Genomic DNA, 83,357 nt, shown 5'->3' on the forward strand with positions numbered 1-83,357 from the left:
CGATATTGGTGGCCAGTCCAGGGGTGCCCGGCGTCGCCTGGGTCAGCGACAGATTGCCAGCAGCGGTGGCGCGGGTGACGCTATCGAGATCATAGCCGGCCTGCAGCCCCAGCCGCAGTGCGCCGATATCGACCTTGCCGCCTTCGCTGGGCCGCACGATCTCGGCACTGGCATCGAAATTGATCGCCGAACGGCTGCCGATATGTTCGAGCCCGATGCTTGGGACCAGCCTGATATCGAAGCGTTCGCCCGACGTGGCCTTGCTGTAGCTGCCGCGCAGGGCCACCGACCAGTCGATATCGAAGAGCGGATCATAGGGTTCGCGCAGCCACTCGCCGCTGTCGAGCACCGGCCCGGCTGGATAGACATCGGGCAGCAGGCGCTCATTGTCGGTGCCTGAACCATCGCCGGCATACCCCGATTGCGCCAGTGCCGGCGCGGCAAGGCAAAGCATGCAGAGCGCCGTAGCGCCTGCCTGTCTTGCCATCTGCTGCGACCACAAGGGCAAGATGCTCTCCGCCAGCCGAAATCGACCCGCAGCGTGATGCCCGGGCGCGTGGCGATCCTTCCACCTTATGGTTAACGAAACCTTGTCAGGCCGCCTCGACCTTGAGCACCGCGCCCGCATTGCCGACGATGCGCACGCGCTGGCCGGCCGGCATGTCGGCGCCGGAAACCCGCCACACCGTATCTCCCAGCACGATGCGGCCGAAGCCCTCTTGGATCGCCTGTTCGAGCACCGCCTCCTGGCCGATGAACTGGTCGGCCCGCCGGTTGAGATAGGGCCGGTCGGTGGCCGCCGGCCGGCCGCGCGTCCAGCGCACCCAGAGCGCGATGCTGATCAGCGACAGCACGCCGAAGATCAGCCATTGCAGCGGCCAGCCGATGGGCTGGACCAGCACGATGAGCCCCGTGACGATGCCTGAAATGCCCATCCACAGCAGGAATCCGCCCGGCACGATCAGTTCGAGCGCGAGCAGCACCAGTCCGGCAACGATCCAGGCCCAGGGCCCGTTGCCTGCAATGAAATCGACGACCTGCATAGCGCTTCTCCTGTCAGCCCGCCGATGGCGGCCGGCTTGGCCGGACCGGCGTCGATGGGGCCCCGCCGCCAAAGGTTTCGCGGGCGATTTCGGCAATGCCGCCGATCGAGCCGATGACGCTGGCCGCCTCGACCGGCAGCATCAGCACCTTCTGGTTGGGCGACGTGGCAATGCCCTCCAGCGCCTTGATATAGTTGTTGGCGACGAAATAGTTGATGGCCTGCACATTGCCCGAGGCAATGGCGTCGCTGACCATCTGCGTCGCCTTGGCTTCAGCCTCGGCAGAGCGCTCGCGCGCCTCGGCGTCCCGGAAGGCAGCTTCCTTGCGGCCCTCGGCCTCCAGCACCTGCGCCTGCTTGGCGCCTTCTGCCTGCAGGATTGCCGACTGTCGCCTGCCCTCTGCTTCCAGAATGGCTGCTCTTTTCTCGCGTTCTGCCTTCATCTGGCGGCCCATCGAATCCACCAGGTCCTTGGGCGGGTCGATATCCTTGATCTCGATGCGGGTAATCTTGACGCCCCAGGGCGACACGGCCGTATCGACCACCTTGAGCAGCCGATGGTTGATCTCGTCGCGATTGGACAGCAGCTCATCAAGGTCCATCGAACCCATCACGGTACGGATATTGGTCATGGTGAGGTTGAGGATGGCGTTTTCGAGGTTGGACACCTCATAGGCCGCCGCGGCCGCATCGAGGATTTGATAAAAGGTCACGCCATTGGCGGTGATGGAGGCGTTGTCGCGCGTGATCACCTCCTGGTGGGGCACGTCGAGCACCTGCTCCATGACGTTGATTTTCTTGCCGATGCCGTCGATGAACGGCACGATCAGGTTGAGACCGGGCTTGAGCGTGCGGGTATATTTGCCGAAGCGCTCCACCGTATAATTATAACCCTGCGGCACCGTCTTGGCGCCGGCGAACAGCACCAGGAGCGCGAGGATACCGAGGCCGATCAGCGTGATGCTGAGCCCGTCGAGCGCGAAGCCGTCAAAGATTTCCATCGCTGATTCTCCCTTGGTCTTCATGGCCGCGACTTTAGGGTTGCGCGCCGGCCGGTGCAACGCATGGAACGCCGGGCACGCATCGACGTTGAGCTGTTCGACAAGCGGCAGGAGAGATTGCGCTGGACCAGCCCACCCCACTCGATCCACAGGCCGGCATTGCCGCAGCCGAGGCGGCAGGTATCAGGCTGACCAGCGCTGACCGGGTCATATACCCGGACCAGGGCGTGACCAAGGCCGACCTCGTCGCCTATTACGCCGCCGTGGCCGAAGCCATGCTGCCCTATGTGGCGAACCGTCCGCTGAGCCTGGTGCGCTGTCCGCAGGGCCGCTCGAAATTCTGCTTCTTCCAGAAGCACGACAGCGGCGGCTTTCCCGGTGCCATGGCCTCGTCGCCGATTACCGAGAAAGACGGCAGCACCGACAACTATTTCCACATCGAGAACCTGGCCGGGCTGATCGCCGGGACGCAGATGAACGTGCTGGAGTGGCACCTGTGGGGCGCCCGTTTCGACGATATCGAAAGGCCCGAGCGCATTGTCTTCGACATCGACCCCGACGAGGGCATGGGTTTTGAACATGTGCGCGATGCCGCCCTCGATATCCGCACCGAACTCGGCGCCTGGGCGCTGGACAGCTACGCGCTTCTGACCGGCGGCAAGGGCATACATGTCATTGCCCCGCTGCGCCCGGTTACGGAATGGCCCGAGGTCAAGGGCTTCTGCAAGACCTTTGCCCAGCGCCTCGCCGACAAATTCCCCGATCGCTTCACGGCCAATTCGCGCAAGGCCAGCCGCAAGGGCAAGCTGTTCATCGACTATCTGCGCAACGAGCGCGGCGCGACCGCCATTGCTCCCTGGTCCACCCGCTCGCGGCAAGGCGCTCCGGTCGCCGTGCCAATCAGTTGGGACGAGCTGAAGACGATCAAGGCCGCCAGCCAGTTTTCGCTGGCTGACGCCGCCCAGCGGGCCAGGCAGCCCGATCCGTGGCAATATTACTTCACCACCACCCAATCGATCACCAAGGCCATGTGGAGCGCCGTGGACGGGCCGAAGCGCTAAGGCATAGGCAGATTCACCCGCCGGTCGATGCCCAGCGTCACCGCGATGACCACGAAGGCGAAGATGACCATGCCCAGCGCGATGACATGGGCCTCGCCCCATTGCAGCCGCTCGACATAGTCGTAGAGCGCGATGGCGATGACCTTGGTCTGGCCTGGAATATTGCCGCCGATCATCAGCACTACGCCGAATTCGCCCACCGTATGCGCGAAGGTCATTACCGCGCCGGTGATATAGCCGGGCCGCGCCAGCGGCAGCGCGACACGCCAGAAGCGCTGCCAGTCGCTGGCACCCAGGCTCGAAGCCACTTCCAGCGGGTCATTGCCGATAGCGGCAAAGCCGTTGCGCAGCGGCTGCACCATGAAGGGCAGCGAATAAAAGAATGAGCCGATGACCAGGCCGGTGAAGGAAAAGGCCAGCGTCCGCCCGCCCCAGAAGGAAGCGACCCAGCCGCCCGGCCCATTGGGGCCGAGCGCGATCAACAGGTAGAAACCCAGCACCGTCGGCGGCAGCACCAGCGGCATGGACACCACGGCCCCGACCAGTTCGCGATAGCGGCTCCCGCTGCGCGCCAGCCACCAGCCGATGGGCGTGCCGAAGACCAGCAGGATCAGCGTGTTGATCGCGGCCAGGGTCAGCGTCAGGCTGACCGGGGTCCAGATATCGGCAAAGCTCACGATCACCCTCCCAGGCGTGACCCGCACCCGGCCACGCGGTTCGTCATTTACGCCAACTCACGGCGTCATTCCCGCGGAAGCGGGAATCTCCCTGTCGACACAAGAAGGGGGATTCCCGCTTCCGCGGGAATGACGTTGCGGGTTGGACGGGACTGCAGGCTACTCAACCAGATAGCCCGCCGCCTCGATCACCACCACCGCAGCGTCGCTCCTGAGGAAATCGACATAGGCCGTGGCTGCCGGATTGCCCTCGCCGGTCTTGAGCAGCACCGCATCCTGGCGGATCGGCTCGAACAGGTTGGCCGGCACGATCCACACGCCGGATTTGCCGGCTACCTGGCTGGCGGCGACGAAGCCGAGTTCTGCATTGCCGCTTTCCACGAATTGCAGTGTCTGGGTGATGTTCTCGCCGGTCACCAGCTTGGGCGTGACGGCATCGGTGAGGCCAAGCGCGGCAATGGTTTCGGTAGCGGCCTGTCCATAGGGGGCGGTCGCGGGGTCAGCGATGGCGATCTTGTCGAAGGCGCCAGCCTCTAGCACGGCCTTGCCATCGGCCATATCGATCGAGGTGCTGTAGAGCGCCAGCGCCCCGATGGCATAGGTGAACACGCTGCCCCCGACGCCGAAACCTTCCGTCACCGCCTGCGTGGGTCGCACATCGTCTGCGGCAAGAAACACCTCGAACGGCGCGCCCTGCGTGATCTGGGTATAGAGCTGGCCGGTGGCGCCGAAACTATAGGTCACGTCATGGCCCGTCTCCGCCTTGAACAGTGGCGCCAGCTCCTCGGCAACCTTGGTGAAATTGGCCGCCACGGCCACGCTGACGCTTTCCGCATGTGCGGCGGTGGAGAGCAGCAGGCCGGCCAATACGCCCAGGACCATGCAGTTCATCATCGGCTCCAATATGGTTTGAAATCCATAGCGGATTTCACCCAGCCCGGAGGACCAAGGCAAGCGTTATTTCCGTTTAGACATATCGAAATATGATCTCAGGGCCGCTACGTCTCCGGCAATGGCCTGCCGCGTCTTGTCCTGCATGGCTCGATAATGCTCGAGCACCACCCGCCCGGCTTCGGTGAGGTGCGCTCCGCCCTGGCTGGCGCCGCCACGACTGGATTCGACCAGCACCTGCCCGAACCCCTCGTTCAGCGCCTGCACCAGCCCCCAGGCTCTTTTGTAGCTCATGCCCATAGCCTTGCCGGCCGCCGAAATGGAGCCGGTGCTGGCGATGAGTTCGAGCAGGTCGGCCCGGCCCGGCCCGATATAGGCGACCTCGCTCAAGGTAACCCTGAGATGGGAGAGGCCATCCTCGGGGATATCGGCCATGTCGGACTACCCCCGCAGCGCGGAGGCCTCACGCGCCAACGCCTCGATACGGCTCCAGTCATTGGCGGCCAGGGCATCGGCCGGCATGATCCAGGAGCCGCCGACGCAGATGACATTGGGCAGGCCGAGATAGACCTTGGCCTTGGCAGGATCGATGCCGCCCGTCGGGCAGAAGGTGATGTCAGCCAGCGGCGAGGCGAAGGCCTTGAGCACCGGGGCGCCACCATTGGCTTCGGCCGGGAAGAATTTGAGGAAGCTGTAGCCGCGCTCGGCCGCCGTCATGGCCTCGCTCGGCGTGGCGATGCCCGGCAGCAGCGGAATGCCGATATCGTCGGCCGCATCGAGAATGCGTGGGGAGATGCCCGGCGACACCATGAAGCGGCAGCCGGCATCGACCGACTGTTTCATATGCAAGCCGGTGCGTACCGTGCCCGAGCCGACAATGGCGCCGGTCACCTTGGCCATTTCTTCCATCACTTTGAGCGCATTGGGCGTACGCAGGGTGACCTCGAGGATCGGCAACCCGCCGGCCACCAGCGCCTCGGCCAATGGCCGCGCCTGGCTGACATCATCAAGGATGATCACCGGCACGACCGGGGCAAGCGAGAGGATGGAACGGATGGCGGCGGCGTCTTGTGGCATGGTCTGTCCTCGTCGGGCTGTTGGGGAACGGTTAGGAGCTTGGCGAAATTCCTGCAACCCCGTTCATTGAAAAGCCGGGGAAATATCCCTAGGTTCCGCCTCGACTTCGGGAGGACACGTCCATGGTGCAGACGATCAACGCGGTGACGCCCCTCGATGAGGCGCGCGCCATCCTCGCCGATCACTTCGATCTCAAATTCTCCAAGGCTGTCGAACGCGCCACAGCAAAGGTGTTCGAGCGCGTTCGCGACAAGATTCCCGAGATTGAATGGCCCTTCTATGCGCCGCTGATCTTCGAGATCAACCGGCTGAAAAAGAGGAAGGATGCGGTCATCCTGGCGCACAATTACCAGACACCGCAGATCTATCACGGCGTCGCCGATATCGTCGGCGACAGCCTGCAACTCGCCATCGAGGCGACCAAGGTCAAACAGCAGGTCATCGTGCAATGCGGCGTGCATTTCATGGCCGAGACCAGCAAGCTGCTGAATCCGGAAAAGACCGTGCTCATCCCCGACAGCCGCGCCGGCTGCTCGCTCGCCTCCTCGATCACCGCTGACGACGTGCTGATGATGAAGGCGAAATATCCGGGCGTGCCTGTCGTGACCTATGTCAACACCTCGGCGGCCGTTAAGGCCGTGACGGATGTGTGCTGCACCTCGTCCAATGCGCTCGATATCGTCAACCGGGTAGAGGGCGACACGGTCATCATGATCCCCGACCAGTACCTGGCGCAGAACACTGCCAAGAAAACGCAAAAGAAGGTCATCACCTGGGCCGGCGCCTGCGAAGTGCACGAGACCTTCACGGCCGAGGATATTTCCGAACTGCGCCACGCCTATCCGACGGCCAAGATCATCGCCCACCCCGAATGCCCGCCCGAAGTGATCGACGCGGTGGATTTTGCCGGCTCGACCGCGGCGATGATCGACTGGGTCAAGACCACCAAGCCGCCGCGCGTGGTGATGGTCACCGAATGCTCGATGTCGGACAATGTGGCGAGCGAAACCACGGGCGTCGACTTCCTGCGCGGCTGTAACATCTGCCCGCACATGAAGCGCATCAACCTCGAAAACGTGCTGTGGAGCCTCTACACCATGACCGAAGAAGTGGTGGTGGACCCGGCAATCATCCCACCGGCACGGCTGGCAGTGGAGCGGATGATCGAGATGAGCCGGAAGGGCGATTAGCGGCCCAGGGCATAGCGGCGATGATAGGCCAGGAACGCGGCATCGGGGCGGAACGGGCTTTCCGGCAGCACCAGCCGTGCCCGCAGGGCCGACAGCATTTCGCGGCCGAGCAGTTCGGGACGAGGCACCAGGATGCGATAGTCATCCTCGATGGCGATAAGGCCATCGCGGAATGCCGGGGTCAGCGATGCGATCATCGGCAGGTAATTGGTGATGGTCAACGGGCCGCCCTGCTCGCGCGGCTGGATGGCGACCACGTCGAGATCGGGGTGCAGCGCCGATGCCGGAGCAGCAAATTGCGCGCCGGTCAGCGCGCAACGATAGCCATAGCTGACGAATACGAGCCTCTGCAGGCTGGTATAGGCATCAAGGCTTTCATCGGCCGCAAAGCCGCGCTGCCTCTCCTCGCCCAGACCATCTTCCTCGCTGCCGACCAATGGTTCTCTCCGGCTTCCCTGCCGGAAAGACCTTACGTAGAACCACAGAGCTTGCAAGCGGAGCCGCTCCAGCCATGACCATCTTCGAAAACACCCTCAATGCCGATGGCGCCCTGATCGTGGGCGCTGGGCTCGCCGGGCTCTTTACTGCGCTCAAGCTGTCGCCGCGCCCGGTGACCGTGCTTTCCCCCAAGCCGCTGGGCTTCGGCGCCTCCTCGGCCTGGGCGCAGGGCGGCGTGGCGGCGGCAGTCGGCGAAGGCGACAGCAGCCATGCCCATGCGGTGGATACTGAAATGGCCGGTGCCGGCATTGTCGATCACGGCACGGCCGAAAGCGTCACATCCGAGGCTGCCGCCCGCATCGAGGATCTGGCCCGCTGGGGCACGCCGTTCGATCGCGACGATTTCGGCCATTACGAACTGGGCCGCGAAGCCGCCCATTCCGCCAACCGCATCGTCAAGGTCGAGGGCGACCGGGCCGGCTGGGCCATCATGCAGGCCATCATCGCCGAAGTGCGCCGCACTCCCTCGATCCGTATCGTGGAAGGCATCACCGCGCTGAGCCTGGCCCGCGACAATGGCCGCATTGTCGGCGTGTTCTGCCGAAGGCTGGGCGACCGCTATTCCGAGCCGGTCTTCATCCGCGCCCGCGCCACGGTGCTGGCCGCCGGCGGGCTGGGCGGGCTCTATGCCGTCACCACCAATCCGCCGGGCGTACGCGGACATGCCATGGGCATGGCGGCGCGGGCCGGCGCGCTGATTGCCGATGCCGAATTCGTGCAATTCCACCCTACCGCGATTGCGACAGGCGCCGATCCTGCTCCACTGGCAACCGAGGCTCTGCGCGGCGAGGGCGCCATCCTGGTCAATGACCTGGGCGAGCGCTTCATGCCGGCTATCCATCCCGATGCCGAACTGGCCCCGCGCGATGTTGTTGCCCGCGCCAATTTCCGGCAAATCCAGGCAGGCCGGAAGGTGTTCCTCGATACAAGGCAGGCGCTGGGCGAGGCCATTCTCACCCGCTTTCCCACCGTGTCCAGATATTGCCTCGACGCCGGCATCGACCCGGTGACCGGCCTCATCCCCGTCACGCCAGCCGCCCACTTCCACATGGGGGGCGTCAAGGTGGACGAACGCGGGCGGTCGTCCCTGCCGGGCCTCTGGGTCTGCGGCGAAGCCAGTTGCACGGGCCTGCACGGCGCCAACCGGCTGGCCTCCAATTCGCTGCTCGAAGCCACGGTCTATGGTGCGCGTATCGCCGAAGACATAGGCGGACTCGAACCGGCCAGCGAGCTGACCCCGTTCAGGGGCATCGAGTGGAACGAAGCCGAGGGCGAAAAGGCCGAGGATGTGCTGCGCGGCACCGTGGCGGTGCAGGACTTGCGCCGCATCATGACCGACCTGGTCGGTGTCGAGCGCAATGCCGACGGCCTGCGGCAGGCTTTACGCGGCATTGCCCACCTCGAAGCCACTGCCGAGCAGGTCACCAGCGCCTATCTCAACATGACGACATCGGCCACGCTCGTCGCGGCGGCAGCGCTCAAGCGAACTGAAAGCCGCGGCGGACACTTCCGCACCGACTATCCGCAGACCGATGAAAACTGGGAACACCACACAGCTATGGCGCTGGAGGAGGCCCTGGCTATCCGCGCCGGGGCTTGATCACTCCGCCATCAGGAATTCGGCAATCGCCGCGCGATCGGCATCGGTCCATTGAGAGGTGGAATCGGCGATTACCTCGCCCATCGGGCCGCCCAATACGTCGAAGCCGGGGGTAAAGCCGTCGAGCAGGGTCTGCGCCAGGATAGCCTCGTCATAGCCCTGGCCGAACAACGCATCGCGGGTGATGGCCGGGGCCCGCCCGCCGGTACCGCCGGGCGAGCCGGTAAGAGCCTTGCTCCAGTCCAGCGCGCCCAGCGCATTGCGTGGCGTGTGGCAGGACACGCAATGGGCCGGGCCGTAGGCTAGATACTTGCCGCGATTATAGGCATCGGAGCGTCCCTCCTCCGGCACGAAACGGGCGGGGGAGAAAAAGAGGTTCTGCCAGCCCGCCATGGCGAGGCGGATATTGAACGGGAAGGGTACCGTGCTGTCGGAAGCCGGCTCGTTCACTGGCTCGGTCGCCATCAGCGCCGCATAGAGGTCGGCAATCTCCTGGTCGCTCATCAGCGTATAATTCTCATAGGGGAAAGCCGGATAGAGATGACCCTGCGGCCCCATGCCATTGCTCATCGCCTCGGCAAATTGCGCCAGCGTCCAATTGCCGATCCCGGCATTGGGGTCGGAGGTGATATTGGGCGGCACGAAGGTTCCGAACGGCGTTTCCAGCCCTGCCCCACCCGAAAGGAACGCCCTGCCATTGGCCGCATCGGTGTGGCAGGCGACGCAACCGCCCAGCCGGATCAGGTAATTGCCGCGCTCGACATCCCCGACCAGCGTCAGGTCACGCGCCGGGCCGGTGACGGGCTTGAGGAAATAGACGGCCGCGCCAACGCCGATGACGGCCAGCATGCCCAGAACCACTAGCCATCGCCGCATCGCATCAATCCCCTGTCGCCATGACGCGCATAGAGAGCAGAGCCCGCGGATGCTGGCAACTAACGGAAATTTTAGGTTCCGGGCCGGGATTATTTTCTGAGTACGGCATCAACCTCGGCGCGGGTGGGTGGCTTGCAGCCCTTGCGGCCGCAATTGATCCCGGCCACCACAGCGCCAAAGTGGAGCATGTCGCCGAGGGCACCATCCCCCAGCCCGTCGAGCCGGCCCGGTTTGAGCAGCCCGCGCTCATGCAGCCAGGACAGAATGCCGGCCATGAGGCTGTCGCCCGCGCCCACCGTGTCGCCGAAAACCGGCGGCGCATGGATCGCCGCCTGCGCCTTGCCGGCTTTGGTGAAGGCGCGCGAGCCCTTGTCGCCCAGCGTCACCACCACGAGCTGGCAATTGGGTCGGGCCAGCAGGTCCGCCGCGTGCTGCTCGATGCTCATGGCGCTGTCGAGCGCTTCAAGGTCTTCCTCGGACATTTTCACCACATGGGCCAGGTCGAGGAAGGTGGCGAGCCGGCTCTTGTAGCCGGCGAAATCGTCGACCAGGCTCGGTCGCACATTGGGGTCGATGGAAATAGTCGCGCCCTTGGCGATCGCCGCCTCGACAATTTGGAGCCAGAGGGCTGCCTCGTCCGGCTTGATCGGGCAGAAGCCGCCGATCTGGTAGAGGTCGAGTTTTTCCGGCAGGGCCGCGATGCCCTTGGCGGCATCGATGGCGCCATCGGCCGAGCGGTAGAAGCCATAGCGTGCATTGTGATTGGCGTCGAAATTGACCACGGCCAGCGTGGTATAGTCCTTGACCCGCTCGGGCAGCAGTGGCTTGACGCCGGCTTCATCGAGCGGCCCCAGCAGGTAATCGCCGAACGCATCGGCCGAGATCGGGCAGAGAAAGCCGGTGGGATTGCCCAGCTTGGCCAGCGCGATGGCGCAGTTATAGGGCGACCCCCCCGGATGGGCCGTCATCACGATCTGGTTTTCGCCGTCGCGCCCGATCAGCGCGCCGCCGGGCAGCGCCACCTCGGCCTTGAGATCGATCAGGCTTTCCCCACCAACGACAAACATGCAATGCCCTCCCGGCGCAGTCGGCAGCGACATAGCATTTTTGGCGGCTCTGTCACCAGCGGCGTGAGCAGATGCCCAGCCTGCGGGCGCAGCCTGCTGGTCTACCCACTATTACGGGCCCGGCACCACTTCTGCTCCACCCGCCGTTGTGATGCCCGCGCCTTTCCCCTATCGCTTCGGCTGTATTGCCGGGAGCATCTTGCGAAGGATCGACCAGTCGTGTTGACCTGATTGCAAGGTGCCGTTCAATCGGCTCAAGGCCGGGAACATCCCGGCGGGGAGAGGGGAGGATAATATGCAAGCCCTTGCTATGCTCGTCCGCACGATCGGTGGTCTGAACCGCATCGTTGGTGAAGTGCTGTCATGGCTGGCGCTCGGATGCGTGCTGGTCTGCTTCGCCGTTGTGGTGGAGCGCTATGTATTCAACTCATCCACATTGTGGATGCAGGATCTCTACGTGTGGCTGGGCGGGGCCATGTTCACCGGCGTCGCCGGCTTCGCGCTGATGCGCGACGACCATGTGCGCGTCGACATCTTCTACCGTCCCGCGCCGTTGCGGAAGAAGGCCATTGCCGATCTGTTCGGCGTGGTATTCTTCCTTTTGCCCTATATCTACGTGGTCTTTCATTATGCCTGGCCCGCCGTGACGCGCTCGTGGGGCTACCAGGAGGGATCGGCCAATATCGGGGGCATGCCGGGGCTGTTCTTGCTCAAGGGCTTCATCATCCTGTTCTGCGTGCTGGTGGGCCTGCAGGGCCTTGCCATGGCGGCCCGCGCCATCCTGGTGCTGGCCAACCGCGAAGACCTGCTGCCCGATGATCTGCGCTACAACGACGCCAAGGAAGTGCATTGATGGATCCCGTTCTCATTGGCGAAATCCTCGCCGCCCTTATGTTCGTTGGCGTCATCGGCGTACTCTTGATTGGCTTCCCGGTCGCGTTCTCGCTGGCCGGCACGGCCCTGATTTTCGGCCTCGTCGGGTGGGTGCTGGGCGTCTACGACCCATCCAACTATGGCTCGCTGGTCGGCCGCTACATAGGCATGATGACCAATGAAGTGCTGGTGGCGGTACCACTTTTCATCTTCATGGGCGTCATGCTGGAGCGATCCGGCATAGCCGAGCAGTTGCTGCTCACGATGGGCAAGCTGTTCGGCAACCTGCGTGGGGGCCTCGGCCTCTCGGTCATCCTGGTGGGCGCTCTGCTCGCCGCCTCGACCGGCGTGGTCGGCGCTACGGTGGTCACCATGGGCCTCATCTCGCTGCCCGCCATGCTGCGCGCCGGCTACGATCCCAAACTGGCGACCGGCGTGATATGCGCCTCGGGCACGCTGGGGCAGATCATCCCGCCCTCGACCGTCCTCATCTTCATGGGCGACATGCTCTCGGGCATCAACGCCCAGGTACAGATGGAGCAGGGCAATTTTGCTCCCGAGCCCGTTTCGGTGGGCGCCCTGTTTGCCGGGGCCATCATTCCCGGCCTGGTACTGGTCGGTCTCTATGCCAGCTGGGTGATCTTCAAGGCCATCACCGACCCCAAATCCTGCCCGGCAACGCCGGTGCCGGAGGCCGAGAAGGACGGACTGCTGCGTGAAGTGGTGGTCGCACTCATTCCGCCGCTGCTGCTGATCCTGGCCGTTCTCGGCTCCATCCTGGCCGGTATCGCCACCCCCACTGAAGCCGCCTCGGTGGGTTCGGTCGGCGCCATGATCCTGGCCGCCCTGCGCGGCAAGCTGGGGCTCTCCATCCTGCGCCAGGCGGTGATCTCGACGGCCACCATCACCTCGATGGTGTTCATCATCCTGTTCGGTGCCGCGGTTTTCTCCATTGTCTTCCGCACGATGGGCGGCGACAACCTGGTGCATGAATTCCTCTCGTCCATGCCAGGCGGAGCGATCGGCGCCACGATCATCGTGATGTTCATCATGTTCCTGCTCGGGTTCATCCTGGACACGTTCGAAATCATCTTCATCGTGATTCCGATCACCGCGCCGGTGCTGCTGACGCTGGGCGTCGACCCGATCTGGCTGGGCGTCATGGTTGGCGTGAACCTGCAGACCAGCTTCCTCACGCCGCCCTTCGGCTTCTCGCTGTTCTACCTGCGCGGCGTGGCGCCGGCGCGGGTCACCACCGGCATGATATACCGGGGCGTGGTGCCCTTCGTGATCCTGCAACTGACGGGGCTGATCATCCTGTTCATCTTCCCCCAGCTCATCACCTGGCTGCCCGATCTAATCTATCACTGAAGGCAACCATACCGCCGCACTGCAAGGGCCCCGGATTATCCATCCGGGGCCCTTCTTCTTGCGGCCTCCACGCGGGAATAGAAAAGGCCCCATCGCCGAAGCGATGGGGCCTTTCAGTTTCGGCGCTGGCCTTAGCTCAGCTTGAAGTACTTCTCGCGGGCCGCCAGGAAAAGCGAGTCGGTGCCGTCGGTCTTCTGGCGCACCACATTGAGGGCAGCGACAAAGCTTTCGGCGGTCTTCTTGGTGAGGGCGTCGCCACCTTCACGGATCTCGCTGAGCACTTCGACGGCGGCTTTGGCACCGGCCTCGAGGATTTCCTCGGGGAACTGCCTGATCTGCACACCGTGCTCGCTGACCAGCGACTGCAGGGCACGCGGGTCGTTGGCGGCGAAGTCGGCCGCCACATTGTCGTATTCGGCCTGGCAGACATCCTTGACGAGAGCCTGCAGGTCGGCCGGCAGCTCCTGATACTTGGCCTTGTCCACCACCAGTTCGGTAGCCAGGCCCGGCTCGATGAAGCTGGGGAAGTAGTAATTCTTGGCGATCTGGTAGAAGCCGAGCGCCAGATCGTTATAGGGACCGACGAATTCGGCCGCATCGAGGGTGCCCGACTGCAGAGCGGCGAAGATTTCGCCGGCAGCCAGGTTGGTCACAGAGGCGCCCAGCTTGGCCCAGACCTGACCGCCCATGCCCGGGGTGCGGAAGCGCAGGCCCTGCACATCGGCGACGCCGGTCAGCTCGTTCTTGAACCAGCCGCCCGCCTGGGTGCCGGTATCGCCGGACAGGAAGCCCTGCACGCCGAACTGGTCGTAGATCTCATCCCAGATTTCCTGGCCGCCCATGTGCCGGACCCAGCCGGTCAGTTCGCGGCTGGTCATGCCGTAGGGCACGCCGGTAAAGAACGACAGGCCCTGGCTCTTGTTCTGCCAGTAATAGGCAGCACCGTGGCTCATTTCGGCCGAACCGTCGATGACGGCATCGAGCGCCTGCAGGCCAGGCACCATTTCACCGGCCGCAAAGACCTGGATGGTGAGGCGCCCGCCCGAAGCGGCGGTGATGCGATCGGCCAAGCGCTGGGCGCCAACACCGAGCCCCGGGAAATTCTTGGGCCAGGTGGTGACCATTCGCCAGTTGATATTGCCCTGCGCAATGGCAGGGGCGGCCAGCGTGGCAGCGGCGGCAGCGCCGATAGTGGCGACTGAGGCCGACTTGAAAAATTCGCGTCTTTTCATAATTCCTCCCAACAGAATGCGGCATTGATGCCGCCGGTTTTGAGTTGCCGCCTGCTCCATAGCTGTCACGAGGGCGGACTCGTGCGGAGACAGAGTTGCGCCCCAAGCGCCCGCTGTCCAGTGCGGGCATGCCGGGCGCCGCCGATCCCGATGCCGGCCTACCCATTAATACGCAGAACGGCCGCCGCGCGGCGTGCTAGACTGCCGCGCAACGGGTGGAGGAGCCTCGCGGCGCCCATGAATCTCAGACAGAAAATCCTGGCCTTGTCCGTGCTGCCGCTGGTGCTGGCGATCCTCGCCATCACGGCGCTGGTGACATTTCAATCCACCCAGCTGGCGCGGGCGAGCATCGCCACCTTCGAGCGCAACCTGCTCCGGGCCAAGGAAAACGAACTCCTCAATCTCACCAACATGGCCGTTTCGGCAATTGCCGATATCTACCAGGCGGCCGATGCCGACGACGAGGAGGCCAAGCGGCAGGTGCAGGCGATCCTCTCCGAACTCGACTATGGACCGGACGGCTACTTCTTTGCCTACGATTATGACGGCGTGAACATCGTCCACCCACGCCAGGCGTTCCGCCACGGCCAGAACTGGATCAACATGACCGATCCGGACGGCAACCGCGTCATCTACAACCTGATCGAACGCGCCAAGGAAGGCGGGGGCCTGCATCAATACAAGTGGGAGAAACCCTCCACCGGCGAGATCGCCGACAAGCTCTCCTGGGCGGTCGGGCTCGACAAATGGCGCTGGATGCTGGGCACAGGCGTCTATCTCGACGACGTCTTCGCCCAGACCGCGGCCGCCGAGAACGACTTGCGCAGCCATATCAACACGACTTTCCTCATCGTGGCCGCCATTACCGTGCCCATCGTCTTCGCAGTCTTCCTCGCCAGCTTCCTCATCACCCTGCATGAGCGACGCCTGGCCGACGGCAAACTCAAGGAACTCACCCAGCGCGTCGTCGATACGCAGGAAGAGGAGCGCGCCCGCATTGCCCGCGAGCTGCATGATGGCATTTCCCAGACCATGGTCGGCGCCCGCTACATGCTCGACCTGGCGGCGACCAAGGTGCGTTCGGGCGCCACCGATGCCGCCGATGTCATCGAGCGCGGCGCAAGGGGGATCAACGACGCGATCAAGGAGGTGCGCCGCATCTCTCACGACCTGCGGCCCGGCATGCTGGACGATCTGGGCCTGACCGCAGCGCTGGAAGCATTGACCGGCAGCTTTGCCGAACGCACCGGCATCACGGTCGAACTCAAATCGGTCGCGTTCAAGAACCTGATCCTCCCCGAGGCGCGCACAGCGCTTTACCGCGTGGCGCAGGAGGCGCTGACCAATATCGAGCGTCACGCCAATGCCACGCGGGTCAGCGTCATCATCACCAGCGCCGGCAATGGCCCGCAAATGCTGATCGAGGACAACGGCCAGGGCTTTGCCCACCTGCCGGCCACCCGCAGCAAAAGCGGCCTTGGCCTGCGCAACATGCAGGAGCGCATGGAACATTTCGGCGGCTCGCTGGAAGTCCGCACCACTGCAAAGGGCACCGTGCTCCGGGCGCATCTTCCCAAGTCCACCTATCTCACCAAGAAACCCGACCCCGTGCCCGCATGAGCGCTCCCGCCCCCATCAAGGTCCTGATCTGCGACGACCATCCCCTGGTGCTCGAAGGCATCCGCGCCGTGGTGGAAACCTTCGACCATATCCAGGTGGTCGGCGCAGTCCGCTCGGCCCACGCGGCGCTGGACCTGGCGGCGCAGGCAAATCCCGACGTCGTGCTGATGGATATCAACCTGCCAGAGCTCAGCGGCCTCGACGCGATCGAGCTGTTCCGCGAGCGATTGCCGCGAACGCGCCTGCTCATGCTCTCCATGCATGACAGCAGAGAATATATCTCTACAGCCGTGCTGTTCGGCGCCTCCGGCTACATCCTCAAGGACGTGCCACCCGCCGAGATCATCTCGGCCATCGAGGCGGTGGCCGCCCATGGCACCTATTTTTCCTCCGGGGTTACCGAGGCCATATTGCAGAAAGGCCAGAAGCCGAGCGCCGTGGTGCCGCTCACCACGCGCGAACAGGCGGTGCTGCTGCTGCTCGCGCAGGGGCAATCCAACAAGGACGTGGCGGCCGAGCTCGACATTTCTGTGCGCACCGTCGAGACCCACCGCAAGAATATCAAGAAAAAGCTCGGTATCGGCACCACGGCGGGCCTCACCCGCTACGTCATCGACCATGGGCTGATGGCCGGCGACTGAAAATCTTGCCCCGGCGGGATTATTTCCGCCGCCCCGGTGTTGCCCTTGATGTGGACCGCAGCGACGGTCCCGCAACATGGAGGGAAACATCCCATGACGTTCCGTTCGATCCTTCTCGGCGCCGCCGCTCTCGCGTTTCTGGCCGTGCCCGCTTTCGCCGCCGACCACCTGGGCGGCGCTGTCAAATCCACAGATATCGCCGGCAAGATGGTGCTGACCGACGCCAATGGCATGTCGCTCTATACGTTCGACAAGGACACCAATGGCGACGGCAAGAGCGTCTGCAACGGCGATTGCGCCGTGAAATGGCCCCCGCTGATGGCCGATGCTGCCACCGCCGCCGAGGGCGACTTCACCGTGGTCACCCGCGACGATGGCTCGACCATGTGGGCCTATAAGGGCTGGCCGCTCTATTATTGGTACGAAGACGTGGCGCCCGGCGACATTTCCGGCGACGGCGTCGGTGGTGTCTGGCATCTTGCCATCGAATAGTCCCAGGAACGGTCCTTGAACGATTTCCTCGACCAGCTCGAAGCCTGCGTGCCGGCCCTGAGGCGCTATGCAAGGGCGCTGACGCGCAATGCCGACCTGGCCGACGATCTGGTGCAGGACTGCCTGGAACGCGCCATTTCCAGGCGCGGCCTGTTCCGGCCCACTGGGCCGGTCCGCGCCTGGTTGTTCACGATCCTGCTGAACCTGCACCGCAACGGGCTGCGCGCGTCGCACCGGCGCGGCGAGACCGTTGACCTCGACGCAGTGCCCGAACCCTCGACCCCGGCTCCCCAGCCGGGGCACATCGCGCTGGCCGAACTGGCGCGAGCGATAGAAACACTCCCTCCCGAGCAAAAGGAAGCACTCCTGCTGGTTACATTGGAAGGTATACCCTATGCCGAGGCGGCGGGGATAATCGGCATTCCGCTGGGTACGCTGATGAGCCGGCTTGGCCGTGCCCGCGCTGCCCTGCGCACGCTCACCGGCTCCCCAGCCGAACCGCATCTCAGGACCGTCAAATGAGCGAGATCACCCGCGACCAACTGATGGCCTATGCCGACGGGCAGTTGCCCGAGGATGAACGCGCCTCGATGGAAGCCTTCCTGGCCGCCAATCCCGATGCGGCTGCCGATGTGGCGCTGCTGCAGCGCCAGAGTGGTGCGATCAGGACACTGTTCGAGCCCATTGGCGCCGAAGCCGTGCCTGCCCGGCTCAAGCCGGCGCGGCTGGCCGCCGAAATGGCACGCCGCCGCGCCCGTAACTGGGGCTGGGCCGCTGCGGCCGTCGTGCTGGTCGGTCTCGGGCTTGGCACCGGCTGGTTCGCCCGCCCGCTCTTCGATGCGCGGCCGGCCAGCCAGGTTTTGATCGCCAATGCGGTCAATGCCCATGCGGTCTATGTCGCCGAGAACCGCCACGCGGTCGAGGTCGGCAGCGATGACAGCGAGCATCTGAGCACCTGGCTGTCCAACCGGCTCAACACCACCTTGGGCATGCCGGACCTCGCGGCCCAGGGCTTCACCCTGGTCGGCGGGCGGCTGCTGCCGGGCGAGCCCGATGCGGGGGGCCGTGCCGCGCAACTGATGTATGAGAACGCCGCCAGCGATCGCGTGACCATCTATGTCACCGCAGCCCTGCCCGACCGCGCGCCGGCCTATGAATTTGCCAGCCAGGATGGTGCCGAGGCCTTCTACTGGGCCAATGCCCGCATCACCTGCACCGTGGTCGGCACGCTGCCTGAAGAGCAGATGAAGGCCGTTGCCGGTTCGGTCTATCGGCAACTGACCGAAGGCGATGTGGGCGCAAGCAGGCCCTATCGGGGATAGGATCAGCCCTTCGTCACCGGCGCATTCCGCGGCGGCATGTCGTTGGAATAGATGTTGTGCAGGCCGACATTGAGAATGTCGCGTTCGCCACATAGGGCCATGGTGGTGTCGAGTTCCTTGGCGATGATGTCGAGCACGCGGGTCACGCCCGCCTCGCCGCCGGCGCCGAGCCCGTAGAGCATCGGGCGGCCGATGAAGGTGCCCTTGGCGCCGTAGGCCATGGCCTTGAGCACGTCCTGCCCCGAGCGGATACCGCTATCGAGATAGACCTCGGTCTTGTGGCCGACGCGATCGACGATTTCGGGCAGGACGCGGATGGTCGAGGGCGCGCCGTCGAGCTGGCGGCCGCCGTGATTGGAGACGATGATGGCATCGGCCCCGTTGTCGATGGCCGCCTGCGCATCATCGGGATCGAGCACACCCTTGACGATGACCGGGCCGCCGAAACGGTCCTTGATCCATTTCACATCGGCCCAGTTGAGCGTGGGATCGAACTGGCTGGAGGTCCATGCCGAGAGCGAGGCCAGGTCATGGTCGCCCCCGACATGGCCGACAATGTTGCGGAAGGTATGGCGCCTGGTGCCCAGCATGCGCGCGCACCAGATGGGGTGCTGCATCATCTGCCAGACGGAGTAGGCGTTGAACTTGGGCGGGGTGGAAAGGCCGTTGTGAATGTCCTTGTGGCGCTGGCCCAGGATCTGCAGATCCATGGTCAGCACCAAAGCCGAGCATTTCGCCGCCTTGGCCCGATCGATCAGCCGCTCGATGAAGCCGCGATCGCGCATGACATAGAGCTGGAACCAGAAGGGAGCTGTCGTGTTCTCGGCAATGTCCTCGATGGAGCAGACAGCCATGGTCGAGAGCGTGAAGGGGATGCCGTATTTCTCGGCCGCCCTGGCCGCCTTGATCTCGCCATCGGCAATCTGCATGCCGCCGGTCGCCGCCGGGGCGATGGCCACCGGCATGGTGACCGGCTTGCCCAGCATCTCGGTCTTGAGATTGCGGCCTTCCAGATTGACCGCGATCTTCTGGCGGAGCTTGATCCTGTTGAAGTCGCTCTCGTTGTCGCGATAGGTGCCTTCGGTGTAGCTGCCGCTATCGGCATATTCGAAGAACATCTTGGGCACGCTGCGGCGCGCCCTGATCTTCATCTCGTCCACGGTGAGGATTTTATCGAGTGCGGCCATGTCGGGCTCCAATGTTGCCCTGCCCTAGCAACTAACATGTTAGTCGTCAATGCGACGTGCGAAGGCTCCGCCGGGCGTGCGAAAGCGCCGCCCGGCCGGATGGCTTGCGGTTTCACACGGCGATGGGCGGCCATTGGGCCAAGGAATTGTCGACATAGAACGGACCAAAGGCCGCCCATCACGATCCGCTTTTGCATGAGGTATGGTTCAGGCGGTACCAGTATTGCAGGTCCGGCTGCCGTATTTCCCCTCACTGAACAGGCCCCGCCCGGCCCTGCGTCGGGGCCGCGTGATTGGCGGGAATGGGGAAAGTATGCGTGAGGTTTTGAGGGCGGGGATAAGTTTTGTTTTTGGGTGTTGGCGACTGAAACTTTGTGCCGGACTTCCACCCCCTTGCCTCTCTGGCGCGCTTCCCCTCAAATGCCGGCAACGGGAGAGATTTTCATGGCCATTGGCGGCGACGCACTCGAATTCATCGACAGGAAATTCTACGACCTCACCATCGGCATCGCCGCGCTGGAAGTGCTGTATGACGGCTGCCGCTGGGCCGAAGGACCGGTATGGTTCGGCGACGGCAATTTCCTGGTCTGGAGCGACATCCCCAACAACCGCATGCTCAAATGGGTGCCGGATCTCGGCGTCACCGCCTTCCGCACGCCGTCCAACTACGTCAACGGCAATACCCGCGACCGGCAGGGGCGGCTGGTCTCCTGCTCGCATGGCGCCCGCGCCGTATTGCGCACCGAGTGGGACGGCACGGTGACGACCCTGGTCGATCGCCACCAGGGCAAGAGGCTCAACTCGCCCAATGACGTCGTGGTGAAGTCGGACGGAACGATCTGGTTCACCGACCCCAGCTACGGCATTCTTTCCGACTATGAGGGCTACAAGTCCGATCCTGAACAGGACGGGTGCTTCGTCTATCGCTTCGACCCGGCGGATGGCTCGTTGACCGTCGTGGCCGACGATTTCGCCAAGCCCAATGGGCTGGCCTTCTCGCCCGATGAATCCACGCTCTACGTCTCCGATACCGGCCAGAGCCACGACCCCGACTGGCCGGCGCATATCCGGCAGTTCAATGTCGATGGCGCGCGGCTGACCAACCCGAGGGTTTTCGCCGACATCGATTCCGGCCTGCCCGATGGCTTCCGGCTCGATACCGAGGGCAATGTCTGGACCAGCGCCGGGCTGGGCGTGAATGTCTACAACCCGGCGGGGGCCCTGCTGGGCCGCATCAAAACCGGAGCCAAAACCAGTAACGTCGTATTCGGCGGGCCGCGGCGGAACCGGCTGTTCATTACGGCCAGCCAGTATGTGATGGCAACCTATGTGAGCGCCACGGGATTGCAGACGCCGTGAACCCGGCCGACTTCATTCGCGCCAACCTGCGGCTGGAGCCGGTGCCGTCACTGCCCGAAATCGTGCTCTATACGGCCCATCCCGGCAGCCGGTTGTCACGGCTGGCCGACCCCGATGACGACGACCCGCCGGCGCCCTACTGGGCCTATCAATGGGCCGGCGGGCTGGCGCTGGCGCGGCATTTCGCGGCGCATCCTGAGGTGGTGGCAGGCAGGCGCGTGCTCGACCTGGGGGCCGGATCGGGGCTGGTGGGCATTGCCGCCGCGCAGGCGGGCGCCATGGCCAGCGCGGCGGAAATCGATCCGAACGGGCGGGCGGCGATTGCGCTCAACGCAGCGGCGAACGGGGTAGCGGTGGCTTTGGTCGAGATCGACATTGCCGGCGATGCGCCTGTGGGGTTCGAACTGATCGCGGCGGGCGACGTATTCTACAATCCGGACGTGGGCCGGCTGATGCTGCCGTTTCTGGAGCGCTGCGTCGCGGCGGGGATGGATGTGCTGGTGGGTGATCCGGAGCGGCGGGATTTGCCGGGGGAACGGCTGGAGCGACTAGCGTCATACGCGGTAGGCGATGTGGGGGATGCGCGGGACAGGGCCGAGCGGGTGGGGTGGGTTTATCGGCTGTTATAGCCATTGTGGCGCCGGTGGCCGTGCCACCATCGCGACCCCTCACCCGATTTTTTCGGCTGAACGCCGCAAAAATCCCCCTCTCCCACAAGGGGCGAGGGGGTGCTCCACTCTTGCGACCAACACCGGGCCCCCTTCTCCCCTCGTGGGAGAAGGGGGCCCGAAGGACGGATGAGGGGGGGCTTCACCCACCCGCTCGTCCCTAATTCTTCGCCTTCTTCGGTTTCGGCGCGGGCAGCGCATCCGCCGTGGCCTTCACCAGTCCGGCCAGCCAGTCGGCATCGTCCCAGCGGTCGCCGTCTATGAGAAAATACATCTTGGAGCCCGGATAGGCCGGAGCTTCCGTCACCTCGCCGAGATAGGCGCGGCCGGCTTCGGTGGGCTTGATGAAGAGCTGGTCGTCGCAGACGAAAGCCATGACCTTGCCATCGCAATAGAGGCCATATTCGCCGAACATTTTCCTGGCCGTCATCGTGCCGGCATCAGCGCTCTGCTCGAGAATATAATCGACCGTCTTCTGCTGGCTGCTCACATCACCGCCCCGACCTGCCACGGCACGAATTCGTTGTCGCCATAGCCCAGATTTTCGGATTTGGTACGCTCGCCCGAGGCCACGCGCAGCAGCAGATCGAAGATTTCCTGGCCCTTGGCCTCGATGGAAACACCCTCGACGATATCGCCGCAATTGATGTCCATGTCCTCGGTCATGCGGGCATACATGTCCGAATTGGTGGCGAGCTTGATCGAGGGCACCGGCTTGCAGCCATAGGCCGAGCCGCGGCCGGTGGTGAAGGCCAGGATATTGGCGCCGCCGGCGACCTGCCCCGTCGCCGAAACCGGGTCGAAGCCGGGCGTGTCCATGAAGACGAAGCCCTTCTCGGTCACCGGCTCGGCATATTCATAGACCGCGGTGAGCGGCGTCGTGCCGCCTTTCGCCGCGGCGCCCAGGGACTTTTCGAGGATGGTGGTGAGACCGCCCAGCTTGTTGCCGGGGCTGGGATTGTTGTTCATCTCGCCATGGTTGCGGGACGTATAATCCTCCCACCACTTGATGCGGCTGATGAGCTTTTCACCCACTTCGCGCGACACGGCGCGGCGGGTGAGCAAGTGTTCGGCGCCGTAGATTTCCGGAGTTTCCGAGAGGATGGCCGTGCCACCCTGCCGTACGAGGATATCGGCGGCGACGCCCAGGGCCGGATTGGCGGTGATGCCGGAATAGCCGTCCGAGCCGCCGCATTGCAGAGCCAGTGTCAGTTCGGACGCATCGACCGTTTCGCGCCGGGCGCGGGCGGCGACGGGCAGCATGTCCTTGATGCGTTCGACGCCCCAGTCGATCATCTTTCTTGTGCCGCCGATCTCCTGGATGGTCATGGTCTGGAACGTGTCGGTCTCGGTGAGGTTGTAGCGCTCCTTCATCTTGTCGATCTGGAAGGCCTCGCAGCCCAGCCCCACCAGCAGCGCCCCGCCGAGATTGGGATTGGCGGTATAGCCCCATTGGGTGCGGCGGAAGATCTGGTAGCCTTCGCCGCTGAGGTCCATGGCGCAGCCGGTGCCATGCACGAAGGGGATGACGCCGTCGATATCGGGATAATCGGCGAGGATGCCCGAGCGGTTGATTTCCTCGGCCATGAATTTGGCCACGGTGGCCGAGCAGTTCACCGAAGTCAGGATGCCGATATAGTTGCGGGTGCCCACCTTGCCATTGGCGCGGCGATAGCCCTCGAATGTGGCGCGCTGGGCGACCGGCACCATGTCGGGTGCGATGGCGCCTTCGGCAAAGGCATAATCATGGCTCAGCGAGCCATCGGCGCCGCCCATGCCGCAATTGTGCTCATGCACCCAGTCGCCGGCGGGAATGGCTTCCTTGGCGAAACCGATGATCTGGCCGAACTTGATGATGGCTTCGCCAGCGCGGATCGGCTTGACCGCGAATTTGTGGCCGCGCGGCACGCGGCGGACGATGGCGACGCCCTGCGGCGTTTCGGTGCCGATATCGAGATTGGCCAGCGCCACCCCGATATTGTCGGCGGCATTCAGCAGCAGGGTGCGGCCCTGGGGGCGGATCATGGTTTCGGACATAGATCGGGGGACTTTCGCGACTCGGATCTCAACTGCGCTTTACGCCGGAGCCGTTTGCCGCCAGATTGCGCCCGCAATGGCAGCGACGGGCGTTGTAAAGCACCTCTTCACTAACTAACATGTTAGCATGAACAACCATACAAGTCGCTACTCATTTCTGACACGACCCGCCGGGCTGGCACGCGGCAACGTGACAGCCGAGGTAACGAACGCCATCCGCAATGCCATTGTCACCCTGGCCCTGCCGCCGGGCAGCGTCATCGACAAGTCGCTGATCTGCGCCGAGCTGGGCGTTTCCCGCTTTCCGGTGAGCGAAGCGCTGGCGCGGCTGCAGATCGAGGGGCTGGTGGATATCGCGCCGCAGCGTGGCTCGACCGTGTCGCTGGTGAAGCTCGCCGATGTCCGCGAATACATGCTGATCCGCAAGGGTCTCGAATCGGAGGCCCTGCGCGTGCTGATCGGCAGCCACGATGCAAGCCTGGTCGAGGCTTTGCATGCCAATATCGCCGCCCAGCGCGAAGCCGCCGAGCGCGACGACGCCGAGACATTCCACCAGATCGACGTGGAATTCCACGATATCATCTATCGCTCGATGCGGCTGACCAAGGTCAAGACCATCATCGATTCGGCCCGCGCCAATCTCGATCGCGCCCGCCGGCTCATCATCACCCCGCGCCGGCTGGCCCTGACCATTGCCGAGCACCAGGCCATATTCGACGGCATCCTGGCGCGGGACCAGGCGCAGGCGACCCGCGCCATCCGCGCCCACATCGATGCTGTCATGGTGGAACTCTTCGCTTTCGCCCGCGAACATCCGGACCTGTTCGCCGATGGCGCCACGCTGGGGACGGACGGCGACAGTTTCTCGTTTGGCTAGGAGCCGCAACGTATGCTCAAGAATATTCCGCCGATCCTCGGCCCCGACCTGCTCGGCATATTGCGCGCCATGGGCCATGGCGACGAAATCGCCATCGTCGATGCCAACTATCCGGCCGATGCGGCCGGGCCGGCTCTGGTGCGGCTCGACGGGGTCAGCGCCACCGACGCGCTCGACGCCATCCTGACGCTGATGCCACTGGACGATTTCGTCGACGAGGCCGCGATCTGCATGCAGGTGGTGGGCGATGCGAGCAAGCGTGAGCCGGTGATGGACGCCTTCGAAGCCATCGTGAAGCAGCACGAGCCCGGCATGGGCCTCGCCTCGCTGGAGCGCTTCGCCTTCTACGAGCGGGTCAAGACCGGCTACGCCATCGTGCAGACCGGTGAGCGCCGGCTCTATGGCAATATCCTGCTCAAGAAGGGCATCGTCCGCCCGGGGGCATAAAACGGGCGGGCGAACGCATTCCGCCAAACTCGCCCTCGACAGACTAACATGTTAGCTCTATGGCCTTTGTCCAAAGCCAACAGGAAGACCTGACCCATGAAACTGCTCCGCATTGGCGCCAAGGGCGCAGAAAAGCCCGCCATTCTGGCCGAGGACGGCACCATTCGCGACCTCTCCGGCATTGTCGGCGATATCGGTGGCCAGGCGCTGACCCCGGAAGGGCTGGTGAAAATCCGCGCCGCCGATATCGGCGTGCTGCCCAGGCTCGATGCAGGCCAGCGCATCGGGCCCTGCGTGGCCGATGTGGGAAAATTCATCTGCATCGGGCTCAACTATGCCGATCATGCCGCCGAAACCGGCGCCGCCATCCCGGCCGAGCCGATCATCTTCATGAAGGCCACCAGCGCCATCATCGGACCGAATGACGATGTGATCATCCCCAAGAACGCGATCAAGCCGGATTGGGAAGTCGAGCTGGGTGTCGTCATCGGCAAGGAGGCCCGCTATGTCGACGAGGCCGACGCCATGGAGCATGTCGCCGGCTATTGCGTGGTCAACGACGTTTCCGAGCGCCATTTCCAGACCGAGCGCGGCGGCACCTGGGACAAGGGCAAGGGCAGCGACACTTTCGGCCCCATCGGCCCCTGGCTGGTGACCAAGGACGAAGTGGCCGACCCGCAGAACCTCAAGATGTGGCTCGACGTCGATGGGCATCGCTACCAGAACGGCTCAACCAGGACGATGATCTTCGGCGTCGCCCATGTGGTGAGCTATGTCAGCCAGTTCATGAGCCTGCAGCCGGGCGACATCATTTCCACCGGCACCCCGCCCGGCGTCGGCATGGGCATCAAGCCGGACCCGGTCTGGCTCAAGCCCGGCAACGTGATGCGGCTGGGCATCGAAGGCCTGGGCGAGCAGACGCAGAATGTGAAGGCGTATGGCGCCTGATCACCGACGCCACTTCCGCCTCTCCCCTTGAGGGAGAGGGACGACCTGACGCGTTACGCTCAGCGCGAGGCCAGCGAAAAACCCTTAGAGCTGAACGAGAAGAACCGGTTCAGCAGACCCGATAGCGGTGGCCAGGTCATGATGTTGACTGATGTGTCGCGGATGGCGGCGTGGAATGGCGTGGCGGGCACGAACCACTTGGCCATGCGCCGCCCGGCACGCTGCTTTTCCCGCACCAGCGGCCGCAGACCCTGCTCGAACCGCGCTAGCGCCGCCTCGATGTCGGCGGTACCATCGAGCACCTGGCCGAGCGCCCGCCCGCCGGCCAAAGCCAGCGACGCGCCCTGTCCCGCCATCAGCGACACTGCGTAGGCGGCATCGCCCACGAGGATGGTGCGCTGGCTTTGCCAATGGGCCATCTCCACCTGCGCCACCACATCATAGTAGATATCCTCGGGGCCCGGGGCGGCCGCCAGCGTTTCGGGCAGCACCCAGCCGAGGTCGCCAAAGGCGGCTTTGAGCCCCGGCAGCGGGTCGCGCGGGCGTTCACGGCTCGCGTCCCGAATGACGAAAAAGGCCATGATCCGACCGGAGTCGACCTCGTAGAGGCCGGCCATGCGGTCCTTGATTGCCATCATCTTGAAGTCGCCCGCCAGCATGTCAGCCACAGCGGGGCTGTTGAAGAAGTAGGCGGCGGTGTGAAAACCCAGATAGCGCAAGAAGCGCTCTTCCGGGCCAAAGACCAGATGGCGCACCGCCGAATGAATGCCGTCGGCGCCGACCAACAGGTCGGCTTCGAGACTCTGGCCATCGGCCAGCGTGACCGCAACGCCCTTTTCACCAGTGTCGAGCGACGCGATCTCGCTCGCATATCGAACCGTGGCCTCGTCCGGCAGGGCATCATGCAGCACCTGCTCGATATCGCCGCGCAGGATGGGAAACAGCTTGCCGCCGGCCGCAGCGCCTATCTGTTCATAGTCCATCTGCGAACCGATACGGCCGGCGCCGTTGACGAAATCGACCTTGTCCACGCCCCGCGCATGCGCCTTGAGGGGGGCGATGACACCGAGTTCCTCGGCGGCAGCGTAGCCGGGACCGAAGAAATCGAGCATATAGCCGCCAGCCCGCAGGCTGGGCGCCTTTTCGAGCAATGTGACACCCCACCCGGCCCGACCGAGGGCAATGGCGGTTGCAAGGCCGGCAATACCGGCACCGGAAATGATGGCTTTCATGGCTTTCAGCTTTCTTCTGGTGCGATTGTGTCGACAAAAGTGCCCCACGCCACCAACTGGCTCTCGCGCCGCTCCGGAAACAGTTGCCGATGTATGGCAAGCCCGTCGCCGGCGATCAGGATCAGTGCCGCAAGCCGTCCCCGCTCGGCCGGGGAAAAGCGGGTAGGCGCCAGCAATTCGAGCGCGGCGACGAAATTCTCCTCCGCCATGCGCACAAGGTGCGCCAGCCGGCGCCGCAGGTCGGGATCGGCCTGGGCACGGGCGACAAAGGCGAGATAGGCGCCCGCGAGGCCCGGATCGTCATCCATCTGCGCCGCCGTCTCGGCGCCCAGCGCCAACAGCCAGTCGCGCAGTGGCGTGCCCGGTTGCGGCCGCATACCGTCCATGCCGAGCAGGAAGGTCTCGAACGCCGCCAGCACGACGGCATTGAGCGTCTCGAAATGATGGAACACGTTGGCCTTGCTGACCCCCGCTTCGCGCGCCAGGCTGGCCGCCGTCAAACCGGCAGCCCCCTCACGCGCCAGCAGGCGCATCGCCGCCGCAACGATCTCGTCCCGCTTTCCGGCTCTGGGCATCAGCATCTCCAAAATGGCACTATACTGACCAACCGATCGGTCAGCAACCCGACGAGGAGATTTTGTTGCCTGTGGGTAGGGTGGGTGAGGCAGGCGTATGGGGCCAAGGCCGGCAGTGTCTAGTCATGAGCATTGGGTTACGCGATGCTATCCCGGCATAGGCGAGATCCATCCTGAGAGGACACTGCGCTATCTCAAGACGGATTCCGGCTGGAGCCTGTCCTCGGGCGCGAGGCGAACCGGGGCCGGAATGACACCGTGTTTTTGAGCCAGGCACCTGTTGTAGGCCGCCCTGGGGCTGGGCGCGATTGCCGATTATCTCTGCTCATCCCCCGCCAAAGTGGGAATGACCGTTTCACTTGCGCCATTGCAAGGGTCAGTCCCGCTTTCGCGGGAATGACCCGGCAAAGGTGAATAACCGGGTGACAATAAATGGCGCCACAGGACCTGAATGTCGATTGGCACAAAGTCCCGCCGGGTCAGGGCCGCCTGGCCACCAGGTCGATCTCCACCAGCGCCCCGACCGCCAAAGCGGTGACGCCGACCGTGGTCCGGGCGGGGAGTTTGCCTGGCTCGAAAAAGCTCGGCCACAGCGCATTGAGCGCAGCATAGTCGCGCTCGAAGTGGGTGAGATAGATGCGGGCCATGGTGACGTGTTCGAGCCCAAGCCCGATACCGCCGAGCACGATCCTGAGATTGTCGATCACGCGCATGGTCTGCGCCTCGATGCCATCCGGCAGGGGGGCATCGGGCGCTGCCGGATCGGTCGGCATCTGGCCGGTGACGAACACGAAGCCGTCGGTCTCGACGGCATGGGAAAAGGGGGCGACCGGCTGCGGGCCGGCCGCAACCAGGTGGTGGATCATTTCACTCATATGACACTCCGGCGTGATAGAGCTTGAGCGTCGTCCCCGTCGCGGCGATAAGTCAATCTCCGGTGGGCGTTGCGCACCGTTCCTTGGCGCACCGGGACCATCAGCTTCATGTTCGATATCTTCCACACCGTTTCGGCCTATCTCGAGAGCTTTCTCGACGCTATCTCGGGCAATTTCTGGCTGACTTTCTGGTTCATCTTCGCCGTGGCCATCGGCGAGGCGGTGTTCATCCTGGGACTCTTTGTGCCATCGACCCCTGTATTGCTGATGGCCGGCGGCATCATCGCCGAAGGCCGCCTGCCCTTCTGGGAAGTGTATTTTGCCGCTGTCATCGGCGCCATTATCGGCGACGCCATCTCCTATATGATCGGCCATTTCCTCAAGGACTCGATCAAGGAGATGTGGCCGTTCAGGAACCACAAGCCGCTGATTGCCCGCGGCGAAGTGTTTTTCGCCCGTCATGGCGGCAAGGCGGTGTTCATCGGCCGGTTCATTCCGGGCGTGAAGGCCGTCATCCCCGGCGTCGCCGGGATCATGGGCATGAAATACGGTCACTTCACCATCATCAACGTCACCTCGGCCTTTGTCTGGGCTGCGGCCCATATCCTGCCCGGCATGCTGCTGACTGCCTGGCTCAAGTCCATCGGGCTGTCGCTGGAACTGGTGATCGTCGTCGGCACCATCATCCTGGCGGCCTTATTCATGCTGGTGCACTACCACCGCCGCATCCTGCTGTTCTTCGCACCGTGGCTGGGTGGTTTCGGGCGATCCATCAAGGCCCGCTGGGGCGCCCAGGAACCGACGCACTGAAACCGCCCGTGACGATCACGAAGTGCTGCCTTGCAGGGTGAGGCAAAGAGGTCCACTCTAGCCGGCATGCGCCGCTGGATTGCCCGTTTCCGGTTCGTCATCGCCCTTGCCGGGCCGCTCACCGCGTTTGCCCTGGTGCTGCCCGCAACGGCCCAGACCGGAGAGGACGCCGCGCTCGATGCGCTGTTTGCCGAGCTACGCACGGCCCCCGATGCCGCCACGGCGCAGCGCATAGCCAACCAGATATGGGACGAGTGGACGCATCCGGATGACTTCATCCTCTATACGAGCATGATCGACGTGCTGGAGATGCGCCAGCGCCGTAGCCCCGCCGACGTTATCGCCCTGCTGGACCATATCCTGGACGGCCATCCCACCTATGCCGAAGCCTGGAACCAGCGGGCGACGATGTATTTCATGCAGGGCGACTATGAGCGCTCACTCGCCGATATCGAAAGGACGCTGGAACTGGAACCGCGCCATTTCGGAGCCCTGGCCGGCAAGGCCATCATCTATCTCGAACTCGACCAGCGGGACCTGGCGCTGGAGGCGATCACCGCGGCGCTGGCCATTCACCCGTTTCTCGCCGAAAAGGCCCTCTTTCCGGAACTGAACGCCCTGCCTATCTAGCCTTGGAACCACAATGACCGATACCGAACTCACCGTCACCCGCGAGGATGGCCCGACGCGCGGCCGCTATCTCATCCGCCTTGCGCCGGGCTTCGAGGCGGAAATGACCTTCAGCAAGAGCGCCGACGGCACCATCACCATCGACCATACCGGCGTGCCACCGGAATATGAGGGGCGCGGTATCGCGGCAAAGCTGGTGAACAGAGCCATATCAGATGCGCGCGAGCAGGGATTCAAGATCGTCCCGGTCTGCTCCTATGTGGTCGCCCAGTTCCGCCGCCACCCCGAATGGGCCGACCTGCGCGCCTGATCACCAGCCGAAGCGCACCTGATCCTGCGTCTCGGCCTTGATGGCATCGAGCTTTTCCCAGGGAATGGTGATGGTCGGCGCCCCATAGGCATAGGCCGAGACCTCATAGGGCTGGAATTGAATGACCAGGCCATAGTCGTTGGAAAGGTCCCAGCGGCTCGGCTCCACCACGATCTCGGCAATGTCGCCGGCCGCTTCCACCTGCAGCCATTCGGCCGGATGCTCGGCCTGCAACTGCGCCCAGGCAGCCTCGACCAGGGTGTTGGCCCAATCGTCACCGGCAAAGATATCGCCGGCGACCAGCCCGCGATCCTCGGCCGTGAGGTAATGCAGGTAGCTGATGCTCCAATTGCCATGCGCCGCGCCGTGGCCATACCAATAGGTGTTGACCGCAAGCGTGATGCGGCCGCTGCCGCCCAGTTCCTTGACCGCGAGCTTGACGCTGGTATCGGACGATGGATCGAGATCGCCGATCTCCCCGCCACCGGCCGGCGACAGGATGTCGGACTGGTTGGAAGCCATGTCCATCACGTAGCGATTGAAGGCCTCGGCCAGGGGATCGTCGGCATCGAGCAGCGGCATGACCAGCTCGTGGCTCGCCACCTTCCAGTATGAATCGGGATTGTCCGCCTCATTGGGATCCGGCAATGCGCCATAGATGGCCTTGATGAAGAATCGGTGCCCCTCGATCATGCGGCTCTGTTCCAGTGCGCCGCTGCGGGTGTTGAACTTCTCGACGAGGCACGAACCGTTATTTTCGCTGTAACGGCCGCTGGTCATCGGCTGGGCGTCATCGGTGCAGGCGCGCTGGGCGTAGTCGAGCCAGTTGCGCTGGTCGGCGCGCATCAGCACCACCGAGTCCTTGGTCAACCCGCCGGTGGCGGTGGCGAAGGACTTGGCCAGCCGGTCATCGGCCGTCGACAGCTCGGGAATGTCGCAGATGGCATGCTCGAAAGGCGTGCCGGCCTTGCTGCAATCGAAGCTGGCGGCGGCGGCCGGCATGGCGAACAGCGCCAGCAGGGTTGCGGGAATGAGGATGCGGGACAGGTACATGGCGAAACCTCGGCTGGAGCTGGCTTGACGCTGGCAGGTGGCCGCCGCCACGTCAACCGTCAGCTCTGCCTGGCAGCCCGCGGTGGTTCGGCAGCGTCAGGGTCGAAGATGACGACGCGGTTGCGGCCCTCGCCCTTGGCCATGTAGAGCGCCGCATCGGCCATTTCGGTGGCCGTCTCGATCGTGTCGCCGGGTTCCACCAGGCACGCGCCGACGCTGGCGGTCACCGGCGCCGATTTCCCGCCCGCCAGCTCAACCGGCCGGTCATTGATTGCCGCCATGACCCCGAAAGCGCCGGCCCGCAACAGATGCGGCGCGCTGTCACGCAGCAGAATGATGAATTCGTCGCCACCCCAGCGGGCGCAGACATTGCCCTCGCCGACGCATTCGACGATGCGACGGGAAACCTCGACGATCACCGCGTCACCGGCCGAGTGGCCGTAATTGTCGTTGATCGACTTGAAGTGGTCGATATCGACCAGCACCAGGCCATGCCGCTGCCCGGTGGCCGCCCCGGCAAAGGCGGCGACGAAGCCGCGCCGATTGGCGATGCCGGTCTGCGCGTCGCGGGACGCCAGCGTTTCGAGCTCCTCGGTACGGGCACGCACCCGCGCTTCGAGCAGCCGCGTATTGTCGGTGACCGCCACCGCCATTTCGGTGAAGGCCGCCGAGAGCCGGCCCACCTCGTCCTGCCGGGCATCTGCCATCGACAGGGCCGGGCCATATTCGCCCTGCCGCGCGCTATGGACCACCAGTTCGAGCCGCTTGAGCCGATCCAGCACGGCCCGCTTGAACACCAGCACCATGATGGCGGTCACCAGCCCCATCATTGAGGCCAGCAACAGGCCGATGGGCAGGAAAAGCCGCTTGTCGATGATGGCGTCGATATCCATCAGCGTGACATTGAACCAGCCGAGCTTGTCGAGATAACCGACGCCGACCAGCATTTCCTTGCCGCCCATGGTCATGAAGCGCGATTGCGCCACCGCGTTGCCCGCCGCCACCTCATCCATCAGCGCCTGCAGGGCCGCGCGATCTTCCGGCTTGTCGACCAGCGAGAATACCGTGCGCTTGGCGCTCATCTCCGCGGTGAGGCTGCGCAGATCGACCATGTCCTGGTCGCGATGCGCCTGCACCGCGCCCTGCCGGTCGACGAACATCGAGGTGACGCCGACCTGGGGGACGTTGACCACTTCCTGGATGAAGCTGGTGAGATCGATGCCGGTGCCCAGAACGCCCAGCACCCGCCGCCCCTCGCGGATGACGCAGTTCATCCAGACCTTGGTGACCCGCAGATTGGCGTCATTGTCGACATTGAGGTGGCATCCCTCGCCGAGGGCCACGGTGGAGTAGTACCAGGCGTCGCGCGGATTGTCGGGGCTGACCGTGTAGCGGTACTGATCGCCGGCATAGGAATTGGCGGCGTCGTTGAAGTAGTAATTGCCCGATTCCCCGATGGCGAAGAAATAGCTGCGATCGGCGAAGGACTGGCGGAAATGCTCGAGCTCGGCGATGCCGCGCCGCTTCAGCTCCGGATTCGCCTCGTCATTGGCCCAATCGCGGATCGACTGGCTGCCGGCCAGCGTCTCGGCCAGCGACACCTCGCGCATCAGCGCTTCGAGGCCACGATAGCGGTCGTAGAGAATCTGTTTTTCGGCAAACAGGGTGCCGAGCTGGACCACGGTGGACGCAACGATCCAGTTGAAGGCCAGATAGGCCGGCGCCGCCACCGCGGCAAAGCCGAGCAGCACCAGGATCAGCACGCGAATGCGCAGGCTGCTGGCAATGGTATCTCGAAGCCTGCTGATTTGCCGCCTCGTCTGCATCAGGATCAGTCCTTGGGGAGACCGCTCCGACACTGTTAGCCCGTACCCCTCTAGAGTTCGTTAATAAAGTGCTGATGCGCGCGAGACGTGAACCCGCCGGCGGGTCAGCACGTTCTGCCCCCGAGAGGAGACCGCAATGACCAAGCTCGAAACCAAAGTCCGCGCCTTGTTCGACGCCTATGCAAAGCGCAGCGACGACGCTCTGCAGGACCCGCCCAAGGAAGATATCGATGGCGTCGTCGGCGCCTTTGCGCCCTTCTTCGTCGAATCGAGCCCACGCGGCGTCATCGGCGGCGCCAATGACGACCGGTTCCGCGCGATGATTCCCCAGGGCTTTGCGCGCTACCGCCAGGTCGGCGGCAAGCATATGACGGTCAAAGGGCTCAAGGTCATCGAGCTCGACCACTGCCATGCCGTGGCCGATGTCGACTGGGACTTCGCCTATACCAACAAGGCCGGCCAGAGCGGCCATGTGACCTTCACCAATTTCTACTTCGTCACCGTGGCCGGCGGCACGGCCAAAGTGTTCGGCTATGTGACGCCCGACGAGGAGCAGGCGATGAAGGACCACGGCCTGGTCTAGGCGCGGATCGTGGCCAGCCCGCTGAGGAAAGCCTGCGTCTCGCGCAATTCCTCGGGCCGCAATTCGTGGCCGCCCTGATGCCAGAATAGCGACGTCTCGGCACCATGGCCGGCGAAATAGTCGCTGAGCCCCTGGGTCACGGCAGCCGGTGCCATCGGATCGCGCGTCCCCGCGGTGATCAGCACGCGCTTGCCGGTGAAATCGGCCTGGGGCGGGAAGAAGGGGATCAGCGGGTGCATCAGCACCGTGGCATCGAACAGCCCGGGTGACGCGAACTGCATGGCGGCCAGGATATTGGCGCCATTGGAATAGCCCAGCCCCACCACCTGTCGCGGCGCGCCCTCGGCTTTGCGCGCCACCACAAATGCCGTCATCGCCGCAGTGCGCAGGCGCAGGTCATCCATGTCGTAGACGCCCTCGCCGCTGCGCCGGAAATAGCGCAACGCCCCGCCCTCGCTGACATCGCCGCGCGGCGCGACGACGCGCGCGCCAGCCAGCAATTCGCCCGCCACGTCGAAGAACTGGTTTTCATCGCCGCCCGTGCCGTGAAACACCAGGAACAGCGGCGCGTGCTCAGCGGCGCCTTTGCTTTCGCGATAGTGATAATTGGCCATGCCCGATCTCCTGCAATTCGTGTTGGCCAGGATATCGGCCACCTGTCCGCCCGGCACAACCGGCTCCGGCGCCACGCACTGTTGCCGTTTGCGGAACAATGGGGGTTCATGCACAATGGCTCATATGTTTCTTTCGATTTTCGACGTGTTCAAGATCGGCATCGGGCCATCCAGCTCCCATACGATGGGACCGATGACCGCTGCGCGGCGTTTCCTCGACGAATTGAAGGACAATCGCTGGCCCCATGCCGCCAACGCCCGCCCCGCCGCGCTGACGGCAAGCCTGCATGGCTCGCTGGCCTTTACCGGCATCGGCCATGGCAGCGGCCGCGCCGTCGTCCTGGGCCTGTGCGGCGAAGACCCCAGGACCGTCGATCCGAACGGCATGGACGCCATCGTGGCCGGCGTCGAAGCCAGCGGCAAGGTGCATCCGCAGGGCCACCCGGCCTATCGCTTCCGCCCGGCGGTCGATCTGGTGTTCGACAAGCGTAACGCCCTGCCCGGTCATCCCAACGGCCTGCAATTTGCCGCCTATGACGGCGATGGCCAATTGCTGCTGCGCCGGGCCTATTATTCCATCGGCGGCGGCTTCGTGGTCAGCGCCGAGGAGCTGGATGCCATCAAGGATGCCTCGCCTCGCCAGGCCGACGTACCCTATCCCTTCGCCCATGCCGGAGACATGCTTGATATGGCCGCAGCATCAGGGCTTTCCATTGCCGGCATGAAACGCGCCAATGAGGAAGCCAGCCGCAGCCGCGCCGCGCTCGACCGCGGCATCGACGAAATCTGGACCGTGATGAGCGCCTGCATCGACCGTGGCGTCAGCCAGGACGGCATCATGCCCGGCGGGCTCAACGTCAAGCGCCGGGCGCGGGGCATCTTCAACCAGCTCGACGCGCAGTGGCAGCGGAACGAGCTGACCCCGCTGATGGCCAATGACTGGCTGAGCCTTTATGCCATGGCCGTCAACGAAGAAAATGCCGCCGGCGGCCGCGTGGTCACCGCCCCAACCAATGGCGCCGCCGGCGTCATCCCCGCGGTGATGAAATATTTCCTCAAGTTCAACGCCGCCGCTGGCCCGCAAGCGGTGCGCGACTATCTGCTGACCGCGGCCGCCGTGGGCGGCATCATCAAGCACAATGCCTCGATCTCGGGCGCCGAGGTGGGGTGCCAGGGCGAAGTCGGCTCCGCCTCGGCCATGGCCGCCGCCGGCCTCTGCGCCATCATGGGCGGCACCCCCGCCCAAGTGGAAAACGCCGCCGAAATCGCGCTGGAACACCATCTCGGCATGACCTGCGACCCGGTCGCGGGGCTGGTGCAGATCCCCTGCATCGAACGCAACGCCTTCGGCGCCGTCAAAGCCGTCACCGCCGCCTCCCTCGCCCTCAAGGGCGACGGCACCCACGCCGTCCCGCTCGACGCCTGTATCGAGACGATGCGCCAGACGGGGCTGGACATGAGCGAGCGGTACAAGGAAACGAGCCTTGCGGGACTGGCGGTGAATGTGGTGGCGTGCTGACTTTCCGCAATTGCCGATTGCGCCTCACAATCGACTTAAGTACATGGACAAGGTGACTTGCCGTAAGAACTCATTCATAGTCTCATGAGATTCAAGCGGTCGATTTGCCGTGTTCCCACATCAGCATCAGCAACCAGGTTCTCCGTGACGATACCGTTCTTCAACTACCCGGCGCTTTTCAGCGATCAGGAAGCGAAATTTGTTGAGATTTTCAAGACGGTAGGCAGGCGCGGCGCCTTCATCATGCAGGATGACCTGCGCAAGTTTGAAGAACGGGTCGCCGCCTATTCTGGCGCCGCTCACGCCATTGGCGTTGCCAACGCGACGGACGGGCTTGAATTGCTGCTTTCAGCGGGCGGCATCGGGCCCGGCGACGAAGTGATCTTCTGCTCGCACACCATGGTCGCCACTGCCGGCGCGATCCACTCCGTCGGTGCGACGCCGGTACCGGCCGAAGTTGGCGCCGATCACCTGATCGACGTCGACAAGATCGAGTCGCTGATTACCGAGCGGACGCGCGCCATTATGCCCACCCAGCTCAATGGCCGGGTAGCCGATATGGACAAGATCCTGGCGATCACCAGCAAGCATAAGCTGGATCTCTACGAGGACGCGGCCCAGGGACTTGGCGCCAGCTACAAGGGACGGTTTGCAGGCACGTTCGGCAAGGGTGGCTGCATCAGTTTCTACCCTGCGAAAAATCTCGGCTGTTTCGGCGACGGTGGCCTGGTGCTGACCAACGACACCAAGCTCTACCACGCCATGATGGCCATGCGCGATCACGGCCGCGACCCGCAGACCGGCGACATCGTCGGCTGGGGGCGCAACAGCCGGCTCGACAATCTGCAGGCCGCGATTCTGGCGCATCTGTTCGAGGACTATGACGGCATCGTCGCCCGCCGCCGCGCCATTGCCGCGCGCTACGATCAGCGCCTCAAGCGCATCAACAGCCTGGTGCTCCCGCCGCCACCCGATGCGGACCCCGAGCGCTTCGATGTCTTCCAGAATTACGAGATCGAGGCCGACCGCCGCGACGACCTAAAGGCGCATCTGAGCGCCAATGGCATCGGGACACTGATACAATGGGGCGGCAAGGCCGTTCATCAGTACCCTGCCCTCAAGCTGTCGGCGCGGTTGCCTCATACCGAGACGCTGATGGCACGCATGATCATGCTGCCGCTCAACCTGTCGATCACCGATGACGAGGTTGATGCAGTCTGCGATGCCATCGAAAGCTTCTACGCCCATGGATGAGCCACATGGTTCCAACCGCCTGGGTTGGAACACCCTGGACGAACTTGCCCTGAATATCCGCCGCGACGCGGTGCAGATGACGCATCTGGGCAAGAGTTCCCACATCGGCTCGGTGCTGTCGATCGCCGATATCCTGGCAGTGCTGTATGGGTCGTTCCTGAACGTGGACCCGGCCTTTCCGCGCAAACCGGACAGGGACCGTTTCATCCTGAGCAAGGGGCATGCGGGCGCCGGTGTCTATGCAGCACTGGCCGAATGCGGTTTTTTCCCCATCGACGACCTCAAGCGCCACTACCAGGATGGCTCGAACCTGTCGGGTCACGTATCGCACAAGGGTATAGCGGGCGTGGAGTTTTCCACCGGCTCGCTCGGCCATGGACTGCCGGTGGCGACCGGCATGGCGCTGGCAGCCAAGCTCAGCGGCTTGGACCATCGCGTCGTCGCGCTGTTGAGTGACGGCGAATGCGACGAAGGCTCCAATTGGGAAGCCTTCCTGTTCGCCGGCCACAACAAGCTGGACAACCTGGTCGTGGTCATCGACTACAACAAGCTGCAAAGCCTCAAGCCGGTATCCGAGACCCTGGCGCTGGAGCCGTTCGCCGACAAATTGCGTGCGTTCAACTGGGCAGTCGAGGAAGTCGACGGGCACGATATCGAGGCTCTTCAGGCCGTGTTCGGCAGGATTCCGTTCAAGACCGGCATGCCGAGCGTGGTGCTGGCTCACACCACCAAGGGCAAGGGCATCAGTTTCATGGAAAATTCTGTGCTCTGGCACTACCGGACTGCCCAGGGCGACGAATACACCGCCGCAATGGCCGAACTCGCTGACAGGCAGGACTGAACAATGCGCGACGCCTTTGTTGCTGCGCTGGTTTCTGCAGCCCAATCGGACGAGAAGATCCTGCTGGTTACCGGCGATCTCGGCTTCGGTACGTTTGACCCTTTCGTGAAAGCCATCCCCGAACGCTTCATCAATGTCGGCGTGGCCGAGCAGAACATGATCGGCGTATCGACCGGCCTTGGTCTCGAGGGCTACAAGGTCTTTGCCTATTCCATTGGCAACTTTTCGACCCTTCGGTGCCTCGAGCAAATCCGCAACGACGCGGCCTATCACGAGGCCAACCTCACCATTATCGGCTCCGGCGGCGGCTTTACCTATGGTGCACTCGGCATGTCCCACCATGCCACCGAGGATCTGTCGATCCTGCGCGCGCTGCCCGGCATCACCGTGGTTGCGCCTTGCGATGCCTGGGAGACAACGCAGGCCGTCACCCTGCTGGCAGCCGCCAAAGGCGTTTCATATCTGCGCATCGAAAAGCAGACGCCCTTGCGAACCGGCGACCTCGGAATTCCCTTCGTGCTCGGCAAGGCCCGCCGGCTGCGGGAAGGACGCGACATCACCATCATCGGTTCGGGCGGGGTTCTCGCCCATGCCGATAGCGTTGCGCAACGGCTTGCCGAGCGCGGGCTGTCGGCGCGCGTGGTATCGATGCACACGCTCAAGCCGCTCGATGATGCTGAAATCCTGGACGCCCTGCGCGATACCCGCGCTATCCTGACCATCGAGGAAAACACGATACTGGGTGGCCTGGGCGGCGCCGTGGCGGAGGTCATCGCCGAATCCGGCCGCAGCGTTCCATTCCGCAGGCTTGGCATGCAGGATGTGTATTCCTCCGTCGTCGGCAGCCAGGACTACCTCAGGCAGTATTATGGCATGGGTATCGATGCGATACTGGATGCCAGCCTCAAGCTCATCGCTCGGGCCGCCTAGGCTACAGGCCGGGTTTCCGAATCCATAGGACGGAGCTGTAATGGGCGTTGCGGTCCGCACGATTCAGGAGCTTGAAGGGCTGGAATCCGGCTGGCGGGAGCTCTTCGCCAAATCCGGTTCGAACAACCCCTTCGAGAGCTGGGACTGGACCATCCGGTGGGTCACCAGCTTCGCCAGGGATGGCGACCTGCTGGTGCTGGCGGACTATGACGGCGCAACGATCACCGCGATTGCGCCGCTGCGGCTCACCGGGGGCACCCTTTCCTTTCTCGGCGACCCCATGTTTGCCGACTATGCCGGCATTCTTTGCCTGCCGGGGATGGAACAGGCTGCTACGGCAATGCTGGCGCGGACCCTGCAGAACCAGAGCTGGCGGCGGATCGATCTGGCGCCGGTACGCGCGATTGAACCTTTCAGCCAGGCACTGGCGTCGTTTTTTTCCGCCGGGAAGCATCACGGGGTGCAGGAAATTATTTGCGGCAACCCGCGTATCGATACCGGCGGCAGCTTCCAGCAATACTATTCCGCACCGTCCAAAAAAAAGCTGCGCCAGGAAATCCGTACAACCCAGAACAACCTGGACCGACTGGGCACCTGGCGCTATGTCACCGCGTCATCGGGCCCGGAGGCGCATCGGATTTTCGGGGCGCTGACGCAATTTCACACGCGAAGGCAGGCCGGCAAGGTCGGAACCTCGATCTTTGACGACAGCGAAAGCACAGAGTTCTTTCGGCGCCTGCTGGATTCACCCAGTACGGAATTCAAGATACACCTGTCGGGAATCGAACTGAACGGCACGCTGGTTTCCGCCGCCTACTCCATCTCCTGTGGAGACAGTTTCTATTATTGGATACCATCGTTCGATCAGACGATACCGAGGGTGTCGCTCGGAAAACTACACCTGAAATGCCTGGTCGAGGAGTGTTTCTCGGAACCCTACCAATGGTTCGATTTCATGGGCGGTGACGAGAGCTATAAATACCAATGGTCCGATAGCAACTATGACCTGCTGCGATTCGTGGCCCACAGGAGCGCGATTGCAGCCACCGTATACCGGCAGCGCAGCCTCTGGCGGCAGCGCCTGAAGGATGCGAAGGACCGTTCGCGGTCGCTGCAGTGGCTTTGGCACAAGATATCGAAGGCTTAGGACGTCGGTGAAACAGGCGATAAAATTAGCCATTGCCAGGCTCTGGCAGAGGGCCAGGCCCGGTACCGGCGCCCGGCTCCGCGTACCGGTTCTGTGCTATCACAGTGTCAATGACACCGGAAATGCGGAATGCGATCCACTACCCTCGGCGCTTTTCGAATCTCATCTGCAACATCTTCGCGCCCACTACACGCCCATTTCGCTGGCCGAACTCGCGGACGCCCTGAATAGCGGGGCGTCAATCCCTCCCGATGCCGTCGTCGTCACCTTCGATGACGGCTATCGCGACAATTTCGAAGTCGCCTACCCCCTGCTCAGCCAATACCGCATTCCCGCAACTTTTTTCATCGTTCCGGGGTTTCTCGATGGCGAGGTCGATCTGATCGGAGACCCGGGCTGGGAGGCGATGAGCTGGGAGAATGTTCTGAGCATGGATGCCGATCCGCTGGTCGAGTTCGGCGCCCACACCCAGTCACATCCGATCCTGTCGACGCTCAGCGAAACCCAGGCCCGCCACGAGATCAGCAAATCCAAAGCCGAGCTTCAACGCCGCCTCGGCCACGTTATCGAGTTTTTCGCCTACCCTTATGGACAGGGGGAACACGTTGGCCCCGCGGCGCTCGCCGAGGTGGCTCGACAACAGTTCAGCCTGGCTTGCTCGACCATCTGGCGAACCACACATGCGCAGAACGAGCGCTACTTCCTGAACAGGATCATGATAACCAGCGACGACACAGTAGAGGTTCTGGACCTAAAGTTGCGAGGAGGATTTGATTACATATACTATCTTCATCGCATACGTGCTCTTGCTTTAAAATTGCGGAATGGTCGAGGCGTAGCACTGGATTCAGCGTACGACACCAGATAAGGGTCAAGCTGCGGGAGACGGCATCTCGTGATTGTCTTTTGAAATTGAATGGAGTGCGTTGTTGATCAACGATACGACAAGGACCGATTGGCCCCACAAGATCGGCATAGTGCTGATCTGTGCCATTGCATTCTTCATTTCATTTGGCGAATGGCAGCAATTAATAGGGCCCTGGTTCTCCGTCCCCAAGCTCGCCTTGCCGATCTTGTTCGTCCTGGCCCTGGCCAGCAGGGCCCACTGGCCAAGGCCAATGCTGGAGACCGGCATTTTCGCCCTGTTCGTCGTGGCGTGCCTGGCCTCGTTTCTGGTGCATGGCATCAGCCTCCACCCCGGGATGACCAATCTGGTCGGCTACGTCATCCTTATCCCGGTTGTTGGCGCACTAGTCCGAAACACCGTGGATATAGAACGGATCATGTTGGCGCTGCTTGCCGGCATCACCTTGATCAGTATCCTCACCCTGAATGCGGTCGTTACCGGTTTTGATGCCGGCAGCCTGTTCGGCAAGCCGATGACCGAGATGGTTTTCGGCGTCCCCAGAATTTTTGGCACCGAGCAGAACCCCAACGCCTACGCGGTGTATAGCTGCATCGGCATGATCCTGTCGGTTTATGCCATCATTCGGGCACGCAACGGCCTTCTGCGGACTGCAGCAGTTCTGGCCGGCCTAGCCATTCTTGCCGTTCTATTCCTGTCGGCCTCGCGTTCGGCGGCGGTGGGCGCGGCAGTCGGCATTACAGTGTTCCTGGTGATCTATGTCCGTGGCGTCGGTGCCAAGACGGCCTGTCTCGGACTGGGGGCAGTATGCGTTGTCGCCGGGATCATGTTGCCGACATTTGTCGCCAACACCTCGGACCTGATCTTCAAGTCGTTTTATCTCGATCGGATCGCCAGCCGCGTGCATGCCGAAATCGAGGAAATGAAGAGCGACCTGACCGTCCACATCGAGACCCTCGAAGCATCGGCGAGCGAAGCCGACCCCGAGGCGCAAGCAGAACTGGCCCAGAAGCGCGACGACCTGGAGCGCTTGTCGGACAACGCCGCTGTCGAAAAAATCGTCGAAAATGCCGTCGTGTACAGCCGCGCCGCGCCAAGCGCAGAAATCAGCAGCTCGGAGCTACTCACCGATAAAATGCTGGCAGACCTCAGCGAAAAGGAGGTCAGGGACGCATCCCTCATGGTCGCGGACAAGGTACAGGCTGCCGAAAACCGGCTGGAAATCCTTATCTACAGCGCCCGGCTCATTGCGATGCATCCGATTTTCGGCGTCGGTTTCCTCAATGCCCGCAAGGCCTTTGTTAGTGCCGACCTGCCCGTCGATAACGCGGTTCACAATACCTACGTTTCGGTGGCCGTGGAATTCGGCCTGCCCGCCGCGGCATTATTCGTAGCCGCCCTCGTCCTGCTGGCCTATCGCTTGCTTCGAAGCGCTATGATAATTCCGGAATCTGCTCGAAGCTCTCGCCAGGTGGTCATCTTGATGCCAGCGACATTGATTGGCTACATGGTGCACGGAACCTTCCATGACAGCTACATGAATGTGCTGCTCTGGCTGGTTATTGCCTTGTCGATAACGTGGCTCGGCTGGCTTCGCGCGCCAGGTGAACATGCTACCGAAGGGTCTTTACGCCGCGCCCCGGCCCGATAGTCGTATAGCCAGACACCACAGCGCCTAAGCGCAGGAGAATGCCCTTGAATATCTGTCACGCCTTCATCTTCTTCTCCATCCGGTTTGCCGGAGGCACGTCGGACCTGATGTACAAGATATGCAAGGCGCAGGTGAAACTGGGACACAGGCCCATTGTCTATTCAGGGGACTACAAGTTTGACGGCGAGCTGGCAAACAGCCTGACGGGCACCGAGTTCCGGGTCGAGAAGTCGTATCTCGACAAGGAGGGCTTTTCCATAATGCCCGGCCTGATCGCATTGGCGCGCAAGGAAGTGCCGGAATTCGATGTCGTGCACATGCACACATTCCGGACGTTCCAGAACGTCGTTCTTTATCACTTCTGCAAGAAGAACAATGTTCCGTTCATTATCGACGCGCACGGGGCCGTGCCCTACTACACGCGCAAGAATCTGATCAAGAAGCTGTTTGACAGGATCTGGGGTCGCCGCATGCTGCGCGAGGCCGCATTCCTGGTTGCCGAGACGGAGGTGGGCGTCAAGGAATACCTGGATATTGATCCGGAGCTGGACCGCAGCCGGATCGTGGTCATTTCCCCGCCCTTCGACACTGACGAGTTCGTGACGCTGCCACCGAAGGGCACCTTCCGCGCCGAGTATGGAATTCCTGCGGAGAGCAAGGTGATCCTGTTCCTTGGCCGGGTTCATCACATCAAGGGCAACGACTTCCTCATCAAGGGCTTTGCCGAACTCTGCAAGCGCCGGGACGACTGCCTGCTGGTGATTGTAGGCGGCGACGACGGCCACATGGATGAATGCAAGGCGCTGGCCGCCGAACTTGGGATCGCCGACAAGGTCATCTTCACCGGCTTCATGGGCGGCGGGAAAAAGAACTCCGCGCTGATCGATGCCGACATTGTTGCCCAGATGTCGCGCCAGGAACAGGGTGCCTGGGCCCCGTTCGAGGCGGTCCTGTGCGGGACCCCGATCATCGTCTCCGCCCATACCGGCGCCGGCGAAGATGTGCGCCGGGTCGATGCCGGCGCCACGGTCGAGTTCGACAACATCCCCGCGCTTGCCGACGGGCTGGCCGGCATCCTCGACAACTATGATGCCGCCAAGACGCTGACGCTCAAGGCGAAGAACTTCATCGAAACCAAGATGTCGATGAATGCGCGGAGCCAGGAATATATTGACCTTTACAGCCGGGCCAAGCAGCAGGTCGGCCGGGGCTGATGCGCAATACCAAGGACATGGTGCTGGCGGTGATGCCGGAAGGGCCGATCGCCTTCGATGGACAGCACTATCGCTATTCCAAGGGTGAACGACTCTACCTCGACAACCTCGCCAGCCATTTCAAGGAGCTGGTCCTGGTCACCTTCGTCTTTCGCCAAGGCGATCCCGACTACGAGACCTGCATACATTCCCGCTTCATGGCACCGAATCTTCGGGTCATCGAACTGCCAGCCAAGGGCGGGCTGCGCCGGAACGTTCTCGGCAAGGCGCTGCAGTTCCTGAAGATTTTCTTTCTGCTGGTTCGCATCGTTCCGCGTTTCGACCTGCTCTACCTGTTCCTGCCAAGCTACCCCAGCGCGCTGGGCTGGATGGCGGGCCGCCTGCATCGCAAGCGCCACATCGTCTATGGCGCCGACGACTGGGTGCAGGCATCGGAAACCATGTTCAAGTGGGACAGCCTGCGCGGAACCAGCTTCTACCGGCTCTATGCATGGCTCAACCGCACGATGGAGCGAGCGATCGTGCGCAGTGCCGCCTTCTGCGTAGCCGCAGGGGGCCAGCTTCGCGAAAAGTACAAGTCAATGGGTGTCCCGACCTATGACACCACGCCGCGGATGACGTTGACCCCCGATGACATCTTCGAGCGCGACGACACCTGCCAGGGCGATACGGTCACATTGATCAATGTCGGGGCACTGGTGCCGGACAAAGCCCAGCACCTGTTGCTGGCTGCTGTTGCGCCCTTGATCAAGACCGATACGCGCCTGCGGCTGCAGATCGTCGGCGGTGGCCCCAAGGACGAGGAACTCAAGGCGCTGGCCGTCAATCTCGGCATCGCCGATCGGGTGCAGTTCCTGGGCTACATAGAGGCTGAAGAGGAACTCTACGGCTTGCTGCGCCACGCGGACATGTTCGTGCTGTCCAGCGTGACGGAGGGCTTCCCGCGCGTCCTTTATGAATCGATGGCCATGCGCCTGCCCATCGTCGCCACCGCCTGCGGTGGTATTCCGCATCTGATGAAAAACGATGAAAACGCCAAGGTCGTCCCAGTGGGCGACGTGCCTGCATTGACCGCCGCCGTGGCCGCACTGATCGAGGATGGGCCGCTTCGCCGGGCCCTGATCAAGCAGGCAGCCCGAACGATGGACGGTGTTTTCCAGCGCATGGACCCGGCCCAGATAGCCAAGCTGGTCGAAACGCATCTGTAAGGCGGCTCCGCGATGTATGTGACCGTACTTCCCACCAGACCGCCCTTGTTTCGGCCGGGTGGCTCGCCCGCATCTCAGGATGATGCCGACAGGATGCGATATTATCGCTACGGTCGTGATGCCCTGTTTGTGGGCTTGGAAATGCTGGGCCTGGGCCCCGATTGCGAAGTCCTCCTGCCCGCCTCCCTGTGCGAGGTCGTGCTGCTGGCCTTCATGAAGCGCGGGATCCGCCTACGATATTATGGCCTGAACGCCGGATTCGAACCGTCGGTCGATGAGCTTGAATCCAGACTCGGACCACGGACCCGCGCCATCTACGTGAACCATTTTCTGGGCCGGCCAACCGAAATGAGGGCGGTCCGAGCCCTGTGCGACCGGCGTGGAATCGCCCTGATCGAGGACTGCGCCCATGCCTATGGCGCGACGAGCGACGGCGGACCTGTCGGAACGGTGGGCGACATCGCCATATTCAGTTATAGGAAGTTTCTACCCATCGCCGATGGGGGCGGGCTGCGCGTCAACAGCATCGAACTACCGCTTCCGGAAGCGCTTCCGGTACGGACCGGCACCGCTGGATGGGCAGGTGCCAAGGCCGCGATTGCCTGGGCCGGAGGCATAGGCCTGCTGCCGCTGGCGACCATCCAGCGCTGGCGCGGCACCGTCGAATCCTATCTCGACCCGCAAGACAACCTTGATGCTGGCGGCTGGATCCCTCCAGCCGGTATTTCCGCGGAAAGCCAGGTGGCCATACGTGCCGCCGATATGCAGGAAGTCACGGCAAACCGGCGGGACAATTATCGCCTCTGGACGCAAGTCATCGCCGGAATCAAGGGCCCGCGACCGGTGTTTCCGGATCTGGCGGATGGACAAAGTCCGTTCTGCTTTCCCATACTGGTCGAACAGCGGGACGATTTCGTCAGGGCAATGTCCAGGCACGGATTCTATCTCGAACCCACTGTCGCGCCGCCCTACCGGCGGATCGAGACCCTGGAAAATCCCACCGAGCCCTTTCCCGAAATGCAGACGGTTGCCGATCATCTGGTGAGTCTGCCCGTCCATCAATCGCTGACCGGACGGCAACGGGATCGGCTGGCGGGCGCAATTTCGGCATTTTTTCGCTGAGATGCCTGCTAGGCAGGCCGGGTTTCAGCAGGAAACAGCGGAATCTGCCGTATCCCTTTGCGCGCCGGCTCCTCAATGAAGTTGAATACGAGCCGGGCGCCCAGGATGGTCCCAACAGCAGCACAGCCACCAACGGGCCGCGGCAATGTTTCGTCTTCGTCCATCGGTTCCTACATTCCGGCAATGGCGTGGCGTCACGAGCATTGGAGGGAATATACCAGATTGGTTTGGCTGACCAATCTGTCGCCAGCACGGATGCGGCATTGCGTTGCGGTGGCGTTCCAGTCAAGAAGTGCCAGACATCGATCCGGGACTGCCCGCCGAGCCAGGAAATGTGATGAGCTTCTTTCGCAATACCGCCGTCTTCATGGGAAGCCGCACGATATATTCCCTGTTGGTGATGTTGGTTGGCGTGCTGACCGCCAGGTGGTTGGGTGTTGATGAGCGAGGACATTATGCGATCTTCTTTGCGTTGACAGGCTTGCTCTCCAACGCCATCAACCTAGGCATCGCGCCGTCAAATACTTACTTCCTGAACCGGGAAAACCAGCCCCTCGACGTCATTTTCAGCAATAGCGCAATCTTCGTCCTCGGCGTTGCGGTGGTGCTGGCCACGGTATGTGTCGGCGGCGCCTTTTTCTTTCCCCTTTCGATCGGCGTTGGCGAAGACTTCGCCTGGGGCGCCCTGTGGCTGGGGGGTGTTTCGATCGTCATCGACATCGTTTTTTCGGGCATCGTGCTGGGCAGGCAGCTTTATTGGCTGCAGTCGATAGCCGTGATCGTCAATGCCGTGCTGCTGTTGCTGGCGACCCTGGCCATCCTGCTGTTCGATGGCATGCTGGTCTGGGCGATAGGACTGCGGGTGGTTGCCCTCGCCATCTTCGCCCTGGGACTGATGCTTGCGCTATGGTGGCAGGTCCGCCCGCTGACATTTGCGCCGTCATTGCCGGTGCTGCGGGCGCAGTTGGGCTACGGCGTCAAGAACTGGTTCCAGAACCTCGTTGGCCTGGTCAACTACCGAGGTTACCTGCTCGGCGTGGGCGCGTTTTTCGGACCGGCCGCGGCGGCGTACTTCTCCGTCGCGATGCTCCTCGTCGAGGCAACGCGGTTTGTCCCCGAAACCGTGGGCACGATGCTGCTGCCCAAGCTGGTGAGCACAGAGGGTCGTGAGGCGAGCGCCGCATTCGCCGCACGAACCGCGCGCAATACGTTCTTCCTTGCCATCCTCACGGTGGCAGTCCTGTTGCTGATCACGCCCCTGCTCATCGTCTACGTCTTCGGCAGCGACTACGAGCCCTCCATCGTCGCGGCCGAAATCATGCTGATCGGGTCGCTGGGCGGATTTTTCTACCAGATACTGACCCGCTATTTCAGCAGCGAGGCCAAGCAGCGCTATACGATCTACAGCGCCCTGGCGTCACTGGCAGTCGGCGGGCTGCTCGCTGTCGCGCTTGTGCCCACGCTCGGGTTCAGCGGCGCGGCCATCGCCTTTGCCTGCGGCCAGTTGCTCTCAGGCGGATTGATGCTCTACTTCTTCAATCGCGTCACCGGCGTTCCTATTCGGCAGTGCCTGGTCATCGACCGGACCGACCTGGAATTCTTCGGCAACCTCATCCGCCGCGTAGCCCGCCGCTAGACGGCCTAGCTGGTCTCGCGGCCGCCGGCGTTCCAGACCAGCAATCGCACCAGTCGCGCGGTTTCCTCCAGCGACTTGTCGGTATCGACTTCGACCTGTCGCGAACCGGCAAACTGAATGGCCTTGGCCAGCTCGAAGCGCTGCCGGATGAAACCCTCCGGCTCGGGCCGCTGCCGTTCGGCATTGCGCGAAAGCGCCAGATCAAGCGGCGCGATCACCTTCACCACCAAGTCGGGCTGCGGCAGGCCGGAATAATTCCTGCGCTCCCAGCGGGAAAGCATGCGCGTCAGGCCCGAATTCGGGACGATTCGCGCACCGTCCATGCCTCCAATGGCCTGGGACGGATAGCGGTCCGTGATGACGATGGTGCCGTTCAACATGCGCCGCGTGTTCTTCATCACCCACCGCCGGCGATCTATCGAGTCGAGCCAGCAGACGATCGGATGCGGCAGGTTTGCCGCAACACGCTGCTCCTGCCCCGCTTGGGCCCCGCTACCGCCGCGGACCAGTCCGCGGAGCCGGGTACGCAGCGCAATGGCCCACCACACTGGCCGGGTACGCCAAGATTTTGGCGGTTTGCCGACGTGAATATGAGCCAGATCGAACTGGCGACCCAGCCATTTTGCCACATCGCGCGACAAGGTGGACTTGCCGCTCGCTTCCGATCCCACGAACGCAACGAGCATGCCGCCGGGGAACAGCGATCGGTCCTTGACGTCGATCCGCAGCTTGCCGCGAATGATTGCCAGACCAAACATGATGCTGCGCGCCAGCGACGCGGGTACGGAGGGCATGACGGTGGTCTTGATGCAGCGCCGAATTTTCATCCCGAGCCGAACCCGCTTTGCCAGCGAACTGCTTTCGCTCGTAAGGGTATCGAGACAGTCGTCGAAGAGATCGACCGGAATTTGCGGAAGCCATCGCTCCACAAGCGCACGCATGCCCGCACGATCTGCCCGCTGCATGAGCCAGGCGATTTCTGCTTTGATATTGTCGATGTCGCGCAGGAAGAGGAAATGTTCGATCAGCGACGGCTGCTCGATGAACTTGCGCAGGACGAACAGCACCATGTCTGCATTGGCCGATGGAATATAGACATTGGCGGCGCCGACCGGCTGCGCGCTTTCCAGAAAGGCCCGTTCCAGCGGAATCCAGTGATTCTTGAGAATGGAGCCACCGGTGACCAGGCGGAAATAGACATGCAGGTGGACCAGCAGGCCCGTCGCCGGATCTGGCCCGTAATAGTGAAATACAAACGGCGCGGCGGCCAGGCCGCGATCGGTCGCCAGCCTGAACCCCGCCTCGGCGACGACGGCCGCAAAACGTTCCTTGTCCTGCATGGCCACAAGCAGGTCGAGGTCGTCAACGCCGCTGAGAGCTGGCTCGAGGTTATTATTGCTCTTGAAGTGGCAGTAGCGGATGCCCCGGGATTCGATGTCGCGAAAGAGCTGAATAATAAAGTCGTTCATCCGGCGTATATCCATCCTCGGTCAGCGGGTCGGCGTACTCAATACAGTTTCCTCGGCGGGAGGCGAAGCCTATTTGGAGGCACCGGCAAGTGACGATGCGATATCGTCAGCCAGTTGCGACACGGCCTGCCCGACATCCTGAATATCGGATCGCCAGAGCTGCATGGGCTGGCTGGCCGGTGCCGCCGCCATCAGCTCAAACAAACCCCACGCATTGCGGACAAAGCTCTCCAGCTGCCCAGGAGCCTTGATGCGCGGCGACAGATCTCCCCGCCTCATCAGGCGCTCGACAAGCACCTGTGGTTCGGCAGTCACGATCATTAGCAGGTCGGGAGACGGCAGCAGGGCCATGAAGCGGTGAACGTCGTCACGCGTCGCGACGCTATGGGCAGACATCAGCAGATTGTGGGCGACATGCACAAGCCCCTCGTCCACCACGACCGCAAAGTCTCTAAACCGGCGCCGGTCGAGATAGGTCCGGATGCCGGCTTTGCGGATAATGCTGCGGAAGATCGCGAGCTTTTCCCGTGGGTCCTCCGGCAGCTGCCAAAGCCGGGTGACGATAAAGGCTGCGAGCGCCGGATGCCGCAGGAACAGCGCGATGGCCCAGGGCAGCATCCGCAAGTCAGTCTTCCAGTTCTGGCCTTCCACTTCGCTCAGACCAGCCGGTATCGCGGGGCAATTGTTGAGGGCAGCGCTGTGTACGCAGCCGTTTGGGATGCCTCGTTGCTCGAGTTCGACGATGAGCTGGCGGATGCAGGTGGTCTTGCCGACACCGCTCGGACCGCTGAACTCGATGATCATCACGTCAGCTTTCGTGCGATCACATAGATGACGCGATAATTGTGGTCACGCCTGTCCGCCGGCAAGGGCACTGGGGCATCGGAACTGGGCACCATATCCTCGACCCGATCCGGCAATGGCACGCCCGGTTGCTGTCCCTTGGCACGCAGACGGCGCCAGAGCGGCAATCCGCCGGGCAGAAGCAGGGTCATGCGTTTGATGCTGTCTTTGGCAAAGGCCCGCAGCCGCCGCCGCCCCAAACTGCCCTCCGCGGGAAAGGCGCCCAGGAATTCGGCATGAAAACCCGCCTCGCGCAGATGCCGGTCCAACTCCGGAATCGAATAATATCGGGTCGTCTGCGGCGACGGCCAGAACCCCGGCACGTCCCTGTTGCTGGTGCAAAAGAAGAGCACGCCCTCGGGCGCCAGGACAGTTTGGGCCTGCCTGAGGAATATATCGAGCTCCAGGTAGTAGATCATGGCCAGGGCCACCAGCAGATCGAAGCTGGCCGGCGCGAATGGCAGGTCGTGGGCATCGATATGGCGGATCGGCACCTGCTCGCCAAACCGCTCGCGCAGCAAGGCTAGGTTTTCGGCACTGAAATCACCTGCGATGATCTCGCTGGCGCGGGTTTGCAGATATCCCAGCCCCAGCCCGCTGCCGCTGCCGATTTCAAGCACGCGCCGACCTGCTGCCAGCCTGCCGGCCAGTTCATAGCGATCCCGTATGATCATCTGGGTGTCGAGTGGAAAGGGTTGCCCGGGGCGCTCCGTTTCCTCGTGCATTATCGCCGATACCTCGGCAGCCGACGACGCTTTCAAATGAATGTTCCCGATGCTGGTCATATGGCTTGGCGGCCGGGCTTTCAGGGTTGTTTTCGGAGGTAGAAAACCTCGATGAGGCGATTATTCGTCAGTCTTTGATAGAGCCTTGCGGCCATCGACAGCAATGGAACCGCAGCTGTGGTGCGGAGCCAGGGCGGGACACGTTTGACGAGATGCGGCATGAAGGGACCAACCGCAGTAACCCCCTGCAGCCGGGCTGCCGCACGCCTGAAATCAATGCTCGGATAATCCATCCCGCCGCCGGTTTGGGCATGGGCGATGATCATGATGCCACCAGGCTTCAGACTGGCAATGTAGCCGTCCATCATTTCGTCCTGGATCGCCGCATCGTTGATGCGGGACATCGGGTGAGCCTCGCGGGCCAGGATCAGGTCGAAGCTGTCCGGCGCTGCAAAGCTGGCAGGCCGGGACGCGTCACCAACGATATAGGAATTGGCGGGGAAATGCCGCTGCGCAAGGGCAATGGCGTCGGCATTCAGGTCGCAGCCCAGCGTGTCGAAGCCGAACTGGCGCAGGCAGTCGGTCATGTAGCCGGCGCCGCAACAGACATCGAGAGCACGCCCGCGGCTGGGCACGTCATCGAAATACAGCGATGCCACATCCATCATCATGCGAAGTTCGCGATCGCCTCCCGAGCGAATATTGTGGCGAACCAGCTCTTCCGTCTGCTCGCCGGCCAGGGCCTGGCGATAACGGACATCGGACCGATGGGTAAACTGCGTCCAGTCTGGATCAGGCTGATTCATGTCGTTGTTTCCGTGGCGCCGACGATCGACGAAGGGTAAGGCCCGTCAGGCGCGATTGGCAACTTCGAGCAGGCGCCGGCGTGCGGCCTCCACATCGTTGGCTGCAAGGTCATTTTGCAAGGCGTCGATGACGTCACCCAGTTCGGTTCGACTCAATGTGGGCTCGTGGGCTCGCATCACCCGCGGATGGGCGGTGAGGTCGGCATTGCCCGAGCCGATCAGCAGCTCCTCGTAGAGCTTCTCCCCCTCGCGCAGGCCCGTCACCTTGATCTCGATATCCCCGTGAGGATTGGCCTCGTCCCGGACGGTTTGCCCGCTCATGTGGATCATGTTGCGGGCAAGATCGTAGATCTTGATCGGTTCGCCCATTTCCAGGACGAATATCTCGCCGCCGACCGCCATGCTGCCCGCCTGGATAACCAGCGCCACCGCTTCGGGTATGGACATGAAATAGCGCGTCACCTCCCGATGCGTCAGGGTAACCGGACCACCAGCGGCAATCTGCTCACGAAACAGCGGAATGACCGAGCCCGACGACCCCAGCACATTGCCGAAGCGAACGGCACAGAACATGCGGCCCTGCAGGCGCGCCGTTTCGCTGGCTTCCTGCACCAGCAACTCGGCCCATCGCTTGGTGGCGCCCATCACATTGGTAGGCCTTACGGCCTTGTCGGTGGAAATCAGTACGAAGGTTTTCACCGCCGCCGCCAGGCAGGCGTCTACCAGTGTCTGGGTACCCAGGACATTGTTGCGCGCCGCTTCCAGGACATTATTTTCGACCAGTGGCACATGCTTGTGCGCGGCCGCATGATACACGGTGTCGATGGCAAACTCCGCAAACAGCCTGTCCAGCAGGCGCCGGTCTCCGATGGAGCCCAGCCGCGCCACCACTTCACATTCGGGCGCCAGCGCCCGCAGGTTTCTGTCGATCTGATAGAGCGCGGCCTCACTGCATTCCAGCAGGATAAGCCGCTCGGGGCGCAGCCGGACGATATGCCGGCAGAGTTCGGAGCCAATCGAGCCTCCGGCGCCAGTGACCAGAACCTGCTTGCCGGTAATGCGGCGCTCGAGAAGATCGGCATCGGGCACAACCGGCTCGCGCCCCAGCAGGTCGGTTATTTCAACCTGCCGAACCAGGTTCACCAGATGCCTTCCCGACGCGATATCCGCGAGGGGCGGCAGTATCCTGACCGTAACCGGGAAACGTTCCAGGCTCTCGAGCTTGGCGCGCCGCTTGTCCACCGCCTGCCCGTCCACCGTGACGATAACCTCGGCGACCTCGTAATGCTCGATCAGCTCGTCCAGATCGTCGGGGCCATAGACGCGGAGGCCCGCAACGTCGCGCCCATGCAACATGCGATCGTCATCGATGAAGGCCACGGCACGCAATTCAGGGGAATTATGCAGCGCAAAGGCAAGCTGATTCCCTCCCGAACCAGCTCCGTAGATCAGGATCGGCCGGCCCAGCATGCTGTCCTTGGACAGCCACCGAATGAGATCGCGGGCGGCGAAGCGGGATCCCATGATGCCCACCAGCGCCAGGGGCCAGAAGATATAGGGAACCGACCGCGGCATGAAGATCGGCACCGGCGACGGGGCAAGGAAAGCAATGAAAGCCCATGCGAGCGTCACGACCGATACCGCCTGGCAGGTGGTCCAGACGGCACGCTCCCCCATGTAGCGAATAACGGATCGATAGAGCCCGAATCTCAGGAAAACCGGAACCGCGATGATCGGCAGGATGGCAAGAGCAATGAGTTCGGAAAACCCGAATTCGAGGACTAAATTATACCTCAGCAGGTAGGCAGCAGATGCGGCGATCAACAGAATAACGACGTCGGCAAACACCATGATCAGCTGCTTGTACCAGCGGGGCAAGGTGATGATCGTTTTGGCGAGCCTCTGCATGGACCTCATTTTCCAACCGAATATGACGCCATTGCGGACTCGGCAATTGCATGCTCCTGCCTGTCGGCGGGAGACATCGGCCGCATTTGCTCTGGCTGGATCATTGCAATTATGACAATCGTATTACGTTTGGCAGCAAACAGCATATTTTTGGCCGGCTATCAATCTAGTGATTCAAACAGTTGGGGGTTGACCGCCCTAGCCAGTTCACTAACAGGTTTCCCACCTGTAAGAACACACTCAACTTTATGGCGGTTCGCGCTGAATAACACCGAAAAACCGGCAACTTGCAGCGGGGAAAAGTGTTCACATCAATTGCCTTAGTCATCGTTTCCGGTGTCTTTGCCTTCGCGATAGCTCTTCTTGTCAAAAGCAACGCCGCCCGGCTGACACTGGTACAACAGGCCAATCACCGATCATCCCATGTTTTGCCGACACCCACCGGTGGGGGCATCGGCATGGCAATTTCCGTGAGTTGCTGTGGCATTGCATTGGCGATAGGACAGCCCCATACCGGTATGGCCATTGCCATTGCATTGTCGGTCCTGATTGCAATCATTGGACTGCTTGACGACCTGTGGGAACTGCCACGTCGCGTCCGCCTGCTTGGCCATCTTGTGTTCAGCGCCATCCTGATACTGACGACCGGCGACTTGCCCGTCATGGAGCCTGTCCCCAGCGTGAGTATTGCCGGTCCGGCGCTGGTCATCTTGCTGGTTTTTCTGGGCGCCTGGTGGATCAACGTCTTCAATTTCATGGATGGAATTGATGGTCTGGCCGCCTCGCAGGGCGTGTTTATGGCAGTAGGCGCCTGCATCATCGCAGCCCTGGTTCGGCCGGAGGTCGTAGACAGCAGTCTCTGGGTCTGGCTGCTGTGCATCGGCGCGGCCGCCGCGGGCTTTCTGCTGCTCAACTGGCCACCCGCAAAAATCTTCATGGGAGATGCCGGCAGCACCTTCCTCGGCTACGTGGTTTTTGCGGTGGCGATCCTGTCCATCAAGGCGGGCTGGATGTCCTACGCCGCCTGGGCGATATTGGCTGCTCTGTTCATCGTCGATACCAGTACGACCCTGATACGCAGGATGGTGCGGCGAGAACGGTTTCTCTCCGCCCATCGCCAGCATATCTACCAGCGCCTGTCTCGCCACTATGGCCGGCATCAGCCGGTTACGCTGCTTTTCTGGGGCGCCAATCTTGTCTGGGTCGCCCCTTTGGCATGGCTGTCAATGCGCTATCCCGCGTGGCAGTGGGGCGCCACGCTGGCCTGCTACCTGCCCCTGATCGCTCTGGCTTTGCTGTTGCGCCGGGTCGGCGGCGACGACCGCTAGTCGGCCTGGTGCCAGACCCGGCGTTTGACGAAACCCGTATAGCTGAGAATGATCCTGACGATCTTGTCCGACACGTTTTCAGGCTCGTAATCCGCCACCATGCGCAGCTCGCGCCGGTCGCCCCTCGCCTGATCGTCAAGCACGCGCAAGGCCTGCGAAATTCGGTCGAGGTCCAGCCCTACCAGCATCACAGATGCCTCCTCGAACCCCTCTGGCCGCTCGTGAACCTCACGCAGGTTCAGGGCCGGGAAGTTGAGAATGGAAGACTCCTCGGTAATCGTGCCGCTGTCCGAGAGCACGGCGCGAGCGCCCATCTGTAGCCGCACATAATCCAGGAAGCCGAAAGGCTTGTGGAAGTACACATTAGGGGCATCGCCCAGATTGAGTGCATCCAGCCGCTGGCGTGTCCGCGGATGCGTCGAAACCACAATCGGCAGGCCGTGTTGATCCGCCAGGCTAGACAGAATGCCATGCAGCTTTCGCAGGCTGTCCGGCCGATCGACCGTTTCTTCCCGATGGGCGCTGACGACGAAATAGTTCCGCTCCCGCAGGCCCAACCGCTCAAGCACATCCGACCGGTCGATGGCCGGACGATAATGGGCAAGAACCTCGCGCATCGGACTGCCGGTCTTGATGACCTGATCGGCCGGAAACCCTTCAGCCAGCAGATAGTCGCGCGCAATGCTGCTATAGGTCAGGTTGATGTCGGAGATATGATCGACAATCTTGCGATTGATCTCTTCGGGCACCCGGAAATCGAAGCAGCGATTGCCCGCTTCCATATGAAATATCGCCACTTTGCGGCGCTTGGCCGAGATCGCGGCCAGACAGCTATTGGTGTCGCCAAGCAGAAGCAACGCATCCGGCTTATGTTCGGCCAACGCAACGTCGGCCCCCATGATGACCTGTCCGATGGTTGCTGCGGCCGTATCACCCGCCGCATTGAGGAACACGTCCGGCCGCCGGATTCCGAGCTCTTCGAAAAAAATCTCGTTGAGCTCATAGTCATAGTTCTGGCCGGTATGGACCAGGCAATGATCGGTATATCTGTCGAGCTTCTCAATGACGCGCGACAGCCGGATAATTTCCGGCCGCGTGCCGACAATCGTCATAACCTTGATCTTAGGCATCCAGCGCCTCGCGAACCGCGTCGAGCTTGAGCAGGGTCTGTTTGATCTGGTCGATATTGAGGCGGGTCGTGTTGTGGGATGTGTAGTCGTCCTGCGCAGAAATGGTGGTCTCGCCGGACACGAAATACTTGTCGTAGTTCAGATCGCGGCTATCCGCAGAAATGCGGAAATAGGCGCCCATATCGTCGGCTCGCGCCATTTCTTCGCGTGACACCAGCGATTCAAACAACTTTTCGCCGTGGCGCGTGCCGATGATCTTGATTTCGGTCTTCGCCTCGAAGAGTTCGATCAGGGCACGGGCCAGGTCGCCCACAGTGGAGGCTGGCGCCTTCTGCACGAAGATATCGCCGGGCCGGGCGTGGCCGAACGCATAGAGTACCAGATCGACCGATTCCTGCAAGGACATCAGGAAGCGGGTCATATTCTCGTCGGTAATTGTCAGCGGCCGGCCCTTCTTGATCTGGTCCATGAACAGGGGAATGACTGAGCCGCGCGATGCCATGACATTGCCGTATCGCGTGGCGCAAAGCACCGTCTTGTCTGGGTCGCATTGGCGGGACTTCGCCATCATGACCTTTTCCATCATCGCCTTGGACATACCCATCGCGTTGATCGGATATACGGCCTTGTCCGTACTCAGCAGCACGCAGCGGCTGACCCCCAGATCGACAGCCGCCCGCATGACGTTTTCGGCGCCAAGCACGTTGGTCTTGATGGCTTCCATGGGGTAGAATTCGCAGCTGGGCACCTGCTTCAGTGCCGCGGCATGGAAGATGAAATCGACCCCGCGCGTCGCATCGTGCACGCTGTCATAATCGCGAACGTCGCCGATGTAGAATTTCAGGCGATCATTGTTGAATGCGATACGCAGGTCTTCCTGCTTCTTCTCATCCCGACTGAAGACGCGGATCTCGGCGAGATCGGAATCGAGCAGGTGACGCAGCACGGCCTGTCCGAAAGATCCCGTGCCTCCCGTGACCAGCAAGACCTTGTCGTGAAAGATGTCCATCCTAAGCCCTCTAGGTCGCGCTGCTAAGGCCAAAGTCCCGCATGCCGGCGCAGAGTTGTGGCCAGCTCGGTGCAACATAGCCAGTTCGATCGCGGAAACGCTCGTAGTTCAGCGAACGATCTATGACCAGGTTATCGTCGGGGACGATTTCGATGGATTTGTCATAGAGGTCGCGGATGATAGTGAGCAAGCTATACTTGTCGATCGGCTCGGACGCCACGTGATAGACTCCTGTCATATCTGGATTTGGCAGGACATGGTCGCGAATGACCCGCGCCAGTTCGTCAGTGGGCAGGCCGGAAAATATGGCCCGAGTGAAGCCTTTGCAGCGCCCTTCCTGAGCAAGGAACCATTCCACCAGACCATTGCGGCTGTCCAGTTCACGACCGATGATGGACGTTCGCAGCGTTATGGCATTGGGATAATCCACCTCGCCCAGAAACTTCGAACGCCCGTAGAGGTCGTTTGCATTGGAAGTATCGGTTTCGCGATACCCCCCCTTCTGACCATCATAAACGCAGTCGGTGCTGATATGGATCAGGCGAGCGCCCTGCAAGGCAGATAGCCGGGCCAGCCGATGCGGCAGCAGGGCGTTGATCGGCAAAGCCTGCAACGGATCGTTGGCCGCGCCGATCTGCTTGACCAGGCCGACGCAGTTGATGACCACTGCCGGGCGCACCGCACGCAGCAGCTCCACCAGCGCATCGTGGTTTTCGACATCGACCCCCACTGTCACCCGGGCCTGCAGGTGCGGCGCCAGCAGCCGGGCGGCACGGGCCGATCGCACGGTGCCCGTAACCGCAAGGCCGTCGCTCTCGGCCAGCACGCGCAACACGGCACTGCCCAGCATGCCGGAGGCACCGAGGACCAATACCGGCACACCTTGGCTAATCTCTTCCGTCACTGTCTTTCCCCCCTGATGCAGTTCCCAGCGTCCGCGCGAAGTGTGATCTGAGCTTGGCGCCAAGCGCCTCGGGCTCATAATGCTGTCGATGATAGGCCCTGCCGCTCTCGCCCATGGCAAGGCGCGCCTCTGGGGACTGTCCCCGCAGGTCGAGAATGCACTGTGCCAATGCTTCGGCGTCGTCTGCCGGGCATGTCACGCCCGCGCCGGATTCAGCGATGATTCTGGCGCCCTCCCCATTCATCGAGGCGATAATGGGCCGCCCGGCCGACAGATAGCTTTGCACCTTGCTGGGAACAGTCATGTTGAGGATCGGGTAATCGGCCAGGCTGACCAGCAGGGCCGAGGCCTGCGCCAGTATGCCCGGCATCGTTTCTGGTGGGAACCGCCCGGCAAACACCACATTGCGCAGCCCCAGCTCGTTCACCCGTTGACGAAGAGCCTCTGCCAGTGCGCCGTCGCCGACCAGCACCAGCCGTATGTCCTCCTCGCCGCGCAGCTTTTCGGCCGCCTCGACAAGGGTCATCATGCCCTGGGCCTTGCCCATATTGCCGGCAAATACAACGTTGAAACCAGGATCGAGCCGATAGGCAGGCGCGCTGTCATCCAGCCCGTCGAATGTCTCGCCCGGATTGGGATGATAAGCGATCGGCACTGTCCCGGCCATAGGGCGTATGGCGGTGACAAAGGCCTCCGACTGCCCCAGGATCAGGTCGGCCCGCCGATAAATCCAGCGGACAACGCTGCCAACCAGGTTCAGTACCGTCTTGTTCCTGACATAGCCCGTGGCCTCCAGGCTCTCCGGCCAAAGATCCTGGACCCACAAGACCAGGCGGGCTCTCTTGAGCCATTTCAGGACAATGGCGGGAATAGCCTGAAGAATAGGCGATGTTCCATAGACGAATATCAGATCGAATTTCCGCCCGAACAGAAAAAATGGTCCAAGCAGGCAACCTGCTACGACGAAAGACAGATAATTTGCGATGAGTTGACGCGCGCGACCAGTTCCTCGTGGCAATTCCGGAACACGGACAATTGAATATCCTTCAGGGTGAATTTCAACGCCAGCACCAAACGAACTATATCCGGCATAGGTAATGCCAGCGGGATAGTTGGGCTGGCCCGCCAATACGGTTACCTCGCATCCCTGTTTTATCAGTGATGAGACCACTTGGTTTATTCGAAAGGATTCGGGCCAAAAATGTTGGCTCACCACCAGAATTCTCAACACATCGTTCCTTCATGTCCGTGCGCCGTATATTTTTCATTCCGATTGCGGTCAACTCGAACAGTCACAAATCGGCATCCGGCCTATCAACCTGGCTGGCTTGCCCCCTGCCCCATCATGGGCTAGCGCTCATCGTTCCTCGCCTCGGAGCAACGCTTGCCGTTCAATTTTGCCCGCCTGATGCTCCTCACAGCCCTGGTTGCCGCGATATTGCCGCCCGGTTACGCGGCGTATATCGGCGCCTACATGGCCCTGGCAGCGGCGCTCCTGGCGCTTCTGATCTATGGATGGGCGGAACGGTCAGTGTTCGCTCACCCGACATCCCTCGCCATCCTCGCTGCCATTCTGCTCGTGGGCGCCGCCATACCCTTTGTCTATCGCGGCGAGGCTGACCTGCTGGCCCCTGTCCTGCTGCTGCCCATGCTCGGCACCATAGGCCTGGGCACGCTGGCCAGACCGGCAAACACCATCCCTGGCGCAACCACCTTCGGCCTCATCTGTCTTGGCGCTGCGGCAATCGCGCTTACCGGCGGGCTCTATGAGCATTTCGTCCTCGGTGCCTATAGGCCGGGCCTGGGTAACAATCCGATCCACTATGGGACGCTTGCGGCAATGTCGGGATGCCTGGCCATGATTGGCGTGGTCGCCGGCGTGTCGCCCTGGCGCTATCTCTTTCTCCTCGGCCCTGTTTTTGGCCTGGCTGCTACCATCGTTTCCGGCTCGCGCGGCCCTATGATGGGTGCGCTGGCAATGACCGGGATTGGCATTGCCATCCTGGCGATCTGGCTATGGCGCGAACGGCTGTTTCAGCTCGCCATGCTCGCCGGCATCGCCGTTGGCGCCGCGACCACCGTCTATCTGCTTGGCAGTGAGAATATGCGGGTCGCAGGCCTTTTCGACAGCGCCCTTGATGTCTTCCGTTTCACGGGAGGCTCAGACGATATCCGCGCGGCGCTCTATACATCGGCACTACAAATCCTCAGGGACTCCCCCATTGTCGGCGTGGGCCTGGGGCAGATCATGGTCACGGCCGAAACCATGTTTCCGGAACTCGTGATCAAGGCCGCACTGGACAATCTTCATGCAGATTGGGCCAATTTCGCGGCCATGGCTGGCGGGCTGGGCGTAGTCGCCTATCTGCTCCTGCTGTCCGCGCCGCTGCTGCTGCTTGCCTCGCCAAAGGCCAGGAAGGATCGCCCCCTGGTGCTGGGCGCCATAGTGCTGACGACAGGCCAACTCACCTTCGGGGTCAGCAACGCCACCTTCGGAATTTTGCCACAGACCGTAATCTACGCCGTGGCACTGGGCTATTTGCTGGTCCGCGCTCGCCATATCGAACCGGCGGCGTAAACGCAGCAAGCCCCCCGCCCCAGGGTGAAAAGGAAAAGCCCAGCGAATTCCGGATATCCGGCCTTAGCGGCCCATCCAACCACCATCTACTGTGAGGATTTCCCCATGGACGTAGTCGGAGGCTCGCGACGCAAGGAACAGGGCCGCTCCCTTCATATCGTCAGGCAGACCCCAGCGACCCGCCGGAATACGGTCCAGGATCGCCTGCGACCGCTGCGGATCATCCTGCAGGGCGCTGGTATTGTCGGTGCGAATATAGCCGGGCGCGATCGCGTTGACATTAACGTTGCGGGAGGCCCATTCGTTGGCCAGCGCCTTGGTCAGCTGGCCAATCCCGCCCTTGCTGGCGGCATAGCCCGGCACGTTGATGCCGCCCTGGAAGGTGAGCAGCGAGGCGGTGAAGATGATCTTGCCGCTGCCCCGTTCGATCATTTTCCGACCAATGGCCTGCGCCAGGACGAACTGCGCCGTCAGATCCGTTTCGATGACATGATCCCAGTCTGCTTCCGAATGCTGGGCAGCAGGCGCGCGACGGATGGTGCCAGCATTGCAGATCAGGATGTCGACGACCGGATCGGCGCTGACCCGCGCGGCAAAGTCGCGAACGGCCGTCCGGTCGGACAGATCGACCCGATGGCCGACAAAGCGCCGCCCGAGTGCCGTGACCCGTTGCTCGATTTCGCTGCCGGAAGACTCGAGCGACGCACTCGCACAGATGATGTCGGCTCCGGCCTCTGCCAGCGCCAGCGCCATCCCCATGCCGATGCCGCGGCGACCGCCGGTAACCAGCGCCGTCTTGCCGGTCAGGTTGAACAGATCGAGGACGCTCATGCCGCGCTCCCGCAATCGATGAGGGTCTTCATCGCGACGGGATTGTTGTCGAGTGCGTCGAATGCAGCCTGGATCTCGCGCAGGGGCCGGCGGTCAGTGATCAGGCCGTCGACATCGACCTTCCCCCCTTCCAGCAGGGCTATGGCCGCCTCGTAGTCCTCGGGCTCGTAGACGCGGGTGCCGATCAGCTGCAACTCGCGCCAGAAGAAGCGGAAGAGATCAACCGTGGGCTTGCGGGGGTGCATGGCCACCATCACGATGCGCCCGCGCGTGGCCGCAACCTCGGTCATCAGATCGACGCCGCCCTGGGAGCCTGACACCTCGAACACGACGTCGGCGCCCTTGTCTGCCGTCATGCGCGTGATTTCCCGCGACAAATCCGTCTTGGTTGGGTTGATTCCCGCGAGGCCGAGCGCGGCAATCTTGGCCAGCCGGTTCTCGTTGACCTCGCTGACCAATACCCTGGCACCTTTGTAGGCTGCCACCATTGCCACGAGGACGCCGATCGGGCCGCCGCCGATCACCAAGGCCATCTCTCCGGCAACCAGCCTGCTCATGCGGACGTCGTGACAGGCAACCGCCAGCGGCTCGATCAGCGCCGCCCGATCGAGAGGCATGTCGGCGGGCAGCACGTGGATCGTGTGGGCGGGCACGGTCCATTTCTGCTGGAAGGCGCCATCGGTGTCGAGGCCCAGGAACTTGAGGCGGTGACAGATATGGCTGAGGCCGGCGCGGCAGGCCGGGCAGGAGCCGCACGGATCAAGCGGACGCACGACGACGTTTTCGCCCACCGCTATGCCGAGCACATCCGCGCCGATTGCCGACACCCTGCCCGACATTTCGTGCCCGATGACGCGGTGCGTGCCGATACGCGCATCCATGTTGCCGTGGAATGCATGCAGGTCCGTGCCGCAGATACCGCAAAAGGCTACGTCGATCTGCACCTCGCCGGGGAGCGGGGCCCGTTCGGGGATTTGCTCGATCTCGAACCGGCGATCACCGCGATAAAAGGCTGCGGTATTGGTCATGTTATTCTCCGTATGAAATGTGGCAGGCGGCGGCGCGGGGTCAGGCCATCAGCGAAGGCAGCCACATGGTGATTGCCGGAAAGAAGGTCAGGACCAGCAGCACGGCGACAATGATGCCAATGATGTGGAGGATTTCCGGGAACACATCCTGCATCTCGATGCCGCAGAGGCGCGTCGAGATGAACAGGGTGACCGCCAGTGGCGGCGTCATCGCGCCGATGATCAGGTTGATGATCAGCAGGATGCCGTAATGGACCGGATCGTAACCCAGCGCCGTGACCACGGGGAGCAGCACCGGGGTCGTGATCAACACGATCGCGGACGTTTCCATGAAGGTCCCGAGCAGCAACAGCAGCACGGTAATCATCAGCATGACGATGATGCCGTTGTCGCTCACATTGAGGAAGACGTTGGTGATCTCGGTCGACAGACCGGCCAGGGCGAGATACCAGCCGAAGACGTTGGCGCAGGCGATCACGAACAGGATCATCGCGGATGAGGTCATCGCGGCCCGGCACGCATCAAAGAAACTTTGCAGCGTTATTTCGCGATAGACGACGGCGCCGAGCACGAAGGCATAGACGGTAGCGATGACGGACGCCTCTGTTGGCGTCGCTATCCCCAGTATCACGCTGCCAAGAACGATTGCCGGCATGCCCAGGGGCAGCAGGGCGTCAGCGGTTATCGCCAGCTTTTCCCTGGTCGAGTAACGGACCTGCTCGGTCGAGCCATAGCCGTTCCGGCTGGCGACGATGGTGTTGTAGATGATGAGCGCCAGCGCGATCAGCAGACCCGGCACCACGCCGGCGATGAACAATTGCGAGATCGAGGCGCCGGCGCTGATGCCATAGACCACCAATGGGATGCTGGGAGGAATGAGGATGCCGAGCCCGCCCGCGCCGGCAAGCAGCGCCGCAACATAGCCGCGAGGATAGTTCTGCTTGATCAGGTGGGGCGCCGTGACCGCGCCGATGGCTGCCACGGTCGCGGACCCCGACCCCGAGATCGAGGAAAAAAAGGCGCTGCTGGCAACGGTGACGGAGCCAAGCCCGCCGGGCAGGCGACCGAAGAGCATGTCGACGAAACGGATGATGCGCGGTGTCGACCCATAGCCCATCAGCGTGCCGGACAGCATGAACAGCGGCAGGGCGAGCAGTGCGAAGGAATTCAGCCCGTCGGTCATCCGCAGGGCGATGATGCTGAGCGGAAGCCCTGAGGCCACCAGCGCTATGAGAGAACTGAAACCGAGTGCAATGGCGACAGGCACGCCAAGCAGAAGGAATGCGACGAGGGAAATGAAAAGGATCATGGCTGCTTCTCCGCGCCGGCCGCGTCCCGGATCGTCGCAATGCTGTTGGCGATGTAGAAAACGATCATGATGACGCTGCCCACGGGCATGGCGAGGTAGACGAGCCCCTCGGGAATACCGGTACCGATGGTGGTGCTCCGCCATGTCGTCTGTACCAGCCGGAAGCCAAACCAGGCGGCGATGCCCAGGAAGGCGATGCACAGCATGTCGGACAGGACGAGCAATGCGGCGCGCGGTCGGCGCGGCAGGCTTGCGAGGACGACGGTCAGCCGGGCATGGGAGTCTTCAGACACACATTTGGCCGCCCCCAGAAAGGCGATCCAGATCATGAGCTGAACGGCCATCTCCTCGGCAAAGACGAAGGAGTGGCCGAAGAAGTACCGATTGATGATTTGAGCGAAGCATACGACCGTGATCACGGAAAAGATGACCGTGCCGAGTATGTCCACCAGAGCCGTGAAACCGGCGCGAAATTGCATGATCGCCCCCTTTTTTGGTGATTGGCGGGCGGCCGGAAGGCCGCCCGCGATGATCGGCTACTTCTGGCCTTCGAGCGCCAGATTGATGCCCTCGTCGCCATACTTGGCGATGAAGCGTTCCCAGATCGGCTGGACCGCGGCGACGAATGCATCGCGGTCGACTTCATTGACCTCCATGCCGCGCGCGGCAAGGTCCAGCACCGACTGGTCCTCATAGGCGTACATCAGCTCATGCTGGTATTCGGCCGCCTCGTGAGCGGTCTCCATGAGCACGTCGCGGACCTCCTGCGGATAGGCGTCAAACTTCTCGATGTTCATGATCGGCACATAGGACGTGAACGCGTGACCGGTGAGCGAAAGATACTTGGTCACTTCATCGAAGCGGTTGGCGTTGAAGACCGCCGCCGGGTTCTCGAAGCCATCGACCGTGCCCTGCTGGAGGGCGGTGAAGACTTCCGTGAAGGCCATGGGCACCGCCGTTGCGCCCATTTCCTCGAAGAACTCGACCAGCAGCGCGACGTTGGACACCCGGAACTTGAGGCCGGCCATATCTTCGGGCTTGACGATGGGGCGCACGCTCGTCCCTGCGTGACGCAGGCCGTTGATGAGGTAGGCCATCGGCTTGAAGCCGGCTGGCTCGATGATCTTCTCGGCGACCCAGTCCCCGAATGCGCCGTCGAATGCCTTCATGGCCGACGCATTGCTGGAGAACAGGAACGGGATCAGTTCGATATTGGCTTCTTCGTTGAACTTGCCGAGCAGGCTGACGCCGCCGATAACGACGATGTCGAGCGAACCTTCCTGAAGCTGGGTGATCTGGCTGTCCGTCGAGCCGAGGATGGCGTTGGGGAAAATCTGGAGCTTCATCTTGCCGCCGGTCCTCTCGGCCAGCAACTCCTGCCAGCGCACCATGGCCTGGTGGGTCGGATGCGCCTCGCCGATATCATGCGCCAGGCGCAGGGTAACGTCGGGATACTCGACATCCTGCGCGTGCGAACCGGCCGTGCCGGCCAGAAGAGCGCCGGCCGCTACGACCATTGCGGCGGAAAAAGCGGAAACGGCGTTCGAAATTCTGTTGTACATTCGGATACTCCCTTTTCGTGGCGGCTTGCTGCGGACCTCATGTCCTTCCTGCCGCGCGTATTCTCAGACAGCGCATTTCGCTGCTCGTGTCGGCACTACCAGTCGATCTCCTTTGATTTGTCTCCCCATTGGTCCGCTGCCCATTTCAGGGCGTGCTCGATGTAGTGGTTCCAGTTGGTCCAGTCGTGGATGAAGGGCCCCTGTTCCCAGTGGACATCGAAGTCGTTCTTGATCAGCAGCGACCGCAGCCGGAGATTTTCATCCCAGTGAGGGTCGAGCGTGCCGATCGAGGTAAAAATCTTTGGCTTGGGCCGGCCGGAGCGTGACAATTGCTCGACCAGCCCAAACACGTCGTGGATTCCGCCCTTTACGGCGGACAGGTCGCCAAAGGTGACCTTCATCGCATTGAGGTTGTGAAGGCCGGTCTGCCGTCCTTCCCGGATCGTCCGCTCGATATGCATCACCCGGTCGACGCCGCCGGACAGGTTCAGGATGAGCGAATAACGGTCCGGATTGCGCAGGCCAATCTTGAGGGCGCCGTATCCCCCCATCGATAGGCCGCCGATGAAGTTGTTGGCTCGCCCTTCCAGGATTGGGAAGAGCGTCCGGCAAACTTCGGGAAGCTCGTCGACGATGTGGGTGTAGTGCGCGGGCCCCTTGTCCATGTCCGAATAGGCAGACAGCCTGGCATCGGGCATGAACACGGCGATGCGGTTCTGCTCGGCCCAGCTTTCGATGCGGGTGAAGCGGGTCCAGCAATCATTGTCCCCGGATGTGCCATGAAGCAGCCAGAGCGCGGGAAAACGGGTGCCGATAAAGTCATTGTCGCCCATCCCCCGCATCATCTCGATCCAGTCGAGCGAGGGCACGATCGCGGTGACCTTGGTACGGTAGCCGAGCGATTTTGAATGGTAGCTGAATTCGATCCGGGACATGTCAGCGCGCCTCCGCGGACAAGACGATGTCATCGATGAACGCCCGTATCCGGCTGTCCCAATACGGCCAGCCGGCCATGTCGGGCGCCCCGGGGGATTTCAGGGGCGCAAATGCAGGAGGGAGGGATGCCTCGTCGGCCAGGCCTGCATCAACATAGAGCGCGGTCGGCGCGCTGTTTGAGCGGCCCCGCGCCAGCAAAAGCAGGTCGTCGGGGGTGCCTTCAACCGCGGCAGCACTACCGAAAGCGGCCGCCCAGTCGTTTGCCAGCCCGCCCGCATCCTCCTGCCGGCGGAGCGCGCCGACAATATCGATCGGCGCTGAAAAGGCAGCGGCGGCGGCAAAGGCATCGGGGAAGCGCAGCGCCCATTTCAGCGCCCCATAGCCACCCACGCCGACGCCGGCAACGTAGTTGTCTTCTGGCCGGACCGAGAGGACGCGAACCAGGTTGCGCACATGGTTGGGCAGGTCTTCGGTCAGATAGCGGAAGTAGGGATAGCCGCCATATGCCATGTCTATATACATGGAATTGTCCATGCTGGGCATGATCAGCGCCACGCCTGCGGCCTGTGCATAATGCTCGACCATCGACAGCCGCATCCAGTCGCTGTCGTCGCCACCGGCGTCGTGCAGCAGCCATAGCGTCTTCAGCCCGCTGGCCGGAATGCTGTCTGAAGCGGCAATGGCGGCATCGGGCAGGAATACCCCCAGATGCATCTGCATCTGCACTGATGTCGCCAGGAACTTGATCCTCATGTCGGCCATGCCGAACTCGTCCTCCCTGCGGCGCGGCCCTCCCGGCCGACCACCAAATCCTAGATATTGGCCCCGTCGTCGGAGGCCGAAGCTGTGCGTGGTGCCTGCGCTGGCCAGCCCTCCTCGGCGGCCCTCCGTGCCGCGAATGCATCGATCGCATCGAGCTGTGACAGGGTGTAATCAAGCTCGTCGATGCCGTGGAGCAGGCAATGGCGGGAAAACTCGTCGATCTTGAAGTGATAGACGCGATTGCCGGCAGTGACCGTCTGCTCCTGCAGATTGACCGTTACCGGCTGTCCGGGCTCGTGAAGCTGGTCTTCGATCAGTCTGGCCACGTCGTCTTTTGTCAGCACCACCGGCAGAACGCCGTTCTTGATGTTGTTGCTGTAGAAAATATCGCCAAAGCTGGGTGCGATGACGGCACGGATGCCATAGTCGGCGATTGCCCAGACGGCATTTTCTCGCGACGAGCCGCAGCCGAAATTGGCCTCGCCGATCAGGACACTCGCCCCGCGAAAGGCGGGTCGGTTGAGAATGAAGTCCGGCTTTTCTGTGCCGCTGTCATCGAAGCGGATGTCGTGAAACAGGTACTGGCCGAACCCGCCATTGCGCGGCTTGGGCAGGAAACGGGCAGGCAGGATCTGATCGGTGTCGACATTCTCGCCTTCGATGGGGACGGCGACGCCACTGACGGTCCCAAATGGTTTCATGGTCAGTACCCTCCGCGAATATCGGTCAGCCGGCCTGTAACCGCTGCAACTGCGGCCATTTGCGGGCTCAGCAGATGCGTGCGGGCGCCACGGCCCTGGCGTCCGACAAAATTCCGGTTGGAGGTCGAGGCGCAGCGCTGGCCCGACGACACCGTCTCTCCGTTGGTGCCAAGGCACAGCGAGCACCCGGCCTCGCGCCACTGAAAACCGGCATCACGAAAGATGACGTCGAGCCCCTCGCTCTCGGCCTGCTGCTTGACCAGGCCCGACCCGGGCACCACCCAGGCTTCGACGCCGGATTGGACCTTGCGCCCTCCGAGCATGGCAGCTGCGGCACGAAGATCCTCGATGCGGCCATTGGTACAGGAGCCGATGAAGACACGGTCGATCGCGACCTGCGAGAGCGGCGTTCCGGGGACAAGGCCCATATAGTCGAGCGCCTTGGTCATGCGCTCCCGGTCCTCGACCGTCTTTGCATTGGCGGGGTCTGGGATGTGTCCATCAATGGGCACCACGTCCTCGAGGCTGGTACCCCAGGTCACCATCGGCGCGATGTCGGCAGCGTCGAGCACAATCTCGCGATCGAAAACCGCACCCGGGTCAGAGGCGGTTTCGGTCCAGCGCTGCACGGCTGGTGCCCAGGCCTCGCCCTTGGGCGCAAAGGGCTTGCCGGCAATGTAGTCGAACGTGGTCTGGTCCGGAGCGATCATGCCCGCACGGGCGCCGGCTTCGATCGACATGTTGCAGACCGTCAGCCGACCCTCGATCGAGAGCGCCCGGATGGCCGATCCGCCATATTCGATGACATGGCCCACGGCACCGGCCGCACCAATGCGCCGGATAATGGCAAGGATGATATCCTTGGCTGTGACGCCGAAGCCCAGCTCTCCTTCAACCGAAATGCGCATCGACTTCGGCTTGCGCTGCCACAGGGTCTGCGTGGCGAGCACCTGAGCGGCCTGGGTCATGCCGACACCGAAGGCCAGCGCACCCAGGGCGCCATGGGTGGAGGTGTGGCTGTCGGCGCAGACGATCGTCATGCCCGGTTGGCTGATGCCCTGCTCGGGCCCGATCACATGGACGATGCCCTGGCGAAGGTCGTCCAGCTCGAACAGGGTGATGCCGTATTCCCGCGACTTCGCCACCAGGTTTTCAACCATGCCTCGCCGCTCGGCGCTGCGTATCCCGGCGACCCGGCGCTCATCGGTCGGCACATAGTGATCCGGCGTCGCGAAAACCTGCTGGGGAAAGCGGACAGGCAAGCCGCGCTCCTCCAGAAACTCGAATGCCGGCTGATAGCCGTCGTGAATGAGATGGCGATCCACGTAGAGCAGGGTCTCGCCATCCGGGCGCTCCAGTATGGCGTGCCGCGCCCAGATCTTGTCCAGCATGCTCCGGGGAGTATTGTTGATATCTGGTGCCATGTTGCTATCGGTGGGTTGACTCGATGAGGGTGGGGCGGTCGTCAGGAAGCCGGAAGGCCGTCGCGTCTTAGGCGCAGGGCCGCGTCAACGACCGCGTCTCCCATTTCTCTGGTGCCGATGCTTTTCTCGCCCGCCCGGCAAAGATCGATGGTGCGATGACCGTCACGCAGGACATTGCGTACTGCCTGCTCGATGAGGCAGGCACGATCGTCCATGTCGAAGGAGTGACGCAGCATCATCGCCGCCGAGAGCACTGCCGCCAGTGGATTGGCTATGTTCCGTCCGGCAATATCTGGAGCGGTGCCATGCACCGGTTCATAAAGCCCCAGCTTGCCTGGCCCCAGTGACGCCGATGGCAGCATGCCGATTGATCCTGCCAGCATGGCGGCAGCGTCTGAAAGGATATCCCCGAACACGTTGCCGGTCACAATGACGTCGAACTGGCGCGGATCCCGGATCAGTGCCATGGACGCTGCATCGATATAGAGGTGACGCAATTCGACGTCCGGATATTCGCGGCCAACCTCGATGACGATTTCGCGCCACAGGGCCATCGTTTCGAGGACATTGGACTTGTCGACCGAACACAGCTTGCCCCGGCGCGCGCGTGCAGCCTTGAAGGCAAAGTGGGCGATCCGGCGAATCTCGGATTCTGAATACCGCATGGTGTTGATGCCGAAGCGTTCTCCCGACTCATCGGTTGAAATGCCCCGCGGTTCGCCGAAATACAGATCGCCGTTCAACTCGCGGATTATGAGCATGTCGACGCCCTTGACGACCTCAGGCTTCAAGGTCGAGGCGTCGAGCAGTTCCGGCAGCAGAACGACCGGGCGCAGGTTTGCATAGAGCGTAAGCGCGCGCCGCAGGCGCAACAGGCCATTGCCGGCGCCTTCGAGCGGCGGACGGCGCTCATCCTCGATTACGCCGGTGCCACCGAGGAGGATGGCGTCCGAATTGCGGGCGAGCTCAAGCGTCCGTGGCGGCAGCGCGGTTCCCTCGGCATCGAGCCCTGCGCCACCGATCGGTGCTTCCTGCAGGTCCAGGCTATAGTCTGTACCGATAGCGGCCTTGAGCACCTTTACCGCCTCGGCAGTCACCTCGGTCCCAATTCCGTCGCCCGGAAGAACAGCGATTTTCAACTTGCAAGCCCCATGTGTCACTGATGTCCGCCGCGCGGAAAACCGAGCGACATCGGGACACTAGGGGGCGGGAAGGCAAAGTCGAAGTCGTGCTTCGCCATGCCGGCATCGTGTTTGACGATGCGTGGGTTCAGGTGGGAATGCTGCGCCGCAGGAAGTTGACCAGCATCTCCACAGAAGGCTGCGTGTTGTTTTCCTGGACGCAGATATTCCATTGCCGCGTCGCCCAGGGTTCATCGAGCATGCACATATAAACCTTGCCCCCGCCCACATAGCGGGCCCCGCAAGCCTCCGGAACGAGGCCTACTCCAAGCTCTGCCTCGACCATAGCCGCGACGGTTTCAAAGCCATTCACGCGGATCGGCATCGTCAGCGGCTTGTTCAGGTCGGCGGCGGCGCGCATGACGATGGAATCGAGAAAGCTGCCCTGCATCGGGCCGACCATCTGATGCCCCACCAGTTCGTCGAAGCGGATCGATTCACGACCCACAAACGCATGCCCCGCAGGCGCAAGAACAGCGAGCCTGTCGGTTCGATAGGGGAAGATGCGCAGGCCGGGGCGAGGCATGACGCCACCGAACACGCCGATATCTGCAGCATTTTCCGCCACGGCATCCACCGCCTGCTTGCTGGTGCCCTCCTCAAGCTCCACCCGGATCGAGGGGTGGAGCAGCAGGAACTCGCGCAGATCGGAGGGTAGATGCTGGATGATAGTGGACACGCTGCCAAAGACCCGGACCTGTCCGCTCAGCCCCTTTCCGTGATGGGCGAGACCCAGTTCCATCTGCCGCAGATCGCGCAGGATGGATCGCGAATGATAGAGGAAGGTGTGCCCTGCGGGCGTCAATTCCAGGCCCTTGACCCCGCGGTGAAACAGCGACGTCTCCAGCTTTGCCTCGAGATCGGAAATGCGCTTGCTCACCGCCGAAGCCGCTATGTTTTTCTGCTCGGCGGCCTTCGCAATGCTCGCGGCATCGCAGATGGCGATAAACAACTCAATCGTCAGCAGGTCAAAACGCACATTGCCTCCCCTTTGGCCACTGAGCCGATCTAGCCGACTCCATTCTAATCCAGCAAGTCTGTGCTCACAGTTAGTCGGTCCTGAGACCGGCGCAGGATCGCCATGCTGGTGAACTCGGTGCCTCTGTCGCTGAGCACCGTGGGCGGTGGGCTGCGACTTGGGCGCCGCGTGCTCAGAGCCCGCTTGCGACCGCCGCATCTGCGCACATGCAATTAGCAGAAGGCGCTCTTGGAGGAGAGATCCGACACCGTGAACAGCATGAAGCCGCCTTTTTCTACCCAGCCGCTTCGCTCTATCTGATTCCGATATGATTCCGGCACCTAGAGCCGCCACCTGTCCAGAAAAGGAAAACCCCAGCTAAGCACTTGGCTTAACTGGGGTTTTTTGGTTGCGGGAGCAGGATTTGAACCTGCGACCTTCAGGTTATGAGCCTGACGAGCTACCGGGCTGCTCCATCCCGCGTCAATCAGTCGATAACAGTGCCGGTGGGGCCGTCATCACTGCGACCTCAGTCGCGACGTGAGGCGTATATAGGGGGTCGGGCGGCATAGCTCAACCCCTAAAGGCGCGTGGGTGACGCTTTTTTGACGGCGCGAAATAGTGCCGCGCGAGCCTGTTAATTTCGGCGGCATCGGTTAGTGTGCGCCAATCTTCCATACCAGTTGCCAGGATATTCCATGAAACTGAAGCCGCTTGGCCGCACCGACCTCCAGGTCACTGAAATCTGTCTGGGCACCATGACCTGGGGCAGCCAGAATAGTGAGGCCGAAGGCCACGCCCAGATCGACATGGCGCTCGAGGCCGGCCTCAATTTCATGGACACGGCCGAACTCTATGCCGTGCCGCGCAGCCCGCAGACCTCGGGCCGCACCGAGGAAATCATCGGCAACTGGTTCAAGGCATCAGGCAAGCGCGACCAGTGGATCCTGGCCTCCAAGGTCGCGGGCGGACCGGTGGATTTCATGCGCGACGGCAGCCGCACCACCGGCAAGACCCTGCGCCAGGCCTTCGAAGCCAGCCTGAAACGCCTGCAGACCGACCGCATCGATCTCTACCAGATCCATTGGGCCGGTCGCGGCAGCTACAATTTCGATGGCTCCTGGACCTACAAGCCCCACGAGCAGGACACAGCAGATGCCCTGGCCAATATCGAGGACATGCTGGAAACGCTGGACGCGCTGATCAGGGAGGGCAAGCTGCGCCATGCCGGCGTCTCCAACGAGACCACCTGGGGCATTGCCCAATGGCTGCGCATCGCCGAGCGGAGAGGCCTGCCGCGCCTGGTCTCGGTGCAGAACGAATACAACCTGCTGCGCCGCCACTTCGATCTCGACCTGGCCGAACTCAGCCACCACGAGGATGTGGGCCTGCTCGCCTATTCGCCGCTGGCGGGCGGCCTGCTCACCGGCAAGTATTTTGACGGCCAGATGCCCAAGGGCAGCCGGGGCGACTACCAGAAGGGCTTCTGGCGGCTCAATGAACATTCCGAGACTGCCGCCAAGGCCTATTTCGCCCTCGCGTCCCGCCATGGGCTCGACCCGGCGCAGATGGCCATCGCCTTCGCGCTGACCCGCCCGTTCATGACCTCGGTCATCATCGGCGCCACCAGCACGGCCCAGCTGGCCAACGCTATCGGCGCCCGCGACCTGGTGCTGCCGCCCGAGCTACTGGCCGAGATCGACGCCATCCACCGCCGCTATCCGCGTACGATCTGAGGCAGGGTGGGCGACCTCGCCGCCGCCTGCCCCATTCCCAGAGAAAGCGGGAATCCCCTTCTGGCACCGGCACAAGGGAGATTCCCGCTTTCGCGGGAATGACACGGTGGGCTATGAGAAGCAGGTGCGCATTCAGGCCTGAATGGGGTTGCCCTTGTCGACGACGCTTATATCCACCCTGTTTCCGCTCATCTGCTACTTCGCCTACAACATCATCGTGCCGATGGTGGAGCGGCTGCGGCCGTCACTGTCCTCCATCATGAACATGCAGCGCCGCCGGTGGGTGGCGAATGCCGCCCTGCGCGAATCCCCGTTCGACGCTATCCTCTCGGGCAACATCATGGGCTCGGTGAGCTTTCTCGCTTCCACCGCGGTCCTGTTGATCCTCGCCATCTTCGCGGTGTTCGGCCAGGTGCCGGCGCTGATGAACACGCTCAATTCGCTGTCGCTTGGCCGGGTCTACACCACGCTCGACGTGCAACTGCATCTGGCGGTCATGCTGACCATGTTCGTGCTGGCCTTTTTCGCCTTCACCCTGTCGCTGCGCCAGTTCAACCATTTCTGCATCATGCTGGGCGCGCTCGATCATGCCAGCCCGATTTCCGAGCCGGAGATCGACGCCATCACCGCGATGAATGCGCTCGGCGCCCGCAACTTCAACAGTGGCGTCCGCGCCTATTACTTCTCGGTGGCCACCGTGGCCTGGTTCGTCTCCGAATGGCTGCCGATCGCCGCCTGCGTCGCGACCATCCTGATCCTGACGCATCGCGAATTCTTTTCCTCGGCCCACCGCACCGCCGCCTCGGCCGCCATCATCGCGGCCCGGCGCCAGCAGGAAAAGCAGCGCTAGCCACGCGCTATTTGGTCTTGGTCTTGCCGGCGCCCGGTGTCGCGGGCCCCGTCAGCCGCGCCAGATTGTCGGCGGCGAGCTGATAGCCCTGGTCGGCCGCCTGCTGGTAATAGGTGATAGCGGCAGACCGGTCGGCCGCGACGCCAAGGCCGTTCTCGTAGATATGACCCATATTGTTGAGCGCGATGGGCTGGCCGCTATCAGCCGCCAGCTGCGTCCATTTGAGCGCCTCGGCATAGTCGACCTCGGTGCCCAGGCCATCGAGATAGAGCAGACCGAGATTGACTGCGGCGCGCATCTCACCGCCTTCGGCGGCCTCGCGGTAAAGCTCCAGCGCGCGCGCATAGTCCTGCGTCACGCCGCTCCCATCCTCGTAGAGCAGGGCCAGGTTATGCTTGGCCAGCGCCAGGCCCTGGTCGGCGGCCTGCTGGTAAAGTTCGGCAGCCGCGGTGGCATCGGCCGGGACGCCCACGCCATTTTCGAGCAGGAAGGCCAGATTGTTCTGGCCATACATGTCGCCCTGGTCGGCGGCGAGCCGGTAGAGTTCGGCCGCCCGCGCCGGGTCGGCCTTCTGGCCCTGTCCATCCTGCAGCAGCTTGCCCAGATTGACCTGGCCGGAGGCGTCGCCCTGTGCCGCTGCCAGCTCGAACCAGGCGGCAGCGGCCACATAGTCGCGCGGCACGCCCAGCCCTTCCTGATACATCAGCCCCAGGTTGGACTGGCCCTTGCTCATGCCCTGCTCGGCCGCTGCGCGGTACCAGCGCGCCGCCTGCGTATAATCCTGCGCCAGCCCCTCGCCGAAATCATAGCTCAGCCCCAGGCTGTTCTGCGCCAGCGCAAACCCGGCCTCGGCGCCCTGTGTCAGCAGCCGCGCCCCGCGCTCCATATCCACCTCGACACCATCGCCGGTGGTGAGCATGTCCCCGAAGATGGCCAGCGCCACCACATTGCCGGCCGCGGCCGCTTCCTCGAACAGGGGCACGGCGCTCCCGGTATCGCCGGCGGCGAAATAGGCTCGCGCCAGCCAGCCCTTGACCTGGCTGGAGCCTGGCTCTTCCGCCAGGGCCCTGGTGCAGGCCGCAATGGCCGTATCGGTATCGATCTCCCAGCTCTCACGGCCGATGCTTTCGAACCCGGTCTCGAACTGACTCGCCGCAGCGGCTGCACAGGCATCGAAAGCCGGCCCGGCCAGCGCTGCCGAAGCCACAAGGCTTGCCGACGACGCCACTGCCAGCAGCAGGCCCCGCCGAAAGCGTTTCAATCCGGTCATGAACCTGTCTCCTCCGCCCCAGCCGCAGCGCCACTCTATCCGAGCCGGGCCATGGAGCAAGCGGGCGCCACAGGAACTATCGAGCACGACATTATGACCACGGCAGCGGCGCAGCCGCAGCGTGGCCCTAGTATGGCGCGGCCCGCTAGGGACGTGACATATTAGGACCGCGAAGCGCGCAAGCGCGCTGCGGCCATAGAAGGACGCATTCCATTAGGAATGCGACATTATCTGACATTGACATTCACCTAATCAGATCGCTTTATGCGGCCAGCAAGCTCCATCCGACCCGTCGCACCACCATGCTCGTCTGCCAGTGCAACATGATTACCAGCAAGGAGATCGAGGATATCGTCCTCGACTTGCTCCGCGCCGATCCGTGGCAGCTGGTGGTTCCGGCCAAGGTCTATTCCGAGCTCAGCCGCCGCGCCAAATGCGGCGGCTGCGTGCCGAATGTGGTGGACATTATCGTCCGCGTCACCGAAAACTACCACTCGCAGCAAGCCCAACAGTCAGGCGACGTCCTCTCGCTTCCGACCGGGCTCGAAAAGCTCAAGCAGCAACGGAGTGGAGTACGTCGTGAAAGGCGAAGCACAAGTCATCGAGCGGCTTAACGAAGCCCTCTTCCTCGAACTCGGTGCGGTCAATCAGTATTGGGTCCATTTTCGTCTTCTCGACGATTGGGGCTACAAGAAGCTGGCTTCCAAGGAACGCGCTGAATCCATTGAAGAAATGCACCATGCCGATCGGCTGATCGAGCGCATCATCTTTCTCGAAGGCCATCCCAACCTGCAGCGCGTCGCGCCGTTGCGAATCGGCCAGACCATCAAGGAAGTGCTCGAAGCCGATCTCGCCGGCGAATACGACGCCCGCGCCGCCTACAAGGCCAGCCGCGAGCTGTGCGAACAGCTGGGCGACTACGTTTCCAAGAACCTGTTCGAGGCCCTCCTGACCGACGAGGAAGGCCATATCGACTTCCTCGAAACCCAGCTCGAACTGCTCGACAAGATCGGCGTCGAGAAATACGGCCAGCTCAATTCGGCGTCCGCCGACGAAGCCGAATAAACCGAAGCCATGTTCCAGCCGCCCGGCACCTCCGGGCGGCTTTGTCTTGTCCAGCCGACGGAGACTCCCATGACCTGGCATACCGGCCGCCTCATCGACCATGTGCACCTGCGCGCCCGGAATTACCTGGCCACGCGCTATTTCTACGAAAAGGTGTTCGCCGTGCTCGGCGTCAGGATCGAGCATGCCGGCGAAGGCTGGTTCCAGGTCGATGAACTCTTCGTTGATGCCGCCGATGCCCGCACGGGGCCGACCCACATCCACCTGGCCTTCCAGGCCAGGGACCGCGAAATGGTCGATGCCTTCCACAAGGCCGCCCTCGCCGCCGGCGGCAAGGACAATGGCCGGCCCGGCGAGCGCCACTATCACCCCGGCTATTACGGCGCCTTCGTGCTCGATCCCGATGGCAACAATATCGAGGCCGTGTTCCACGGCCCGGTCCGGCGCTCCGCTGACTCGGTCGAGTTCGATCCCGCCTGATCAATCCGGCCAGGGCACAACCGTCAGCTCCGGCCACACTGCCTTGGCCCGCGCCGCCTTGGCGGTATGGGTAGCGGCATTGTCGAGCGCGGGATTGGGCGTGATGCGGAACGAGAAAATATCGTCGAGGCCGAACGGCGCGAAGATGCCCAGCTGCCCATCCGCTTCCAGCCGTACCGCTACGGCATGGGTGCGCGAAGCAAAATAGCTCAGCATATCCACGCTGGATCTCAGTTGAGGATAGGGCGTGCCGAACTTCTGCGGAAACCAGATATGGACCCGCGCCTGATTGCGCAACTCGACCGGGATCGGCACATCCGCAAACTGTTCAGCCGCCCGCTGGATGGCCGCATCCTCTGCCTCATAGGACAGGTCGCTGTCATCGAAATAGACGACATCGGCATCCTTGATGCCGGTCAGCGGCGCCCGCTCGGTCAAGACGTTCCAGACACTATTGTAGATGGCTCCCGAGCCCAGCAGCATATCGGGCAGCGCCAGCGCCTGCATGCCGCGCAGCACATCCATCAGCAGTGGCGAGTTGCGGATAATCGCTTCAAGCGCGTCCTGCTGGGCCTGCGCAGATGCGCCGGAGAATCGGAGATGGTCTGCCATCGCAGAAAGCTAGCGCAGCATACGGCCCTGTCCAGCCACCACGGATCCGGAGCTTCTAGTTCTCGATCGGCTGGAACATCGCGTTGAGCTGATCGACGATCTGCTCCATCGGCGCGATGGAATCAGGCAGTTGCTCGGGCGGATCGGGCGCCACCGCCACATAGGGTACGCCGCTCGGGAAAGCCCCGAACATCTGGAAAAACGCCACCATGTCGTCGAGAACAGGCATGCGCCAGCGCCACAGGGCGCCCATGGCGATAACCGGCTCCATATGCCCGAAACCCTCGTAATAGCGCGTGGTGACCCAGACGCCGCTATCCTTGAGCTTCTGGCCGAAACGCTCGGTATTCTGCATCCGCACGATCGGGTCGGTCGTGCCGGTCGCCAGATACATCGGCGGCGTTTCCGGCGTCACCAGGTTGATCGGCTGCGTACCCTGCGGATTGGGCGCGGCGCCAAAGGCATTCTGCACCTCGCCATATTCGAAGGGGTAGAAATCATAGGGTCCCGACAGAGCCGCCACGCCCAGGATAGGCATGGTCACCCCGTATTCCCGCAGGAAGGACGGGTCCATCGCCAGCATCACCGCATTGTAGGCGCCGGCCGAATGACCGGCGAGGAACAGCCGATTCGGATCGCCGCCATAGGAGGCGATATTGTCCTGCACCCAGCGCAGCGCATTGGCGCTGTCTTCAAGAAAGCCCGGATAAGTCACCTCAGGCACCAGGCGATAGTCGGCGATGACGGTGACGAAGCCCCGCGACGCTAGGGCCCGGCCGACAAACTGGTAGTCGCTGCGCTCGCCGCGGTTCCAGCCGCCGCCATAGATGAAGAACACCACCGGCGCCGAGTTGCCCCGCGTCTCGGGGGCGTAGACATCGAGCTTGTGCCGCGGCCCATCGGCATAGGCCACGCCGTCGCCGGCCTTGACCGTGCCGCCATCCATCGATGCCGGCAGGTTGAAGGGGTCCATGACCGACAGCGCAAAGGCCTGGGCCGGCAGGACAAATAGCAGGAAAAGCACCGCCAGGGCGCGACGAAACGGCATGATCATTGGCTACCAGAGCGTTTGGGAGACCGCCCGCATAGGCGGCAAAACCGGGGATTTTGTGGCAGCGCGCCGGCGCCCGAAATGGGCGAGGGCAGGCGCCTCGAACAATCGGAGACCAGCCTGCCCTCTACTTAAGCGCGCTAACTTTGGGCCGAATTTGTTAACAGACTGTTAACGTTTGAGCGCCTCCAGGAGCCTCCCGGAGATGTGACCATCGGCCGGCAAACCGGCCCGTGTCTGCCAGGCGATCACCGCCGCGCGCGTGCGTGGCCCCACCACGCCATCGGGCGAACCGGCATCAAACCCCGCCCTGCCGAGCAGCGTCTGCAGCTCGGCCCGTTGCGCCTTGGTCAGCGCATAGTCACCCGCCGGCCATGGCGTGGCGAAGTCGCCGCCGCCGATGATGCGATCGGCCAGGTGTCCCACCGCCAGGGCGTAGCTGTCCGAATTGTTATAGCGCTTGATCACATCGAAATTGGGCAGCAGCAGAAAGGCCGGGCCATTGGCGCCGGCCGGCATGTACAGGCGCCCCACATCATCGGGCCGCGGAAAGGCCCGGCCCGATACGCGCTTTATGCCCATGGCCTGCCACTGGCTCAGCGGCGCCTTCTCGATCTGCCGCGCCGCGGCGAAATCGAACCCGCTGGGGAGCTTGATCTCATAGCCCCAGGTCTCTCCCGGACGCCAGCCGAAGCTGTCGAGATAGTTGGCGGTCGAGCCCAGCGCATCCTGCACCGAATTCCAGATATCCTTGCGCCCGTCGCCATTGTAATCGACTGCATAGCGCATGAAGCTGGACGGCATGAACTGGGTATGCCCCATGGCGCCGGCCCATGAGCCCGTCATGTTACGGGCGCTTACATGCCCGTCCGAGACGATGCGCAGGGCGGTCAGCAGCTCATCGCGGAAATAGTCGGGGCGATAGCCGCCCTCGGTCAGCGTCGCCAGCGCGTGGATAGTGTTCTCGCCACCCATGAAGCCGCCGAAATTGGTTTCCATACCCCAGATGGCCAGCACGATTTCCGGCTGCACGCCCCAGCGCTGCTCGCTTCCGGTCAGCGTCTGGTTCCATTCGGCGCGCATGGCCTTGCCCTTCTGCGCCTGCGCTGCCGTCACCCGCTTGTCGAGATATTGCTGCACGGTCTGGGAAAACTCCGGCTGTTTCTGGGTCAGCTCCATGATCTTGGGAATGTAATTGTAGCCCGAAAAGGCCGCCTCGAAGGCCGCCCGGCTGACGCCGCGCGCCTCGGCCTGCGGCCACAGCCGCCGCACGAAATCGGCGCTGTTGGCCAGGGCCGGCGCGACCAGGGAAAAGCTCAGCGCGGCAGCAATCGCCAGCGCTGGAAGGCGACGAAAAGGGGCAAAAGTCCTGCCATTCGACAGCAACATGACGGGCCTCGTGATACGCAAAGACAAGAAGTCACGACTGCGCCACCTGTGCCGCAACTGGCGCGTATCACTATTTTAACCCACCAAATTAAGATCGGCTTAAGGCAAACCACCCCGCCGATCACGAATGGTTCAGCTCAGGAGGCAGGGCCATCGCATATGGAGTGGAGCCGAAGTCACCTCTCCCCTGAGGGGAGAGGTCGACCCGCAGGGTCGGGTGAGGGGTTCAGCACCCGCGTCTAGCGCTGTGCCATTCACCAGCCCTGAACCCCTCACCCCACCCTCTCCCCTCAGGGGAGAGGGAGCCAACGCCCGGTGGACTGCTGCCTTCTCTCAGGGGAGAAGGGACGTGCCGCCCTTGCCGGGCACATAGGACACGCGCGGCGTCGGCGTCTGGATGCCGCGCTCGTCGAACAGCCGCATCACCAGCTCGCTATAGAGCCGCCCGGCACCCCATTGCTTGCCCGCCAGCGTCTTGATGCGCGCCCGCAGGCTCATCGAGGCCGGCGTGATGGCGATTAGCCCCTGCAGATCCAGGTCGTCGAGGATCACATCCTTGTGCTCGGTCTCCATCACCCCGGCAAAGGCATCGCGCATGGCCTGCTTGACCTCTTCGATATCGCTGTCGCGCGACACTTCGAACTCGGCCACGTAGAACGAGAAGCCGCGCACCATGTTGCTGACCTGGTCGACCGAGGAAAACGGGATCAGATGCACGGTGCCGCTCATGTCCCTGATAGTCACCGAACGGATGGTGAGCTTTTCCACCACGCCCGACGTGGTGCCCACGGCGACCACGTCGCCCTCGTTCATCACATTCTCGAACTGGATGAAGATGCCGGTGATGATGTCCTGCACCAGCTTCTGTGCCCCGAAGCCGATGGCGAGGCCCACCACGCCGGCGCCCGCCAGGAGCGGTGCGATATTGACCCCGACCTGGGCCAGCGCCAGCATCAGCCCGAACACCACGAGCGCGATGGTGAAGGCGTTCTTGAACAGGTTCAGCAGCGTTTTCTCGCGCGCCGTCGGCACCTTGCCGATGCTGGTATTGAGCCGGTATTCGACCCACGACGCCACCACCACATGCAGCACCACGCAGACGAGGATGATCAGCGCCGCCGAGATGACCGAGCCGGCAACCTGTTGCCCGCCCTCGCTGCCGATCCAGCCGACAAAGTCGAACAGCGCCCAGGCCTGTGCGATGGCCAGCAGCACGCCCAGGATCACCACCCAGCGCACCACCTGCATCACCGTAGGCACGAAGGCCTGCAGCCGCGCCTCGAGCAGCGGCAGCCGCGCCTTGATGTCGTCGGGCAGGCGCAGGCCGGCGCGGACGAAGCGGGAAATGAACCCGACAATGACGACGCCGACCAGGATGGCCACCAGCGACTGCAGGGTGGCCCCGAGCATGAAGGGTAGCGCCTGTTCCGGATTGGCGAACCAGACCACCAGCAGCGTCACCAGATAGATGATCGCCACCACATGCCACCAGCTGCCGAGCAGGATCAGCAGTTGGCCGGTGCCGTCATTGCCGCGCCGCGCCGAGATGCCGGTCAGCCAGGTCCGCACATCGTCCTTGTTCTGCAGCACGATGACGATGCCGATGGTGACCGCCGTCGCCATCACCAAGACCTGCACCGCTGCCGCGGCGCCCGCCGACAGGTTGGCCGCCAGCAGGGGCGTGACGAACAGGAATGTATAGCCAAGTAGCGAGATGATGCGCGCCACCCAGAACGACCAATAGGCCGCATTGTCGTCGCCCACCCTGACCAGCCGCAGCGCTTCGAAGCGCGGCGACAGGATCGCCCGTGCCGCCAGCTTGCTGAGCTCCACCAGCAGGAACGCATTGAGCAGCAGCGACTGGTTGATGCCCATCCGGCCGGTCGCGCCGCCCACCAATACGAGGGCCACTGCATAGCCGATGGCCCAGGCGATCAGCACCGAGCTGAAATCGACCAATGCCGCCGCCAGCGTCCCCACGATGCGCGACACCCAGCCATGTCCGCCGACCCGCCGCGCAATGACGCCCTGCGCCCACAGCACGACGATCCGCAATGCCAGGAAGCTGCCGAACAGTCCCGCCGCCACCAGTACCACCCCGATCGCCACGTTGCGGAAGGCTTCGAGATCGGCATCGAGCGTGCCGCTCAGCCCCTGCTGCAGGTCGCCGAAAACCTGCCCCAGCGAGCGCAAGGTCGCCGACGTCCCCTCGGCCGCCGCCTTGGTATATTCGGCCAGTTGCCTGACAATGCTGAGATCGGGCGGCGCCTCTGCCGGGGCCGGGGTCTCTGTCCCGGTCTGCTTCAGTCGTTCGAGCAGGGCCGCCCGCGTCTCATCATTCTCGATGATGCGGATCAGCTCGTCGATTGCGGGGTCACTGCTCGCCGCTGGCGCCGGGATCACCCCGGGAACCTGCGCCATGGCGGCGACCGGGGAGAGCACGAACAGCAGCAACAGGAGCAGATGGCGCATGAGAAAATCCGTCGAATTCGGCAGGAACAGAGATCGGCGCGGGCGGCACGGTTACGTGCCTGTCCAATGTGGATACGCTGAGGCGGCAGGAAGGTTCAACCGTCCCGGCGCGCAACATGGTTTTGAGTGGAGCACGAAATGCCCCGACAGGACATGCCCGCGCCGTTCGGGGCGCGCTCGCCCATGCTTGGATAAGCGTGGAACCAACCCCTCGTCCGCCCGAAGCTTGCCTTCGGGCGCTACGCGACCCGGAGGGGCACCTTCTCCCGCAAGGGGAGAAGGGGACTGCCCAGGCGCCGTGCCTGAGGTGGACACTTCGCCTCATTGCGGCCGGCCCCGCATATCCAAGGCCAAACATCCCCCACCCTTGATCCCTCCCCGCAAGGGGGAGGGAGACGACTGCAACGTCGCCGCAAGCGTCCAAAGCCAAAAAAGCGAAAAACCCCTCACCGTTTCCGGTGAGGGGTTTGCAATTTCGTTTCGACATCTAAAGAGATCATACGTTTTTGGCAGACCTTGCAGCGACCTACTCTCCCAAGCCTTGAGACTTAGTACCATTGGCGCAGAGGAATTTGACGGTCGAGTTCGGGATGGGATCGGGTCTTGGGCTCCTCGCAAAAACCACAAGGTCAGCGAAAAACGTATGAGTGAATTCTGGTTTTGTTATTCGGACATTACTTTCCCATGCAAGAAGTAATGTCTGGTGTATTTCTGAACCGATCGTATTTCACAGTCTATGCGGACATAGATTAATGAGAACGATCAAGCCAATCGAGCTATTAGTACCGGTAAGCTTCACATATTGCTACGCTTCCACACCCGGCCTATCGACGTGGTGGTCTTCCACGGCTCTCAAGGGAATACTAGTTTTGAAGGAGGCTTCCTGCTTAGATGCTTTCAGCAGTTATCCCGTCCGAACTTAGCTACCCTGCAATGCGGCTGGCGCCACAACAGGTCCACCAGAGGTTCGTCCAACCCGGTCCTCTCGTACTAGGGTCAGCTCTTCTCAATATTCCTACACCCACGGCAGATAGGGACCGAACTGTCTCACGACGTTCTAAACCCAGCTCACGTACCACTTTAAATGGCGA

The 83,357-nt window shown here is 62.8% G+C and carries 83 protein-coding genes, 1 tRNA gene and 2 rRNA genes (2 of these 86 cut by a window edge); 37 read left to right on the forward strand and 49 right to left on the reverse strand.

What is annotated here, in order from left to right:
- The 3 genes from ASD04_RS13525 to ASD04_RS13535 all read right to left on the reverse strand — a co-directional run.
- Positions 1-487: the 5' end (the start) of an outer membrane beta-barrel protein gene (locus ASD04_RS13525; protein ID WP_162245135.1), read on the reverse strand. Its footprint begins 779 nt before the window's first position; 487 of the gene's 1,266 nt are visible here — the first part of the coding sequence; it begins with the start codon at positions 485-487; its stop codon lies off the left edge, out of view.
- Positions 488-593: 106 nt separating this feature from the next.
- The gene (locus ASD04_RS13530) at positions 594-1,043 is read right to left on the reverse strand and encodes an NfeD family protein (protein ID WP_056257865.1); all 450 of its coding nucleotides are present in this window, start codon (positions 1,041-1,043) and stop codon (positions 594-596) included.
- 13 nt (positions 1,044-1,056) lie between these two features.
- Positions 1,057-2,043 carry an SPFH domain-containing protein gene (locus tag ASD04_RS13535; RefSeq protein WP_056257868.1) on the reverse strand — a complete coding sequence of 329 codons (987 nt, stop codon included), beginning with the start codon at positions 2,041-2,043 and terminating at the stop codon, positions 1,057-1,059.
- A gap of 188 nt (positions 2,044-2,231) precedes the next feature.
- Between ASD04_RS13535 and ligD the strand changes: the two genes are divergently transcribed.
- Complete coding sequence (gene ligD, locus ASD04_RS13540; RefSeq protein WP_280137678.1) at positions 2,232-3,104, forward strand: non-homologous end-joining DNA ligase; 873 nt, start codon at positions 2,232-2,234, stop codon at positions 3,102-3,104.
- Here the strand turns inward: ligD and modB are convergent.
- From modB to eda, 4 genes are all read right to left on the reverse strand, one after another.
- On the reverse strand, positions 3,101-3,784 hold the full coding sequence (modB, locus tag ASD04_RS13545) for a molybdate ABC transporter permease subunit (RefSeq protein ID WP_156461264.1): 684 nt from the start codon (positions 3,782-3,784) through the stop codon (positions 3,101-3,103). The two genes, ligD and modB, sit on opposite strands and share 4 nt — an antisense overlap.
- A 156-nt stretch (positions 3,785-3,940) precedes the next feature.
- Positions 3,941-4,735, reverse strand: a complete 795-nt coding sequence (gene modA, locus ASD04_RS13550) for a molybdate ABC transporter substrate-binding protein (RefSeq protein ID WP_244488319.1) — start codon at positions 4,733-4,735, stop codon at positions 3,941-3,943.
- Between the two features lie 3 nt (positions 4,736-4,738).
- Positions 4,739-5,107: a LysR family transcriptional regulator gene (locus ASD04_RS13555; protein WP_056257881.1), complete on the reverse strand. Its 369-nt coding sequence runs from the start codon at positions 5,105-5,107 to the stop codon at positions 4,739-4,741.
- Between the two features lie 6 nt (positions 5,108-5,113).
- Complete coding sequence (eda, locus tag ASD04_RS13560) at positions 5,114-5,749, reverse strand: bifunctional 4-hydroxy-2-oxoglutarate aldolase/2-dehydro-3-deoxy-phosphogluconate aldolase (protein ID WP_056257883.1); 636 nt, start codon at positions 5,747-5,749, stop codon at positions 5,114-5,116.
- A 122-nt stretch (positions 5,750-5,871) separates the two neighbouring features.
- On the opposite strand from eda, the gene nadA reads away from it, so the two are divergent.
- Positions 5,872-6,939, forward strand: a complete 1,068-nt coding sequence (gene nadA, locus ASD04_RS13565; RefSeq protein ID WP_056257886.1) for a quinolinate synthase NadA — start codon at positions 5,872-5,874, stop codon at positions 6,937-6,939.
- Here the strand turns inward: nadA and ASD04_RS13570 are convergent.
- Positions 6,936-7,376, reverse strand: a complete 441-nt coding sequence (locus ASD04_RS13570) for a hypothetical protein (protein ID WP_056257889.1) — start codon at positions 7,374-7,376, stop codon at positions 6,936-6,938. The genes nadA and ASD04_RS13570 overlap by 4 nt on opposite strands.
- 74 nt (positions 7,377-7,450) lie before the next feature.
- Between ASD04_RS13570 and ASD04_RS13575 the strand changes: the two genes are divergently transcribed.
- On the forward strand, positions 7,451-9,037 hold the full coding sequence (locus ASD04_RS13575) for an L-aspartate oxidase (protein ID WP_056257893.1): 1,587 nt from the start codon (positions 7,451-7,453) through the stop codon (positions 9,035-9,037).
- On the opposite strand, the gene ASD04_RS13580 is transcribed toward ASD04_RS13575, so the two are convergent.
- Complete coding sequence (locus ASD04_RS13580; protein ID WP_056257896.1) at positions 9,038-9,913, reverse strand: cytochrome c; 876 nt, start codon at positions 9,911-9,913, stop codon at positions 9,038-9,040.
- An 89-nt stretch (positions 9,914-10,002) separates the two neighbouring features.
- Positions 10,003-10,980 (reverse strand): PfkB family carbohydrate kinase, encoded by a 978-nt coding sequence (locus tag ASD04_RS13585; protein ID WP_056257898.1) that lies wholly within the window; start codon positions 10,978-10,980, stop codon positions 10,003-10,005.
- A gap of 295 nt (positions 10,981-11,275) precedes the next feature.
- Between ASD04_RS13585 and ASD04_RS13590 the strand changes: the two genes are divergently transcribed.
- Positions 11,276-11,833 (forward strand): TRAP transporter small permease subunit, encoded by a 558-nt coding sequence (locus ASD04_RS13590; protein WP_056257900.1) that lies wholly within the window; start codon positions 11,276-11,278, stop codon positions 11,831-11,833.
- On the forward strand, positions 11,833-13,224 hold the full coding sequence (locus ASD04_RS13595; protein WP_056257904.1) for a TRAP transporter large permease subunit: 1,392 nt from the start codon (positions 11,833-11,835) through the stop codon (positions 13,222-13,224). The genes ASD04_RS13590 and ASD04_RS13595 overlap by 1 nt, the downstream gene beginning before the upstream one ends.
- A gap of 131 nt (positions 13,225-13,355) precedes the next feature.
- On the opposite strand, the gene ASD04_RS13600 is transcribed toward ASD04_RS13595, so the two are convergent.
- Positions 13,356-14,456: a TRAP transporter substrate-binding protein gene (locus ASD04_RS13600; protein WP_056257906.1), complete on the reverse strand. Its 1,101-nt coding sequence runs from the start codon at positions 14,454-14,456 to the stop codon at positions 13,356-13,358.
- A 237-nt stretch (positions 14,457-14,693) separates the two neighbouring features.
- On the opposite strand from ASD04_RS13600, the gene ASD04_RS13605 reads away from it, so the two are divergent.
- From ASD04_RS13605 to ASD04_RS13625, 5 genes are all read left to right on the forward strand, one after another.
- Positions 14,694-16,076, forward strand: coding sequence for a cache domain-containing protein (locus ASD04_RS13605; RefSeq protein ID WP_056257908.1), 1,383 nt, complete (start codon positions 14,694-14,696; stop codon positions 16,074-16,076).
- On the forward strand, positions 16,073-16,717 hold the full coding sequence (locus ASD04_RS13610; RefSeq protein ID WP_056257911.1) for a response regulator transcription factor: 645 nt from the start codon (positions 16,073-16,075) through the stop codon (positions 16,715-16,717). Before ASD04_RS13605 ends, ASD04_RS13610 begins: the two co-directional genes overlap by 4 nt.
- Before the next feature lie 93 nt (positions 16,718-16,810).
- The gene (locus tag ASD04_RS13615) at positions 16,811-17,209 is read left to right on the forward strand and encodes a hypothetical protein (RefSeq protein ID WP_056257913.1); all 399 of its coding nucleotides are present in this window, start codon (positions 16,811-16,813) and stop codon (positions 17,207-17,209) included.
- A 15-nt stretch (positions 17,210-17,224) separates the two neighbouring features.
- On the forward strand, positions 17,225-17,731 hold the full coding sequence (locus tag ASD04_RS13620) for a sigma-70 family RNA polymerase sigma factor (protein WP_056257916.1): 507 nt from the start codon (positions 17,225-17,227) through the stop codon (positions 17,729-17,731).
- A complete protein-coding gene (locus tag ASD04_RS13625; protein ID WP_056257918.1) occupies positions 17,728-18,531 on the forward strand; it encodes an anti-sigma factor in 804 nt (267 codons plus the stop codon). Before ASD04_RS13620 ends, ASD04_RS13625 begins: the two co-directional genes overlap by 4 nt.
- 2 nt (positions 18,532-18,533) lie before the next feature.
- Here ASD04_RS13625 and ASD04_RS13630 read toward each other — a convergent pair whose 3' ends face one another.
- Positions 18,534-19,718, reverse strand: coding sequence for an alpha-hydroxy acid oxidase (locus ASD04_RS13630; protein ID WP_056257920.1), 1,185 nt, complete (start codon positions 19,716-19,718; stop codon positions 18,534-18,536).
- A gap of 444 nt (positions 19,719-20,162) precedes the next feature.
- Here ASD04_RS13630 and ASD04_RS13635 point away from each other — a divergent pair, with 444 nt between their 5' ends.
- Entirely contained in the window at positions 20,163-21,077 is a 915-nt protein-coding gene (locus tag ASD04_RS13635) for an SMP-30/gluconolactonase/LRE family protein (RefSeq protein ID WP_056257922.1), read from the forward strand.
- Positions 21,074-21,706, forward strand: a complete 633-nt coding sequence (locus ASD04_RS13640; protein WP_244488320.1) for a 50S ribosomal protein L11 methyltransferase — start codon at positions 21,074-21,076, stop codon at positions 21,704-21,706. Before ASD04_RS13635 ends, ASD04_RS13640 begins: the two co-directional genes overlap by 4 nt.
- 199 nt (positions 21,707-21,905) lie before the next feature.
- Here the strand turns inward: ASD04_RS13640 and ASD04_RS13645 are convergent, their stop codons facing one another.
- Together ASD04_RS13645 and ASD04_RS13650 are read right to left on the reverse strand one after the other, a co-directional pair.
- A complete protein-coding gene (locus ASD04_RS13645) occupies positions 21,906-22,235 on the reverse strand; it encodes a TfoX/Sxy family protein (protein ID WP_056257927.1) in 330 nt (109 codons plus the stop codon).
- Positions 22,232-23,770, reverse strand: a complete 1,539-nt coding sequence (locus ASD04_RS13650; protein WP_056258455.1) for an altronate dehydratase family protein — start codon at positions 23,768-23,770, stop codon at positions 22,232-22,234. The genes ASD04_RS13645 and ASD04_RS13650 overlap by 4 nt, the downstream gene beginning before the upstream one ends.
- 139 nt (positions 23,771-23,909) lie before the next feature.
- Here ASD04_RS13650 and ASD04_RS13655 point away from each other — a divergent pair, with 139 nt between their 5' ends.
- From ASD04_RS13655 to ASD04_RS13665, 3 genes are all read left to right on the forward strand, one after another.
- Positions 23,910-24,659, forward strand: coding sequence for a GntR family transcriptional regulator (locus ASD04_RS13655; RefSeq protein ID WP_082531223.1), 750 nt, complete (start codon positions 23,910-23,912; stop codon positions 24,657-24,659).
- Positions 24,660-24,671: 12 nt separating this feature from the next.
- Complete coding sequence (locus tag ASD04_RS13660) at positions 24,672-25,106, forward strand: RbsD/FucU domain-containing protein (protein ID WP_056257932.1); 435 nt, start codon at positions 24,672-24,674, stop codon at positions 25,104-25,106.
- A 96-nt stretch (positions 25,107-25,202) separates the two neighbouring features.
- Complete coding sequence (locus ASD04_RS13665; protein ID WP_056257935.1) at positions 25,203-26,054, forward strand: fumarylacetoacetate hydrolase family protein; 852 nt, start codon at positions 25,203-25,205, stop codon at positions 26,052-26,054.
- Positions 26,055-26,113: 59 nt separating this feature from the next.
- Here ASD04_RS13665 and ASD04_RS13670 read toward each other — a convergent pair whose 3' ends face one another.
- The 3 genes from ASD04_RS13670 to ASD04_RS13680 all read right to left on the reverse strand — a co-directional run bounded on the left by ASD04_RS13670 (position 26,114) and on the right by ASD04_RS13680 (position 28,727).
- Entirely contained in the window at positions 26,114-27,286 is a 1,173-nt protein-coding gene (locus tag ASD04_RS13670) for an FAD-dependent monooxygenase (RefSeq protein WP_056257937.1), read from the reverse strand.
- Between the two features lie 5 nt (positions 27,287-27,291).
- Positions 27,292-27,861 carry a TetR/AcrR family transcriptional regulator gene (locus tag ASD04_RS13675; RefSeq protein WP_056257940.1) on the reverse strand — a complete coding sequence of 190 codons (570 nt, stop codon included), beginning with the start codon at positions 27,859-27,861 and terminating at the stop codon, positions 27,292-27,294.
- A 479-nt stretch (positions 27,862-28,340) separates the two neighbouring features.
- Positions 28,341-28,727: a RidA family protein gene (locus tag ASD04_RS13680; RefSeq protein ID WP_056258459.1), complete on the reverse strand. Its 387-nt coding sequence runs from the start codon at positions 28,725-28,727 to the stop codon at positions 28,341-28,343.
- A gap of 117 nt (positions 28,728-28,844) precedes the next feature.
- On the opposite strand from ASD04_RS13680, the gene ASD04_RS13685 reads away from it, so the two are divergent.
- From ASD04_RS13685 to ASD04_RS13695, 3 genes are all read left to right on the forward strand, one after another.
- Positions 28,845-29,546 (forward strand): DedA family protein, encoded by a 702-nt coding sequence (locus tag ASD04_RS13685; RefSeq protein ID WP_156461251.1) that lies wholly within the window; start codon positions 28,845-28,847, stop codon positions 29,544-29,546.
- Positions 29,547-29,612: 66 nt separating this feature from the next.
- Complete coding sequence (locus ASD04_RS13690; RefSeq protein ID WP_056257947.1) at positions 29,613-30,176, forward strand: tetratricopeptide repeat protein; 564 nt, start codon at positions 29,613-29,615, stop codon at positions 30,174-30,176.
- A 13-nt stretch (positions 30,177-30,189) separates the two neighbouring features.
- Complete coding sequence (locus tag ASD04_RS13695; protein WP_056257950.1) at positions 30,190-30,486, forward strand: GNAT family N-acetyltransferase; 297 nt, start codon at positions 30,190-30,192, stop codon at positions 30,484-30,486.
- On the opposite strand, the gene ASD04_RS13700 is transcribed toward ASD04_RS13695, so the two are convergent.
- Together ASD04_RS13700 and ASD04_RS13705 are read right to left on the reverse strand one after the other, a co-directional pair.
- On the reverse strand, positions 30,487-31,539 hold the full coding sequence (locus tag ASD04_RS13700; protein ID WP_056257953.1) for a DUF3298 domain-containing protein: 1,053 nt from the start codon (positions 31,537-31,539) through the stop codon (positions 30,487-30,489).
- A 59-nt stretch (positions 31,540-31,598) separates the two neighbouring features.
- Positions 31,599-33,365 (reverse strand): diguanylate cyclase, encoded by a 1,767-nt coding sequence (locus ASD04_RS13705; RefSeq protein ID WP_056257955.1) that lies wholly within the window; start codon positions 33,363-33,365, stop codon positions 31,599-31,601.
- 136 nt (positions 33,366-33,501) lie between these two features.
- Here ASD04_RS13705 and ASD04_RS13710 point away from each other — a divergent pair, with 136 nt between their 5' ends.
- Entirely contained in the window at positions 33,502-33,948 is a 447-nt protein-coding gene (locus ASD04_RS13710) for a hypothetical protein (RefSeq protein ID WP_056257958.1), read from the forward strand.
- Here ASD04_RS13710 and ASD04_RS13715 read toward each other — a convergent pair.
- Positions 33,945-34,562 (reverse strand): alpha/beta hydrolase, encoded by a 618-nt coding sequence (locus ASD04_RS13715; RefSeq protein WP_056257962.1) that lies wholly within the window; start codon positions 34,560-34,562, stop codon positions 33,945-33,947. The genes ASD04_RS13710 and ASD04_RS13715 overlap by 4 nt on opposite strands.
- 124 nt (positions 34,563-34,686) lie before the next feature.
- On the opposite strand from ASD04_RS13715, the gene ASD04_RS13720 reads away from it, so the two are divergent.
- The 10 genes from ASD04_RS13720 (at position 34,687) to ASD04_RS13765 (ending at position 46,313) form a co-directional block, all read left to right on the forward strand.
- The gene (locus ASD04_RS13720) at positions 34,687-36,081 is read left to right on the forward strand and encodes an L-serine ammonia-lyase (RefSeq protein ID WP_056257965.1); all 1,395 of its coding nucleotides are present in this window, start codon (positions 34,687-34,689) and stop codon (positions 36,079-36,081) included.
- Positions 36,082-36,225: 144 nt separating this feature from the next.
- On the forward strand, positions 36,226-37,335 hold the full coding sequence (locus ASD04_RS13725) for a DegT/DnrJ/EryC1/StrS family aminotransferase (RefSeq protein ID WP_200940268.1): 1,110 nt from the start codon (positions 36,226-36,228) through the stop codon (positions 37,333-37,335).
- Positions 37,328-38,176 (forward strand): transketolase, encoded by an 849-nt coding sequence (locus ASD04_RS13730; RefSeq protein ID WP_056257970.1) that lies wholly within the window; start codon positions 37,328-37,330, stop codon positions 38,174-38,176. Before ASD04_RS13725 ends, ASD04_RS13730 begins: the two co-directional genes overlap by 8 nt.
- Before the next feature lie 3 nt (positions 38,177-38,179).
- Positions 38,180-39,106: a transketolase C-terminal domain-containing protein gene (locus ASD04_RS13735; RefSeq protein ID WP_056257972.1), complete on the forward strand. Its 927-nt coding sequence runs from the start codon at positions 38,180-38,182 to the stop codon at positions 39,104-39,106.
- Between the two features lie 40 nt (positions 39,107-39,146).
- Complete coding sequence (locus tag ASD04_RS13740) at positions 39,147-40,253, forward strand: GNAT family N-acetyltransferase (protein ID WP_056257976.1); 1,107 nt, start codon at positions 39,147-39,149, stop codon at positions 40,251-40,253.
- Positions 40,254-40,260: 7 nt separating this feature from the next.
- Complete coding sequence (locus ASD04_RS13745) at positions 40,261-41,121, forward strand: polysaccharide deacetylase family protein (protein ID WP_056257979.1); 861 nt, start codon at positions 40,261-40,263, stop codon at positions 41,119-41,121.
- Positions 41,122-41,182: 61 nt separating this feature from the next.
- Entirely contained in the window at positions 41,183-42,769 is a 1,587-nt protein-coding gene (locus ASD04_RS13750) for an O-antigen ligase family protein (RefSeq protein ID WP_056257980.1), read from the forward strand.
- Between the two features lie 44 nt (positions 42,770-42,813).
- Entirely contained in the window at positions 42,814-43,983 is a 1,170-nt protein-coding gene (locus ASD04_RS13755) for a glycosyltransferase (RefSeq protein ID WP_056257983.1), read from the forward strand.
- A complete protein-coding gene (locus ASD04_RS13760; protein ID WP_056257985.1) occupies positions 43,983-45,191 on the forward strand; it encodes a glycosyltransferase in 1,209 nt (402 codons plus the stop codon). Before ASD04_RS13755 ends, ASD04_RS13760 begins: the two co-directional genes overlap by 1 nt.
- A gap of 12 nt (positions 45,192-45,203) precedes the next feature.
- On the forward strand, positions 45,204-46,313 hold the full coding sequence (locus ASD04_RS13765; protein WP_082531227.1) for a DegT/DnrJ/EryC1/StrS family aminotransferase: 1,110 nt from the start codon (positions 45,204-45,206) through the stop codon (positions 46,311-46,313).
- An 8-nt stretch (positions 46,314-46,321) separates the two neighbouring features.
- On the opposite strand, the gene ASD04_RS19465 is transcribed toward ASD04_RS13765, so the two are convergent.
- Complete coding sequence (locus ASD04_RS19465; protein WP_156461252.1) at positions 46,322-46,477, reverse strand: hypothetical protein; 156 nt, start codon at positions 46,475-46,477, stop codon at positions 46,322-46,324.
- A gap of 104 nt (positions 46,478-46,581) precedes the next feature.
- Between ASD04_RS19465 and ASD04_RS13770 the strand changes: the two genes are divergently transcribed.
- Complete coding sequence (locus ASD04_RS13770) at positions 46,582-47,949, forward strand: polysaccharide biosynthesis C-terminal domain-containing protein (protein ID WP_162245136.1); 1,368 nt, start codon at positions 46,582-46,584, stop codon at positions 47,947-47,949.
- 5 nt (positions 47,950-47,954) lie between these two features.
- On the opposite strand, the gene ASD04_RS13775 is transcribed toward ASD04_RS13770, so the two are convergent.
- The 5 genes from ASD04_RS13775 to ASD04_RS13795 all read right to left on the reverse strand — a co-directional run bounded on the left by ASD04_RS13775 (position 47,955) and on the right by ASD04_RS13795 (position 53,700).
- Entirely contained in the window at positions 47,955-49,418 is a 1,464-nt protein-coding gene (locus ASD04_RS13775) for a hypothetical protein (RefSeq protein WP_056257994.1), read from the reverse strand.
- Between the two features lie 69 nt (positions 49,419-49,487).
- Positions 49,488-50,222, reverse strand: coding sequence for a hypothetical protein (locus ASD04_RS13780; RefSeq protein ID WP_056257996.1), 735 nt, complete (start codon positions 50,220-50,222; stop codon positions 49,488-49,490).
- Positions 50,222-51,046: a class I SAM-dependent methyltransferase gene (locus ASD04_RS13785; RefSeq protein WP_056258001.1), complete on the reverse strand. Its 825-nt coding sequence runs from the start codon at positions 51,044-51,046 to the stop codon at positions 50,222-50,224. The genes ASD04_RS13780 and ASD04_RS13785 overlap by 1 nt, the downstream gene beginning before the upstream one ends.
- Positions 51,047-51,066: 20 nt before the next feature.
- On the reverse strand, positions 51,067-51,792 hold the full coding sequence (locus ASD04_RS13790; RefSeq protein WP_056258004.1) for a class I SAM-dependent methyltransferase: 726 nt from the start codon (positions 51,790-51,792) through the stop codon (positions 51,067-51,069).
- A gap of 45 nt (positions 51,793-51,837) precedes the next feature.
- Positions 51,838-53,700: a nucleoside-diphosphate sugar epimerase/dehydratase gene (locus ASD04_RS13795; protein ID WP_162245137.1), complete on the reverse strand. Its 1,863-nt coding sequence runs from the start codon at positions 53,698-53,700 to the stop codon at positions 51,838-51,840.
- Positions 53,701-54,002: 302 nt separating this feature from the next.
- Here ASD04_RS13795 and ASD04_RS13800 point away from each other — a divergent pair, with 302 nt between their 5' ends.
- Positions 54,003-55,028 (forward strand): glycosyltransferase family 4 protein, encoded by a 1,026-nt coding sequence (locus ASD04_RS13800; RefSeq protein WP_156461254.1) that lies wholly within the window; start codon positions 54,003-54,005, stop codon positions 55,026-55,028.
- Here ASD04_RS13800 and wecB read toward each other — a convergent pair.
- The 4 genes from wecB to ASD04_RS13820 are packed head-to-tail and all read right to left on the reverse strand — an operon-like array spanning position 55,025 to position 59,299.
- Positions 55,025-56,158 carry a UDP-N-acetylglucosamine 2-epimerase (non-hydrolyzing) gene (gene wecB, locus ASD04_RS13805; RefSeq protein WP_056258012.1) on the reverse strand — a complete coding sequence of 378 codons (1,134 nt, stop codon included), beginning with the start codon at positions 56,156-56,158 and terminating at the stop codon, positions 55,025-55,027. The two genes, ASD04_RS13800 and wecB, sit on opposite strands and share 4 nt — an antisense overlap.
- On the reverse strand, positions 56,151-57,161 hold the full coding sequence (locus ASD04_RS13810) for a polysaccharide biosynthesis protein (RefSeq protein ID WP_056258463.1): 1,011 nt from the start codon (positions 57,159-57,161) through the stop codon (positions 56,151-56,153). The genes wecB and ASD04_RS13810 overlap by 8 nt, the downstream gene beginning before the upstream one ends.
- A gap of 16 nt (positions 57,162-57,177) precedes the next feature.
- Positions 57,178-58,071 carry an SDR family oxidoreductase gene (locus tag ASD04_RS13815; protein ID WP_244488321.1) on the reverse strand — a complete coding sequence of 298 codons (894 nt, stop codon included), beginning with the start codon at positions 58,069-58,071 and terminating at the stop codon, positions 57,178-57,180.
- The gene (locus tag ASD04_RS13820) at positions 58,055-59,299 is read right to left on the reverse strand and encodes a glycosyltransferase family 4 protein (RefSeq protein WP_082531229.1); all 1,245 of its coding nucleotides are present in this window, start codon (positions 59,297-59,299) and stop codon (positions 58,055-58,057) included. Before ASD04_RS13820 ends, ASD04_RS13815 begins: the two co-directional genes overlap by 17 nt.
- Before the next feature lie 156 nt (positions 59,300-59,455).
- Here ASD04_RS13820 and ASD04_RS13825 point away from each other — a divergent pair, with 156 nt between their 5' ends.
- A complete protein-coding gene (locus ASD04_RS13825) occupies positions 59,456-60,649 on the forward strand; it encodes an O-antigen ligase family protein (protein ID WP_056258019.1) in 1,194 nt (397 codons plus the stop codon).
- 63 nt (positions 60,650-60,712) lie between these two features.
- Here the strand turns inward: ASD04_RS13825 and ASD04_RS13830 are convergent, their stop codons facing one another.
- The 12 genes from ASD04_RS13830 to ASD04_RS13885 form a co-directional block, all read right to left on the reverse strand.
- Positions 60,713-61,480 carry an SDR family oxidoreductase gene (locus ASD04_RS13830; protein WP_056258022.1) on the reverse strand — a complete coding sequence of 256 codons (768 nt, stop codon included), beginning with the start codon at positions 61,478-61,480 and terminating at the stop codon, positions 60,713-60,715.
- Positions 61,477-62,508, reverse strand: coding sequence for an alcohol dehydrogenase catalytic domain-containing protein (locus tag ASD04_RS13835; RefSeq protein ID WP_056258025.1), 1,032 nt, complete (start codon positions 62,506-62,508; stop codon positions 61,477-61,479). The genes ASD04_RS13830 and ASD04_RS13835 overlap by 4 nt, the downstream gene beginning before the upstream one ends.
- A 40-nt stretch (positions 62,509-62,548) precedes the next feature.
- Positions 62,549-63,817: a TRAP transporter large permease gene (locus ASD04_RS13840; RefSeq protein ID WP_056258028.1), complete on the reverse strand. Its 1,269-nt coding sequence runs from the start codon at positions 63,815-63,817 to the stop codon at positions 62,549-62,551.
- Complete coding sequence (locus tag ASD04_RS13845) at positions 63,814-64,296, reverse strand: TRAP transporter small permease (protein WP_056258031.1); 483 nt, start codon at positions 64,294-64,296, stop codon at positions 63,814-63,816. The genes ASD04_RS13840 and ASD04_RS13845 overlap by 4 nt, the downstream gene beginning before the upstream one ends.
- A 57-nt stretch (positions 64,297-64,353) precedes the next feature.
- Complete coding sequence (locus ASD04_RS13850) at positions 64,354-65,379, reverse strand: TRAP transporter substrate-binding protein (protein ID WP_056258033.1); 1,026 nt, start codon at positions 65,377-65,379, stop codon at positions 64,354-64,356.
- Between the two features lie 95 nt (positions 65,380-65,474).
- Positions 65,475-66,314, reverse strand: coding sequence for an alpha/beta hydrolase-fold protein (locus tag ASD04_RS13855; protein ID WP_056258037.1), 840 nt, complete (start codon positions 66,312-66,314; stop codon positions 65,475-65,477).
- A gap of 1 nt (position 66,315) precedes the next feature.
- Positions 66,316-67,077 (reverse strand): alpha/beta hydrolase-fold protein, encoded by a 762-nt coding sequence (locus ASD04_RS13860; RefSeq protein ID WP_056258040.1) that lies wholly within the window; start codon positions 67,075-67,077, stop codon positions 66,316-66,318.
- 50 nt (positions 67,078-67,127) lie between these two features.
- The gene (gene leuD, locus ASD04_RS13865) at positions 67,128-67,778 is read right to left on the reverse strand and encodes a 3-isopropylmalate dehydratase small subunit (RefSeq protein WP_082531231.1); all 651 of its coding nucleotides are present in this window, start codon (positions 67,776-67,778) and stop codon (positions 67,128-67,130) included.
- Between the two features lie 2 nt (positions 67,779-67,780).
- Positions 67,781-69,202, reverse strand: a complete 1,422-nt coding sequence (gene leuC, locus ASD04_RS13870; RefSeq protein ID WP_056258043.1) for a 3-isopropylmalate dehydratase large subunit — start codon at positions 69,200-69,202, stop codon at positions 67,781-67,783.
- A 41-nt stretch (positions 69,203-69,243) separates the two neighbouring features.
- Entirely contained in the window at positions 69,244-70,341 is a 1,098-nt protein-coding gene (gene leuB / locus ASD04_RS13875) for a 3-isopropylmalate dehydrogenase (protein WP_056258046.1), read from the reverse strand.
- A 130-nt stretch (positions 70,342-70,471) separates the two neighbouring features.
- The gene (locus ASD04_RS13880; protein WP_056258050.1) at positions 70,472-71,362 is read right to left on the reverse strand and encodes a LysR family transcriptional regulator; all 891 of its coding nucleotides are present in this window, start codon (positions 71,360-71,362) and stop codon (positions 70,472-70,474) included.
- A 385-nt stretch (positions 71,363-71,747) separates the two neighbouring features.
- Positions 71,748-71,824: transfer RNA gene (locus tag ASD04_RS13885), tRNA-Met, on the reverse strand.
- Between the two features lie 215 nt (positions 71,825-72,039).
- Between ASD04_RS13885 and ASD04_RS13890 the strand changes: the two genes are divergently transcribed.
- On the forward strand, positions 72,040-73,077 hold the full coding sequence (locus ASD04_RS13890) for an aldo/keto reductase (protein ID WP_056258053.1): 1,038 nt from the start codon (positions 72,040-72,042) through the stop codon (positions 73,075-73,077).
- A gap of 154 nt (positions 73,078-73,231) precedes the next feature.
- Positions 73,232-73,927, forward strand: a complete 696-nt coding sequence (locus ASD04_RS13895) for a DUF599 domain-containing protein (RefSeq protein ID WP_244488322.1) — start codon at positions 73,232-73,234, stop codon at positions 73,925-73,927.
- 7 nt (positions 73,928-73,934) lie between these two features.
- Here ASD04_RS13895 and ASD04_RS13900 read toward each other — a convergent pair whose 3' ends face one another.
- Entirely contained in the window at positions 73,935-75,197 is a 1,263-nt protein-coding gene (locus ASD04_RS13900; protein ID WP_056258054.1) for a tetratricopeptide repeat protein, read from the reverse strand.
- A 302-nt stretch (positions 75,198-75,499) separates the two neighbouring features.
- On the opposite strand from ASD04_RS13900, the gene ASD04_RS19200 reads away from it, so the two are divergent.
- From ASD04_RS19200 to ASD04_RS13915, 3 genes are all read left to right on the forward strand, one after another.
- Positions 75,500-75,811 carry a (2Fe-2S)-binding protein gene (locus tag ASD04_RS19200; RefSeq protein ID WP_082531232.1) on the forward strand — a complete coding sequence of 104 codons (312 nt, stop codon included), beginning with the start codon at positions 75,500-75,502 and terminating at the stop codon, positions 75,809-75,811.
- A complete protein-coding gene (gene bfr / locus ASD04_RS13910; RefSeq protein WP_046135692.1) occupies positions 75,777-76,262 on the forward strand; it encodes a bacterioferritin in 486 nt (161 codons plus the stop codon). The genes ASD04_RS19200 and bfr overlap by 35 nt, the downstream gene beginning before the upstream one ends.
- Before the next feature lie 69 nt (positions 76,263-76,331).
- A complete protein-coding gene (locus ASD04_RS13915) occupies positions 76,332-76,742 on the forward strand; it encodes a VOC family protein (protein ID WP_056258058.1) in 411 nt (136 codons plus the stop codon).
- On the opposite strand, the gene ASD04_RS13920 is transcribed toward ASD04_RS13915, so the two are convergent.
- From ASD04_RS13920 to ASD04_RS13945, 6 genes are all read right to left on the reverse strand, one after another.
- On the reverse strand, positions 76,743-77,354 hold the full coding sequence (locus tag ASD04_RS13920; RefSeq protein WP_056258059.1) for a nucleotidyltransferase family protein: 612 nt from the start codon (positions 77,352-77,354) through the stop codon (positions 76,743-76,745). It abuts the gene before it with no gap.
- 55 nt (positions 77,355-77,409) lie between these two features.
- Entirely contained in the window at positions 77,410-78,402 is a 993-nt protein-coding gene (locus tag ASD04_RS13925) for an alpha/beta hydrolase (RefSeq protein WP_244488324.1), read from the reverse strand.
- Positions 78,403-78,576: 174 nt separating this feature from the next.
- Positions 78,577-79,794, reverse strand: coding sequence for a lytic murein transglycosylase (locus ASD04_RS13930; protein ID WP_056258061.1), 1,218 nt, complete (start codon positions 79,792-79,794; stop codon positions 78,577-78,579).
- A gap of 333 nt (positions 79,795-80,127) precedes the next feature.
- Positions 80,128-82,266, reverse strand: a complete 2,139-nt coding sequence (locus ASD04_RS13935; protein WP_056258063.1) for a mechanosensitive ion channel domain-containing protein — start codon at positions 82,264-82,266, stop codon at positions 80,128-80,130.
- 513 nt (positions 82,267-82,779) lie between these two features.
- Positions 82,780-82,895: ribosomal RNA gene (rrf, locus tag ASD04_RS13940) — 5S ribosomal RNA — on the reverse strand.
- Positions 82,896-83,024: 129 nt separating this feature from the next.
- Positions 83,025-83,357: ribosomal RNA gene (locus tag ASD04_RS13945) — 23S ribosomal RNA — on the reverse strand (it continues 2,390 nt past the right edge of the window).

The organism is Devosia sp. Root436 (assembly GCF_001426345.1).
In the GTDB taxonomy this organism is placed as follows: Bacteria; Pseudomonadota; Alphaproteobacteria; order Rhizobiales; family Devosiaceae; genus Devosia.

Bases quoted from the DNA above. Each gene is read 5' to 3' on its own strand.
- ASD04_RS13530 (WP_056257865.1), bottom strand. From the start codon at position 1,043: ATGCAGGTCGTCGATTTCATTGCAGGCAACGGGCCCTGGGCCTGGATC.
- ASD04_RS13535 (WP_056257868.1), bottom strand. From the start codon at position 2,043: ATGGAAATCTTTGACGGCTTCGCGCTCGACGGGCTCAGCATCACGCTG.
- ASD04_RS13555 (WP_056257881.1), bottom strand. From the start codon at position 5,107: ATGGCCGATATCCCCGAGGATGGCCTCTCCCATCTCAGGGTTACCTTG.
- eda (WP_056257883.1), bottom strand. From the start codon at position 5,749: ATGCCACAAGACGCCGCCGCCATCCGTTCCATCCTCTCGCTTGCCCCG.
- nadA (WP_056257886.1), top strand. From the start codon at position 5,872: ATGGTGCAGACGATCAACGCGGTGACGCCCCTCGATGAGGCGCGCGCC.
- ASD04_RS13575 (WP_056257893.1), top strand. From the start codon at position 7,451: ATGACCATCTTCGAAAACACCCTCAATGCCGATGGCGCCCTGATCGTG.
- ASD04_RS13580 (WP_056257896.1), bottom strand. From the start codon at position 9,913: ATGCGGCGATGGCTAGTGGTTCTGGGCATGCTGGCCGTCATCGGCGTT.
- ASD04_RS13585 (WP_056257898.1), bottom strand. From the start codon at position 10,980: ATGTTTGTCGTTGGTGGGGAAAGCCTGATCGATCTCAAGGCCGAGGTG.
- ASD04_RS13590 (WP_056257900.1), top strand. From the start codon at position 11,276: ATGCAAGCCCTTGCTATGCTCGTCCGCACGATCGGTGGTCTGAACCGC.
- ASD04_RS13595 (WP_056257904.1), top strand. From the start codon at position 11,833: ATGGATCCCGTTCTCATTGGCGAAATCCTCGCCGCCCTTATGTTCGTT.
- ASD04_RS13600 (WP_056257906.1), bottom strand. From the start codon at position 14,456: ATGAAAAGACGCGAATTTTTCAAGTCGGCCTCAGTCGCCACTATCGGC.
- ASD04_RS13605 (WP_056257908.1), top strand. From the start codon at position 14,694: ATGAATCTCAGACAGAAAATCCTGGCCTTGTCCGTGCTGCCGCTGGTG.
- ASD04_RS13610 (WP_056257911.1), top strand. From the start codon at position 16,073: ATGAGCGCTCCCGCCCCCATCAAGGTCCTGATCTGCGACGACCATCCC.
- ASD04_RS13615 (WP_056257913.1), top strand. From the start codon at position 16,811: ATGACGTTCCGTTCGATCCTTCTCGGCGCCGCCGCTCTCGCGTTTCTG.
- ASD04_RS13625 (WP_056257918.1), top strand. From the start codon at position 17,728: ATGAGCGAGATCACCCGCGACCAACTGATGGCCTATGCCGACGGGCAG.
- ASD04_RS13630 (WP_056257920.1), bottom strand. From the start codon at position 19,718: ATGGCCGCACTCGATAAAATCCTCACCGTGGACGAGATGAAGATCAGG.
- ASD04_RS13635 (WP_056257922.1), top strand. From the start codon at position 20,163: ATGGCCATTGGCGGCGACGCACTCGAATTCATCGACAGGAAATTCTAC.
- ASD04_RS13650 (WP_056258455.1), bottom strand. From the start codon at position 23,770: ATGATCCGCCCCCAGGGCCGCACCCTGCTGCTGAATGCCGCCGACAAT.
- ASD04_RS13655 (WP_082531223.1), top strand. From the start codon at position 23,910: ATGAACAACCATACAAGTCGCTACTCATTTCTGACACGACCCGCCGGG.
- ASD04_RS13660 (WP_056257932.1), top strand. From the start codon at position 24,672: ATGCTCAAGAATATTCCGCCGATCCTCGGCCCCGACCTGCTCGGCATA.
- ASD04_RS13665 (WP_056257935.1), top strand. From the start codon at position 25,203: ATGAAACTGCTCCGCATTGGCGCCAAGGGCGCAGAAAAGCCCGCCATT.
- ASD04_RS13670 (WP_056257937.1), bottom strand. From the start codon at position 27,286: ATGAAAGCCATCATTTCCGGTGCCGGTATTGCCGGCCTTGCAACCGCC.
- ASD04_RS13675 (WP_056257940.1), bottom strand. From the start codon at position 27,861: ATGCCCAGAGCCGGAAAGCGGGACGAGATCGTTGCGGCGGCGATGCGC.
- ASD04_RS13680 (WP_056258459.1), bottom strand. From the start codon at position 28,727: ATGATCCACCACCTGGTTGCGGCCGGCCCGCAGCCGGTCGCCCCCTTT.
- ASD04_RS13685 (WP_156461251.1), top strand. From the start codon at position 28,845: ATGTTCGATATCTTCCACACCGTTTCGGCCTATCTCGAGAGCTTTCTC.
- ASD04_RS13690 (WP_056257947.1), top strand. From the start codon at position 29,613: ATGCGCCGCTGGATTGCCCGTTTCCGGTTCGTCATCGCCCTTGCCGGG.
- ASD04_RS13695 (WP_056257950.1), top strand. From the start codon at position 30,190: ATGACCGATACCGAACTCACCGTCACCCGCGAGGATGGCCCGACGCGC.
- ASD04_RS13700 (WP_056257953.1), bottom strand. From the start codon at position 31,539: ATGTACCTGTCCCGCATCCTCATTCCCGCAACCCTGCTGGCGCTGTTC.
- ASD04_RS13705 (WP_056257955.1), bottom strand. From the start codon at position 33,365: ATGCAGACGAGGCGGCAAATCAGCAGGCTTCGAGATACCATTGCCAGC.
- ASD04_RS13710 (WP_056257958.1), top strand. From the start codon at position 33,502: ATGACCAAGCTCGAAACCAAAGTCCGCGCCTTGTTCGACGCCTATGCA.
- ASD04_RS13715 (WP_056257962.1), bottom strand. From the start codon at position 34,562: ATGGCCAATTATCACTATCGCGAAAGCAAAGGCGCCGCTGAGCACGCG.
- ASD04_RS13720 (WP_056257965.1), top strand. From the start codon at position 34,687: ATGTTTCTTTCGATTTTCGACGTGTTCAAGATCGGCATCGGGCCATCC.
- ASD04_RS13730 (WP_056257970.1), top strand. From the start codon at position 37,328: ATGGATGAGCCACATGGTTCCAACCGCCTGGGTTGGAACACCCTGGAC.
- ASD04_RS13735 (WP_056257972.1), top strand. From the start codon at position 38,180: ATGCGCGACGCCTTTGTTGCTGCGCTGGTTTCTGCAGCCCAATCGGAC.
- ASD04_RS13740 (WP_056257976.1), top strand. From the start codon at position 39,147: ATGGGCGTTGCGGTCCGCACGATTCAGGAGCTTGAAGGGCTGGAATCC.
- ASD04_RS13760 (WP_056257985.1), top strand. From the start codon at position 43,983: ATGCGCAATACCAAGGACATGGTGCTGGCGGTGATGCCGGAAGGGCCG.
- ASD04_RS13765 (WP_082531227.1), top strand. From the start codon at position 45,204: ATGTATGTGACCGTACTTCCCACCAGACCGCCCTTGTTTCGGCCGGGT.
- ASD04_RS19465 (WP_156461252.1), bottom strand. From the start codon at position 46,477: ATGGACGAAGACGAAACATTGCCGCGGCCCGTTGGTGGCTGTGCTGCT.
- ASD04_RS13775 (WP_056257994.1), bottom strand. From the start codon at position 49,418: ATGAACGACTTTATTATTCAGCTCTTTCGCGACATCGAATCCCGGGGC.
- ASD04_RS13780 (WP_056257996.1), bottom strand. From the start codon at position 50,222: ATGATCATCGAGTTCAGCGGTCCGAGCGGTGTCGGCAAGACCACCTGC.
- ASD04_RS13785 (WP_056258001.1), bottom strand. From the start codon at position 51,046: ATGACCAGCATCGGGAACATTCATTTGAAAGCGTCGTCGGCTGCCGAG.
- ASD04_RS13790 (WP_056258004.1), bottom strand. From the start codon at position 51,792: ATGAATCAGCCTGATCCAGACTGGACGCAGTTTACCCATCGGTCCGAT.
- ASD04_RS13795 (WP_162245137.1), bottom strand. From the start codon at position 53,700: ATGCAGAGGCTCGCCAAAACGATCATCACCTTGCCCCGCTGGTACAAG.
- wecB (WP_056258012.1), bottom strand. From the start codon at position 56,158: ATGCCTAAGATCAAGGTTATGACGATTGTCGGCACGCGGCCGGAAATT.
- ASD04_RS13830 (WP_056258022.1), bottom strand. From the start codon at position 61,480: ATGAGCGTCCTCGATCTGTTCAACCTGACCGGCAAGACGGCGCTGGTT.
- ASD04_RS13835 (WP_056258025.1), bottom strand. From the start codon at position 62,508: ATGACCAATACCGCAGCCTTTTATCGCGGTGATCGCCGGTTCGAGATC.
- ASD04_RS13840 (WP_056258028.1), bottom strand. From the start codon at position 63,817: ATGATCCTTTTCATTTCCCTCGTCGCATTCCTTCTGCTTGGCGTGCCT.
- ASD04_RS13845 (WP_056258031.1), bottom strand. From the start codon at position 64,296: ATGCAATTTCGCGCCGGTTTCACGGCTCTGGTGGACATACTCGGCACG.
- ASD04_RS13850 (WP_056258033.1), bottom strand. From the start codon at position 65,379: ATGTACAACAGAATTTCGAACGCCGTTTCCGCTTTTTCCGCCGCAATG.
- ASD04_RS13855 (WP_056258037.1), bottom strand. From the start codon at position 66,314: ATGTCCCGGATCGAATTCAGCTACCATTCAAAATCGCTCGGCTACCGT.
- ASD04_RS13860 (WP_056258040.1), bottom strand. From the start codon at position 67,077: ATGGCCGACATGAGGATCAAGTTCCTGGCGACATCAGTGCAGATGCAG.
- leuD (WP_082531231.1), bottom strand. From the start codon at position 67,778: ATGAAACCATTTGGGACCGTCAGTGGCGTCGCCGTCCCCATCGAAGGC.
- leuC (WP_056258043.1), bottom strand. From the start codon at position 69,202: ATGGCACCAGATATCAACAATACTCCCCGGAGCATGCTGGACAAGATC.
- ASD04_RS13890 (WP_056258053.1), top strand. From the start codon at position 72,040: ATGAAACTGAAGCCGCTTGGCCGCACCGACCTCCAGGTCACTGAAATC.
- ASD04_RS13900 (WP_056258054.1), bottom strand. From the start codon at position 75,197: ATGACCGGATTGAAACGCTTTCGGCGGGGCCTGCTGCTGGCAGTGGCG.
- ASD04_RS19200 (WP_082531232.1), top strand. From the start codon at position 75,500: ATGCTCGTCTGCCAGTGCAACATGATTACCAGCAAGGAGATCGAGGAT.
- ASD04_RS13915 (WP_056258058.1), top strand. From the start codon at position 76,332: ATGACCTGGCATACCGGCCGCCTCATCGACCATGTGCACCTGCGCGCC.
- ASD04_RS13920 (WP_056258059.1), bottom strand. From the start codon at position 77,354: ATGGCAGACCATCTCCGATTCTCCGGCGCATCTGCGCAGGCCCAGCAG.
- ASD04_RS13925 (WP_244488324.1), bottom strand. From the start codon at position 78,402: ATGCCGTTTCGTCGCGCCCTGGCGGTGCTTTTCCTGCTATTTGTCCTG.
- ASD04_RS13930 (WP_056258061.1), bottom strand. From the start codon at position 79,794: ATGTTGCTGTCGAATGGCAGGACTTTTGCCCCTTTTCGTCGCCTTCCA.
- ASD04_RS13935 (WP_056258063.1), bottom strand. From the start codon at position 82,266: ATGCGCCATCTGCTCCTGTTGCTGCTGTTCGTGCTCTCCCCGGTCGCC.